The organism is Desulfobaculum sp. SPO524 (assembly GCF_044987625.1).
Classification (GTDB): domain Bacteria; phylum Desulfobacterota; class Desulfovibrionia; order Desulfovibrionales; family Desulfovibrionaceae; genus Desulfobaculum.
Genome location: NZ_JBJDSB010000003.1, coordinates 226685 through 342027 on the forward strand (window position 1 = coordinate 226685; position 115343 = coordinate 342027).

Here is a 115343-nt window from a genome sequence, read left to right on the forward strand (position 1 = left end):
GTCATCAAGGCGCTGGAGTGGGAAGCCCCGTACATCCGGCAGGTGCTGTATCAGGACGTGCAGGGCGCGGTTGAGGCCGCCCTCGCCGAGGGATTGGACGCCGTGGTCGGCCCGACCTTGGAGATCCGCAAGGCGCTTTTGAAACATGATTCGCAGGCGCTGTTCCAGAAGCTGGCCACATGGGAGCATACGGACGAATTGCGCCCTGGAGTCGCCAAGAATAGTTCCAGCCTGCTTGCCGCCGTCAATGAAGGCTTTGCCAATATTTCGGACAACGAACTGCTGGAACTGGAAAAGCGTTGGATTACCAATCCCGAGGACTACGTGTACAGGCCGCAGGCCAAGGTGTTTCGGCTGACGGCGTGGGAGCGCGGCTGGCTGGCGCGGCATCCGTCGGTGACCCTTGGCGTGCCCCGCGATTATCCCCCCTTTGTGCTGGAGGATGAATCCGGCAAGCCTACGGGCATGGCGGTGGAGGTGGTGCGGCGCGTGGCGCAGCGCGCGGGGCTGAGCGTACGCATCGTCATGGTGGACGGCTGGGATGAGCTGATGCGGCAGGTGCGCGGCGGCGTTCTTGATGGCATTGCCTGCGACGTGCCGACCTATGAGCGCGGCCACGGGCTGACCTTCTCCAAGGACTATGTGAAGACGCCGTGGGTCATTGTTGCGCGCGATGACGCGGACTACATGTCCGGGCTGGAGGACCTCATTGGCCGCAAGGTGGCCGCTGTGCGCGAGGGTGCGGCGCATGATATCCTTGCGCGGTACCCAGAGATTGACGTCATGGCCGTGGATTCTCCCGAGGCGATGTGGGCGGCGGTGTCCTTTGGTGAGGCCGATGCCTGCCTTAGCAATTTTGCCACGGCCAGCTATTCCATCAGACAGCAGGGCATCACCAATCTGCGCGTTGCCAGCGTGCTGCAGCATGAGCTGCGCCTTGCCGTAGGCGTGCGCGAGGATTGGCCGGAGCTTGCCGGTATTGTGAATAAGGCGCTGGACTCCATCCCCCACGCCGAGCGTGAAGCCATCTTCCGCCACTGGGTGGGTGTGAAGGTGCAGACCGGCATGGCGATGGGGCAGGTGTGGCGCATTGCGTTGCAGGCTGGCGGCGGCGTTCTCGTCGTATTGGTGCTTATCCTGTATTGGAACCGCCGTCTGGCGCGCGAGGTGCGTGAACGGCAACGCGCCGAAGCGGACCTGATGCGCAGCTTTGGCTTTATGCAGGTGCTGCTTGATTGCTTGCCGATTCCTGTTTTCTTCAAGAACGAGGCGGGGCGTTACGTCACCGTCAATGCGGCGTTCCTCGAGTTTGTGGACAAGGAGCGCGAGGATGTCCTTGGCCGCAAGGAAGGCGAATGCGTGCCCCGCGACTTTGCCGAGCAGGGCATGCATGCCGATGGCGCCATCTTTGCTGGAGAGCACGCGGGCATGACCTATGAGGCGGAGTATCTGCGCGAGGACGGGACGCGCTACGTCTTTATCGTGTCGCGGTCCATGGTGGAGCAGGTTGACGGCGAGGTGGGCGTTGTGGGGGTGATGCAGAACATCACCGAGCGCAAGGACACCGAAGACGCGCTTATGCGCAGCCAGCAGCGCTTTAAGATGGCCATGTCCGCCACAAGCGATGGCCTGTGGGACTGGAAGGTCGGCGAGTCCGAGGTCTATTTCAGCCCCGGATTTTTGCATATGTTTGGGTATGAGGAAGGCGAGCTGCCCGCCACCGTCGACACGTGGACGCGCCTGCTGCATCCCGAGGACCGCGAGCGGGTGCTGGAGTCCTACCGGCGGCAGATTGAGCGGGTGGAGCCTTTCCGCAACGACTACCGCATGCTGCACAAGGACGGGTCCGTGGTGTGGGTAATGGGCCGCGCGCAGATTGTGGACGAAACCGGCAGCGGCACTGCCACGCGTGTGGTTGGAACGCATACGGACATCACCCACCGCAAGACCATTGAGGCGGAACTGCAAATCGCCAAGGAAGCCGCCGAAGGCGCCAACCGGGCCAAGAGCCAGTTCCTCGCCAACATGAGCCATGAGATACGTACGCCCATGAACGGCGTTATCGGTATGTCCGAATTGCTCCTTGGCACAGAACTCAGCCATATGCAGCGCGGGTATGTGGACTCCATCCGCGTCTCGGGTGAGGCGCTCCTTACCGTTATCAACGACATTTTGGACTTTTCCAAGATAGAGGCGGGCAAGCTGGAAATCGACGTTGCGCCCTTCAGCCTGCGCGACTCCCTGTACAACGACCTGCAGACCCTTGGCCCCCGCGCGGCGGAAAAGGGGCTGGAGCTGATGATGCACATCGCGCCCGAGGTGCCGGACAGCCTCATGGGCGACCCCAAGCGCCTGCGGCAAATCCTGATTAATCTTGTGGGCAACTCCCTCAAATTCACCGAAAGCGGCGAAATCGTCATCAGCGTCGATTTCCGCGGCTTTGTGGACGACAAGGTCGACGTGCATTTCAAGGTGTCGGACACCGGCATCGGCATCAACCACGAGGACCAGCGCCGCATATTTGATTTGTTCGTGCAGGCCGATGGCACCATTACGCGGCGCTATGGCGGCACCGGGCTGGGGCTGGCCATCTGCACGCAGCTTGTCAGTCTGATGGGCGGCGATATTTCCGTACAGAGCGAGCCGGGCAAGGGCAGCACCTTTAGCTTCAACGTGCTCATGGAGGAGGCGGACGTTGTTGTGCCCAGCCGTGCGGCCATCCCGGACGTGAGCGTGCTGGAGGGCGTGCGGGTGCTCATCGTGGACGACAGCGAGATGAACCGCCGCATACTGGCCGAAAGCCTCAAGCAGTGGAAGATGGTGCCGGTGCAGGCGTCCAGCGTGTCCGAGGCCGTGGGGCTGATGGAGGGCGCCGTAGTGCGCGGTCAGCCCTATGAGCTGGCCCTTGTGGACCGTGTCATGCCCGAGGCCGACGGGCTGGCGCTGATGGATACCGTGCGGCGGCGGCCCGAGTTCGCGGGGATGAAGATTATTATGCTCACATCGTCCGCCACGCAGGAGGAGGAACGCAAAGCCCGCGCCCTTGGCGCGGTGGCGTGCCTTGTAAAGCCGGTGGGCCCGGCGGAACTGCTGCGCAGTGTGGCACAGGCCCTTGGGAGCTGGGAGAACGTCGGGCTGTCGCGGCAGGTCAAAAAGCCCGAAGAGCTTGTGGCCTCGCGTGAACTGCGCGTGCTTCTGGCCGAGGATACGCCCATCAACCAGAACGTGGCCAAGGCCATGTTGGCGACCTTTGGGCACACAGTGGCCATTGCCAATAACGGTGTGGAGGCGCTCAGCGCGCTGGATGAAGAGGAGTTCGACGTTATCCTTATGGACGTGCAAATGCCGGAGATGGACGGCGTGGAGGCCACCCGCATCATCCGTGAGCGGGAGCGGGAAACCGGGGAGCATATCCCCATCATTGCCATGACGGCCCACGCGATGAAGGGCGACCGCGAACGCTTTGAGGCGGCGGGGATGGATGGTTTTGTCCCCAAGCCCGTGACGCCGAAGGAGATGTTTGACGCCATGGAAATGGTCGCCGCCGGGGACTACGCGGTGTCGCCCCCTGCCGGCGATGCGGCGCAGGACGCGAAGAGCGCAATGCCTCCAGACGCGCCGGAACAGGATGCGCCCATCTTGGACGCGCGCCGGATGAAGGAGAGCTTTGGCGGTGAGCAGGACTTCCTGCGCGAAAACGCCAAGATATTCATCGACGAAGTGCCCCAGCGTCTTGATGAGCTTGAGACGGCGCTTCGGGACGGGGACACCAAGACCCTTGGCGAACGCGCCCACGCCCTGAAGGGGACGGTGGGGTGCTTTACCATGGGCATGCCCTTTGAGGTGTCGCAGAAGCTTGAGCAGGCCGGAAAGGACGGAGATATCGCGGAAATACCGCGCCTGCTTGGCGAGCTTCGGCGCGGGTTGGATGCCATGGTTCGGGAATTACAGGATATCTGATTTTCCGGTGTGTGGCGCCATCGTAAAAGCTGTTTTTCGGTGGAATGATGCGATGAAATCATGCTATTTTGACACGTGGGGGAAGTAGCCATGGCACGAATACTGATCGCGGAAGACGACTATGTGGCGCAGTTGACCGTATCAAAGATGGTCATCAAGCTCGGGCACACGCCGTTTGTCAGCCCCAATGGGCGACATGCGTACGAGGCGCTCAAGGCCGCCAACAATTTTGATCTGCTTATCACGGACATTATGATGCCCGAAATGGACGGCCAACAGCTCATAAAAACCCTTCGTGGCGATAGTGAGTTCATGAAGCTGCCGGTCATCATCATGTCGGCTGTGGTGGGGGTGAAGGACATCAGTTCCCTGTTGGAACTTGGGGCGACGTTCTTCCTTGCCAAGCCTATGCAGGAAGAGGAATTGGCGCATTACATTGACCGTTGTCTGGAGTGAAGGGCGCGGAGCAGGTGCGGCCCTGTGAAGCCCGGCCATATGGCGGGGCCTGATGGGGCGATGAGGAGAGCGCCAATCACGGACGACGCGAAGAACCGGAGGAACGCATGAGAGCGCTTGTGGTCGAGGACGATTTCATTTCGCGGGAAGTCTTGCGCAAGAATCTGGCTCCGTTCTTCGAGATCAACATCGTGGTCAATGGAGAGGAAGCCGTTTCGGCGTTCAAGATTGCCCATGATGAGCACCGGCCCTATTCGCTCATTATTATGGACATCATGATGCCGGTTCTCGATGGCCTGAGCGCTGTGCGGCAGATTCGGGCCTATGAGGAAGAAAACGGCATCACTCAGGCGGCGCGGGTTATTATGGCCACGGCGCTGTCGGACCCGAAGACCGTTATGCAGTCCTTTGACGACTGCGGGGTCGAGGGCTACATCGTCAAACCCTATGACGGCGACAAGCTGCGTAAGGAACTGGAAAAACTGGGCCTGATGATTGATTGATGCGCAACGGACCATCCTCCTGGGGGACGATATGAGTGAAAGCGATGAGATGGTCACAGAATTCTATTCGCAGGTGAACGATGACTTCTATCCCCTCATCATGGAGGGGACGGACCTCTTGGGACAGGGTAAGGTACAGGAAGGCATCGAGGTTCTTGCGCGCCCGCTGCATACCATCAAGGGCGTAACCGGCTTCATGGGCGGGTTTGAGGTTGCGTCCACATTCACCCACAAGGTCGAGAGCTTTTTGAAGAAGCTCCAAAGCGGCGAGCTGGACCACAGCGACGACAACGTCACTGCGGCGCGGCAGGCTGTGACGCACGTCTTTCAACTGCTGGACCAGATTCGTGAACTAGGCGAGCCGGACAAGGACGAGATGGACGCCGTGCTTGCGCGCTTGGACGAAGCCGCAGGCGCTGGCGACGCCGGAGCGGGCGATGAGGCGGGCAGCATTGAGATAGAGCCGGGAGACGGCTTTATGCTGGTGCGTGTGGCTATGCCCCGCCTGCACCTGCAGCCCCACCGCGACGCTCTGCGCACAACGCTGTCGCAGATTGAGCAGGGGACCGCTGTGCGGGTGGACCTCTCCGGCGTGCGCTCGGTCAATTCCGCCACCTTCGAGCTGCTGGAGGAGATGGCCGCGCGCCTTGACCTGCGTCTGACCGGTATGGGGCCATCCTGCAAGGGAACCTTTTACGCATGGGGGTTTGATGGGTCGCTCCGCATGGCGTCCGAGGGACAGAGCCGTGATGCACAATGCGCCGAAGCAGGTGGACAAGGCTGATGAAGAGCAGCATTGAACAATGCATCGAAGCGCTGGAAGAGCGCATCCTTATTCTGGAGCACGGCAAAACCTCGCCAGAGGCCTTGCACGACGCCCTTGCGCGCCTGGGCCTGACGAATGTGCGCTATCCCTCGGCCAACGTTGCCACCCTTATGGATATGCTCACCGACGGTATCGCCCCGGTAACGCCGGAGATGGTGACCGCGTTTTTGCAGATTGCCGACGGCCAGCGCCAGTTGTTGTACTCCATGGCGGGCATTGTGGAGGACCGCGCGGACAAGATCCGCGAACTGCGCGAGTCCGGCGAATACGAGGAACCGCAGGAAGACGGCGAGGATGCTTCTGAAGGCGGCGCCAAGGCCAAGGACGCCGCGCCAGACGCCCAAACCGCGGCAGAAAGCGCCGATGACGCGGGCGGTCCAAGCGCGCCAGCTGGCGCTTCGGACGCGTCCAAGCCCAGCCCCAAAGCCCCCGCGCCCAAGGCGCCGCAAAAGGGCGGCTCCGAAATTTCCTCCATCCGCGTCAATACGGACAAGCTGGATACCCTCATCGACTACATCGGCAAGCTGATGACGCAGTACGCCGTCATTGCCCAAAACCCCTCGTTGGACTCCAAAGCCGTTGCCGGAATGAAGGACCTTGAAGTCGTCATCAGCAACATCAAGGACGAGGTGGAGAAAATCCGCCTTGTGCCGCTGAAACAGATTTTCACACCCATGCACCGCCTTGTGAGCAGTCTGTCCATGAAGATGGGCAAAAAGCTGCGCTTTGAGGTGGTGGGCGACGACCTGCAATTGGACAAGACCATTGTTGAGCACATCAACGAGCCGCTGGTCCATCTGCTGCGCAATGCCGTGGACCACGGTTTGGAGATGCCTGAAGAACGCGCGAAGGCCGGAAAGGAAGAGACCGCGCTTCTGCGCCTGTCGGCCCGGCGGCGGGGGAGCAAAGCGTTTATCATTGTTGAGGACGACGGCCGCGGCATCGACCCGGAAAAAATCCGCAAGAAGGCCGTGGAGCGTGGCTTGCTGTCGGATGAGGAGAAGCTCACCCCCGAGGAAGTGTACCGCTTTATCCTCAAGTCCGGTTTTTCTACGGCGGAGAAGGTCACGGACGTTTCCGGGCGCGGTGTGGGCATGGATGCGGTGGCCCATTCCATCGAAGACCGCCTCGGCGGCGAAATCTCCATCACCAGCGAGTTTGGCAGCGGCTCAACCTTTACCCTTGCCATACCTTTGGAGCGCTCCCTGTCCGAGGGCATTGTGGACGCGCTTATCGTGAACCTTGGTACCGAGGTTTTTGTGGTCCCCAGCCAGCCCGTGCTGGAGGTCTACGCCGTGCGACCGGGCGACATCACCACCATGCCCGGCGGCGACGAGACCGTGGACGTGCGCGGGGAGCTGTATCCGCTCTTTCGGCTGGACAGATATTTTGGCTTGCGCATGACCACGGAGAGCGATGGTGCGGAGCAGGCTGTGGTCATCAAGGTTGGCCGCCGCAGGGCTGCATTCCTCGTGGACGAGGTGTTGCGGCAGCAGCAGGTGGTGGTTGCCAGTTTCACCATCCCGGTTAAGGACATCTACAATGTACCCATCCTCGGCTACGGCATGATTGGCGAGCGCGACGCGCTGGTGCTGGATGTGGAAAGCCTGATGGACCACATGCACGCCTGAGCCTGACGCCCTACGGGGACAAGGGAGGAGACGATGGGATTCTTCAGTAACCTGAGCATCCGGTGGAAGGCGCTGCTGACGGCGCTTTTGGGTCCGTTCCTCATTGCCGCTGTGATGGCCGTCATCCAAATGCGGACCATTGAGGAGGGGACCCACGACGCCCTGCTGGAGAAAAGCCGCGCCATAGTGCTGATGGCCGAGGCGGGGCGCGTGGAGATGGCGCAGAAGATTGAGCATGGTCTTCTGAAGCCCTTTGACGAAATTCCGCGCGAGCATCTGCTGGAGGCTGTTCCGGTTATTACCGCCATCCGCATGGCGGCGGGCAATGCCGTGGAGGCGGGGTATGATTTTCGTGTCCCCAAAATCTCCCCGCGCAATCCCAAGAATACCCCCACGGAATTGGAAGAGCGCGTGCTGGCAAAGCTCAAGGCTGAGAACCTTGATGAATACATCCTCGTGCAGGGCGACGCCATACGGTATTTTCGGCCCATTCGTCTGACCAAGGACTGCCTCTATTGCCACGGCGACCCCAAGGGCGCAAAGGATCCGGTTGGTGGCATTAAGGAAGGCTGGCGCGCGGGTGATATTCACGGCGCGTTTGAGATTGTGACGTCCCTTGATGCGGCCAATCGCGAGATTGCGCAGGCCGGGATGAGTGTGGTGACGTGGACCGGGCTGTTCCTTGCCGTTATCGCCGTTGTGGTGTGGTGGGCGTTGCGGTCCGGTGTCATTCGGCCCATATCGCAGATTCACGGTGTGGCGGGCGCCATGGCCGAGGGCGACTTTAGCCGCGACATCACTGTCTCGGGCGGTGACGAAATCGGCACCATGGCTTCGGCATTCCGGACCATGATGGATAATTTGCGCCGCGTGGTGCGCGACGTGGGCGAGGCCTCGGACAGCGTGACCAACGGCAGTGGCGAACTCAGCTCCGCATCGCAGGACCTTGCCTCCGGCGCAACACGGCAGGCCGCCAGCGTGCAGGAAGTGTCCGCTTCCGTTGAGCAGATGACCGCGAATATTGAGCAAAATGCGGACAATGCCAACCAGATGGAGGGCATTGCCCTTGCCTCGGCGCAAAAGGCCAAGGAAGGCGGCGAGGCCGTGGCCGGAACCGTACAGGCCATGCGCAATATTGTGGAGAAGATTACCATCGTGGAGGAGATAGCGCGGCAGACCAATCTGCTCGCCCTCAACGCCGCCATCGAAGCGGCGCGCGCCGGGGAGCATGGCAAGGGCTTTGCCGTGGTCGCGGCGGAAGTGCGTAAACTGGCCGAGCGCAGCGGCGAGGCCGCGCGGGAGATTAGCGAGATTTCCTCCTCCAGCGCCCATGTGGCGGAAAAGGCCGGGGAAATCCTCAAGGACCTCGTTCCCAGCATTACCAGCACTGCCGACCTTGTGCAGGAGATTTCCGCCGCCACGCGCGAGCAGCACACCGGCGCCCAGCAGATTAATACGGCCCTGCAGGAGCTTGACCAGGTGATTCAGGGCAATGCCGCGGCCTCGGAGCAGGTGGCGTCCACCTCTGCCCAGCTCTCCCGGCAGGCACATGAACTGAAGCGGGCCATGTCGTTTTTCCGAATGGATGAAGCCTCGGCTCTCCCGTCGTTGCCCCGGCATGATCATGGCGAGGGGGGCGGCGAATAGCGCCTCTGTGAACGTGACCCCGCCTCTGGTTGGGGAGGGGGACGGGCGAGAGCGCCCCGCATTGGCAACGGCCCGGCATCCGGCCAGCATCCGGCCCGGCATCCGGCCCAGCATCCGGTCTGAGATGGCGCAGAACGCAAGGAATAACGCGGCCCACACGGAGTATCCGTGTGGGCCGCGTTGCCGTTTTGTGGTGAATGCGCCCGGCGCAGCTCCGCTTACGGCAGTGCGTGCAGGGCGGAGAGGAGTCCTTCAACGTTATGGGAGAGGGTTTTCAGGCCGCGCTCAATGGCGTCTGTATCCTTCGCGATGGCGGCTTGTTCCACATCGTAGGCCGCAGTAAAGGCTTCCCCTTCGTCAAAGTAGCCGATGGTCCCCTTAAACGCGTGGGCCTGTTCCGCTAATGCGGCAAAGTCCCCCGTGTCGAAGGTTTGCCGCAGGATGGCAAGGCGGCTTGGCACCTCCGCCATAAGGATGGCGATGTTTTCCTTGAGGAAGGCTGTATTGCTGCCAAAACTCATGGCAAGGCGTTCGCGGTCCAGCGCGTAGGGGGGCTGTTCCGGCGCGGAGTCGCCGTTTTCCGAGTCGGCGGGTTCCTTCGCGGGGGTATTGCGTTCAATGGCCGAAAAGAGGTCCTGTGGGCGGATGGGCTTGGACACGAGGTCGTCCATGCCTGCATGAAGAATGCTCTGGCGGTCGTCCGGGGAGAGGTGGGCGGTCATGGCGATGATGGGGGTGCGGGGGCGCTCTTCCTGCTTTTCCAGCGCGCGGATGTGCCCCGCCGCGTCCATGCCGTTCATGATGGGCATCTGCACATCCATAATGACGAGGTCGAACTCGTGGGTGGAGAAGAGGTCCACGGCGCGTTTGCCGTCGTGTGCGACGGTGGTTTTGTGCCCAAACTGTTCCAGCATATTCAGCGCCACGTTGCGGTTAATCTCCGTATCCTCCGCCAGCAGAATGCGGCGTGGGTTTTGGGTGCGCAGCAGGTGCCTTGTGCTGTGGTCCTTGTCGTCCTTGGCGGGCAGCAGTTTGGAAAGCGTCGCGTGGATAGCTTTGATGAGCAGCGGCTTGTGCAACGTTGCCGCCACCTGCGGGTGGCGCTCGTTTTCGTCGTGGGCGTTTTCGCGTGATTGTAGAAGCACAACGGGGATGTCCGCTGTGTCCGCGTTGGCCTTAAGGGTGGAAATCAGCTCGCTGCCGGGCATGTCCGGCAGCGATTCGTCCACGATGATGACCTCCACGTTCAGCCCTTTGGCCTTGGCCTGCTCCAGGGCTTTGGTGGCGTCCTTGCCGGTGGCGGCCACCATGGGGAAGAGGCCCATCTGCTCAAGGCTGGCGCGCAGGAAGCGCTGGGACGTCGGGTTGCCGTCCACGATGATGCAGCGCCGGCCACGCATGGCCGCCGTGGCGTCTTGGATGCCGCCGGGAATGGGCACGGGCGATGCGTCGAAGCTGATGGTGAAAAAGAAGCTGCTCCCTGCGCCGGGCGTGGTCTGCATGGACAGCGTGCCGCCCATCAGCCGCACCAAACGCGAGGCGACAGTCAGGCCCATGCCCACGCCGCCTGGGTTGCGGGTTGCGGTCTGCTCGGCTTGTTCAAAGGCCTTGAACACCGCCGCCTGACGTTCCTGCGGGATGCCGCGGCCCGTATCGCTGACGGTGAAGGTAATTTCGTTTGGCGGGGTGTGCTCCGTGTTCTGCGCAATGTCCACACGCACCTCGCCTGCCTCGGTGAATTTGATGGCGTTGGAGACGAGGTTGGCCAGCACCTGCGTCAGCCGCTGCGCGTCGCCCAGCAGGGCGTCGTGGGTGTCTTCCGCAATATTAATGACAAGGGTCAGCCCCTTGGTCTCCGCAAGGAAGGAATAAGGCTGGAGCGCCGCGACAATGGTATCGCGCAGGCTGAAGGGGCGCGCCGAGAGGTGGACGCGGCCTTCCTCTATTTTGGTGAACTCCAAAATGTCGTTGATGATGGACAGCAGTATTTCCCCCGACTGCTTGATGCCCATGACATATTCATACTGGCGGCGTGAAAGTCCGGTCTGCGAGAGCAGGTCCGCCAGCCCCAGCACGCCGTTCATGGGGGTTCGTATCTCGTGGCTGATGTTGGACAGAAATACGGATTTCGCCCGGTTGGCCGCGTCGGCTTCGTCCTTGGAGCGGCGCAGGTTGCGTTCCATGTTATGGGTCTCAGTGGTGTCGCGGACCATCATTTGGACGAGGTTGTACTCGGCAAGGCAGGTGCTGGTGTCCGCCGGGAAGGTGGAGCCGTCCCTGCGGATGAATGTCATATGCTGGGTCCATGTATGGCCGTCCAGCACCGTTTGCATGGCCTCATTGAAGACGTGCGTATCGTCCGTGCCCAGAATCCGTCCGGGCGGCAGGCCGATAAGGTCTTCTTCCTCGTACTGGAGCAGCTCCAAGGCGCGCGGATTGGCCCCTTGCAGCATGCCGGACCCGTCAAAAAGGATGATGCCGATGGATGCGCTCTGGTACAGGGACTTGTAGCGCTTGCGGCTGTTCTCCAGTTGCTGCTGGTTCTTCTTTTGCAGCGATATGTCGCGGATGGTCAGGCTCAGGACGTCCTGATCCTCATAGTTGATGAAAAACGCCGTCACCTCTGCCGGGAACAGGATGCCGCTTTTGGCCCTGACAAGCGTTTCAAACGTTTGGGGCGAAGCCTCGTGCAGGCGCTCCCAGACGCTGGACCACGGCTCGTCGGCAAAGTCCGGGCAGATATCCTTGGGTGCTAGGGCCAGCAGTTCCCACCGGCTGTAGTCAAGCAGGGCAACGTTGGCGGTGTTGGAGTAGACAATGGCTCCGGCCTCGGTAATCCACAGTATGCCGTCCTTGGCGTTTTCCAGCGATATGCGCGCAAGGCGCAGGTCGCGTTCGGCCTTCTTTTGGGTGGTGACGTCCACGTGGATGCCCGTGGCGCGCAGCGGTTCCCCCTTTGGGGAGAGGTCCACAATCATCCCGCGCGACTGAATCCACCGCATGGAGCCGCCAATGGTCTTGATGCGGTAGGTGACGTCTATGGCGGTGTCTCCCGGTTGGCGGCCCTTCACGTGGTGCAGGACGTGTTTGCGGTCGTCCTCTGGCATATGGGCGAGCCAGCTCCCAAGGTCGTGGGGCATGGTGGCTTCGTCAAAGCCCATCTTCTCCCAGAAGTCGTGGCTCATGTATGCCTGCTCGCTGACGAGGTCGATTTCCCACAGGCCTTCGGCGGCGGCAAAGGTGGCGCGTTTGTACCGCTCGCGGCTTTCGTGCAGGTCGCGTTCGGCGTCGTTGCGGGCTTTGGCAATGGCGATGATTTCCGCCACCAGCTCCATCATGCCAATCTCTTCGGTGTGCCACGGCATGTTTTTGCGGGAGGCATCAATACACAGACACCCCAGCGCGGGACCACTCAGCTTAATGGGCACATAAAGCAGCGACTGGACTCCAAAATCCGTGGCGAGCCGCGCTTGATGCTCGGGGCCGGTTTTCAGGCCCGTATTGTCGCGGATAAGGAGCGAGCGCCCGTCCTGAAGGGTCTTCAGGTACAGCGGAAATAGCGAAATATGCTTGCCGTCCACATGCTTTTTGAGGGGGGCGACGTCGGGCGCGCACCATTCGTGGCGTAGGGCAAGGCTTTCGCCGTCGGTCTTGAACTCCACAATGCGCGAGCGGTCGGCCTGCATGAACTGCCCAAGGATGGGCAGTATCTGCATGATGGCGGTTTCGTAGTCGTTTTCCACCAGCCGCATGGACACTTCCTTGATGAGCGAGTCCGTGGCCGCGCGGCGCGAGAGGGCATCGGCGGTTTGCTCATGTCGGGCTGCCTCGCGCGAGAGTTTGCGGTTCCAGTACAGGCTGAGGGCGAGCATGAGCAGAATTACGCCACCAAGGGACAGGCTGAGGGTGTCCGGACGCCATGTGGGAGTGCTGGCGGAAAGCCATTTCTGTTCTACGCTGCGCTGCTCTGCTGCGGAGATGGTGGTAATGGCCTTGCCCAGCACGGCGCGCAGCTCCGGCCAGTCCGGACGCGTGCCAAAACGGAAGTCCTGCGTATAGGGCGTTTTGAGGGCAATGTGCAGGTTGGGCGACCGGCGCAGGTCAAGGGCGTGGGTTACGCCGACAATGCTGCCGACATACGCATGGGCGGCTCCGGAGGCCACAAGATCAATGCCTGCCATGGGCGAGGTAACGTCAAGGAATTTGATTTTGGGATGCGCGGCCTTGAGCATATCCGTCAGGGCAGGGGTCCCGGCCGTGGCGACAAGGTGCCCTTCAAGGTCGCCGATGCTCTGTGGCGTGGGGGTGGACGTATGCAATACGCCGACAATGGGCAGGGAAAGATAGGGCTGTGTGGGGATGAGGTTGCCGGACCCTGTGGCCGCGAGGTCCGGTGCGGTCAACAGGTCCGCGCGGCCTTGATCAACGCTTCGCTCCGGCGCATCGCTGGGCACGGGCTGAAAGCGTATGCTGAGCCGCTGCGCGAGAATGTCGAGGATGTCCTTGGTGATGCCCTTGAATTCGCCGTCAATGTCGACAAATTCAAGGGGCGGGGTGTCGTTTCGTACCGCCACGCGCACCACGGGGTGCACGCCCAGCCATTTTTTTTCGAATTCGGTCAGGCCCAGTTGGTCGCCACGGTGGACGTAGTTGCGGGCGGCGGGCGAGGTCACCCAGCGCTGCTCCAGCTCACTAAGCTCGGCGGAGCTGATGTTCATAAAGCCCTTGCGCACAAGGGCGGAGAGTTCGGGAGTCCGGGACGGAATGGCCGGATGCAGCGTCAGGCGAAAGCTGGTGGATGGAAAGGCCGTAAAATCGCTGGTCAGCCCAAGGTTGGACAAGAGTTCTTCAATGATAATGCTGGGGCCGCAGAACGCGCCAAGGCGTCCTTCGTATGCGGCCAGAATCATGGCTTCCTGCGATGAGTAGGACACAAGGGGGACGCCGGGGAGGAGTTCCTTAAGGCGTCGCTGCGCGGCGGACGCGGTGCGCACGCCGACGCTGTGCTGGGCAAGGTCGTCCACATGGGCGTCCGGTCCGTGGGTTTTGGCTGTGTAGAGGCGGTAGCCAATGCTGTAGACTGACGGGGCGTAGTCGAAGTCCGGCCAGATGTTCGGCTCCGCTGGCAGGGCGCCGTGCAGGTCGGCCCTGCCGCTTTGGATGGCGTCCACGGCGGCGGCAGGGGACGCGGGCAGAAAACGCACCTCGCGCTGCATTTTGGTGCCCCACAGTTTCCAAAGATCGACAAAAAAACCCGACGCTTTGCCGCTGGCTCCAATGTAGGCCAGAGGCGGCGAATCGCTGTCGATGGCGATGACAAGGGGCTGGGATTTGCCCGCATGGCTTGGCAGCGGCAGGAGAATGACGCTGAAAAGCAAAACTGCCAAGGCGTATATCACGCGGGTCGTTTTCATAATTCGCCTGCGTTTGTGGGTGGTGACGCGATGCATAAAGCCCATGTGCCGCACTATATAGTGTTACATGAAGACGTGTGGATGGGGCAAGAGTCTTGCGGAAAAGGGCGGGCTACAGCGCCGCGAAAAGGGAGATGGATCAACGCTTGCTGGCGGGAAAAGAAAGGCGTAGGGTCTGCGCCGACCTCAGGGCGAGAGTGCGGGGCGGTGGCCGATGTTAAAATTAATCATTGCCAACGCAAATCCGTTTTGCTACAAACCCCCGTTCCGCGCAATAGCGCAAGGCCATTGCCATCGGCACGGTCTCCCATCCAAAAGCAGTATTTTTCCCGAACTAGGACAAAGAGATGCCCAAGAAAACCGCGCGCAACGAATCGTTGCGCAATATCGCCATCATTGCTCACGTTGACCACGGCAAAACGACGCTGGTTGACCAGATGTTTAAGCAGAGCGGAGTGTTCCGCGAGGGGCAAGACGTTGATGATCGTGTCATGGACTCCATGGATCTGGAGCGTGAGCGCGGTATTACCATCGCCGCGAAGAACTGTTCCATCCACTGGCGTGACAGGAAGATCAACATCATCGACACCCCCGGTCACGCCGACTTTGGTGGCGAGGTTGAACGCTCTTTGTCCATGTGCGACGGCGTTATCCTGTTGGTGGACGCCTCCGAAGGCCCGCTGCCGCAGACCCGCTTCGTGCTGGAAAAGGCGCTGAACGCCGGCCTGAAGCTGCTGGTTGTGGTCAACAAGATTGACCGTGCAGACGCCCGTCCCGACGAAGTGCTGAACGAGGTCTACGACCTGCTCATCGACCTTGGCGCAGATGACGACCAGCTGGAATTTCCGCTGTACTACGCCATCGGCCGCGACGGCATCGCCAAGAAGAACCTTGAGGACGAGGCTTCCAACCTGCACATCCTGCTGGATGCCGTGGTGGAGGAAGTCCCCGCGCCCAGCTACGACCCCGACGCACCCTTCCAGATGCTGGTGTCCGACCTCAGCTACTCCGACTATCTGGGCCGTCTTGCCATTGGCCGCGTAACCAACGGCACCGCCCACAGCAACGAGCAGCTGGTTTGCCTTGGAGAAAACGACTCCAAGAAGTCCCTGCGTGTGTCCCGCCTGCAGACCTACGGCGGTCTGAAGGTTGTGGATACCGACAGCGCCCAGCCCGGTGACATCATCGTGCTGTCCGGCATTGAGGACGTGACAATCGGCGACACCATCTGCACGGTGGACAACCCGCAGGCGCTGCCCCGCATCACCGTGGACGAACCTACCGTTAGCATGCGCTTTGGCATCAATACCTCGCCGCTGGCCGGTCAGGAAGGCTCGCAGGTGACCTCCAGCAAGATTAAGGAGCGTCTGACCCGCGAAGCCCTCTCCAACGTGGCTATCCGCGTGGAAGAGACCGACGACCGCGACGCCTTCCTCGTGAAGGGCCGTGGCGAGTTCCAGATGGCCATCATCATCGAGACCATGCGCCGCGAAGGCTTTGAGCTGAACGTGGGCCGTCCCGAGGTTATCTACAAGCGCGACGAAAGCGGCAAGCTGCTGGAACCTATCGAGCATCTGTACGTGGACTGCGACGAAGCCTCCATGGGTGTCATCACCGAGAAGCTCGCCATGCGTAAGGGCCGCATGACCAATATGGTCAACAACGGCACCGGACGCGTGCGTATGGAATTCTCTATCCCCTCCCGTGGCCTCATCGGCTACCGCGACGAGTTCCTGACCGATACCAAGGGTACCGGCATCATGAACTCCTACCTTGAGGGCTATGGCGACCACCGCGGCGAGTTCCCCACGCGCTACTCCGGCTCCATCGTCTCCGACCGTGCGGGCAAGGCCGTGGCCTACGCCCTGTTCAACCTTGAGCCCCGCGGCAGCCTGTTCATCAATCCGGGCGACGCCGTCTACGAGGGCATGATCGTTGGCGAGCACAACCGCGAAAACGATATCGACGTGAACCCCACCAAGGGCAAGAAGCTCACCAACATGCGCGCATCCGGCAAGGATGAATCCGTTGTGTTGACCAACGTGCTGCCCATGACGCTGGAGCGCGCCCTGCACTTCATCCGTGAGGACGAACTCGTCGAGATTACGCCGGAAGCCATCCGCCTGCGCAAGGTTGAACTTAACTCGCAGAAGCGTTATCAGATCGCGGGCCGCAAGAAGAAAGCCTAAAAATTTATCAAGTAACCCTTGCCAGAGTGCTTCGGAACGGAGGCGAGCCCGGTTTTCGAGCCGGACCCCTCGTTCCCGTGACGGCGCACTCTGGGCGTTGATTTCATGGGCGGGCCACGTCAAAAGACGGGGGCCCGCCTCTTTTTTGCCTTTGCCTGCCTTGGCGGGCGCGATGGCACAATGCAGCACCCCGGTGGACACATGCCCACCGGGGTGCTGTCGTTGTCTGTCGTGCTGTGTTGTGCCTTGTTGAGGTGGAGAGGCCCAGAGTCCGCGTTGGCCGGGCGGCAGGAGCGTGAGGGGCCGCTTCGGGCGCTGGCGTGCTTGCCGGTTGGCGGCGCGAGGCAGGGCGGAGAAGAATCAAGGCCGACGCGTAAGGGATACGCGTCGGCCTTGATGTATTGATGGGGCGCAGCGGGGCGCCGCAGCCAGTTTAGGGCAGGGCTATCCAGTCCACGTAGGCCGTGGCGCTTGCGCCGGTGTTGTCGGTGTCCGTCATAATGGCGAGGGCTGCGGTGTGGGGCGGGTCTTCGCCAAAGGTGCGGCGGTAGTCCTCCACAATATTCACGCGCTCCACCTGCCATGTTCCCGCCTGCGACGGGCCGCGCCGCAAGGGAATGATCATGGCTTGGTCCGTATAGGGGCTGACGAAAGAGTCCGGGGTCTCCGTCACGCTGGCCCACACATACGTGAGGGTGGAGTGGGGCGGATAGTCGCCGGACACCAGCTTGGCAAGGGCGTACTTGAAGCGCGTCAGGCCTGTGGCGGCGTCCGGGTCGTAGGTGAACACCACGTAGACGCGCAGGGGGTAGTCGTCTCCGGCCTTGGTGGTGCCGTCGGCCTCGGGGATGATGGTGTTGACCTTCCAGCGCCACGCCAGCGTGGGATGCTCGTACACATCAAAGGGCGCGGTGGTGGTGATGCCGGAGGCACCGGCGCGGCTGGTGGCGCGCAGGGCCGTGCCGCCGTCCACAGGCGCAATGTCGTACGCCGTGGGCGTGTCGATGTTGTCAAAGGTCCGGTGGGTCCAGTTGTCAAGGGACGTAAAGTCGTCCCGCCACCAGTCGTCTGCGTGCGCTGAAAGTGGCACGGCGGCAACGAACAGGGTGAGGATGAGAAGAAGAAAGACATGTCGCATATCTGTACGTAGCACCATGAGGCGGTTTCGTCCAAGGGGGTGCTGCGGTCCGGGCATGTTGGTCAGGCAAGGTGTCGGCTGGCGGACACTTGAAGGGCGCGATGAAGGTGGTTTCTACCTATTGGGAATGTTTCATTTTTCATCGTATCCGTGTAGTCTTGTTCGCAAGGGAGATGTTGTAGGTGGCGCGGCGGCGATTGGCCGCGCCGGAAGCCTTCGCATCGGGATGTTTGAAAAAGGGGAAACATATGGGGACCATTCTCGTTCTTGGCGGAACGGGCATGTTTGGTACCGCCCTCGCGGAATGTCTGCGAAAGACGGGAACCGACTATGTGCTGGGCGTGCCCACGCGGCAGACCCTGTGCGAAATGCAGGACCAAGGCCACCGCGCCGTCCTTGCCGACTTTGAGCGGCCGGAGACGTTGGAGTCGGCCCTGTGTGGCATTGAGGGGCTGTTTTTGCGTACACCGCTGGTGCCGGATATTGCCAACTGGACGGTCCGCGCCATTACGGCGGCGCGGCGGGCTGGAGTGCGGTTTATTGTGCGGGCCTCCGGCTGCGGCGTGGAGGCAGAGGGCAGTTGCGGCATGACCCGCCTGCACGGCGCGCTGGACGCCGCCGTGCGCGAGAGCGGCATTCCCTGCTGTCTTGTGCGCAGTGCGCCGTTGATGCAGGACTACGCCACGCATTATGCGCCCATGATTCGTGATACCGGGCGGATTTTCCTGCCCATGGGCATGGCCGCCACCGCGCTGGTGGATGCCCGCGACGTGGCCGAGGGGCTGTGCCGCATCCTCGCCACGCCCGAGGGTTCCCTTGGCCGCAGCTTTATGTTCACCGGCCCGTATGCGCTGGATAATGTGGAGATAGCGGTCATCCTGTCGGAAATCGTGGGACGGCGCATCGCCTATGTTCCGGTGGACGACGCAACGGCGGAGTATGCCATGGTCCGCGCGGGCATGGCGCACTGGACCATTGACCTGCAACACGGCCTCAACGCCGCTATCCGCAGCGGCGCGGCCACGCAGGTGACGCCGGACCTTGCGGCCATACTACAGCGCCAGCCCACGGATTTCAGAACCTTTGCCAATGCGTACCGCCAGGCGTGGGAACCTGCCTACGCCTGACCCACGCGGCCCCGCGTCTGACGTTTTCGCATGCTGTGCCCGCACCGCCACCCTGTGGCGGCGCGGGTGTTTTTGTCTGATGGGGTCGCTTTGCCCTGCCGTTTTATTCTGACCCAAGGCCCTGACGCAAGGCAGAGAAAACGGCGGTTCCGCGTGAGGCTCTGTGCCACGGGCGGCGGGCGCTCCTTTGGTCCCGTGCGCGCGCCCTGCGCCGCAGTTTTGTCCTGCTGCGCGGCGGCAAAGATTGGTGTTGAGTGCCTGCGCGAGTCGTGGCAGTGTACCGCTCCCCGCGGGGGATGGGCAGGCGCGCTGTGCGTTCCCTTGCCCCGTCCCGCAGGGAAAAGACCGAACGACGTGGAGACGCCAATGCATGGAAATGACATATACCGCGACCTTCTCTCGCGCTTTGGGGTGGCGTACCGCCGTACCCGGCGCGATATTCCTTTGGCTGGCAGCCCGGAGCGCTGTGGCTGGCGTAGCGTTGTCGAGGGCGATGACGGCAGACTGTGGGTGCTGGAGCGCCTCAGCCCGGGCCAGCACGTCTGGCGCGAGTCCGTTGGAGAACTCCTCAGCGCCTTGACCCGCAGCGGCTGCGATGGCGCTGTGGCCTACCTGCCGTGCGGCGAGGGCTTTACCTGCGCCCACGGCGGGGAGCATTGGCAGCTTGCGCCCTTTGTCCCCGGCGACGCCCTGCCGCGTCCGGACTATATCCACGACGCGGAGCGCGGGCAGGCCTTGGCGGCCTTTCTGGGGCGTCTTCGCCGCGCCGGGCAGCAGGTGACGCCGCCCCGCGAGGCCTCGCCGTTTTGCCTGCCGGAGTATATTCAGGATATTCTGCACACTGCGCGGCGTCTGCGCCCGGATGTGGCGGAGGCCGTGGAACCGGTGGTGGCGGAGATGGCCGTTATGGGGCCGGAATTCGCCGGCGCGCCCACTGCGCTGTGCCACGGCGACTACCATCCCCTCAATGTCATTTGGGCGGGGCAGGGTGTGCGCGCCGTCATCGACTGGGAGTTTACGGGCATCAAACCCGACCTGTACGATGCGGCCAACTGCATTGGCTGCGTGGGCAGCGAGCACCCGGACTACCTTGTTCGCGGTTTGGTCCCCGCGTTTGTGGCGGGCCTGCGCGAAGAGGGCGTTCTGCGGGCGGACAACGAGCGCTGGCTGCATCCCCTTGTCCTTGGCCTGCGCATGGCGTGGCTGTCCGAGTGGCTGCGGCGGCGCGACGAGGAGATGCTGGAGATGGAGCTGGAATATATGCGCATCCTCACCACCTATGCGCCGCAGATACAGCGCGGCTGGGGCATTGCGGACCCGGCTTAGGCGCGGGAACCAACACGATATATATGCGCGCCGCGCCGCAATACCGCGCGGAAGGAAGTGACTGGATATGCAGGATGTTGACGCTCTTATTGTAGGAGCAGGAGCCTCGGGGCTGATGTGCGCCATTCGCGCCGGACGGCGCGGGCGGCGGGTTGCCGTGCTCGACAAGGGCGGCAAGGCCGCCCGCAAGGTGCGCATTGCCGGTGGTGGCCGCTGTAATTTTACCAACCTCGACTGCCAGGCGCGGCACTACCTTGGCGAGAACCCGCACTTTTGCAAGTCCGCCCTTGCGCGCTTTTCGCCCTACGACATCCTGAGCCTGCTGGCCGAGAATGGCCTTGGGTATGAGGAAAAGGCCGAGGGGCAACTGTTTTGCGAGCAGGGCGGCGCGGCTGTTGCGGGCGTGCTGGAGCGCCTTGCCGGTGAGGCCGGGGCGTCGGTTCGCCTTGGCACGGACGTGCAGGCGGTGGAGCGCGATGGCGACGGCTTTCTGGTGCGCACGGACCAAGGCGACATGCGCGCCCCCGCCGTTGTGGTGGCGACGGGCGGGCGCTCGTGGCCCGGCGTTGGCGCAACGACCTTTGGCTATGAGGTGGCGAAGCAGTTTGGCCTGCGTGTGGTGCCGCCGCGTCCGGCCCTGACGCCGCTGGTGGTGCCTAGCTGGCGCTACAGCGACCTCTCCGGCGTGGCCCTGCCCGCGCGGGTGACGTGCGGGGACGCGAGCTTTGCCGATGACGTCTTGTTCACCCACAAGGGGCTGTCCGGCCCCGCCATACTGCAGATTTCCAGCTACTGGCGCAAAGGCGAGGCCCTGAGCATTGATCTGTTGCCGGGGCAGAATATTGTGGACACCGTTGAGCAGGCGCGCCACGAGCGGGGCAAGACCTTGCTGCGCAACGTCTTGGGCGCGCACTTTCCTGAACGTCTGGCGCGGCGCGTTGCAGGCCCTGACGGCGACACGCAGGTGTCGGACCTGCGCCGCAAGGCCATGGACCGCCTTGCCGAGGCCGTGCACGCGTGGACGGTGCAGCCCTCGCGCGCCGAGGGGTGGGACAAGGCCGAGGTAACGGCGGGCGGCGTGGACACGGCGGCGCTGTCGTCCAAGACCATGGCGGCGCGCAGCGTTCCGGGCCTGTACTTTACGGGCGAGGTTGTGGACGTGACGGGCTGGCTTGGCGGGTACAACCTGCACTGGGCGTGGGCCAGCGGCTTTGCGGCTGGCGAGGCCGTTTAACAGCCTGCACGGACGCGCGGCGCAAATGGCAAAGGGCGGGATGCTGTGAAGCATCCCGCCCTTTGTTGTGCCCTTTGGGCGAAAAGTGCGGCTGGCGGGCGCGGGCCCGGTCGACGCGGCTAGTCTTCCACGCGGCTGGTGCTGATGATGGTGATGGGGTCCACCGGCACGTCCTGATGGTAGCCGTAGTTCTTGGTGCGGACCTTGGCAATGGCGTCAACGGCCTCCATGCCTTCCACAACCTGACCAAACGCGCAGTAGCCCCAACCGTCGGGGGTTTCATTGCGGTGGTTCAAAAAGCCGTTGTCCACAAGGTTCACAAAGAACTGCGCCGTGGCGCTGTGCGGGTCCATGGTGCGGGCCATGGCCACGGTGCCGCGCACGTTGGCGACGCCGTTGTTTGCTTCGTTCTGAATGGGGTCGTGGGTGGGCTTTTCGCGCATCATCATGTCCAGACCGCCGCCCTGCACCATAAAGTTGGGGATAACGCGGTGGAAGATGGTGCCGTTGTAGAATTCCTCATCCACGTAGGTCAGGAAGTTCTTTACGGTTTCGGGGGCCTTGTCCTCGAACAGTTCGATGATGATATCGCCATGGGGCGTCTCAATGCGCACTTTGGGATTGGACATATGTGGATTCTCCTTGGGAATGTGTCGTTGCCGGACTGCGGGGTCCGAGCCAAGGCCTATAGTGGAAAACGGCGTGGAGGTCATCCCCCGCGGTGAGTCCCCATCCTGAGATACTCCTCACGAAGCCTTGACGGCTGGGTGGTTTCGGCGAAATGCAGGTACAGAAGTTTGAGCATGTTTTTCAGGGCCGGGGCGTAGAGCCGCCGTTCGGCCACCAGCGTTTGTGCGGGAAAGGAGAAGAGCCACGACGCAAAGGCTTGCGCCCGGTGGCTCGCGCGGTGGGCGGCGTTGACGGCGTGCAGGCCGCGTGCGCCGATGGCCTCGCGCCGCTGCTTGTCCGCAAGGGCGTCGTTGATGCGTTCCACAAGGCCGCGGACGTCGCCCATGTCATAAAGAAGCAGGTGCTCGCCGTCGGTGAACAGGTCGTCCTGCCCGTGGCCGATGCGTGGGGTGAGCAGGCAACTGCCTGTGGCAAGGGCCTCAAAGACGCGGAAGTTCAGGTCGCCGCCCTCGCAGTAATTGAGTACCAGCTTCGCCTTGGGGTACAGCGCGCGGAAGTCGCCGCGCTGGGCCACAAGTCCCGGAATATGCATGGCAAGGCGGTCCAGAAAGCGTTTGCGGCGGGGCGTTGTGCGCGCGCTGACCGTGCCGATGAAGGCGACGTCCCACTCCTTATGCGCCGCGCGGGGCTGGATGTCGTCAAAGGCGAAGTTGGGTAGCCACAGCACTTGCTGTGGGGTGAAAGCGCCCTCCAGAAAGGCGGGGATGACGTCGCGCAGGGCCACGGAGCACAGGTCAAAGCACTGGGCGTAGGCCGGGTACCAACTGTGGATGTGCGCGTCCACACAGTGAAAGGCCGTCAGGCAGGGCCAGTTCTCCACGCTGTCGAGGGGCGGGCTTTGGCTTATGTCGCCGTAGACGGCGGCGTCTGGAACGCCGCCGCATGCCGCGCAGACTTCGTCAAAGGTGAGCAGGCGTCCCTGCGGCATGGGCACGCGCACCACGGCGTAGCCAAGGCGGGAGAGCGCCGCACTAAAAAAAGGATTGCCCATCCAGGCGATGGTGGAGGTGTGCATTATCTCCGTACAATGCGCCGCCAGACTGCCCTGCGTCAAGTTTCGGCCCCATTTCGGACAAAACCCCGGCGGGTTGGGGCTATCGGCGTGGGTTGAGAACACGGCGTAAAGAGTATACACACACCGGGCGGGCGTCACATGGCGGCCCGAGTACCATAGCTCGAAGGAGTCTGACATGAGTGAACTGAAAGTGACGCCGGTTCAGCCCAAGCCGGAATTCGATGTGATGTATTTTCTTGAGGTCTGCGGAGAAACCCGCCTGAGCCAGGAACTGCTGGAGCAGCTTGAAACCGCATGGAACGACTGGAAGGACCGCATGGCGGCCTTTAAGCTCGTGCCGTCCATGGCCAAGAATGACGACGGCTTTCTCTTCATCTACCTGAACGAGAGCGTCGAGGACGCCGTGGAGAAGGCGTGGCAGGAGTCCCCGGAAAACGGGATGTTCTTCCACAATCTTGCCATCACGCTGGTGATGTGCAGCGCCCAGAGCCTTGTTCCCGAGCTTCTTGAAAGCTGTACGCCGCTTCCGCGTCCCATGTCCGAAGTGCTGGACTTCTTCGAGACCAGCGGGCTGGAGTGGAACGAGCAGATTGGCTCCCTGAACCGCCAGTACGCCGTGTACACGCCCATGCCGTACCGTGGCGGCTGTGAAATCTGCATGCAGAGCGACACCTGCCCCAACTCCACACTGCGGGGGAACGCCTAGCTATGTCCATGGACCCCCAGACCATGCGGGCGCATATCCGGACCGTCCTGCACCAGAAGCTGGACCAGAGTCCCGAGCGCAGAAAAGAGGCCCTGCAGGAATTCTTTGGCGTGACCATGGGGGCCGAAGTGGACCCCCGCGCTACGGAAAAATTGGCGGATTGCGTGCCGCCCATCCTGCCCGACCTCTACGAGAAGTGGATTGGCATGTTTATGGACCGTCTGTTCGAGACGGTGCCGCAGGACCACCTGGACATGCTGTGCGACGGCAAGGAAGAAAATAATGCCGCGTTGACCCTTATCTATTTGATGTTCCTTGAGTCCGAACGCATGGAAAAGCAGATTGATGAGGATTTGCGCTCCTACGGGCTGGAGCATACTGGTGACCACGACCTTGGCGACTTGGCCTCGTCGTACATCCGGGCAAAGATGACCCAGCTTGGCAAGTCCATCAAAGGGCTGGAGGAGTAATCCGCCTCTGCCTCCCCGTCTTGCAATGAGAACGGCCCGCTTCGCAGTATGCGAGGCGGGCCGTATTGTATGTAGGGGGTAGAGTTAGCTGCAGCGCAGCGGTGTTACCACCTTCTGGGCTGGCGGGGTCGTGCTTCATTGATGCGCAGGGCGCGTCCACCAAGGGAGGCCTCCTGCAGGCTGTCGATGGCGGCCAGCGCTTCGTTGGCGCTCATCTCGACGAAACCGAAACCGCGAGAGCGCCCCGTGTCGCGGTCTTCGATAATCTTGACGGAGTGCACTTCGCCGTAACTTTCGAAAAGTTCACGGATTTCGTCCTCAGTGCTGCTCCAGGGCAGGTTCCCTACGTAAATCGACTTGACCATTTCCAAAACTCCTTAAAAAGATCGTGAAACACAACCCGCAGAACCCATGTCGAGGGTGGGTACAAAACTGCGAGACATTTAATAGTACTCCGCGTTATAGGGTATAAAGTCAAGTGGAAATGCATTTTTCACTGGTTGGTGCATGATTTCCGGTTCTTTTGTTTGCGGAAATAGGTCCGTGATTGGCGGATAAACACATATGGCTGGTGTTATGCTTCGTTGTGTGGGTGCTTCATGGCGCTGTGGCGTTGTCTTGCTCGTTTGTGGATTGGTTGGCCTGTTGTGTGTCGTGCTGACACATGCCGCGGACGTATCCGATACAGACGCCTCGCCGCGTGTTGCATGCACGGTGCGTGAGCGCATTCCCCATGATTCACGGGCCTTTACGCAGGGGCTGTTTTTCGCCGGTGGCGCTCTGTATGAAACAACGGGGCGCTACGGGCACTCCGGCTTGCGGCAGGTGGAGGCGCGTAGTGGGCGCGTTATGAAGGTGTGGCCCCTGAGTCCAACAGTGTTTGGCGAGGGCGCAACAGCGGCGGGGGAGCGCATTGTGATGCTGACGTGGAAGGCAGGGCGGGCGCTGGTCTTCGACCCCGCCACGGAGTGCGTGACGGCGACCTTTACCTACGACGGCGAGGGCTGGGGGCTGACGTGGGACGGGCAGCGGCTGTGGCAGAGTGACGGCTCGCAGTACCTGACCGTGCGCGACGTACGCACCTTTGCCCCTGTGCGGCGCGTGGAAGTGACGGATGCAGGGCGCCCCGTGCGCGCCCTGAACGAGCTGGAGTGGGTGGACGGCGAGATATGGGCCAATGTGTGGCACAGCGACAGCATCGCCGTGATTGACCCGGCGACAGGCGTTGTGACGCGGTGGGTGGATTGCGCATCCATTGCCAGACAGGAGCGCGCCCGCGGCGGCGGGGTGCTCAATGGCATTGCATGGGATGCCGCGGGCGAGAGGTTGTATGTGACCGGGAAAAACTGGGGCAATATGTACGTGATAGACGCACAGTAGGTGTTGTGGGGTGGTTATTCATGTGGTGGCGGTTGGTTGGTGACGCGTGTGGATGCAGTGTTGGCCGGAGTTTTGAGAAAATCAAGACGGCGTCGTGTATTTTGCGTGGGAACTGCCTGGGGCTGTCTAGAAAAAGTCTTGATGAAAAGCATGGGCGTGTGTATATACTTGTCTGTAGAAGTGTTTGAACCTTGTATGGCGCTTTCCTGAAAGGGAGGAGGCATGGCACAGGTTGCGGCGCGGGTATCCCCCGAGCATGAACAGTGGCTCAAGGAATATTTCCGGACCAAGAGCGCTGGAGCGGAGTTCGTCGTCCCGTGGGCTGTGGATACCTTTTTCCGGTCCATCAATCAGGTGAAGGGCATGTTTTCCACACCGGAACTCATGACCATCCTTGAAGCGCACAAGGAAGTGAAACTCCTCCCGGACCAGTCCCGCCTTGCCTATTTGCAACTCCGGCTTCAGGACGCCTGCGACATCAGCCTGCTGCACACGAGGCACGGCGCCAGCAAGGCGAATCTGGAAGCCAAGCTCAAACGTCTTAATGACACACAGGCCGCATCGCTCATGATTTGGGCCGCGGCCTATTGGGTCAGCAAGCGCTGGAAGGAAGTGAACATGGAGGACTATGTTCGCGCCGTAAGCTGACAGCGCGCGTTCTTCGTCCCCTTGCGCGCCAGAGCCGCCCGGAGCATTCCGGGCGGCTCTGGCGCGTTTTGCGTCCTGCCACCGAGGGCTACGCGGCAGGGAGGGTAAAGAACCGGGGGATGCCGCCGATAGGACAAATGTGGCGGTGTGGTGTGCGAGGGGTCTTTTGCCGTCCGCGCGCCAAGGACAGCAGCCTCAAGCGGGAGTACCCGAATGATGCAGCGATGTGGACTATTCATGATGACTGTGCTGGTTGTCGGCCTGCTTGCCGGGTGCCAGTCGCAGCTTCCTGTGGCGTCGTCCTATCCCATGGAGACGCAGCACAAGATGCAGGCGGCGCGGCACTGGGACATTTTGGCCGAGGACGTGGCAAAGCAGAGTAAAAAGGCGCTGGACGACCGCGTGGAACTGCGCCTGTTGGCCATTGACGTCATCCCCGATGCGCAGGGTCCGTTTGCAGAGGTTTTTCGCGAGCTGCTGCGCTCGCACCTTGTGCACGAGGGCCTGCAGGTGTCGGACAAGGATGAAGGCCAGCTCGAACTGCGCTTTAAGGTGCAGATGGTGAAGCACGGCAAGCGGTTTCAGCGTACACCGCCGGGGCTTTTGTCGGTGCTTGGCGCTGGCATTGCCGTCAGCCGCGACCTTGGCGCGGACGCCATTTATGCGGCCAGTGCGGCGGGCATTCTGGCGGACGTGGCCATCGGCACCTTGCCGGGCTACAGCTCGCACGAGGTCATCATCACGTCCAGCATGGTTTGGCGCAATCGTTTCGTGACGCACTCGTCCAGCATTTATTACATCAACGACGGGGATAACCGCCACTATGGCAAGCCGATTCCGCCCGTTGGGGGCGACGGCCTTCCCGCCTACACCACCAAAAGTATGTCTGTGACCAATAACTAGCGAGGCAGTGAAAGTGTCCATCCGTTCTCTCGTGAAATCCGTTCTCCTGTTCCTGTTCTGCTGCGCCGCTGTGGGATGCACGGTGCGGGACACAAGCCAGCAGGGGGCCACCGGGCCTTACCGCCAGACCGTTGGCGGCTCCTTTGAGGGCGACGCCCTTGTCGCCGGCAGTTTTGTGGCCGCCGACGGGCTGGCCGCCAACCTGAAAAACCGCGTCCCCGAGGGCACGCGCATCCTTGCCGCCACCTTTGTGGACCGCGAGGATTTTGAATCGTCCTCGCCCTTTGGGCGGCTGGTGTCGTCGCAGGTGGTTTCGCGCCTTGTGCAGGCGGGGTATGATGTGATGGAAATCCGGCTGCGCAAGGAAATCGGCGTGCGCGCCGGCGAGGGCGAATTTGCCCTCACCCGCGAGACTGCGCGCCTGATGCAGCAGAAGTTCGACGCCGAGGCCATCCTTGCCGGGTGCTATACCGTGGACGCGCACAATGTGTTTGTGGCCGCGCAGGTGGTGCGCCTTGATGACGGCGTTATCGTTTCCGCCTACGACTGGGCGCTGCCCAACCGCGGCGTGGTGTCGCGCCTGCTGTCGCCCAAGGCTCCGCAGGAGGACTTTGAACGCTTGGTGCGTGCGCCCCTTGGCGAAGCGCGCCCCATGGCGCCCGTTAAACGGGTGGCGGCCCCGGCGGCTCCCGTGCGGCAGGAGAACATCACCGACGAGGCGCCTGCCAAGGCCGCCCCGGCCACGCCCAAGACGCAGGGCGAAATATTCCGTTTGTTCCCGCCACAGCGCGTGCAGTAGCGCGGACAGAAGGCAAAGAAAAAGCCCGGAGCGGTGTAGACCGCTTCCGGGCTTTTTGTGTGTTGTGTCGGGGTGCGCCTTAGCTGGCCGCGCCGAGACCGCCATCAAATGCGAGGTTGATGGTCTGGCTGACCTGTACAATAACCTGATTGTCCTTCTCCACGTAGCGGACGTTGCGCTCCGGGTAAAGGGCCATGTCTTCGGCCACAAATTCCCAGCGCTGAACTTCGCGGGCTACTTCTTCATTCAGGACGGGAAAGACGGCGACTGTCACCCATTCGTTATCCATTGCAATCCTCCTAGATGCGCCATCTGGCTAGTTGCCTGCCGCGCCGCCAAGGGCGGGCGTCCACAGGTGGTAAAAGCCGGTGCGGGGCGTGGAGAGGACATCCGGCAGGACAAGGGTTGTCCCGCCCGTGAGGGGTCCAGACCACGAACCGGTGGCGGTGTTGTACAGGTTGTCATCAGGGAAGCGGGTGCGGCGGTAGACCACCACGCGCGCATCCTCAGAAAGTTCGGCAAGGTCGCGGGCCTTGGCAAGGGCGTCTTCGGTATATCCCGTGGCGTCCACCAGTCCCAGCCGTACGGCCTCGTTTGCCATGAGCACACGTGCATCGGCTACCGCGTCTAGTGCCTTCTGGTCAAGTCTTCTCCGCGCCTTCACCGCCTGAAGGAAGCGCGAATTCATGTCGTCTATCATGTTTTGCAGCAGCTTCCGCTCCTTTTCGGGGCTGGCGCGGAAGGGGGACCCCATGTCCTTGAGCGCGCCGGATTTGATGACCATGGTCGACACGCCCACCTTTTCCATCAGTCCATGCAGCTTGGGAACGATGAGCACCGTGCCGATGGATCCCGTCACGGTGGTGGGGTGCGCCACAATGTGGTCCGCCGCAATGCTGACATAATAGCCGCCACTGGCCGCCACATTGTGCATCAGCGCCACCACGGGCCGGCCCGTGCGCTGCCGGAAGGCCATCACTTCATGATACAGCGTGTCCGACGCCACAACCGTGCCGCCCGGAGAGTCCACCATCAGCACCACGGCGCGGATGGCCGGGTCCGCCTCGGCCCGGCGCAGGTGCGAGACCACCTCCTGCACCAGACTGGGCCGAGCGCCAAGGGAGGGGCCAAACTCGCGCGGCGGCGCTGTGGAAATAGTCCCCGTGACGGGAATGACCAGCACTTTTTCCGGCGCAGTGCCGGAGATGACGCTTTCTGCCAGCGGCTGGCCAGCCCCGTCGCCGAACAGGGAAATCTTGGGCGCGCAGGCGGTAAGGCTGGCGGCGGCGAGGAGCACGATGCTCAGGAGCACAAGACGGCGGGACATGGCGGCCTCCTTGAGGGTGTGGGCGCGGTAAAAGGGATGCAATGGAGACGCGAGGATAGCACAGGTGCAGAGAGGGGAACAGCGCAGGGCTGGTGGAAAGGGAAGAGGGCGGCGCCTTGCGGCGGAGAGTGCGCAGGCCGCGTAGTGGGCCGTTCGTGGGGGGCGGGAACGTTGGCGCAATGTGGCTTCTCATTTTCGATTCCTCAGAGAACCGCCACATAGCCTCGCATACAAATAGCGCACAGAATCGCGCACAACAGCGTACAAAAAACCGGCCGAAGGCAAAGCGCCTTCGGCCGGGTATATGACGGGGTGGGTGCGGACTAGTGGTCGCAGATATTCTGGCCCACGGTCAGCTTGCCGTCGAGGTAGGTCTTGACGATTTCCTCGGGGTCGCCGGGCTGCGCGCCGACAACGACCTTGATGCCGTTTTCGGTGAACAGGCTCTGGGCGCGTGCGCCCATGCCGCCGGCGATGATGACGTTGGCACCCTTTTCGGCCAGCCAGCGGGGCAGAACGCCCGGCTCGTGCGGCGGAGGCGTGAGCAGTTCACCCTTGGTGATGGTCTTGGTCGTGTTGTCCACGTCCATCACGGCGAACTTGTCGCAGTGGCCGAAGTGCATGCACAGCTGGCCATTGGCCACGGGCACGGCAAAGCGGGTGGTGCCGTTGTCGCTGGCAAGAACCGCTTCCACGGGCTGGGTGGTGTCTGCCTGCTCCTGCAGCTTGCCGGCAAGGCCCAGCAGGGGCTTGATGATGTGGTTGAAGGCTTCGCCAACCGGGCTGTGATCGCCCAGCTTCAGCACGGGGAAGCCCTCGTCGCCGGCGCGGGCGACATCGGCGTTCATGGGGATGCTGCCGAGGAACGGCACGCCGGTCTGCTGGGCGAGTTCTTCGCCGCCGCCAGAACCGAACACGTTTTCCACGTTGCCGCACTTGGAGCAGACAAAGCCGCTCATGTTTTCCACGATGCCGACGATTTCGTTGCCGACCTGATTGCAGAAGGTCACGGAGCGGCGCACGTCGTCAATGGCCACCCCCTGCGGGGTGGTGACGATGACGGCCTTGGCGTCGGAGCCAAGCTCCTGCAGGGCGGAGAGGGGTTCGTCGCCGGTTCCGGGAGGGCAGTCTACGATCAGGAAGTCCAGGTCGCCCCACGTGACGTCGGAGATGAACTGGCGGATGAGGCCAATTTTTACCGGGCCACGCCAGATGACGGCGTCGTCCTTGGAGGGCAGCAGGAAGCCCAGGGACATAACGCCCAGATTCTGGCTCCAGGAGACAGGCTCCATGCAGTCGCGCTCCATGTGGGGCTTTTCGTCCTGCAGGGAGAGCAGGCGCGGGACGCTGGGGCCGTGGACGTCAACGTCCAGCAGGCCAACCTTCATGCCCGCCATGGACAGTGCCACGGCAATGTTGGTGGCGACGGTGGACTTGCCCACGCCGCCTTTGCCGGACATGACGACAATTTTATTCTTGATCCGGCCCAGGGCTTTTTTGATTTTCTGGTCCTGAGGGTTCTCCTGGCAGGAGCCGCAGGATTCGCTGCCGCTGGAGCAGTTACCGCATTCGCTCATAGTGTTCCTCCTAATCTATGCCTTATCGGCAAACAGGCGACGGGACACGTTGTCCCAGATAGTGCGCATGGTAAGGCCAAGGCCGTCGGGGTCGTACTCGACGATGCTTTTACCGTGAATTTGCGCAGTTGTGACCACCTGGTCATACGGGAGCACGCCCGCGATTTCAACGTCGTACTCCTCACACCAGCATTTGATCTCCTCAACGATGGCGGCGTTGATGTCCGCCTTGTTGATGATGACCATCATGGGCACCTTGAAGTGCCGTGAAAGTTTATACACGCGCTTGAGGTCGTGTAGGGCGGAGAGTGTCGGCTCCGCAACGGCCAGCGTCAGGTCCGTGCCGCCAAGGGAGGCGATGACCGGGCAGCCCACACCGGGAGGGCCGTCGGTCAGGATAAGGTCCGCGCTCAGCTTTTCCGCCGTGGCGCGGGCTTCCTTGCGCACGGTGGTAACCAGCTTGCCGGAGTTCTCCTCGCCTATGCCAAGGTTGGCGTGCACCATGTGCCCAAAGCGCGTTGTGGAGTCGTACCAGTAGCCGCACATGCGTTCCTGCATGGTGGCGGCCTGAACCGGACAAACAAAGGCGCACACGCCGCAGCCCTCGCAGTGTTCCTTCTGCACCGTGAAGTCCTCGGTAATGGCGTCGTAGCGGCAGTGCTCCGCGCACAGCCCGCACTGGGTGCAGGCGTCCGGGTCAATGGTCGCTATCTCGCCGCTGTAGAAGTCCACCGTGCGGCCCACGGTGGGGTCGAGGATGAGGTGCAGGTCCGCCGCGTCCACGTCGCAGTCCGCAAGGACCTTGTTGGGCGTCAGTGCGGCCAGCGCGGCGGTGACGGTGGTTTTGCCCGTGCCGCCCTTGCCGCTGATGACTACGAGTTCCTTCATGCCGCGCCCTCCTGTGCCGCCATGCTCTGGATATTCGCCCAGATGGCGGCGTAGGCCTGCGAGAAATCGGGCAGGGCTTCAATGTGCAGGCGTCCCTCGGAGTAGCAGTGCGCCGCCTCGGTGGAGTGGGGCAGACTGCCCAGCAGGGGGATGCCTTCGCGTTCAAGGTATTTGTGGGTGCGGTCGTCGCCCATGCCGTCGCGGTTGATGACCACGCCAAAGGGGATGTTCATCTTGCGCAGCACGCCAACGGCCAGTTCAAGGTCATGCAGGCCAAAGGGCGTGGGTTCGGTGACCAGCACGGCAAGGTCGCTGCTGCCAAGGGACGCAATGACCGGGCAACTGGTTCCGGGCGGGCTGTCGATAATGCGCACGTCCGCCTCGGGCGAGTCCTTTTTGACGGCCTGAATAAGCGGCGGTGCCATGGCTTCGCCGATGCGGAGTTCACCGCCAGTGACAATGAGCCCCTTGGCACCGGAAACCGTGGCCGGGCCTTGCCTGACGATGCCGATTTCGCGCTCGCCTTCGGTGATGGCGTTTGCTGGGCATGCAAGGTTGCACAGGCCGCATCCGTGACAGAGTTCGGGAAAGACCATGACCGACCCGCCCATCATGATGAGCGCTTTAAAGCGGCAGAGGTCTACGCACTTGCGGCACTCCTCGCCGAGGCAGGCGTCCTCGTCCACGACGGGGACGGGCACGCTCTCGGTGCGGGTTTCGGTCCAATCCGGCTTGAGGAAAAGGTGCAGGTTGGGCTCCTCCACGTCGCAATCCAGCGCCGTGACATGGGTGCCCCGCGAGGCAAGCCATGCGGCGAGGTTTGCGGAGACCGTGGTTTTGCCCGTGCCGCCCTTTCCGCTGGCAACGGCTATATTCAGCATCGTGGTATCCATTCTCCCCGGCCTACCAGTGGCCTTCCTTGTCGGCGGCGTCGGCTGCACTCAGCTTGCCGGACTTGAAGGCGTCCAGCGCTTCCTGCACGGTGCCCGCCGCGCCAAGGTAAATGTCAATCTTGCCCTTGTTTAGTGCAGTGAAGGCCTTGGGGCCAACGTGGCCGGTGATGACGGCCTGTGCGCCCGTGCGGGCCACATTCTGCGCGGCCTGAATGCCAGCGCCCTGCGCCAGGGTAAGGTTCTGCGTGTTGTCTGCGTAGTCGATGTCGCCGCTTTCGGTATCCACAAGGACAAATCCGGCGGCGCGGCCGAAGCGGGGGTCGATGGAGCTGTCCAGAGTCTGGCCCTGACTGGTGATGGCGATTTTCATCTATGCGCCTCCCTTTTTCGGAGTCTTTCCCGTGCCTCGTCCGTGACCCATGCCGCGCCCCTGTCCGTAGCCCTGACGGCGTTCGCGGCAACCGGGAGCGATGAGGTCGCTCTCCATGCGGCCTCTGCCGCAGCGTCTGCCGCCGCATCCGGGCATGGCGAGATGTTCGAGACTATCGTCCAGCACGGCGCTGAGCACGTCTTCAATGGTGCCCCGTACCCATGGGCGAACGTCCAGTCCGGCCTGAAGCAGCATCCGGCGCGTACAGCCGGTGACGCCGCCACAGACGAGGGAGTCCACCTTATAGGAGGTGAGGGCGCTTACAAGGCGCGCGGTGTCGTTCTGGGCGATGTCGAAGCCCCCGGCGGGGGTCGCCGTGCCGTCCTCTACGCGGTAGAGGCGGAAGCTCGTTGTGTTTTCGAGCAGAGAGGCCAGCCGGTCTTCGAAGCATGCCAAACAGAGGTTCATGCGTGGTCCTCGGCAACGGGATTGTGGGCGTGGCGAAATGCCATGGCCCGTGTTCGGGAGGAGATGAGCATAGATGGTGCCAAAATATGCGTTTTGTTGAAAAGTGTTGAAATTCAGTTGTTTATGTTGTGCGGGTAGTGCCCCGTAACCGTAAAACAGGCGAAAAAAAAGCCCGCGGCAAGGCGGGCCGGGCTTAAAATTCGCCCATATCCTGACAGCGGCGTATCATGCGCCGGAGTGTGTCTTTGGAGATATCCAGCTCGCGGCACGTCTTCATACGTTTCCCGCCGTTACGGGCCAGGGCGCGGGCCACGGCGCGGCATTTGATGCGCTCCAGCGACATGGGCTGGTCGTCACCGGCTGCGATGGGCGCGGCGTCTTCCTCGGGCTGGAGGTGCTCGGGCAGATGCTCCACCTGCACAAAGCCGGACGGGCAGAGGATGAATGCGAATTCCAGCACGTTTTCCAGCTCGCGCACGTTGCCGGGGAAGGGGTGGCGCATGAGGATGGACAGTACGTCCTCGGAGACGCCTTCCACGTCCTTGCCCTGCAGGGCGTTGAGCTTGCGCACAAAATAGTCCACCAGCAGGGGGATGTCCTCGCGGCGCTCGCGCAGGGCGGGCAGGTGCATCTGGGCGACGTTCAGGCGGTAGTAGAGGTCCTGGCGGAAGGTGCCTTCGTCCACGAGGGCCTGCAGGTCGCGGTTGGTGGCGGCGATGACGCGGACATCGGCCTTGACGGGCGTTTCGGACCCCAGCGGCTCAAAGACTTTCTCCTGCAGGACGCGCAGGAGCTTCACTTGCAGGTTTTGCGGCATGTCGCCGATTTCGTCGAGGAACAGCGTGCCGCCGCGCGCGGTTTGAAAGCGACCGGCCTTGTCGCGTTTGGCGTCGGTGAAGGCTCCGGCCTTGTAGCCGAACAGCTCGGACTCCAGCAGGGTATCCGGCAAGGCGCCGCAGTTGACGGCGACAAAGGGCCCGTCCTTGCGGCTGCTGAGGTTGTGGATGGCGCGGGCGAACAGCTCCTTGCCTGTGCCGGACTCGCCAAGCAGCAGCACCGTGGCCTGACTTTTGGCGATGTGCGGCAGTATGCGGAAGGTGCGCGACAGGGCCTCGGATTTGCCCACGATGTCCTCAAAGGTGTAGGACTCCTGCATTTCCTTGCGGATGAGGTGGATGTCCGTGAGGTCGCGGAAGGTCTCCACGCCGCCCACGACGTTGCCGTCGCAGTCGTACAAGGGCGAGGCGGAGATGGAGATGGGCACCTTCTCCCCGTCCGGGCGGACGATGAAGATGGACTTGTTGGAGATGGAGCCGGTTTTGCGCAGGCAGGTGCGCAGGGCGCAGTCGCCGTCGCAGATGCTGGAGTGGAAGACCTCCCAGCACTTTTGGCCGATGGCTTCCTCCGCGGGCACGCCCGTGATGCGCGAGGCCGCCTGATTAAAGGACGTGATGGTCCAGTCCAAGTCCACGGTGAACACACCGTCGGCAATGGAATTGAGGATGGCTTCTCCGGGGAGATTGTCCGGGAACGGCATTGACTCCTGTCTCCTTACGTAGCCCGCTTGTCCACAGGGGAGAAGCGGACAAGGAGCATGCGCCGCGCGGCGCATGCTCCTTGATGATGTCGTCTTTGGCGCGGCGTTGTGCGCGGAGGACGGCGCAGCGGTGCTGGCCGTGCGGCGCGCTATTCGGCCTGCTTCTTTTCCTTCACCTTCTGGCGCAGCCATGCGTACCAGCCGTCGAGGCCTTCGCAGGTCTTGCAGGAGACGGGGTAGATGCTGATGTCCTTGTTCAGGCCGGTGGCGAAGCGGCGGGCCTTTTCCATGTCAAAGTCCACGTAGGGCAGCAGGTCGATCTTGTTCAGGACCATGACGGCGGATTCGGCAAAGAGCAGTGGGTACTTCTCCGGCTTGTCGTCGCCTTCGGTCACGGACAGCAGGGCGACCTTGAAGTCTTCGCCCACTTCAAATTCGGCAGGGCACACAAGGTTGCCCACGTTCTCCACGAACAGGATGTCCAGTCCCTCAAGGTCGATGGATTCAAGGGCTTCCAGAATCATGGAGCCGTCGAGGTGGCATGCGCCGTCGGTGTTGATCTGCACGGCCTGCGCGCCGGTGGCGGCAACGCGCTTGGCGTCGTTGTCCGTGAGGATGTCGCCCTCGATGACGGCCATTTTGAACTCGTTGCGCAGGTCTTCCAGCGTACGCTCCAGCGTGGAGGTCTTGCCGGACCCGGGGGAGCTGATGAGGTTCAGCACCAGCACCTTGTTCTGCGCAAATCTCTTTCGCAACTGGGCGGAGATGCGGTCGTTTGCCTCAAGGATGTTTCGTACAACTGGGATTTCCATGTCCTGTCTCCTTGGAATCATGTTGCGGGTCCGCCTGTGGCGGAGTGGGCCTTATTCGGCCTCCATGTTGTCAAGGTAGAGTTCTTTGCCCTGCAGCACCTTGTGCCCTATTCCCTCGCCGCAGTCGGGGCAGGGAACGAACAGGGCGTCCGGCTCTTCCGGCGAGAAGCGGAGGCCGCACTCGCCGCATTCAAGGATGAGGGGGATGACCTCCATGTCCAGTTCTGCGCCTTCCAGCGGCGTACCGAGGGTGCACGCCTCAAAGGCGAAGTGCAACGACTCCGGCACAATGGCCGCCAGCTTGCCATGCTTTACCCGGACCCGCCGAAGCGTGGTCAGGCCGTGCTTTTCCATTTCCTCTTTGATGATGCTGATAAGGCTCTGGGCTATGGACATCTCGTGCATTGGCTTGCTCTCTTCGGGAAAGGCGGTTCTGGTCGAAAGTGGCCTTCGTTTGAACTCGGTTTCTTCATACATCTCCGCGCCGTGAATGAAAAGGCGTATTTCTGAGAATGGTGGGCACTTTGGCGGGAAGGCGCGTGAAATGGCGGGTTTCGGGGCGTTTGCGGGCGCATGTTTTGCCCTGCGATGTGGGCGCAGAATTCGCCCTGCGGGAGAGCCGCGCAACAAAAAACGCGGCGCCCGTGGGAGGTGCGCCGCGTTTTGAGGTCGTCATAGTGCGTGAGCGTACTAGCTGCAGCAGCTCCCGGAGGAGCCGCAACCGCCGCAGCCACCACCGCTGGTGCCGCAACCGCCGCCGCCAAGCTCCAGAGAAGACTCAATGGTGAAGCCGGTGTAGGTCAGGTCCACTTTGATGGGCTGTGCGCTGGCGTGCAGCTTGGATTCCACCACGAAGGTGAGGTCGTCGCCGAGGTCAAAGCTTTCGTCGCCTTCACCGGGTGCGTCCAGCGCCAGAGACAGGCGTGGTCCGGAGCAGCCGCCCGGAGCCAAGTACACACGGATGGGAGAAACTTCCTTGTCGCTGAAGAAAGCCACCAGCTCCTTGCGGGCGGCTTCGGTGATTTCAATCATTGATTACTCCTATTCTGTCGATTGGGTATCTGGATGGAGAGTAGTGCTCTGCCTGCTGATGTCAATAGTACGGATAGGAAAAACCTATCATAAGTCCGCCTCGGACTGGCCGGAGGCCGCGTGGTTGTGCGGCAGACGGATGATGAAGCGGGTGCCCTCGCCGGGTACGGAGTCCACTTCTATTTCGCCGCCGTGGTTTTGGGTGACGATGTAATACGCCACGGACATGCTGAGTCCTGTGCCCTGTCCGGGGTCGCGGGTGGTGTAAAACGGCTCGAAGATGCGGCTTTGCGTGCCTTCCGGCAGGCCGGGACCGTTGTCTGTGATTTCGATGACGGCAAATTCGTCGGTTTCGGACAGGCGCAGGGTGATGGTGGGGTGCGGCGTTTCCGGGTCGTCGTGCAGGGCCTGCGCGGCGTTGCGGAGGATGGAGAGCAGTACCTGCTGCATCTCCGCCGGAGCGCAAATGGCGTGCGACGTTTGCGGTGGATATTCGCGCCGGATGGAGATGTTCATGAAATCAAACCCGCGCGAGCTGTCGTAATCCGTGGCCGCCAGCTCGACGGCGTCGTCAATGAGGGTCGCAAGGTCGACCTCGCGCCTGCTGGTGCCGTGGCGGCTGTTGAATTCCAGCATGCTGGCCACGATGGACGCGGCGCGTTCGCCGGCTGTGCGTATGCCGGATAGCATGCGGAAGATGCTGCGCTCCTCAAGGTAGGCGCGCACGGAGTCAAGGGAGCTGGCGGTTTTTTCCGCGGCCACGGCATTGGCGGGAATATCCGGCGACAGGCGGCGTTCGATATTTTGCACGCCTTGCAGAATGCCGCCAAGGGGGTTGTTGATTTCATGGGCGAGGCCTGCGGCCAGTCCGCCGATGGAGAGCATCTTTTCGGTCTGCACCATCATGTTCTCCATGCGGGTGCGCTCGGTAACGTCGTCCAGCCGGATGACCGCGCCGGGCACGTCGTGGGCGGCAAGGGGATAGACCATCATGTCCTCAAAAACGCGGTGCCCATCGTAGTAGCGCTCCAGCCGCAGGAGTTCCTGCGGGTGCGCTGAGGCGAGGGCCTCCTTGACTGTGGCGGTTTCCTTGTCGCCAAGGGGAAGTACCGTGGACAGCGGACTGCCTATGGCGTCCTGCGCGGCGATGCCGGTGCGCTGGGCCGCTGTGCTGTTCCACTGGGTTACGCGCAGGTCCGCGTCCACACCAATAAGCAGAGAGGGCATGGAATCCACAATGCTGACCAGCAGCGCGCGCAGGCGCGACATCTCCTGCTGCGTGCGCATGCGCTCGGTGGTGTCGAAGGTGAACAGGCAGACGAGTTTTTCGCCTTCCAGCTCCAGCAGGTGCGCTGTGGTGTCAATGCTCAGGAGTGTGCCGTCCGCGCGGCGCAGGGTGTCCTGAAACGAATCCGCACCCTTGTCCACGAGTCCGGCAACAAAGCTCTTCCATCCGGAGGTGGTCAGGGAGGGAGAGAGGTCGGTGATGAGGCAGTCCGTCAGCTCGGGCCGCGTTTTGCCGTAGAGGGCGCAGGCTGCGTCGTTAACGTAGCTGATGCGTCCTTGTGTGGTCAGCCATGTGATGGCGACGGCGGCGTTGTCCACGGCAAACTGGGTGCGCAGCAAGGCGTCCTCGGCCTGTTTGCGGTCCGTGATATCGCGCGTGACGGCGTAGAGGCGCTGGCTGTCCTCGTCCACATAGGCGTTGGAGGACATCCACCGGGTGGAGCCGTCCTTGCACAGGTAGCGGCTCTCAAAGCCGTAGATGCGGTTTGTTCCCTTCAGGTCGTCGGCAAGGGCGCGGGTGCGGTCCCTGTCCTCGGGGTGGACATAGTCAAAGGGCGCAAAGGCCTTGAGCTCGTGCTCATCCCAGCCAAGGGTGCTTGTCCACGCGGGATTGACGCGCAGTAGCTTGCCCGACAGGTCCGAGACGCTCAGCAGGTCCTGCGACGTATCAAAGATGCGGTCGCGGTCCATCTCCACTTCGCGGCGGTCGGAGATGTCCTCGTGGGTGATGGCGGCGAATTCGATGGAGTTGTCCTTGTCCCGCAGGGGGTAGGCGCGCGAGAGGATATGCCGGGGACGCTGTTTGCGCCCGTCCTTCTCAGGGGTGAACTCAATGCTGGGCATAAAGACCGTTTCTCCGGCCAGCGCGCGGCGCAGGGCCTCCGCCAGACCAAGCTCCCGCGCGGTGGGGTCCGTGAGGATGGAGTAGTTGCCCGGAGCCTCTTCCGGTTCGTCCACATCCCACAGCGCGGCCCAGGCGCGGTTGGCGCGCAGCAGCACGCCGTTGGAGTCGTAGATTTCTATGGCAAAGGGGGACTGCTCCATGAGCATGGTGAAGCGCTGCTCACTGCGCTGTAACTCCGTGATGGTGCGCAGGCGGGCGTCCAGCATGCCGTTTGCGGCCACGGCTATCTCGTGGAAGTCTTGAAATATGAGGCGATTTGGGTCCACGTGGGTCAGGTGCTCTGCCGCGTCGTTAAAGAAGTTCGTGAACGAGGCCACATCGCGCCGGATGGAGGCCGTGTGACGGCGGGACAGGACCAGCCCCAAGAGGGTGACAAGGGCGAGAAGTCCGCCAATGACGGTGGCATTGAACACCATGCGCGCGGCAAGTTCTTCCTTTTTTTGGATGACAAGGGCGTCGATGTCGTCGGTGAAAACGCCCGCGCCGACAAACCATTGCCATTCCGGAACGCCCTTGGCATAGCTGATTTTTTGGGAGGCGGGCAGGTCGTCCGCCGCGGGCATGACGTACTCCACAAAGCCCCCGCCGCTCTTGGCTGTGGCGATAAGCTCGCGCACGATTTGCACGCCGTTGACGTCCACAAGGTGGATCATGTTTTCGCCGGTGGATGGGCCAAGCAGCACGGTGCCGTCCCATTGCCCGGCAAAAATGTAGCCGTAGTCTCCAAACCGGCGCGAGGCGAGGATGGAGAGCGCTTGGCGCTGGATGTCCGCCTCCATGTCCTCGATGTATTCGCCGGTGCCAATCACCCAGCCAAAGGGGGAAAAGTCGCGGATGTAGGAGAGCTTGCGCCCCGGGGTGTCCGTGTCCGGGCGCGCCCAGACGTACTCATAGAATCCCGTTTGCCGCTGGGTGACGATGGAGATCATCTCCCGGATGACGAAACGTCCGTCCTCGTCGCGCAGGTCGATGGTCTGTTGCCCCTCAAGGTTCGGATGCATGGGGTTCAGGAGAATTCTTCCGTCCGCGTCAAGGATGAAGTAGTACCCCTTGCCCTGATTGTAGCGCGAGGCCCGAAACGCCTCGATGATGCGGGCCTTGACCTCATCCTCCGGCAGGGTTTTGGAGAGCGTTTCATAAAGCTGGCCGGCCATCAGGCGGATGCTTTCCACGTGGTTGCGCAGGGCGGTTTTGAGGCGGGCGCGAGCGTTGACACGGATTTGCCGGATGAAGTCAACGGCGTTTTCCACCTCGGTCCGGGCGATGCGCTTTTGCGTTTGGAGGTAGCGCTCCTGCAGGGCGGCGGAGTCGTCCTTGAACTGGATGTAGTCCGTCACGCACCACACAGTGCCAAGCACAAGGATGCTCAGAGAGGCAAGGAGTAGCACCCCTTGCAGGAAACGGCGGCTCATGGAGGTTTTGAGCGGAGTCGTCGGCACGGATTCTCCTGGGGTTTGCGCTCCGCCCGTGGGTGATGGGCACAGGGAGGAACGTATCTTCCAAGATGATATTTTTTGGGCGCGAGGTCAAAGCATCCGTGCGGAGGGAAGGTGTGGGCGCGGGCGGGGATGGCAACGCAGGGCGCGTGTGGTGGGCTGTAAAACGAACAGGGCGGCATTCCCGAAGGAACGCCGCCCTGTAAAGTGCGGTGCAATGGGTGCTAGCTGCAGCAGCTCCCGCTGGTTCCGCAACCGCTGCTGGAGCAGCCGCCGCTGGAGCAGCTACCGCCACTGATGGGCAGGTTGGAGTCGACAACAAAGCCCGTGTAGGACAGGTCGACTTTAACGGGAGCAGCGCTCGAAAGCAGCTGCTTGTCTATGACGAACTTGAGGCCGCCTTCAAAATCGAAGACCTCGTCGGATTCTTTTGGCTCATCCAGAGCCAATGACAGGCGTGGGCCAGCTCAACCACCAGGGGCGAGATAGACACGCACCGGGGTGATTTCCTTATCACTGAAGTAGGAAATCAGCTCCTGACGAGCCTTGTCTGAGAGTTCAAGCATTATTACCTCCAGAATTTGCTGATGCTGGAGAGGTAAGGTGGCTGGTGCTCTTTGTCAACTATATTGATAGGAATTATAGATTACAATAGGTTTTATCTATAGTAGTCGTCCCCCCGGCGCGGGCGGCGCCCCTGCGGTATTGCAATGCCGCTGGTGATGCCGTATCCTCCGTGAATCACGGTATAAAGGGCATCACGGCCCAACAGACACGCAACCGGATACGTCTGGAGACGCATAGCATGAGCAACAGCAAAGTGATTCTCAACGCCGAAGAGATAAGCCGCACCATGGAACGCCTTGCCATGGAGATTAACGAACGCCACGGCGACTGCAAGGACGTCGCCATCCTTGGCATTCAGCGCCGCGGCGTGGACCTTGCCGCGCGCCTGCGCGCAGCGCTGGAAAAGCGCCTTGGCCGCACCATCTCTTCCGGACTTCTGGATATTAATCTGTACCGGGACGACTGGACGACCCTTGACGTGCAGCCCCAAATCAACAAGACCGAAATCCTGTTCGACATCGACGGTAAGGAAATCATCCTTGTGGACGACGTGTTGTTCACCGGGCGCACCATCCGCTCCGCGCTGGAGGCCATTTTGGACTTTGGCCGGCCCAAGCAGGTGGAACTGATGGTTCTGGTGGACCGGGGCCACCGCGAGCTGCCCATTCAGGCCGACTACGTGGGCAAAGTGGTGGAGACCCGCCGCGGCGAACACGTGGACGTCTATCTGGACGAACGCGATGGCAAGGAAATGGTGTGCCTCGTCGAGTAGGCGCGCATTTTCGCACCAGCGAACATGAAAAGGCCGGGGCATCCGTGTGGATGCTCCGGCCTTTTTTGCGTTTGGGACCGATGGGGGCTTAGGCGACGATTTCCGTTCCGATGCCTTCCTCGGTAAACAGCTCAAGGAGTACGGAGTTGGGCAGGCGGCCATCGATAATCTGCGCCTTGCCAACGCCGCCTTCCACGGCTTCGATGCAGCATTTGACCTTGGGAATCATGCCGCCCTGCACGGTGCCGTCCTCGATAAGGCCAAGGGCGTCCGCGCGGTTGACGGAGGAGATAAGGTTCTTGTCCGCATCAAGGATGCCCGCCACGTCCGTGAGCAGGACAAAGCGGCGCGCGCCCACCGCCGTTGCCACGGCAGAGGCCACGGTGTCGGCGTTGATGTTGTAGGTTTCGCCGGTTTCGTCCACGCCCACCGGCGCAATGACGGGGATGAAGCCGTCGCGCAGCAGCGAGTTGATCAGGGTGGGGTCAATGGCCGACACTTCGCCCACGTGCCCAAGGTCGATAATCTCGGGCGTGAGGTTGTCGCGGTCCACGGCGATTTCCAGCTTGGTGCAGGAGATGGTGCCGCCGTCCTTGCCGGAAAGGCCCACGGCCTTGCCGCCCGCAAGGTTCAGCAGGTTTACGATCTGCTTGTTCACCGTGCCGGCCAGAACCATTTCAACCACATTCATGGTGGCGTCGTCCGTCACGCGCAGGCCTTCGCGGAATTCGCTGGGAATGCTGAGCTGGTCGAGCATCTGGCCAATCTGCGGGCCGCCGCCGTGGACGATGACCGGGTTGACCCCGATGTACTTGAGCAGGACCACGCACTTGGCAAAGGCCTGCTTGAGTTCCTCGTCCTTCATGGCGTGGCCACCGTACTTGATGACGATGGTCTGACCGTAAAACTGCCTGATGTAGGGCAGCGATTCCAGCAGCACATCCGCTGTGTGCATGACGTCCTGATCCACTGTCGGCTCCTTGGTGGGCTGGGCCGGACCCCGCAGGGCCCGGCGATTTGGCTGAATTAGAGTATGTACCGGGAGAGGTCGCGGTCTTCCACCACGTCTTCAAGGTGCTGTCGAACGTACTCCCGGTCGATAACGATGTTCTGGCCGCTCTTGTCCGGGGCGTCGAAGGACAGGTCCTGCACCACGCGCTCAAGGATGGTGTACAGGCGGCGGGCACCGATGTTTTCGGACTCGGTGTTGATGCGCTCGGCGTAGGCGGCCAGCTCTTCGATGGCGTCGTCGGCGAATTCCAGTTTGAGGCCTTCGGTCTCCAAAAGCGCCTTGTACTGCGTGGTGAGGGCGTTCTTCGGCTCCTTGAGGATGCGCAGGAACTCGTCCTTGCCAAGGCTGGAAAGCTCCACCCGCAGGGGGAAGCGGCCCTGAAGCTCGGGGATGAGGTCCGAGGGCTTGGAGAGGTGGAACGCGCCGGCGGCGATGAACAGGATGTGGTCCGTGTGCACCATACCGTATTTGGTATTCACCACGCTGCCTTCAACGATGGGCAGCAGGTCGCGCTGCACGCCCTCGCGCGAGACGTCGGCGTTGCCGCCCTTGGCGGAGGAGGCGCAAATCTTGTCGATTTCGTCGATGAAGATGATGCCGCCCTGTTCCACGCGCTCGCGGGCGATGTCCGTCACGCGGTCGTGGTCGATGAGCTTTTCGCTTTCTTCCTGCAGCAGCACTTCGTACGCGTCGCGCACGTTCATACGCTTGGGCTTCTTCTGCTGGGGCATGAAGCGGCCCATCATGTCGCGGATTTGGTTCTCCATGTCTTCCATGCCGGGCATGGACATGACGCCGATGTTCTGGCCGGAGGAGGACGCCACTTCCACTTCCACCTGTCTGTCATCCAGCTTGCCCTGACGCCACAGCTTGCGCAGCTTGTCGCGCGTGGAGGAGCCGGACTCCTGCGTGGAGACCTGTCCGTCCGCGCCGGCGGCGTAGACCGGGGTGGCGGCGGAGGAACCGGAAGGGGAGTTGGGGAGCAAGAGGTCCAGCAGGCGCTCTTCGGCGTGCTTTTCGGCCTTCACGCGGACGCGCTCGCCTTCTTCCTTGTGGACGAGGTTGATGGAGATTTCCATCAGGTCGCGGACCATGGACTCCACGTCGCGGCCCACGTAGCCCACTTCCGTGAACTTGGAGGCCTCGACCTTGAAGAAGGGCGCGCCAGCCAGATTGGCGAGACGGCGGGCGATTTCCGTCTTACCCACGCCGGTGGGGCCAATCATGATAATGTTCTTGGGCGCGATTTCGTCGCGCAGCTCCGGAGCCACCTGCTGTCTGCGCCAGCGGTTGCGCATGGCGATGGCAACCATGCGTTTGGCGTCCTGCTGGCCGATGATGTAGCGGTCCAGTTCGGAAACAATCTCTCTGGGGGTCAAGGTATGCACTGTGTATGCTCCCTGCGGCAAAGCGGGGCCTGCCGCGCGAATGCTTATTTCTTCTGGGTTTCCACGATGATGTGGTCATTGGTGTACACGCAGATTTCCGCGGCGATGCCAAGGGCCTTTTCGGCGATGGTTTCGGCGGGCAGGTCCGTGTTGCGCTTCATGGCGCGGGCGGCGGACAGCGCGTAGGGGCCGCCGGAACCAATGGCAACCACGCCGTCGTCCGGCTCAATAACGTCGCCGGTGCCGGTGAGGATAAGGACGTTTTCGGCGTCTGCCACAATCATCATGGCTTCCAGCTTGCGCAGGTATTTGTCCATGCGCCATTCCTTGGCGAGCTCGACGCTGGCGCGCACGAGGTTGCCGCCGAATTCCTCAAGCTTGGCCTCAAAGCGTTCAAACAGCGTAAAGGCGTCGGCCGTGGAACCGGCAAAACCGGCGATGACCTTGTCTTTATACAGGCGGCGCACCTTGCGCGCGCCGTGCTTGAGGGCCACATTCTGGCCGAAGGTGACCTGTCCGTCTCCTGCGATGGCTACGCCGTTCTCATCCAGAACGGCAAGGATGGTAGTGCCTCGTATGTCCATTGAATCCTCGTTGTCGCGTTGTGGAGGCCGGGTGTGGTCTCCACGTCATGTTTGACGTTGCTGTGGGCCGCGCGCCGCCGAAAACCGGGGCAGAATGGGGGATGCAGGCTCTGCCGTCCCCTCGCGGCCAGCGGGCTCAAGCGGGCGGCCCGAAGAGTTCGGAGCCACGGGCGAGCCACGTTTTTGCTGCGTTGTCGGAAAAGATAACCATGGAAACGGCGTTGACCAGACCCTGCTCCAGAGTTTTTGCAAGGGTTTGCAGCGCGATGGGGGCGGCGCGCTCGACAGGGAAGCCGTAAACGCCGCAGCTGATGGCGGGAAAGTCCACACTCTGGGCGCCATGTTCGGCGGCAAGGCGGACGCTTTCGCGGTAGGCGGAGGCGAGGGTTTCGGGTTCCCCGTCTGTTCCGCCGCGCCAGATGGGGCCAACGGTATGCACGATGTGGCGCGCGGCAAGGCTAAACCCAGGGGTAATGGCCGCCTGTCCGGGCGGTAGGGTGCCACGCTCGGCAATGATGCGCTTGCAGGCGCGGGGCAGGTCCGGGCCTGCGGCGCGGTGGATGGCGCCGTCCACACCGCCGCCACCGGCAAGGCGCGAGTTGGCGGCGTTGACAATGGCGTCCGAGGTGGACGCCGTAATATCGCCGGTGCGGATGAAGAGAGTGCCGGAACCGATGGGCCACGAGCCGAGCGTTGTGATCATGGTGCCTCCTGCGCAGATTTGCCGTGCGTGATGCGGCCTCTTCAGCCCTAGCGCGAAACATGAAAAAAGGCCATGCCGCGATGTGCGGCATGGCCTGAGGCGCTGTGGCGGGCCGGGCTACCAGAATTCGGCGCGTTCGGCGTAGACTTTCTTGAGCTGTTCAAAAAGCTCCTTGCGAGATTCGTCATCATTGACGAGGGATTCCGCCTTTTCCAGATGGAAGCGCGATTTCTTTTTGTTCAGGCCGTAGATGGCGGAGTAGGCGAGGTGCAGGTGCCCCTCGAAGAGGTTGCCGGATTCACCCAGCACGCGGCCAAGGTGGTAGTGGACCTCGCTATCCTCGGGCAGGTGGGCCAGCACGCGGCGGTACATGTCGATGGCGCGGCTGGTGTCGCCATTGTCGCCTAGCAGGCGGGCAAAGTAGAAAAGCGCCATCAGGTCCTTGGAATTAAGGAGCACGGCCTTTTGCAGCAGGCTGGCGGCGAGCTTTGGGTCGCCTTTGAGGTAGTGAAAGCGTCCGGCCTCGCGCAGGACAAGGGGGTCGTTGGGCGCAAGGTCCACAGCGGAGGCGAACGCCTCGCGTGCGGGGCCGATTTTGTTCTCGCGCGAGTAGACAATGCCTTGGCCCATGGCGCTGAGCGCGCCGTTTTCGCCACGCGGCGTCTCCAGACGGCTGATGGCCAGCTGCGGGTCAAGGTAGCGGGCGGTGATAAGCGTTTTAATGCGCTGGAACTTGCTGTCGTCCAGCGGGCGGTTTTGGATGTCGCTTGGCATGGAGCCGATGCGGCTGCTCAGGAAGGTGATGCGGTCCTCAACGGCGGGGTGGGTGCTGAGGTACTTGGGCAGGTTGCCCGCACCGGCCAGCCACGCCTTTTTCTTAATCTTCTTGAATGCCGACACCATGCCTGTGGGGTTGTAGCCTGCCGCGACAAGGTATTTCAGGCCGGACTGGTCAGCCTCGCGTTCGTCCACGCGGCTGTAGTTGAGCATGGTCTGTACGCCGCCAGCCAGCGAGCCGATGGCGAGGGCGTTGCCTGCGGCCGCGCCGCTGTCGCCGCCAGCGGCCGCGCCCATGAACATTCCGGCCAGCATTCCGGCCAGCATGCCAAGCTGCGTCACCTGCTGCTGTTTGATGCGTCCGGCGATGTGGCGGTGGGACACGTGCGCGAGTTCGTGCGCAATAACGCCCGCAAGCTCGGCCTCATGCTCAAAATTGGTGATGAGGCCGGTGAAGACGTAGACGTATCCGGCGGGCGCGGCAAAGGCGTTGATGTGGTGGTTCAGCACCACGGAGGTCTTAAGCTCGAAGGGCATGTTCGGCACCTGCGCGTTGATGCGTTCCACAATGCCGCGGATATAGCCGGAGATTTCCGGGTCCTCAATGATGGGTAGGCGTGCCCGCATGAGGGTGTTGTACTTTTTGCCGAGTTCCTTTTCCTTTTCGATGGGAAAGTCGCCAAACAGGTCGGCGCGCGCAGGGCGCGGCGCAAGCAGTGGCCCGGCAGCAATAAGCAGAGCGAGGAGCAGGCACAGTGCGTGACGCATCGGGGCAAGAAGGCCGGTGTGCGTTCGGGACATGGATGTTCCTTATACGAAGGCCCGCGCGGGCGGGCGGTTGATGACGGAAACGGACCGCTCGGCCTGACAGGCGGGGTGCCTGCGGCGTAGGCTGGTCCGGCGTCGTCTGGTGACGGCGCATACTTCGCGTTCCCTGATACCGCACCTTGGCCGGTTCGCCAAGGATGTGCAAGATGATGCCCTGCACGCGCCGGACGCCCAGATGCAAAAAAAGCGGGCCGAAGCAACTGCTTCGGCCCGCTGGAGAGACACTGAGCGCGATGAACCTATTTGTTCATCATGTCCAGGAACTGCTTGTTGTTCTTGGAGTTCTTCATGCGTTTGATGAGGAATTCCATGGAATCAATGGAGTTCATGGGCGCGAGGACCTTGCGGAGTATCCACACGCGGTTCAGCACATCGTCGGAGAGCAGAAGCTCTTCCTTACGGGTGCCGGAGCGGTTGATATCCAGTGCCGGGAAGACGCGCTTCTCGGACAGGTGGCGGTCGAGGTAGACCTCACAGTTGCCGGTGCCCTTGAACTCTTCGAAGATGACTTCGTCCATGCGGGAGCCGGTGTCGATGAGGGCGGTGGCGATGATGGTCAGGCTGCCGCCTTCCTCCACGTTGCGCGCCGCGCCGAAGAAGCGCTTGGGGCGCTGCAGGGCGTTGGCGTCCAGACCACCGGACAGCACGCGGCCGGACGAAGGCGTCACGGCGTTGTAGGCGCGGCCAAGGCGGGTGATGGAGTCCAGCAGGATAACAACGTCCTTGTTGCGTTCCACAAGGCGTTTGGCTTTTTCCATAACCATTTCGGCAACCTGCACGTGACGCTGCGGCGGCTCGTCAAAGGTGGAACTGACGACTTCCGCGTTAACGGTGCGCTCCATGTCCGTGACTTCCTCGGGGCGTTCGTCAATGAGCAGAACGATGGTGTAGGTGTCCGGGAAGTTGGCTTTGATGGAGTTGGCTACCGTCTGCAGCAGCACGGTCTTACCCGTGCGGGGCGGAGCAACGAACAGCGCGCGCTGACCCTTGCCGATGGGAGCAAGCAGGTCGATGATGCGGGCAGAGAGGTTTTCTTTGCCGTTTTCAAGGCGGAAATGTTCGTCGGGGTAGATGGGGGTGAGGTTGTCAAAGAGGATGAGGCTTTTGGTGGCCTCGGGTTTCTCGAACCCGATTTCGTTCACCCGCAGGAGGGCGAAGTAGCGTTCGCCTTCTTTTGGGGGGCGAATCTGGCCGGAGATGACGTCGCCCTTTCGCAGGCCGAATCGGCGGATCTGGGAAGGGGAGACATAAATATCGTCGGGGCCGGGCATGTAGCTGTACATGGGGGAGCGCAGGAAGCCGAAACCGTCGGGCAGGATTTCCAGAACGCCCTCACCAAAGATGGAGCCGTTTTGCGAGGCGCATGCCTTAAGCAGAGCAAAGATAAGCTCCTGCTTGCGCATGCCGCTCGGGTTTTCGATTTCGTATTCCTTGGCGAGCTCCATCAGCTCGGACATGCTTTTGGCTTTCAGTTCGGTTTGATGCATGACCTTCTCCGTGGCGCAGTATGGTACGCGGGGGGTGCTAGCTTTGGTCGTGTAAGATACGTCTTTAGTGGGACGAGGCAAAAAAACAGTAACGGATATAGACTGAACGACGTGACTCGGTACAGCCCGTACCGCAGTGGAGAACCCACAGAAAAATTCTAGCATAAGCCCATAGGACGGAGCCGGTAATGTATCGGCTCCGTTCCGCACGACAAGAATCCGGTGCGCGGAAAGTAATAGGCTTTACGAGCTAATTAATGAGAAATTAATGCAAGGGATGCAGCCGAAGTTTGCTTGGCAATGAAGAAAAAATAGTGCTCTTTTCAATAGAACAATTTTTAGCGCACCGGATGCGCAATGGCAAGGGATTTCTAGTCCTCTTCTTCCTTCTTTTCAAGAACGTCGGAGAAAAGCGCTTCGATTTCGGTACGGACGGTGTCCTGTTCCTTGTCCAGAGCGTGGGCCAGTTCAAGCGTCAACAGACCCATGGCTTGCTCCAGCAGGCGGTGTTCGCCAAAGGAGAGTTCCTTGTCCTTACCGATGAGCAGCAGCTCTTTGAGGACGTAGGCGACATCGGCCAGGTCGCCACTTTTGAGGTTTTCGGAATATTCGCGGTAGCGGCGGTTCCAGTTCTGTCCGGAGTATCCGGTGAAGTCGGAACGGTCCTTAAGCGAATCTATGATCGCATCCGCCTTTTCCTTGGATGAGACATGTCGCAGACCGACATTCTCCGCATTGAAGACCGGTACCATAAGCGTCACATTGTTGCTCAGGATACGGACGATGTAGAACTCGGCTTTTGCACCGCCGACTTCTTGTTCCTCAATACGTTCAACAACCCCAACACCTTGGGCGGGGTAGACGACAATTTCATTTTCTGAAAACACGTTACCTTATCTCCATTACTCTCAGTGAAGCACGCAACCCGAGAAACGTATCTTAAAAGACTCTGTTAGTCTAGGTTTTCAGTATTCTCTGCGGTGGGTACTGCGTCAAAGCTGTTGATGTGCTGTATGGCGAGGGGCAGGCCCCGGCGCAGCAGAATGCCAATGCCTTTGATGGCGGCATCCACAACCGCTTGGGCTGTGTCCATTTCCTGCTCGGAAAATTCGCCAAGCACATAATCGCGCGTTCCGCCACGGACAGTGGGCCGTCCGACTCCAAGGCGAAGACGCAGAAATTCTCGCGTGCCCAGCTCGTCGACGATGGAGTTCAGGCCGTTGTGGCCGGCGGTTCCGCCACCCTTTTTGAGTTTCATCTTGCCAAGGGGCAGGTCCATATCGTCGTGGGCGACGATGATGTTTTCTGCCGCAAGGGCATATTTGCCGCTGATGCGTTTGACGGCGATACCGCTCAGGTTCATATAGGTCAGCGGCTTGGCCACGACCCAATGCGCCTTGGACCGGATGATGGGGCAGTCCCATGCAAGGCAGTCATCCCAGTTGCCAACGCGCGGGCACTTTTCCGTGCCGCCCGCCTTTTCCAGAATGCGGTCCGCCAGCATGAAACCAAAGTTGTGGCGGGTGTTTTCGTAGTCGGGCCCGGGGTTGCCGAGGCCAACGATGAGTCCTGCGAAATTTTTCATATGCACTACCAATATGCCTATCGAGGCGTCAGCGGCCACACAGGGCTACACAACGACCTAAAGCGATGGAGCTATAACAACAAGGAGGCCGGCTGGCCAAGACGATAGGAGAAGGGAGGCACCGATGCAGTGCACCGGAAAAACGCAAGGCCCCAGGCGGGGCCTTGCGGAAACGGCGTGAGTTTATTCCTCGTCGCCCTCAGCGCTGTCATCAGCGCCCTTGAGAGCCAGGTGCAGGATGGCAAAGTTGTCATCGCTGAGAACCTTCACACCTTCGGGCAGGGCGATGGACTCAATCTGCATGGTCTCGTTGGGCTGGAGGTTGTTGATGTCAACATCAACAGCTTCCGGAATGGCGCCGGGCAGGCACTCAATCACGCAGGAAGCGCGGTACACTTCAAGCTTGGCGCCCATGGCCATGGCCGGAGCCTGACCAACGATGCGCAGGGGAACACGCACACGGACGGGCTTGTCCATGTCTACGCCGTAGATGTCGACGTGGGTGATCTCCCGCTTGCAGGGATGCCAGATCAGCTCTTTGATCAGCGCCGGACGGGCGCCCTTGCCATCGATGTCGATGGAGAAGATCTGGGAGGTTCCAACGAGGGCGTTGGTCTTGTCCAGATCGATCTGAGGAACCTGGATGAGGATGTTTTCGTCCTTAGCGTAGAAAACGCCGGGCGTCATTTTTTTAGCGCGCAGGGCACGGCAGGAGCCCTTGCCGGTTTCCTCTCGCACGGCGGCTTTGAGCATAACCTGTTCAGACATGAGTATCTCCTTCAAGCTGTTCCCGCTCGGCTCCACGGCGGGCCCGGCGGTGGTCGTCAATAAAAAAAGAGTTAGACAAACAATACGCTCACGGAAGATTCCGTGTGGATGTTGTGGATTGCCTTGCCCAGCAGGCTGGCCAGCGACATAACCTGAATCTTGGAGCTCTGCTTGGCCTTTTCGCCAAGCGGAATGGAATTCGTAACGATGACCTTGGAGTAGGAGGACTTTTCAAGTCGTTCCACAGCCGGGCCGGACAGCACGGGATGCGTGGCGCAGGCCATCACTTCCTTGGCGCCATTTTCCATGAGCACTTCGGCACCGGCACAAATGGTGCCTGCGGTGTCGATCATATCATCAAGGACGATGGCGGTCTTGCCTTTCACGTCACCGATGACGTTCATGGCTTTGGCCTGGTTGGGGGCATCGCGGCGCTTGTCGATGATGGCGAGGCCGGCACCGAGTCGCTTGGCGTAGGCGCGTGCACGCTCAACACCGCCAGCGTCGGGAGAGACGATGACGAGGTTTTCGTCGTACTGGCGCAGGTAATCCAGAAGGGCCGGGGCGGCATACAGGTTATCCACGGGCAGGTTGAAGAAGCCCTGAATCTGTCCTGCGTGCAGGTCAACGGTAACGAGCCTGTCAATGCCGGCCACGGTAAGGAAATCAGACACGAGCTTGGCGGAGATGGGAGCGCGGGGAGCGACCTTGCGGTCCTGACGAGCGTAGCCGTAGTAGGGCACGACGGCAGTCACACGGCCAACGCTGGCGCGCTTGAGTGCATCAAGGATGATACACAGTTCCATCAGGTGAAAGTTCACGGGGGCACAGGTCGGCTGGACCACGAAAACATCGGCGCCACGAACGTTGGAGCCGATTTCTACGCGGATTTCACCGTCGCTGAAAGTGTCGGTAAGACACGGGGTGAGTTCGCAGCCGAGGTGGTTGCAAATCTCGGAGGCAAGCTCGGGGTTGGCCGAGCCGGTCATGATCTTCAATTCGCCAATTGCCATCGTGATTGTTCCTTAAAAATAAAATATGGCTGGGGTGGAAGGACTTGAACCCTCGAATGACGGGACCAAAACCCGTTGCCTTATCCACCTTGGCGACACCCCAGCATCAAAAACTGTGAAAGAAAGCGGGAACCTGTTCCTGTCGGAACGTAAGAACCGCGCGCTCTGCATCCTGTCGGTTGCGAAAGAGGGCGCACAGACTGGAACCGCTGCCGCTCATAACTGCCCCTGCTGCTCCTTGGCGGAGCAGTGCTTCCTTGAGCTGGCGAAGCTTGGGGAAGGCCCCAAAGACCACGTGCTCAAAGCTGTTGTGGAGCAGGAACGCGGAGCAGGGGAAGCACTTACCCGCACTCGCTGCGCATGTCAAGCATTCGGGGCGTTTTTCGTTCTTCTGCGTGGCCGGATGTGCCGCGTCCCAAGCCGCGTACGCCCATGGTGTGGAGACGTGGATGTCGGGGCACAACACTACCAGAGTGAAACCAGCTAAATCAAGCTCGGCAGGCACAAGCTCTTCGCCAATGCCTGTGGCCCAGGCTGGGCCGTCCATCAGAAAGAACGGAACGTCCGCCCCGATGCGCGTGGCAAGCGCCGAAAGGGCTGTGTGCTCCAGTGCCGCCTGGCCCGCGCTGTTATTCAGATAGCGCAGTATGGCGGCGGCGTCGGAACTTCCGCCGCCGAGTCCTGCACCGAAGGGGATGCGTTTGTCAAGGTGTACGCGAAGACCGGGGCGAAAACCCGTGGCCTCGGCAAACGCTTCATACGCCTTGATAATGATATTATCCGGCCCTTCCAGCTCCGGGCGGGAGCAGGTGAGGCGCAGGCCGCTTCCCTCCGCAGGCGTAACGGTCAGCGTGTCCGCCGGTTCGGCCAGTGGCACGAACAGGGTGTGCAGTTCGTGGTAGCCGTTTGGACGCACGCCGGTGATATCAAGGTACAGGTTTACCTTGCACCCTGCCGTGAGGGTGCGCTGTTGTGGCAATGTGGATGTCATGACGCGGGATTCTTTCGTAAAAGCCACCGGGTTTCAAGTGGTTGTGTGCCCGTCAGGGTAAAAAAAGGGCCTCCCGTTTGGAAGGCCCTTATATGGTTAATGATATAGGCGGCTGTTACTCGTCGGGAAGGGTGAGCGTGCGGAACACACTCTGGCCCTGCCGCTGGATGAGCAGGAGCAGCACTCCCTTGTCCTTGGCGTCGCCTTCGAGGATGTCCTTGAAGTCGTCCACGGAATTCACCAACTGCTGGTTGGCCTGCAGGATAACGTCGCCGGGGCGGATTTCGCTTTCCTGCGCCGGGGAGCCTTGCGCCACGCTGGTGACCAGTAGGCCCTGCGCCACGTCCATGCCAAGGGCGCGGGCTTCGCGCGGGTCCACGGGCCGCAGGGAGAGTCCAAGGGCCTCTGCGGGCTGCGTCTGCTCGGGGCGGCCCTGCTGGGCAAGCTTGTCTGTCTTGCGCTCGCCAAGGGTGACGCGAAGGGTTTTGTCGTCGCCATTGCGCCAGACGGTGATCTTGGCCTTTTCGCCGGGGGCGATGCCCGCAATCTGGCGAAGCAGGTCGTTGGCGTCGTCCACGTCCTCGCCATTCACGCCGATGATGACGTCGCCGGCCTTGATGCCGCCTTCGTCGGCGGGCTCGCCGGGCAGGACCGAGGCGATAAGCGCGCCGCGCGGTTCGTCCATTTCCAGCGCCTTGGCGGTGTTGTCGTCAACGTTTTGGATGGTGACGCCCAGCCAGCCGCGGGAGACCTTCTTGTTCTCCTTTAGCTGGGTGATGACCTTGCGGGCCATGTCGGACGGGATGGCAAAGCCGATACCCTGACCCGAGGCGATGATGGCGGTATTGATGCCGATGACCTCGCCGTGGAGGTTCAGCAGAGGGCCGCCGGAGTTGCCGGGGTTGATGGAGGCATCGGTCTGGATGAAGTCGTCAAAGGGGCCGGAGTTCAGGAAGCGGCCCTTGGCGCTGACGATGCCCGCGGTGACGGTATGGTCAAGGCCGAAGGGGTTGCCGATGGCCATGACCCACTGACCGACCTTGGTCTTGTCCGAGTCGCCGAAGGTGAGCACCGGCAGGTCGTGGTCGGCGTCAATTTTCAGCAGAGCGAGGTCCGTTTCCGGGTCGCGCCCGATGATGGTGGCGGGCAGGGGCTCGTCCACGCCTTGCAGGTTCACCGAGATTTCGTCGGCGTTGGCGATGACGTGGTTGTTGGTGACGATGAACCCGTCCTTGGAAATGATGAAGCCGGAACCGAGGGAGCGCTCCTTGCGGGGGCGCTGGTCCGGGCGCATGCGGAAAAACGGCTCGAACTGATTGAAGAAATCTTCAAAGGGGTTGCCCCGCTGGTGAAAGCGGAAAAACTCCTTCATTTGGTTGTTGCCCCGCTCAACGATTTTGACGGTGCTTATGTTGACCACCGCACCACCAGCTTTCTCGGCAAGGGCCGTGAACTCAGGCAATGCAGCCATGGCAGCCTGCGACGTGACAAAGACGAGCAGGGCGGCGAGGGCGATCGTGCGTTTCATGCGGTGAGTGATATCCATTCTTTCCTCCGTTTCACGGTTCTGCTTGAGGCCCCTCCTCGGTCCTGAAGCAGGAGTCATTTCGATACTATAACCTCTTTTCATAGCATGTAAATACGAAAGGGCGGGATTTCCTCTGGTGCCTTGTTTTACGGGCCTTTTGGCCTGTGTGGCGGGCTGTTGAAGAGCGTATTTTTTCTGCGCTTTTTCTGTATCCGCAGGCAAATAGTTTCAGCCGTGTGACAGTTTTTTCACAGGATGACGGGGTTTCCTCCTGTTGATGTCTGGAATTTCAGACGCAGGAGTACTGTCATCTGGACGACGGTTTTCTCTGTCGGCCAGATGACGTTGCGTGCATTGGGTTCCCGGCTTTGCATGCAAAGTGTGCAGGGCAGTATGAAAAATCAGACACAATGGTTGATTGGTTAACCAATCACAACAAATTAGAAAAAATACGCGATAGACGGATATGAATTGCAATTTCGTGTTACCAGGTGTAGTCGGCTACTAACAGGTTGGTATTGCGGTGGATTTGTCGCCGTGGCGGCATAATGTCGGCTGTGTGACGAACCAATCAGTCCACCGCAATCGGTAAGTGGAAGCTGGCACGGACTGTGCTCTGCGCGTTAGCGTTGTACGATCAGTTCGGTGAAAGAGGCCGTCGCGTGCGGGATTTCCTGTGCCTTGCATGCAGGCCTCGTGGCCGGAGCCGCTTCCAGGGCGGGTCCGGCCACTCACCCCCCTTTCTTTCTTTGGCAGCCGGGGCCCTGGAGTTCTGGCTGCCACCATGTTTCAGGCCACGCACAAAGGGGCTTGATGACACGGAGGGACTCCAGTGGCTGACGGAGTCCTCATGATGAGGCAGCCCCTCCCCCGCGGAGGGGCTGTTTTTGGAGTGGTTGAGGAGTGTGGACGCCGGAGCGATTCGGCAGGTCCGCAAACAGTAGCGCAAAGTTGAGAGGTTCTTTCATTGCACAAAAGATACGTACCCATAGCAGTGGTTGTGGCGGTGTGCATCGTCGTTGCCGCTGTGGGCTATCTGCTTCCCCAGGACTCTCCGGACGCCCCAACGCGGGTGGTGATGGAGAACAGCGGCGGGCGGGTGTTCTTTACCCACCAGCTGCATGCCGAGGACTTGGGACTGGCGTGTGAGGACTGTCACCATGACGGTCTGGTCGAGGAGGGCGCAAAGCCGCTGCCCTGCGCCACGTGCCACCCCAAGGAATTCAATGACGAGTTCCGCCTGAAGCATCAGAAATCCTTCCCTTCCAACGACTACTGCGAACGGTGCCACTACACCGAGCCGTCTGCCGATATGCCCGACGAGGACCGTCCGGACACAGACATGCTGCCCCTGACGGGCGATGCCTTCCACTGGCAGTGCATGGGATGTCACGAGTCCATGGGCGCCGGACCTTACGGCGACGAAAGCTGCACCGAGTGCCATGCGAAGTAGGAACGTCATGAAAAAGTACGACCTTTCATTGAATCCCCTCCCCGGTGGCATCCACGAGATGCCCGTTCCGGGCGAGTTGAACATTCCGGTCAAGGGCATGCTGCTCAAGGCCGCGCGCGGCAAAAGCATTGCGCAGGGCACGCTTGTGGCCCAGTGCGCCGAAGCCGGGTGCGGCGACATGCACGCCCCTGTGGCGGGCAAGGTGAGCAAGGTGTCCTACGCCTTTGTGACCCTGAAACCCGCTGACGAACCCGAAACCGTGGAGCCGGTGGACCTTGCCGCCATAACCGATGCCAAGGAGCGCCTGCGCGCCTTGCGCGGTTTGGGCATTGATACCCGGCGCTACGCGGCGGCGGAGCATCTCATCATCAATGCCATGGACCCGGAGCCGGAAGTGGGTGTCGCCACCGCGCTTTTGGATGCCGAGGCTCAGACCGTCCGCGCCGGCGTGGACTACGCGAAGCTGCTTGTTGGCGCAGTGAAGACCACTGTCGTTGCCGCAGATTCGGCGGCGTCCGTGTCCTTTGATGGCGCGCAGACGGTGCGCGCTCCCGGCGTGTACCCCGCCAGCGTTGATCCCCTTGTGGCGAAGGCCGCTACCGGCAAGGAAAATCCCGCCGGTGTCTGCGTTATCGACGTTGCCGCGCTGTGGCAGTTGGGCCGCGTTGTGGAAACGGGCCTGCCTGTTGCCGAAACGGTGCTGACCGCCGGCGGCAAGCATTGGCGCGTACGCATCGGGACGCCGGTGCAGGCCGTGCTGGAAGCGGCAGGGCTGGAGGTTCACGCTGGCGATGTGGTCCGCCTTGGCGGTCCCATGCGCGGAGCGGCGGCGTTCAGTACGGACCAAGGCATTGGCCGCGACTGCCGCGCCGTGGGTATTGTCCCGGCGGGCAGCGCCGCGCCTGTCGAAGACCGTCCGTGCATCAACTGCGGCGAATGTGTGCAGCACTGCCCGGCACGCCTGCAACCGAACATGCTCACCCGCTATGCGGAGTACGACATGTTTGAAAAGGCGGCTGCCAGCGGCCTTGGCGTGTGCTTTGAGTGCGGCCTGTGCGCCATGCACTGCATGGCCCGCCGTCCGATGCTGCACATGCTGCGCTTTGCCAAGGAGCAGCTGCGCCTCTCGCGCGAAGGATAAGGCCCAATATCTTCCCGGCGGAACGTGGCGGCATGCCGCGTGACCGCCAGGGTGAAGGATGCATAGAACGGCCCGCCTGCCGCCCACGCGGCGCGGGGCGTGAACTTTCGGAACAAGGATTGAGCAAATGACTCCTCCGGTTATCAAACCGCTTGCGCAGAGCGCAGGAGCACTGAGCGTCACCCCGGCCCCGCATTGGCGGCTGGGCATGGGCGTGAAGAATCTGTCGCTCACCAGCCTGGCGGCGTTGGCGCCTGCCGCGGTCATGGCCGTCATGACCTACGGCCTTGACGCCGCGCGCATCATGGCCCTTGCCGGCGCTGTGGCCGTGCTGGTGGAAGCGTTGTGCCTTCGTCTCATGGCTCGTGATGTGGATGTGGACAACTTCAGCGCCCTGTACGCAGGGGTGCTGTTCGCCTTTTTGCTGCCTGCCGGCGCGCCGTGGTGGCTGGTTGCCGCTGGTGCGGCCATGACTGTGGCCCTCGGCCGCGCGGTGTTTGGCGGTTACGGCGCGAACCCGCTGTGCGCCCCCCTTGTGGCCTGGGCAATGTGCCGCGTGTCGTGGCCCGCGTTTATGGACATCGACATGACCATGCCCATGAGCGTGCTGAATGAGCCGTTGGCGCAGCTGAAGTACTTCGGCCTTGATGCCGTGCAGTACCAATACAACCTGACGGACTTCCTCTTTGGCAACGCCCTTGGCGCCCTTGGCGCATCGCAGGTGCTGGCGCTGGTTATCGGCGGCGCATTTCTGCTGTGGCGCGGCGTCATCCGCTGGCACATTCCCGCCGCGTTCATCGTGGGCGTGATGGCCATGGCGCAGGTCTTTCATATGGTGCATCCGGATATGGCCGCCGGCCCGCTGTTCCACGTGTTGACGGGCAGTGTGGTCTTTGGCGCGTTCTTCCTCGCCACGGACCATGCGTCCAGCCCGGCAGGGCGCGTGCCCCAGTTGCTGTATGGCTTCATTGGCGGCGCGCTGGTCATGGTCATCCGCGAGTACGGCGTCTATCCGGACGGCGTGCCCTTCGCCATCCTGCTGGCGAACCTGCTCAGCCCGCTGCTGGACCGCGTTCGTCCCAAACCTTTCGGAGGCTAGAGGCATCATGAAAGAGATACTGAGCATGATACTCGTCCTGTCGCTTATTTGCGGCGTGTCCGGCTTTTCGCTGGCCACCCTCAAGGCCGCAACGCGCGACAAGATTGAAGAGCAGGTGCTGACCTATGTGCAGGGCCCGGCCCTGATGCACGTGGTTGGCCCGCACGAGAACGACCCCATCGTGGAACGTGTGACCATTACCGCCCCGGATGTGGGCGAGGTGGTCGTCTTCCCGGTTGTGCGTGAAGGCGAGCTGACCGGTGTTGCCCTTGAATCGGCGGCGCCGGGCTATTCCGGCGACATCGGCGTGATGGTGGGCTTTGACATTGCCGAGGATACGCTCCTTGGCATTGGCATCACCACCCAGACCGAGACCCCCGGCCTTGGCACCCGCGTGACCGAGCCGAGCTTTACCGGCCAGTTCCGCGCGCATGCGACCACGAACCTCGACCTTGGGGACAACATCGACGGTGTCTCCGGCGCGACGTTCTCCTCCAAGGGAACCGTGGATGCGGTGAAAAAGGCCGTGGCCCTGTACACCGCCCATAAGGACGAGATGATTACCGCCCTGCAGCAGAGTGGAGGCCAGTCATGAACCGAAGCATGAAGGAATTCGTGAAGGGACTGTGGGCGGAGCTGCCGCCGTTTCGTGTGCTGCTCGGCCTGTGCCCGACGCTGGCGGTGACCTCGTCTGCGGAAAACGGCCTCGGCATGGGCCTTGCCGTTGTGTTCGTGCTGACGATGTCCAACATCATCATTTCGCTGTTGCGCAACGTCATCCCCACCAAGGTCCGCATCGCGTGTTTTATCGTTATTGCGGCTTCGCTGGTTGTGACGGTGGAGCTGCTCATGCAGGCGTACACGTATCCGCTGTACCAGCAGCTGGGCATCTTTGTGCCGCTCATTGTCGTAAACTGCCTGATTCTGGGCCGCGCTGAGGCTTTCGCCTCCAAAAACAGCGTGTGGTACTCCATCATGGACGCACTGGGCATGGGTATTGGCTTTACGCTGTCCCTGACCTTCCTCGGCACCGTGCGCGAGCTGTTTGGCAGCGGTACGGTGTTTGGCGCACCTGTCATGTGGGAGAGCTTCGAGCCGTTCGCCATTATGGTGAAGGCTCCCGGAGCGTTCATCTGTCTGGGCCTCATCCTCGCCGGGATGAACGCCTTCAACGTCTGGCACGCCAAGAAGAATAAGCTGCCCGCGCCGAAGCCCATCACCGGGTGCGGCGATGGCTGCGGCTCTTGCGGCGCGTGCAAGATGGACTAGGGGAGAGGTGCAATGGACTACTTTCTGCTGATTATCTCGGCCATCTTCATCAATAACATCGTGCTGGTGCAGTACCTTGGCGCGTGCCCGTTTATGGGCACGTCCAAGAGCATCGACGTGGCCCTTGGCATGGGCGGGGCGGTTATGTTCGTTCTGGTCATGGCTACCGCCATCACATGGCCCATCCATGTGTACGCGCTGGTGCCAAACGGGCTGGAGTATCTGCAAACCATCGCGTTCATCCTTATTATCGCCTCGCTTGTGCAATTTGTGGAAATGTTTTTGAAGAAAGTGATTCCGCCACTTTACAAGTCGCTGGGTCTTTTTCTTCCGCTCATCACCACCAACTGCGCGGTGCTTGGTGTCGCCATTATGGTGCAGCGTAAGGAGTTTGATTTCTTAACTTCTGTAGTGTTTGCACTGGCGTCTGGCATCGGATTTACGATTGCTTTGGTGATCCTGTCTTCCATTCGTGAAAGACTGGACATGGCCCCCGTTCCTCATGTATTCCGCGGCGTCCCCATCGCGCTGGTCATGGCCGGCCTGATGTCCCTGGCGTTCTTTGCGTTTCAGGGCATGGCCGCGTAGGCCGCGCTGAATAACCAAAAGGAATACAAAGGAATATCCGCAATGCTGAATACTGTCGTTTTCATACTCATGGGTCTTGGCCTTGCCGTCGGCTCCGTGCTGCACGGGATGCTGTTTATCCTGCTGGTGGCAGGTGGCGTGCACTTCAGCGGTGTGCTCATCCGCCGCAGTGCCACGGGCGGCGCCTTTCCCGGTGGCTGTATGGTGCGCCACGCCAAGCTGGCTTTGCCTGCGCTTGGCGTTTTGGCTGCCGACGCCGCCGTTGCCTATGTCGCCGTGCACAGCATCGGCGCATAGCAGTGGACCCACGGGGAATCCGGCAGAATATCAATAAGGTGACGAAATGGTAAGCACTTCGATATTCTTGCTTTCGGGCCTCGGTTTTGCCGCGGCCTCCGTTTTGGCAGTGGCCTCCAAGGTCCTGCATGTGAAGGAGGACCCGCGCGTCGCGGCGGTGGAAAACTGCTTCCCCGGCGCAAACTGCGGTGGCTGCGGCTACCCTGGTTGCAGCGCGGCCGCCGCCGCTGTTGTGGCCGGCGAAGCGCCGCCGGAGGTCTGTGTGGCCGGCGGCATGGACATTGCCACGTCGGTTGCGTCCGTCATGGGCATGTCCGTGAGCTTCAAGGAGCCTAAGGTCGCATCCCTCATCTGCACCGGCGGTGAACGCGCCAAGCAGATATATGACTACTCCGGCGTTGAGGACTGCCGCGCCATGTCCATGCTTTACGGCGGCGACAAGATGTGCGGCCTTGCCTGCCTTGGCAAAGGCTCCTGCGTGAAGGCCTGCGGCTTTGGCGCCATTGAGCTGTCCGAGGAAGGCCTGCCCGTGGTCAACGAGGCGTTGTGCCGCTCCTGCGGCAAATGCGCCGAGGTGTGCCCCACAGGCGCCATCCGCATCAAGGGCCTTTCCTCCGACCTGCTGCATCTGAACAAGCTGGACGACTGCCTTGCCCCGTGCATGCAGAAATGCCCGGCCCAGCTGGACGTGCGTACCATGATCCAGCAGATCAAGGCCGGCGATATGGGCAGCGCGCTCCTGACGCTCAAGGAGCGTTTGCCGTTGCCGTCCGTTGTGGGCCGCATTTGCCCGCATGGCTGCGAAACCATCTGCCGCCGCCAGATCGTGGACGAAGGCATCGCCATCAATTCCCTTGAACGCTACGTCTCCGACTGGGAGATGGCCTCCGGCGGACGCGTGCCCATGCAGTGCAATCCGTCCAACGGCCGCAAGGTCGCCATCATCGGCGGCGGCGCGGCGGGTATGAGCTGCGCGTTCTACCTGCGCCGCGTTGGGTACGAGGTGCATGTCTTTGACCGCCGCGAGTCCCTTGGCGGCATGGTGCGCCATGCCATCCCCGAATACCGCGTGCCCCACCGCGTCGCGGACTGGGACGTGCAGGGCATCCTTGAGCTGGGCGTCACGCCCCGCACCGGGCTTGAGTTCGGCAAGGACTTCACCCTCGCAACCCTGAACGACGAAGGCTTTGAAGCCATCTTCGTGGCAACGGGCGCATGGAAGACGCCGCAGCTTGGCATCCCCGGCGACACCGCCCCCGGCGTGGTGGACGGCGTCAGCTTCCTCACCAGCCTGAAGCACGAGCCGATGGACCTTGCCGGCAAGCGCCTTGTCATCATCGGCGACACCAACACCGCCATGGACGTGGCGCGCAGCGCAGGCCGCCTGAGCGCCGCCCGCATCGTTGTGCTGTCCCAGCACATCAAGCGCAAGATGGCCGCCAATAAGCTGGAAGTGGAACGCGCCGAGGAAATCGGTGCGGAAATCCTCTACAAGACGAAGCCCACCGCGGTGAAGTCCGCTGACGGCGGCGTCATCAGCGTGGAATATATCGCCACCGAGTACAAGGACCCCAAGAAGGCCACCGGTACCCCCGCACCCGTCGAGGGCACCGAAGCCGTCGTGGACTGCGACCTTGTCATCAACTGCGTGGACCGCGTGCCCGACATGACGCCTTTTGTGGGCGAGGACGGCGAGTCCGAATTCGCCGTGACCAAAAAGGGCACCATCGATGCCGACAAGGTGACGCTCCAGACGTCGGTCTCCAACGTGTTCGTTGGCGGCGAGGTCTACTCCGGACGCGCCACTGTGGTTGAAGCCGTTGCCGACGGCCGCACCGCCGCACGCTCCATCCATATGCTCCTGACGGAAGGCGAGGCGAAAAACCCCGAAGACCAACAGCTTCGCGTGATTCCCGAGACCATCCTCAAGGGCATGAAGGTCAAGTACACCATCCCCCGCGTGGCCGTGCAGGAGATTCCTGTGGCCGAGCGCCGCTCTACCTTTAAGGAAGAGGTCAGCCAGCCGCTTGATCCCTCTCTGGCACGCAAGGAAGCTTCGCGCTGCCTGCGCTGCGGCCTGACCTGTTACGACGGTGAGGCTGGCGCGGAATACGCCGCCGACCCGGACGTGAAGCCTCTGGACGCGGAGGACTAGCATCATGGATATGAAGGCAGTGACCAGACGGGCGTTCATGCGCCTTGGCGCTGTTGTCGGACTGGGAGCCCTTGCGGCTCCCACCCGCGCACTGGCCGACATCGGCTTTGGTTCCGCTACCCGTGAGGGGAGCAGGCACAAGGTCGTCAGCACCCAGTTTCTGATGGGCACCTTTGTGACCATCACGGTTGTGGACGACTCCAAACACCGCGCGGAGCAGGGCATTGGTGAGGCGTACGCCGCCATCAAGCGTCTGTGCACGGTGCTGGACCGCCACACCGCCGGAACCGAGGCCTCGCACCTCAACGCCGCAGGCCGTATTGCCGGAGCCCATCCGGACATGGTGGCCGTGGTGCGCGGTGCGCGTGATATGGCCACGCTTACCGGTGGGGCCTTTGACCCCACGGTGCTCCCCGTTGTGGAGTACCTGCGCGAGCAGGGCAAGGCCGTCAGCGTTGGCGACATTCCGCGCTCGGAACTTGCCGAGGTGCTGCGCCTTGTGGACGCCAGCGCGCTGGAATGCACCGGGCGGGATATCCGCTTTACCCGTGAGGGTATGCAGGCCACGCTGGACGGCATCGGCAAGGGCTACATCGTGGACCGCGCCGCCGAAGCGCTGGCTGGTGCCGGTGTTGGATCTTATATGGTCAACGCTGGCGGCGACATCCGCGTTGGCGGTGATAAAACGTGGACCGTCGCCATTGAGGATCCGGCAGGGCAGGGACACTATCCCGCCGTGCTCAACCTGCGCGACTGCGCCGTGGCGACCTCCGGCGGCTATGAACAGCCCTTTGACGCAAAGGGGACCCTGCACCATGTGGTGAATCCGGCAACGGGTATATCGCCTGTGCAGTCCGTGAGTGTCAGCGTTGTGGGCCGTACGGTGATGGAGGCCGACGCCTTGGCGACTGCCGCGTTTGTTATGGATGCGAAGCACGGCGTGTGGAGCATTGAGAGTCTTCCCGGACGCGAGTGCATGGTGCTTGCCGCCAGCGGCGCCAAGCTGCAAAGCTCCGGTTGGGCACGCCTTGAGCGCCGGAGCGCCTAGGGCCTTCTGGATGCGCCTTTATATAATGATATTGTAATAGCGTGGGCGTGGCGGCGAAGGCTTGCCGCGCCCGCGTCCTTTTTGCCATAGGGCGGGGCGAGGTGTATTCTTCCGTGAGGGCGGCGCTATGTACCGCCATCCCCGTGCCGAAATTCCGCACAGAGGCGAAAAGGACTTGCGTTCCTCGCGCAAGTCGGTTAGTTCAAACGCCCTCAGCGGTTGAATTTCCTTTCACCCGCTAGCCATATGGCCCCGTAGCTCAGCTGGATAGAGCGACCGCCTCCTAAGCGGTAGGCCGCAGGTTCGACTCCTGCCGGGGCCACCATCAAAAAAATATTCGCCGGTTTCAGGCTTTACTGAGACCGGCTTTCTTTTTGCCCAATTCGCAGCGCCCTACAAGAAGAAGTGGGGCGACGCTCTCCGCGATACCCGGGGGCTTTACACCGGTCCTCTATCTGGCCCGAGGTCGCGATTCAGCGCCCTCAGCGCCGGGGAGCCGTTCTTTATGCTGCCGAGAAGGGTGTTTTTAACATTTTTGTGCATTGGGTCTTTTGTCACAAGAAAGGCGGCACACTTTCCAACCCGAAAATACCGCGCCCGCTGTTTTCTCGATTTTGCGCAAAATTGGGGAGGGAGGTCTGTGTCAGCGTGCTGTGGCGTCTCGTTCGAGCGTATGGGTGCGGATGGCGGCGACGAGGGCTTTCGGGGCGCTTTTGCCGTGAAAATTGGCGGAAATGGCGCGTCTGGCGAATTGTACTTGGCGTTGCGGCCTGCGGAATTCGTCTGTGCGCTCCCAGTGGCGAAATTGCGCCTTTTTGAGGTGAAAAGTGAGCCATGGCGGGCAAATACTGGGGGCGTACAGTCGGTGACCGCCCGGAGCAGAGGAGGGCGCTTTTTATGCGGCACGGGCCAGTGTTTTGTGCTACGGCCGGGGCAGTTTTGGCCGCATTTTGGAAACCATTTGCCAAGATTGGAACAGGACCTCGCAAAGTGGGTATTTTGAAAAAAAAGACCTCAATTCTCCAAAATTGACAAAAATTCCCTTGCCTCAGTCCGTGTTTTATTGCATGTAAGGCAGGTCATTTTGAGGCGGACCGCATACGGACAACCCGTCGGTCCCGGGCGTAGTGCCACACGGTTCTCCACCTTGGTTGGATAACCTCGGATTCCATACATACGGAGGAAGCATGAAACGCGTACTGGTCACTCTTTGTGCCATGGCTCTCGTTCTCGTCATGGGCTCTGTCTCCTTTGCTGGTGACAAGCTTGTTATCGGAACGGACACCAATTTCCCTCCCTTTGAGTTTAAGGACCCCGAAACGGGCAAGCATACCGGATTCGACGTGGAACTCTGGGACGCCATCGCCAAGGAAATCGGCGTGGAGTACGACCTTCAGCCCATGGATTTCAATGGCATCATCCCCGGCCTGCAGACGGGCCAGCTTGATGTGGGTATCGCCGGCATGACCATCAAGCCCGAGCGCGCCAAGGTCATCGACTTTTCCGATGGCTACTACAATTCCGGCCTCGTCATCCTCGTCCGCAAGGACAACGACGACGTCCAGAAGATTGAAGACCTCAAGGGCAAAGTGGTCGCCACCAAGCTGGGTACCACCAGCGCCGACCTCGCCAAGGAGCGCTCCGGCGCCGAGGACGTCAAGCTCTTCCCCAACAACGACGCCATGTTCATGGAGCTGATGAGCGGCGGCGCAGACGCCGTCATCTTCGACTCCCCCGTCGTTGGCGACTTCATCCGCAAGGCTGGTCACGGTCAGGTTAAGGTCGTTGGTCCCCTGTACCACGGTCAGGCCTACGGCATGGGCTTCCCCAAGGGCAGCACCCTCGTGAAGAAGGTCAACGCCGCCCTGGCTTCCCTCAAGGAAAGCGGCGCCTACCGCGATCTGTACGTGAAGTGGTTCGGCTCCGAGCCTCGCTAGTCCCCCACTTCCCTTTTGAAACATTGATATCGGGGGCGGTTCACACTGCCCCCGGTATTTTTTGAAAAACGCAAAAAGTGGTGCTATATGGCTTTTAATTTTGATCCCTCCGTCATGGTCACAACCCTTCCGCAGCTTATGCGCGGCGTGCACCTGACAATTATCCTGACGCTCGGAGGCCTGTTCTTCGGCTTTGTTATTGGTGTCTTCTTCGGCCTCATGAAGATTTCCAAGAGTTCCCCTCTGCGCAAGCTCGCAGGGTTCTATATAGAAATCATCCGCGGCACGCCTATGCTTGTGCAGGCCATGTTCCTGTACTTTGGCCTGCCTATGGCCGTCGGCATGCGCATTCCCCCTGTTGTTGCGGGCGTCATTGTCATTGCCATCAACTCCGGCGCGTACATCGCGGAAATCGTCCGCGGCGCTGTGCAGTCCATCGACTCCGGCCAGTTCGAAGCGGGCCGCTCCATCGGCCTGACCCGTGGGCAGACCATGCGCTATATCATCTGGCCGCAGGCCTTTAAGCGTATGATTCCGCCGCTGGGCAACCAGTTCATCATCAGCCTGAAGGATACCTCGCTGCTTATGGTCATCGGCGTGTCCGAACTGATGCGGACCGGACAGGAAATCACGGCTGTGAACTTCCGCGCCTTTGAGGTGTACCTGACCGTTGGCCTTGTGTATTTGGCAATGACCCTGACGATCGCCCGTGTCCTGCGTATTGTTGAAAAACGCCTCGCCTACCGATAGGCGATTGGGGGAAAGAATATATGATCAAGATTAAAAATTTGCGGAAGTCCTTCGGGGACTTTGAAGTCATCAAAGGCATCGACCTGCACGTTGAATCCGGCGAAGTGGTCGTCATCATCGGCCCGTCCGGTTCCGGCAAGTCCACGGTGCTGCGCTGTATCAATAAATTGGAAGAGCCGACCTCCGGCACCATCGAGGTGGACGGCTTTGACATCATGGACCCGGCAACGGACATCAACTATGTCCGCTCCGAGGCCTCCATGGTCTTCCAGCAGTTCAACCTGTTCCCGCACATGACCGTGCTGGAAAACGTCACCCTCGGCCCCATCAAGGTCCGCCAGACTTCCAAGGCTGACGCCGTGACCCTCGGCATGAAGCTGCTGGACAAGGTTGGCCTCAAGAAAAAGGCCCACGCCTACCCGGATCAGCTTTCCGGCGGCCAGAAGCAGCGCGTTGCCATCGCCCGTTCGCTGGCCCTGCAGCCCAAGGTTCTCCTCTTCGACGAACCCACCTCCGCCCTCGACCCCGAACTGGTCGGCGAAGTGCTGGAAGTTATGAAGAAGCTGGCGCAGGAAGGCATGACCATGGTCGTTGTCACCCACGAAATGGGCTTTGCCAAAGAAGTGGCCGACCGCGTCATCTTCTTTGACCAAGGCCAGATTCAGGAAGAAAACGAACCCCACGAATTCTTCGCCAACCCGCAGAACGAACGCTTGCGAGACTTCCTCGGTAAGGTCGTCGGCCACGACTAGACCACGCCAGAGCCAGAAAGAAACACACACGGCCAGTCCCGAAAGGGGCTGGCCGTTTTTTGTTGGCGGGGCGGGGGATGGCGATTGTGAATGGTGGGGGCTTTTGGTATGGAACCTTTCCCCAAGAGCGAAGTCCGCGGCCTATTGCGCGGAAGTTACAGTATAAGGAGTATTCCCGTGTCCCCCAAGCTCAGCATCGTCATCCCGACATATAATATGGAAAAGTGGCTCCCGGTCGCCGTCGAATCGTGTTTGGCGCAGACTGAGCCGGCTATCGAAGTGATTATCGTTAATGATGGCTCCTCGGATGCGTCCCCGCAGATTGCGGACGCCTACGCAGCCAGCGATGATCGGGTGCGGGTGGTGCATCAGGAGAATAAGGGGCTTGGAGGCGCGCGCCAAGCTGGTCAGGATGCAGCACAAGGGGAGTTTATCACGTGGCTTGATGCCGATGATTTTCTTCATGAAAAGGCGGCAGAAGACATGCTCGGTGTGGCTTATAGAGATGACGTAAAAATGGTTTGCGGAAACGCGGTGGTTTTCTCTGATAAGACATTCAATACGCGTCGGTATTTTTATAAAGAGCCTGTCGCCAAAACAACCTTTGCCAACCCTGCCTACTGGAAAAGTAAGGTCGTGTGGCGTTGGATACTTCAGGTCGATTTCCTAAAATCAATTAACCTGAAGCATCCTCATTACAAGCTGAGTCAAGACGTGTGCAGCATGTACGAAGCTCTGACACAGGTTGGTGAGTTTTCCCAATGCGGCAGTTTCTTTTATTATTTTCGGCAGGACCATAAGTCCCCTGGAAATGAGCTTTCGCGGGAAGTTGAGCATCAGCTTGCTCATTTTTGTGAAGTGAAGCGTATTTTGGTGGAGGCGGAGACCATCAAGCCGCTTATCAAGTACCTGATGGAAAACTATTTTCGTGACATTAAAAAAATTGCTCCTCGACTTGTGGGGGCTGATGCGCATTGGCGTGAGCGGTGCATCGACATCAGCTTGGAGATTTTTGATGGGCTGCAGCCGGAGTGGTTCCGGGATGAGTATCTTGCTCCTGAATTAAAGAGTACGCCCGCAATGTTGCCGTTGGTTGATGCACTTATTGCTCGCGATATTCAGGCCATTCATGCCGAGTTTGATGTATGGCGTGACAAGGGACGTAAAGTTTCAGCCCCGGATAAGGATAATGCGTTTCACACCATGCGTCGTCGCATTAAGGCCATGTTTAAACCCATGTCCCGAGATGCCCGAAGCCACTTGCGTGGGTATGAGGCTCGTGCGTCCAAACGCCTTGGCGCGCTGTGGTCGCCCAAGATGTAAGCACGCCGGTATATGAAAACATACACGGCCAGTCCCGAAAGGGGCTGGCCGTTTTTTATTGGTGCTGGAGACGTGAGGGGGGGGGCGCGTGTTGCGTCAGGTCGTGAGCGGGCGTGTGGGGAGTGGTGGGTTTATGGGGTGGTGGTTTTTTCGCCGAACCACGTCGTGTGGATGCGCCGCAGGGTGCCGTTTTTTCGGAGCGTTTCGAGGGCGGCGTCGATGGTGGGTTTGAGGCCGAGGTCTTTGCGCATGGCGATGGCGTAGTGTTGGGGATTGAGGAGGGGGCCGACCACTTTGACGCGGCCTTTGCCTTCCTGCACGGCGTAGTGCTCCATGATGGGCGCGTCAAAGAGCACGGCATCCACTTGCTGGAAGAGGAGAGCTTGGAAGGCGTCTTCGATTTCCCGGAAGAGGCTGACCATGGTTGCGGGGAGGTTGCGGTAGGCATAGGTGACGCTTGTGGTTCCCAGCTTACAGGCGATGGTGCGGCCCTTGAGGTCGTCTGGGCCGGTGATGGCTGTTTCGCTGGTGCGCACGAGCAGGCGCAGGCCGCTTTCGTAGTACGGCGTGGAAAATTCGAGGCCCTGCGGGATTTTTGAGGGTCTGGTTATGCTGGAGATGCCAACGTGTGCTGTGCCTCGTTGAAGGGAGGGCATGATGCCCGAAAAGTCTTGTGGCAGGAATTGAAAGGAGAAGTCGGCCTCGTTGGCAATGGCCTTCCAGAGGTCGATGTCGTACCCGGCGATGCTGTCGCGCTGGACAAATGAGAAGGGGACCATGTCGTAGGCTGTGGCGACGACGAGGGATTGGGCGTGGATGACGTGGGGGGATGCGAAAGCCGCCGCGAAAAGCAATATGAGCGCGGTGTGACGGATTCGACGCAGGACCCGGACCAATGGGCGCGGTGGCGGAGCGTGTTGCGAGGGTGTGTTCATACGTGCAGTATGGGAAAAATGGCCTCTGACATCAAGAGAAGATGACCAGGCCGGGAAGACCGCGGCTTCGGCGTGACTTCCGCTATTCTTCCAAGATCACTTTTGTTTTTTCTGAGGCGGCAACGCGCCAGCCTCGCGCAGTAGGGCTTCGATGTGTGTGGCGAGCAGGGCGTATCCCTTGGCATTGGGGTGGAAGGGGTCGGCCTTGAGGTCCGCGTCCGAGAGGATGGTGGAAAGCGTCTTTTCCTCAAGGGGCAAGCCGTATTCGCGGGCGATGTCTTCATAGAACGAAGGCGGGCTCAGAAGGATGCCGGGGCGCGGCACGGCAATCAGGACGACCTGTGCTCCGGCGTCGCGGCACAGCGTAACCATGGCCCGGAGGTTGGCGGCGGTTTGCTCCATGGGAAAGCGGCGGATGAGGTCGTTGCCTCCGTGGCAGAGCAGGACAAGGTCTGGCGAGAACCGCTCCAGAGTCTGCGGTAGCCGCGCAAGGCCCCTCGCCGTAACTTCGCCGGGGACGGCGGCAACTTCCACTCGCTGCGCGATGCGCGCCGCAAGGCGAGCAGGATAACCCTTCTCCCTGTCGAGGGACCCAAAGCCTCCGGCACCGACCCCGGCGGTGAGACTGTCGCCAAAGGCAAGGATTGTGGCATTCGCCCCGAGGGGCGTAAGCGTCGGCGGCGCGTCTGAACAGGCGGTAGCGAAAAACATGGCGCCAAAGAGAAGGGCAGCCCACGCGCGCCAAACGCGGCAGGCAGGGCGGCGAAAGATGCGCCGGGGCGGATGCGGCATGCAGGCCTCCTGAAATGGTCGGGGCGGTGTGCGCCCCCGAGTTGACGCGGACGGGTGCAGAATGACTCTATCAGATGATACGGTCCGTTGGCGATGGGGGCGCTGTTCTCCGGGCATTCTTGAGTAGGCGAAGACATTCACCCTCTTTGTGAGAGAGTTTGCGACGACGAAACGAAGCGTTCGTCATGATGCCTGCCGTATTGACGGGGGGCGAGGGGCTTCATTTCCTCGCGGAATGTCACCTGTTTTTCCCGTAGCATTGGTGTGTTGGTGCCGTTTAAGGGCCACTTTGCGTATGAGGTAACCCGGCCTTGGAATCTTTGTGAGCCTTGTGCTAGAGTGAAGGAAACCCGCCGCTGGCGGCGGAATGTGCTCGAAACATGGGATGTGCCGGTGGCGTTATGCCCCAGCATATTGAGGGACGAAGTGAAGTGACCAATGGGATGAGCCTTGCGGGCGCAGGGCCACCTTGAAGCAGATATGCCACGGAGACGACTATGGGTGTGCCAACGAATTATGTGAATCTGGTGTCCAATAGCGGGCCGAAAATCGCGTCGCGTATGTTGGTGAGCAAGGTGCAGGCCAACGTTCCGCTGACACACGCCGACGCCAGCGCGGCGTCCGTGCTGTGGTCGCGCAAGATATCCAATCAGTATCCGGACTTCATTGATTCGCCAAAAATGAGTATCATCGCCTCGGAGCATCTGATTGGTCTGGTCCGGGATTTATCGACGTAACAAGGCGTCGTGTCTATTGAAACCAAACGGGATGTGCCATACGCATCCCGTTTTTCTTTTGAGCACAATTGGAGATTCGCCACATGCTGACACAGACGGAGATTGAAAAGTACGCTGAGGTTTTGCTCTGGGCGCTCGATGTCTCGCGCGCGGAGCCGCTGCGCGCAGGGAATACCGTGGCCGTACGGTGGGATATGCCTGCGCTTTCGCTGGCGGAGGCCGTGTATGCCAACCTGCATGAGCGCGGCGTGCACGTGGCCCAGCGTATGAAGCCGACATCCACCATGGAAAAGACGTTTTACTCCTCGGCCAGCCGGGCGCAGTTGGAGCACCAGTTGCCGGGCGAGATGGAACTCACCCGCGCGCTGGATGGGTCGGTGTATCTGCTGGCGCCGCAGTCCCTGACGCATCTGGCCGATGTTGACCCGGAAAATTTGAGTACCGCCGCCCGTGCACGCAAGCCCCTGCGTGACGTGCTGGAGGAGCGCGAACAGGCGGGACTGTTTGGCTGGACCCTGTGCATGTGGCCCACCGAAGCCCTCGCCAAGAGCGCAGGTATGAGCGTAGATGACTACGCCCGCGAGATTGCCCGCGCCTGCTACCTGAATAAGGCGGACCCGGTTGCCGAGTGGCGCGGCGTGCACGCCCGCGTGAAGGAACTGCGCGCATGGCTGGACGGGCTGGGGGCCGAAAGCTTCCGCGTGGAGTCGGAGCATGTGGACCTGACGGTGCGCCTTGGCGAACTTCGCCGCTGGCTTGGCGTAACGGGGCACAACATCCCCAGCTTTGAGATTTATGTGTCGCCGGATTGGCGGGGCACGCAGGGCGTGTATTACGCGGATCAGCCCTCGTTTCGCAGTGGCAACTATGTGCGCGGCGTGCGGCTGGAATTCAAGGACGGCAGAGTGGTGGACGCCGAGGCGGAACAGGGCGGCGAATTCCTGCGCAAGCAGGTGGCCATGGACCCCGGAGCAAGCCGCATTGGCGAATTTTCACTGACGGATTCGCGTTTTTCGCCCATTGACCGCTTTATGGCCACCACGCTGTTTGACGAAAACTATGGCGGCACGCACGGCAACTGCCACCTTGCTCTTGGCGCGTCTTATCCCGGAACGTATGCCGGGCAGCAGTCGGAGTTGTCCACACTGCTCAAGGATGAGCTGGGCTTTAATTCCTCGGCCCTGCACTGGGACCTTGTGAATACGGAGGCCAAGACCGTCACCGCGCACCTGCGCGGCGGTGAAACCCGCGTGATTTACGAGAATGGGCAGTTCCGGATGTAGCTGGTTCCGTCCGTACGGCCTGTACCATCACGCCCCCGCATGGCAATGCCATGCGGGGGCGTTTTTCACTGGTGCGCCGCCGGTGTTCACACAGGATAGGCGGAGGACATCTGGCGGTGTGGCGGCGCGCAGCTGGCTACTTGGCGCGAAGGCGCGCCGTGAGCAAATAGCCAAGTTCGTCGTCGTGAAAGGCCTCAATGGCGCAGTCCACGTCGTCGAGCATGGCGCGAATATCGGCAAGCGGGGGCATGCTGTCCTCAGCCACGGCGGACCCAGCCTTGCGGTGGTGGTCGTTGATGGTGGCGGAGTTGATGAAATGGCTGATGACGAACAGCCGCCCCGGCCTCAGGGCGGAGGTCATGCGGCGCAACGCGCCGGGCTTGTCATCAATGTGCGGAAACACTTGATGGCACAGCACGATGTCAAAGGAGTCGCTCCCAAGGGGCATATCCTCAACGGCGGCGGTGCAGACCATGGCGTTTGGGGTGTCGGCAAGGCGTTTTTGCGCTGCGCGTACCATGCCGGGGCTGACGTCCATGGCCACAAGGCGGCCCTGCGGGCCAACCATCTGGGCAAGGTGGTGCGTCAGGCGGCCGGTGCCGCAGCCCGGTTCAAGGATGTGCGCGCCCGTGATGTCGCCAAGGTGCGCCAGCAGGCGGTCCAGCTTGGGCTGTTCTTTGTCGCCGTATTCGCCGGAGGCCCACGGCGCGGTAACTTGATTGTCGAAAAAGGCAGCCTTTGCGTCATACATTGGTTTTTCTCCTTGTAAGCTCGCTGGTGGTGGCGTCCACCTGCCGGGAAAAGGTGAGGGAGCGGCGTTCGCGCCGGGAGAGGCCGCGCCGTTTGGGAGACAGCGCCGTGCAGACAATAAAGATGAGTGTGGACAGCATGACGATGACTGCTCCGGACGGCACGTCGAACATGGCGGAAAGCACCAGTCCGCCCCAGCACGACACCACGCCAAACACCGCCGCAAGGCAGAAGATATGGCGCAGGGTGTAGGACAGTTGGTAGGCCGCCGCCGCTGGGTTGATGATGAGGCTGAAGATGAGCAGGCCCCCAATGCTTTTGAGCGACGCCGTCACCGTGGCTCCCGTGGCGAACAGCAGGGCGTAGTAGATGGCGGTAGCGGGGACTCCGGCGGCAAGGGCGATGCTGCGGTGGCACAGCGTTGCCAGAATTTCCTTGGAGAAAGCAACAAGCCCGGCCAGCAGAAGCGCGGCTACCACAGCCATGACGACAAGGTCGCGCTCGCCCACTGTGAGGATGCTGCCCCAAAAGAGATTTAGCGCGGCGGAGCGCGGGCCGGGAAGCAGGCCAATGAAGAGAAACGCCAGTCCCAGCATGGCCGAAAACACGATGCCCACAACCGTCTCGGGCGCAAAGTCCGCCCGGTCCGACAGGGGGCCGATGATGGCCGCCGCGCCAAGGCTGAACACAAAGGCGCAGACCTGCATATCCACGTCAGTCACGAGGCCAAGCAGGGCACCGGCAAAGGCCGCGTGCGCCATGCAGGTGCCGATGGCGGTGATGCGCATGGTGACCACCACCACACCAACGACGGAACAGGACACTCCGGCCAGCAGGCCAGCCAGCAGGGCCTTTTGCATGAAAGGATAGAACAGTATGGATGCGTCCACTGTGGCGTCCTCCCTACGGGTGCGGCGCGGCGGTATTAGTGACAAACATGGGGCGCTCCGTTGACGTCGGCGACCTTGACGGGGGTGCCATAGAGCTCGCTCAGGCGCGCTTCATCCAGTGCGCCGCGCGGCGTACCCTGCCAGACCATGCGTCCGTCCTTCATGAAGGCGATGCGGTTGGTGACGTCGGGCAGGCTATTGAGGTCGTGGGTGACGATGAGGCTGGTGAGGCCGAAGCGGGTGTGGATGGTGCGGACCAGCTCCAGAATTTCGCGCTGGGCTTGCCAATCGAGCGCGGCGGTGGGTTCGTCGAGAAGCAGCAGGTCCGGGCGCTGGACGAGGGCGCGGGCAATGGCCGCCCGCTGCTGCTCGCCGCCGGAGAGGTGCCCAAGGGGGCGCTGCGCCAGCGCGCCGATGCCCACCATGTCGAGGAGTTCCTCGGCGTATTCCACGACGGAATGCGGCACGCGCCGAAACAGGCCGATGCGGCCAAAGCTGCCGCTGACCACGGACTCGCGCACGCTGATGGGGAGCAGTGGGTCGATGTCCTGCCGCTGGGCCACGTAGCCGATGCGCTTGCGCAGAAGGCGCGCCGAGCGCGGCGTGACCTCGGTGCCAAACACTTCAACCCGTCCGCCTGCGATGCTCCCCATGCCGTTGGTGACGGTGAGCATGGTGGTCTTGCCCGCGCCGTTGGGGCCGATGATGCCTAAGAAGTCGCCGCGCTGGACTGTGAGGCTAACGCCGTGCATGGCGACGTGGCGGCCATAGGCCGCGCTGACATTGTCCATGCGGATGATGGGGTCCGTCATTGTGCGGCCTCCGCATCGGTCATGGCGGGGGCGGCTTCAAGGAGTCTGCGGACGTTGTCGCGCATGGTGGCCTCCCATGTTGGAGTGTCCGCAAAGCCGCCCGGAAAGTTGGACAGGATGACGCGACGCGCGCCAAGGGCCTCGGCAAGACCGTGCCCGCCGTCGCCGCTTTGCAGATTGTCCACCACAAGGCCTACGCCCGCGCCGCGCCCTGCGGCGATGACCTTCGCCATCTGCTGGGGCGTCATACTGGCTGGACGCGGAAAGGCCGTCACAACCTTGCACCCCGCCCAGTGGGCCAGCGGCTCTTGCATGGCGGCGCAGACCACCCGCATTTCCGCCACGCCCGAGGCCGCAAGGCGTGTTTTGAGGGCCTGCGCGGTGGTGGTCACGGCGCGGCGGCGTGCGGCGGCGCGGGCGCTGATGTCTCGTTTGTGCTGGGGGAACAGCTCCGCCAATTCCGCCGCGATGTGCCGCGTGAGGAGGAGGTTGTTCTCCGGGAGCAGGGCATTGCCGGCGTCCGGCAGGGCGACGGGCTGGCGCTGCGTCTGCGCCGCGTCCAGCAGGGTGGTGATGTGGGGCTGCGCTGTCTGCCAGGCGTGCAGATAAATGGCATCCGCGTCGCGCAGCAGGCGCACGTCGCCGGGGCGGATGTCGTAGTGTCCGGGACAGGCGCCGCCGGGGATGAGAGTGCGGACCTCGGCCTGCGGGAGCAGATCATGGACGATGTCCGCAATAAGGGTTGTCCCCGCAACGATGCGCTGGGGCGCGTCCGTATCCGCGTGCGCCCGCGGGAGCAGCAGAAAAACGAGGGCAAAGCTCGCAAAAAACGCGATGAGGCGTCTGGCCATGGCGTGTCCCGTCCTGAAAAAGGGTTATCCCCCGGGCAAAGCCGCTTGATGGCTTTGCCCAGGGGGCGTGTATGGCAAGCCGTCCCCCATTGGGAGAGGACGCGCTCCGCCGCCACGGGTTGTCCGGCGGCGGAGGCGGGGAGAAGAGCGGACGGCGTCGCCGCAGTACGCGCTAGAAGGTGATGCGCGCGCCAATCATGCCGTTGATTCCCGGCATGCGGTAATCCGGGCGGTACTCGTAGTCCTCGTCCGTGATATTTTCCATGGCGAGGAAGACTTCGCCGCGCGCATCCCACGCGGGGATGTCGAAACTGCGGGTGAGCTTGGCGTTAAGCAAGGTGTGTTCGTCCACTTCCTCGGTGTTGGACGCGCCTTCCTTGCGCAGTTGCTTCATGGCGTACATGTCGGAGACGTATTCCGCGTCCACGGCAATGCGCCAATTTTTGGCAAAGTCCCAGTTGACGCCCGCGCTGGCCGAGGTGTTCGGTACGTAGGGCATGTCCCCGGGGTGGGATTCCTGCGTGGTCAGGCTGGCAAACATGGACAGGGTGTCCGTGGGGGTGACCGTTACCGTGGCTTCAATGCCCTGAATGCGGTAGCTCTCCACGTTGTCCCAGTTGCCCTTGGTGATGTTGTACCGGTCGCGTCCGTCGTCGTTGAAGAAGGTCAGGTCTGCGCGGACCATGTCGGCAAAGGTGTGGCGGATGCCGATTTCACCGTGCCAGACTTCCTCGGGCGAGAGGTCTTTCCATGCGTCATCCTTTGAGCGGAGTACAACTTCCTGACCGGGGTAGACCACGCCCTTGGACGCCGAAGCGTGGATTTCCGTATCGCCGTAGCCCGCGACAATGCCCGCATGCGGCGCGGCGGCGTCGTCAAAGCGGTTGTGGGAGTAGAGGCGAACGCCAGCCGACGGGATGACATGCCAGCCGTACTGGTCGCCAATGAGCCAGTTGGCGCCAATGTAGGGCATGGTCAGCGAGAACTGGGGAACCGTTGCGGAGTCGTCGGGCGTTGCGCCGTCAAAGGTGTAGCGGATGTTGCCGTCCCACCAGTGCTGGTCGATGCCTGCCGTGAGTTCCAGCCCGTCCGTGGGGACGAGGGTCTGCTTGGCCTTGAGGCCCCAGAACCAGAAGTCGTTCAGCGTGTCGTCCGCGCTTCCGGCTTGGTCGTACCAGTAGCCTTCACCCGCGTTGGCAAAGAGTTTCACCTCGCCGTAGGTCTTGTCGTAGGTGTTGGCGAGGGTGACGGTGGTCAGGCGTAGGCCGGTATCGTAGGTGCCTGCGTTGGTGTCCGAGTCCTCTTCGCCGGGGTCGTTGGCCGTGCTGGAGGCGGCAAGGGCGAAAAGGCGCATGTCCCAGTTGTCATTCAGGTAGGCTTCAAGGGAGCCGTACAGGCTGCCCGTGGCGCCGTCCGAGTGCGTGCGGTGGCCGTCGGAGCGGCGGAACCCTTCGCCGAGGGCGTAGGCATAGTCGCCCTTGTCGGCCTGATGCTCGACGGACTGGGAAAAGGTGCCGTAGCTGCCGCCAGCGGCCTGTACGGCTGTCTGCGTTTCTTGCCCGCGCCCGGTTTTGGGGATGATGTTGATGGCGGAGAAGACGTCGCCAAAACGGTGAGGCTGGGGCCCTTTCACCACCTCGATGCGCGCTGCCGGGTCAAGGGGCAGCAGGTCCAGCAGGGGGTGGTTCCACAGCCCCATGTAGACGGGCACGCCGTCGATGAAGGTTTTGATTTCACTGCCGGGGCGGCTGGAGCCCATGCCGCGGATGAACACCGCGCCGCCCTCGCCGCCGCCAAAGGCGCCAACGGGATTATAGCGCGTGATGGTGACGCCGGGGCTGCGGCGCAGGGCCGAGGACAGGTCCATGGCGTTCAGCTCGCGGATTTGCTCCTCGCCCACAACGGTGGTGGTGCCGCCGTAGTTGTCCACCTCGTTGCCGTGGATGATTGGATTGGCGACGACGTGCACCTCGTCCAGCGTGACGGTATTATCCGGTGCGGCGCCGTCTGTGGCCTCTTGCGCCTGTGCGGCGGCGCACAGCGCCAGCAGCAGACACAGGGCCAGCAAAGTGGTGAAGAACCGTTTCATATATCCCCCCTCCTTACGGTACGGATTCATTGAGGAAACGTGCCGCATGCGTAGCACGACTCAAAAAGAGTGACAACTTCGTGCGAAAACGCTGAAAGACGTGTGCAGTGGAAGTGCATAAAATGAAAAACCGCGCAGGGTAAGGTTTCTTCGGGGCTTGCGTAGACAATGGGTTGTACTGTCAACGGCCTAGCCCGCGTACAGAGTGCACAGCCGCGAGGGCGCGCGCCTGCTTGCTTTGCCGTTAGGTGGTGAAAAAAATGCGTAAAGTATGCAAAAAGTTTGATTTGGAATGAAAAGCTGGTTTCTGGGGATATGGGCGGCTGGTGGGGCGGGGCGTCTGCGGACTGCCGTTGCCGGGGGCGGCAGTTTCCTGTACTGCCTTGGCCCGAGGAGACTGACGACATGATTGAAAAATCCAACGTACTGAGGACCCTTCTGGAGCGCCTGAGCAAGCTGGAGATTGGTCACGCCGTTGACATCCGCACCTACAAGCGCGACCGCTCCGCCATTTTTGTCCGGCTGGAGGATGATCTGTACCGCGTGCTGGAGGACGGCTTTGAACAGCATGACGTGGAGGTGCCCTACAAGGGCCTGCGTAAGGAAATTAAGCGCATTCTGCGCGTGGAATTCCCCCGCAGCAACAAGGTGCGCATGTACGCGCTGGGCCGCTTCAAGGAGGCCCACCACACCGATCTTGGCCGCAAACGCATCTAGCGGGCGGCGTTAATCGGGAGCTCCGGCGTTGTCCCACCACGTGTATGTCCTTACGCTGTTTTTGAGGCGTGGAGGGCGTGACCTCTGCTTTGCCGGGCTGATACCGCGTTTTGATCCGCGTGTATCGTTTTTGTCGTGCTCACCAGGGCCGCTCCGTCCGGGGCGGTCTTCTTTTTCCCCCTGTATTTCAACATACCGTCTTGATTGATTCCCGTTTTCGTCCTAGTGATGGTGGAATAGGGTTTTCTCTATTGCTTCCTTGAAGGGGGGTCTTATGGCGGAAGTGTCGATTCAGACAACGCAGGGCCGTCCCATCCTTACGATGACGGGAGAATGGACCTTTGATGTCCTTGCAGAGCACCGGGAGGCGGTCTGCCATGCCCTTGATGGCGCGCAGCAGCTGACGGTGGACCTGTCCGGCGTAACGCGTGTGGATGCGGCGTTCTTCCAGTTTTTGCATGCCCTTGGGCGCGAGGCCGAGGGTCGCGGGGCCGTGGTGGAGCTTGCCCCCGAGGTGCCGCAGGAGGTTCGCGGCGTTGCTCTGGTGTGCGGCTTTGCCGGGCCGGATGGGCTGGACTTTGGCGGCGCACGCGGCGGGCTGACCCTGCCGCGCATCGAAAGCGCCGAAGCGGGAGGCACCCATGGCGGTTGATGAAGCAACCCGGCAGATGCTGCGCGACGAGGTGCATGAAAACCTCGCCGAGTTGGAGGCGGCCATCCTTGAAATGGAGGAGGGCTGCCCGGATGAGGACTGCGTAGACCGTATTTTTCGCGCCCTGCACACGGTGAAGGGCGTGGGCGCCATGTTTGGGCACGAGGGCATTGCGGGCTTTGCCCATAGTGTGGAGAGCATCTACTCCCACGTGCGCGAGGGCGTGGTGCCTGTGACCCCGCGTCTTATGAACCTCACCCTTGCCGCGCGGGACCACCTGCTGGCCCTGTTTGACGAGCCGGACGACGCCTTGCCCGAGGACGGCGAGGACATTGTCCGTGAGATGGAGGAGTGCGCCGGGGTGACCGCCGCCGTGGTGGATGGGGCGGCGTCTGCCGCGTTGCCGGATATTCCTGTGGAGGTTTTGGATGGATCCGCTGGCGCGGGCGCGATGGCGTCCTACCGCATCCGCTTTGCGCCCCTTGCCCCGGTGTTTGCCTCGCTGGACCTTGCCGGGCTGTTTGGGGAGCTGGAGGAGCTTGGCGAGTATGAGGCCGTCGCCCATATGGGTGATGTGCCGCCGCTGTCTGAACTGGACCCCGAGGTCTGCCACGTGCGGTGGGATATCTTTCTCACCACGGACCGGGGCGAGGATGCCATCCATGATGTATTCATCTTTGTGGAGGGCGACGGCGTGGTGGATGTGGAGGTGCTGGAGCGCGAGTCCGACGAGGGGGACGACGACACGCCGCCGCGCCTTGGGGATATTCTTGTGCGGCGCGGTGAGCTTGCCCCGCATGACTTGGAGGTGGCCCTTGGGGAGCACCAGCGCCTTGGCGAACTGCTGACGCAGTCGGGGCGGGTGGCGCCGGAGGATGTGCGCTCCGCCCTTGCGGAGCAGAGCGCCGTGCGCAAAGTGAAATCCCGCCGCCGCAAGGTGCAGGCGGAGTCCAGCATCCGGGTTCCGGCGGACAAGCTGGACGATTTGGTCTCCCTTGTTGGCGAGCTGGCCATCGTGCAGGCGCAGATAGCGCAGGCCGCTGCCGACGGCAGCCGCCATCATTTGGCCCGCTTGTCCGAGGAGTTGGAGCGCCTGTCTTCGCGCCTGCGCGAACGGACGATGTCCGTGCGGATGCTGCCCATTGGGCAGATGTTCTCGCGCTTTCGCCGCCTTGTGCATGACGTGGCCGCAGAACAGGGCAAAAAGGTGGAGCTGGAAACCTTCGGCGCGGAGACGGAGGTGGATAAGACGGTGTTCGAGCGCATCGCGGACCCGCTGGTACACCTTATCCGCAACTGCGTGGGGCATGGCATCGAATCCCCGGAGGAGCGCGAGGCCGTGGGAAAGTCGCCGGTGGGCACCATCCGCCTTGGCGCGGCGCATACGGGCGGCGAGGTGAGCATTACCGTGGAGGACGATGGCCGGGGCATGGCTCCCGAGAAGATTTTGGAGCGCGCCCGCAGGCTGGGCGTTGTTGGTCCCGATGCCGAAGTGAAGGCGTCCGAAGTGCTGCAACTGATTTTCGAGGCCGGATTCTCCACCACGGAGGAGGTGACCAGCCTGTCCGGTCGCGGTGTGGGGATGGATGTGGTGCGCCGGGGCATAGACTCCCTGCGCGGGCGGGTGGATGTGGAAAGCACCCCCGGTCAGGGGACGAGCTTTGCCCTGCGCATTCCGCTGACCCTCGCCATTATCGAGGGCCTTCAGGTGCGGGTGAGCGGCGAGTTTTACGTTATCCCCCTTGCCGCCGTGCAGGAGTGCTTGGAGTTCCACCCCGAAGAAGCGAGCGTGTTGGACATCCGCGGCGAGATTATTCCGTGGATACGCCTGCGCGACCTGTTTGGCCTCAATGGCGACAAGCCGGACGTGGAGCAGATTGTGGTGGCGGGCAGTGAAAACCGCCGCATCGGGCTGGTGGTGGACCGCGTGGTGGGCGAGCACCAGACCGTTATCCGCAGCCTTGGCAAGGTGTACCGCAACGTCCGCGCCTTTTCCGGCGCAACCGTGCGCGCGGACGGCAGCATGGCCCTTATCCTTGATGTGCAGGGTATCGTGCAGACCATGCGCGAGATTGACGCCGGACTTGTACTTTAATCGCCACAATGTGTTAGAATGGGATGTCCCGGTGGTGCCTGTAAGGACCGCGTATGAGGCCGGATGGAGGTGCAGGTGGGCAGTGATTCGAGCGGAGGAAGCACGTACGTGAATGTTCCGAAGACCATGTCGGAAAAAGATTTTCTGCGCTTTGCGGAGTTCATCCACGAAACGTGCGGCATCAAGCTGCAACGGTCCAAAAAGACCATGCTGGAGGCGCGCCTGCAAAAGCGTTTGCGCGCCCTTGGGCACGACAGCTATTCCACCTATGCGTCCTTTATCTTTAGCCAGCGCGGCATGGAGATGGAGCTGCCGCATCTTATTGACGCCGTTACCACCAACACTACGGATTTCTTCCGTGAGTCCCGCCATTTTGACTATCTGCTACAATCCGCATTGCCGTATTGGTACGCGGAGCACGGCAACGCGCGCCGTTTTGCCGTGTGGAGTGCGGGGTGCTCCATCGGCGCGGAGCCGTACACCATCGCCATGGTGATGGCGGAGTTTACGGTCCACCGCCCCAGCTTCCGGCACTCCATTTTGGCGACGGATATCTCCGGGCAGGCGCTGGCCGCCGCCGTCCGCGGCATCTACACTGAGGACCAAGCCCGCGGCGTGCCCACGGGGATGCGCTCCAAATACCTCATGCGCAGCAAGGACCGCACGCGCCGGCTGGTGCGCATTGTTCCGGAGCTGCGGCGGGCTGTGACCTTCCAGCGCCTCAATTTTATGGAGGACTTCCGGCTGGATGAGCAAAAGGACGTGGTGTTCTGCCGCAACGTCATCATCTATTTTGACCGCCCAACGCAGGAGATGATCCTTAGCCGCCTGTGCCGCCAGCTGCGTGTGGGCGGGCACCTATTCATCGGGCACTCCGAGAGTATAACGGGCATGGACCTGCCTGTGCGGCAGGTGGAGCCGACCATCTATATCAAGACCGACTAGCGCCGGACCCCGGCGGAGAGGAGAGGGGATATGGGTAAGATTCGCGTCATGGTCGTCGATGATTCCGCCGTGGTCCGCAATACAATGACGGATATATTGATGTCCGACCCCGGCATAGACGTCATCGCTACGGCGGCGGACCCCTTTGCCGCGGCCAAAAAGATGCAGGAGGTCGCGCCGGACGTCATTACGCTGGATATTGAAATGCCGCGCATGGACGGGCTGACCTTTCTGCGCAAAATCATGAGCCAGCATCCCATCCCGGTGGTGATTTGTTCCTCGCTGGCAACGCAGGGGTCGGACACCGTGCTGAAGTGCTTGGAGTACGGCGCGGTGGAAATCATCCAGAAGCCGCGCGTCGGCACGCGGCAGTTCCTTGAGGAATCGCGCATCCGCATCACGGATGCCATACGTGCCGCCGCCCGGGCAAAGCTCAAAAAGGTCTCGGCGGAGCCGGTGGCGGTTCAGCCCAAGCTCTCCGCGGATGCGGTCATCCCCGCCGCGACACGCCGAAAGGGCAACGCCATGCCCGCCACCACGGACAAAATCATCGCCGTTGGCGCGTCCACGGGTGGCACCGAAGCGCTGAAGGTCTTTTTGGAGGCGCTGCCGCCGGATACGCCGGGTGTGGTCATTGTCCAGCACATGCCGGAGAAGTTCACCGCCGCCTTTGCCCAGCGCCTGAACGGCCTGTGCCGCATCACCGTGCGCGAGGCGCAAAATAACGATACCGTCCTGCGCGGGCAGGCGCTGATAGCTCCGGGCAACCGCCACATGCTGCTCAAGCGCAGCGGCGCGCGGTATTATGTGGAACTGCGCGATGGGCCGTTGGTGTCGCGCCACCGCCCGTCCGTGGACGTGCTGTTCCGCTCGGCGGCGCGTTATGGCGGGGCCAATGTCGTTGGCGTCATCATGACGGGCATGGGCGACGACGGCGCCAAGGGCATGAAGGAAATGAAGGAATCCGGCGCGTTCAACATTGCGCAGGACGAGGCGAGCTGCGTGGTCTTTGGCATGCCGCAGGAGGCCATCAAGGTCGGGGCTGTGGACTCTGTCATCAGCCTCACCAAGCTGGCGCAGGAGGCCTACCGACGCGCCAAGTAGCGGCCGGGGCGGTGATGGGCGCGCATGCGAAAGCGGGGGCCATGGCCCCCGCGTTTATTTTTTGGCGCCGTTGTTGTGGCGGTAGACGAGGACGTCCACCTCTTCGCGCACGACGAGGCCCTCATTGACCATGCCGTCCAGCGTGGGCAGGAAGGCTTCAATGCGTTCGGCTTTGTCCACGATGATGGTGACGATGGGCAGGTCCTCGGACAGACGCAGAATTTTGGAGGTATGCACGCGGCTGTTGGCGCCAAAGCCCATAATGGCGCGCAGGGTGGTGGCCCCGGCCAGCCCTTGCTTGCGGGCTTCCTCAACGATGACTTCATGGAGCGGGCGTCCGCCATGCTTGTCGCTTTCGCCTGTGTAGATGCTGAGCCGTACTGCGGTGTCTGGCAGATGCATATGCTGTCCTTGCGTGGAGGGTGTGGGTGGTTAGGGGACAAGGCGCGCCAGCGCCAGCCCCGTGAACATGAGCGCAAGGCCCACGGCGTTTTGCCCCGCAATATTCAGCGCGGCGCTCATCCACTGGCCGTCGCGCAGGAGGGTGGCGCTCTCGAACATAAAGGTGGAGAAGGTGGTAAACGCGCCCATAAAGCCCGTCAGTACCGCCACCCGCGCTGTGGGGCCAAGGACGCCGCGCTGGTCCAGTATGCCCCAAATCAGGCCGAAAAGCAGGCTGCCTATCATGTTCACCACAAAGGTGCCCGCGGGAAAGTTGCCCCCCGCCACACGGTGGACCAGCCCGCCAAGGCCGTAGCGCGACAGCGCGCCGCATCCGCCCGCAACGGCCAGCCATATGTATTTTTCCAAGTGAATCTCCTTGGTTGGCGTCCTTGTTGTTTGCGCCCGGAAAGGCTACTCATGCAGAAAAACGGACGAGATGCGTCCGACACGGGGAGTGTATGCCACTGGAAATTGAAATCAAGTATCTTGATGTGGACCTTGATGCCCTGCGCGAGCGCCTTGCCGCCGCCGGGGCGCATCGGCACGACAGACGCTTTGAGGAAAACATGGTCCTTGACGACAACGCGCGGAGCCTGCGGGGACGGGACGTCCTCCTTCGCCTGCGCCGCGACGGGGACAGTCTGGTCACCCTCAAAACCCCCGCGCCGGGCGAGGACGGCCTCAAGGTCCGCCACGAGCATGAAACCTCCGTCGGCGACGTGGACACCGCGTTGACCGTGTTTCAGGCCCTTGGGTACGATGTGGCCTTCCGCTACGAAAAACTGCGTGAAACATGGGACTGCGAGGGGTGCCATGTGTGTCTGGACCTGCTCCCGTTTGGCTCCTTTGTGGAGCTGGAGGGCGACCCGGACGCCATCCGCCGCGCCGAGGCGGTCCTTGGCCTTGATGCGTACACGTCCTCGGATGAAAATTACCATCAGCTGAACATGCGCTACCGCGCCGCGGCGGGCTTGCCGCAGAGTGATGGGTTTGTCTTTTCAGCGCAAGAGCGCGCCCGGCTTCGGCAAATGGCCGACGCCTAGGCGGATGGACAGAAACAAATCTGGTCTTATTGTATGGAATGAGCGGGGCCGCCTCTTTACGGGGCAGAGCAATTTGCGTAAGTTTTAGATAATGGGCAGAGCCTATTTCCCCGCATGACGCGCCCTCTCGGGGATTAACGCGTCAGATGGGCTTCCCGGAGATGTCAAGGGAGATAACGGTGGCCGATTCGTTTTCGCAGCCTGGAATGAGTCCAGACCAGATGGTCGAAGACGATGTGCGCGAGCCGCGCAAGTTCAAAGTGCTGCTTCACAATGACGACTACACCACCATGGATTTTGTGGTGTATGTGCTGGTCAGGGTGTTCCGAAAGACAGAGGCTCAGGCGACCGAAATCATGCTGAATATCCACAACCACGGCATGGGCGTGTGCGGCGTGTATACCGCGGAAGTGGCAGAGACAAAGGTTGTCCGCGTGCGGCATATGGCGCAGGAAGCGGGCTTTCCGTTAAAATGCACCATGGAAGAGGTCTAGATGCTCAGCAAACGACTTGAGAACGTCCTCAGTGCGGCCGTGAAGGAAGTTAAACGTCGTAGCCATGAGTACTTGACCCTCGAGCACCTGCTTTATGCGGTTCTGCTTGAGGAAACGGGGAGAGATATTCTTGTCAATTGCGGTGTGAATGTCATTCGTTTGAAGCACCAGCTAGAGCGGTTCTTCATCGACCACATGGAAATCCTGCCCGAGGACCATGAGGGCGAGGTGGTACAGACCCTTGGGGTGCAGCGCGTGTTGCAGCGGGCCATTCTTCACATCCAGAATGCTGGAAAGGAGAAGGTGGACGTTGGCGACGTGCTGGCCGCCCTGTTTGAGGAGGACGACTCCTACGCGGTGTACTTCCTGCGCTCGCACGGTGTGACGCGGCTGGATATTCTGGAGTACATTTCCCACGGTCTTGGCAGTGCCAACCCGTGGGGCGGGGCGCCGCCGGACGACCAGCCGTCGCCGGGCAAGCCCTACAGCGCTCCGCCCGATGACATGCGCAAGGAAAATGGCAGCATGCTGGAACAGTTTACGGTGGACCTCGTGGAAAAGGCGCGCGCCGGGGACATTGACCCCCTTATCGGCCGCGACGGCGAGATTGAACGCACCGTGCAGATTCTGGCGCGCCGCCGCAAGAACAACCCGCTGTTTGTGGGTGACCCCGGCGTCGGCAAAACCGCCCTTGCTGAGGGCCTTGCCCTGCGCATTGTGGATGGCGAGGTGCCCGAGGCGTTTGCGGACGTGCGCATCTTTGCCCTCGACATGGGGGCCATGCTTGCCGGAACCAAGTACCGTGGTGACTTTGAAGCCCGCATGAAGGGCGTGTTGGCGGAACTCGACCAGATTCCCGGCGCGATTCTCTTTGCGGACGAAATCCACACCATCGTGGGCGCGGGTGCCACCAGCGGCGGCACCATGGATGCCTCCAATATCCTCAAGCCCGTGCTGGCCTCGGGCAAGCTGCGCTGTATCGGCTCCACCACCTACGAGGAATTCAAAAACCATTTCGAAAAGGACCGCGCCCTGTCGCGCCGGTTCCAGAAAATTGACGTGGGCGAACCCACCGTGGACGAAACCGTGGACATCCTCAAGGGCCTGAAGCCCCACTACGAGGAGCACCACAACGTCCACTACACGCAGGGCGCGCTGCGCGCGGCGGCGGAGCTTTCCAGCCGCCACATCAACGACCGCTTCCTGCCGGACAAGGCCATTGACGTCATTGACGAGGCCGGGGCGCGGTACCGCCTGCGCAAACGCCTGCGCAAGGGCAACCCCATCCGGCCCAATGACATTGAAGAGGTCATCGCCCGCATGGCGCGCATCCCGGCGGAGCGCATCTCCACCAGCGACCGCGCGCGGTTGCAGCACCTTGAGGAGGAACTCAAGGGCCGCGTGTTTGGGCAGGACCCCGCCATTGAACTGCTGGCCAGCGCCATCAAGCGCTCCCGTGCGGGCATGTCCCAGCCCGGCAAGCCCACGGGCAGCTTCCTGTTCGTTGGTCCCACCGGCGTTGGCAAGACCGAACTGGCGCGCCAACTGTCCCAGTGCCTGAATGTGAACTTCCTGCGCTTTGATATGTCGGAGTACATGGAAAAGCACGCCGTGGCGCGGCTGATTGGTGCGCCTCCCGGCTATGTGGGCTTTGATCAGGGTGGTCTGCTTACGGACGCCATCCGCAAGCACCCCTACACGGTGCTGCTCATGGACGAAATCGAAAAGGCCCACCCCGATGTGTTCAACATCCTGCTGCAGGTGATGGACTACGCCACGCTCACCGACAACACCGGACGCAAGGCGGACTTCTCCCACGTTGTTCTGCTGATGACCTCCAACGTTGGCGCGTGGGAGGCGGCCGGGGCCACCATCGGCTTTGGCGATGCGCAGGGTGCGGACCGGTCCGACAAGTGCATGCAGGCCGTGGAAAAGGTGTTCTCGCCCGAGTTCCGCAACAGGCTGGACGGCGTGGTGCCGTTCCACTCCCTGACCACGGACATCATGGAACGCATTGTGGACAAGTTCGTTGGCGAGTTGAATGACAGGCTGGCCGAACGCCGCGTGAAGGTGACCCTGACGGACGCCGCACGGGCATGGCTGGCCAAGAATGGCTACGACGACACCTACGGCGCGCGCCCCATGGGCCGCCTTATCAAGAACGAGATTGAAGACAAGCTGGCGGATGCCGTGCTCTTTGGCGAATTGGCAAGCGGCGGCGAGGCCGTTGTTGATGCCCCGGCCAAGGGCAAGAAGGGCAAAAAGAAGGCCGAGAAGCAGGGCAACTTGGTTTTCAGTTTCCGTTAGCTTTTGCCGCTGTTTGGATGAATGTGGCGCGGGCGGGGACGTCCGCGCCTTTTTCTGTCCGAGAGAAGGATATGCCAATGGATTATCTGCGCACGGCGCATGTATGGTTTCCGGATCCCGAGCATGCGGGACCGGATGGACTGCTCGCCTTTGGGGGCGACTTGTCGCCGCAGCGGCTTGCCGCCGCGTATTCGCGGGGCATCTTCCCGTGGTATGGGCCGGGGGAGCCTATTTTGTGGTGGTGCCCGGACCCGCGGTTGGTTTTGGAGCCGCCTGCGCTGCACATCCCGCGCTCCCTGCGGCGCGTCATCAACGCCGGACGGTTTACCGTCACCCTTAACGCCGCCTTTGGCGATGTGATTCGCGCCTGCGGGGCCGTGTGCCGCAAGGGCGAGGACGGAACATGGATTGTGCCCGAGATGGTGGACGCCTACGAGCGTCTGCACGCCTTGGGGCTGGCGCACTCCGTGGAAGCATGGTGCGAAGGCGAACTTGTTGGCGGGCTGTACGGCGTTGCCATTGGCCGCGCGTTTTTTGGCGAGTCCATGTTCTATGTGCTGCCGGATGCGTCCAAGGTCGCCTTCGTGCACTTGGTGCGTCTGCTGGAGCGGTGGAACTACGCCATTGTCGACTGTCAGCAGACCACCAACCATTTGCTGCGCTTTGGCGCGGGCGAGATTTCACGCCGGGCGTTTTTGGAGCGCCTGCGCGCCCTGCGCGAGGAAGACCCCGCACCGGGAGCGTGGACCATGCCGGAAGGATTCAATCCACTGGCACCGCAGGGGTAGCGCCGCTGCGGCCCGCAAAGAAAAAAGGCACCTGCCACAACGTGTGGTGGGTGCCTTTTCTCATGTGCGTGCGTGAAAAAATTTAGGAGGAGTGCCGCCCGATGCGCCGTTCGCGCATGAGGTCCGGGGGCACGTCGAACAGGGCGGGGTGCGTGGTGCCGAGGCTGGTTTCCTCTTCCCGCCGCAGGGCCGCGCCACACAGGGAGCCTGCCATGGCAAGGGCCTTGATGGTCAGCCCGCGTGCAAAGGCCAGCTTGGCCCCGCGCAGGGTGGTGCCGGAAAAGTCCGCGCCTGTGAGGTCTGCGTCCGTGAAGTCCGTCTTGTCACAGTCCGCGTTGGCAAACAGCGCGCCAGCGAGTTTGGCGCGGGTAAAGCGGGAGCCGTCAAGGTCCGCCTGTGCAAAGTTGACAAGAGACAGGTCCGCGCCGGTCAGGTCCGCATCATCAAGGGCTGCGCCGGCAAGGCGTGCGCCGCGCAGGTCCTCCCCGGCAAGGCGGGCATGGGCCATGTAGGCTTCCTCAAGGTTGGCGCGCACGAAGACCGCGCCGGTCAGGATAGCGCCATCAAGGTTGACGCCCACCAGCCGCGCGTCCGTAAAGTTGGCGTCGCGCAGGTCCGTACGGGCCATGTGCGCGTCCTCAAAGTCCGCCAGCTGGGCGTTTGCGCCGGACAGGTCCGCGCCCTTCAAGTCCGCGGCGATGAAGTTCGCCCCGGTCAGGTCCGCGCCGGACAGGTTGGCCCCGCAAAGGCACACGCCGGAAAAGTCCGCACCGGCAAGGTCAAGACCAGCCAGACGGGCACCGGGGAAATCCATCCTGACGTGAGGATTGGAATTTCGCCATGCATTCCAATGGGAAACACCCTTGTAGAGCAGTGTAAGTGCGTTCTGTGCGTTCATGCTATTGTGTCTTCGTTTAGTGGTGCAGAAACGAGAATGCACAGTACCTATTGTTTCGCTTTTGTGCCAGTAGAAAATGCTGTTTTATATGCTCTTCTATTTCGCAGTGTTGCATGATTTCTGATGCAAACGGTCCGGAAAAAGCGTGTGGGCGCTCACCCTTGGGGCAGGGTGCGCGGGGGCTTGCTTGGCGCTCATCTTCCCCGCGTCTGCGGCGCTGAAAAACGGGCGAGGTGGCGGCAAAATGGCGCAAAAATGCGGCCCGCATCCGTGGATGCGGGCCGCTGGATATGGACGGTATCTGGCGCGGTTAGTCCTGCTCTTTGACCACGGGGCTGTGCTGGGCAAGGTCGTACAGGCCGTGGAAGGCGAAGGGCAGGTCGTAGTTGGGGATGCGGTCAAAGCGGATAAAGCCGATGGTTTCGCCCTCCGGAAAGGCAGAGAGCGGACACAGCCCAAGGGGGATGGGGAAGTCCATCGGCTGGGCGGAGATTTCCGTCAACCTGTCGGCATAGCGCTTTTCAAGGTAGGCCAGAATCTGGTCGCGTTCGTCGGCGGTGAAGGCTTCCAGCAGGAGCTGGCGGCTGCCCTCGGCGTCGGTGTGTTGTGCGTCGAGGGGGTCCCCAAGCAGGTGCTCCCACGGGTAGCCCTGCGCTTCGGCCATGTCGTAGCCTGTGCGGAACAGGTGCACCTGCACATCGCGGCGGCCTTTGAAGCTTTTGATGGTCATGCTCAGGACGTAGGCGCGGTCCACGGGCAGGGGGGTATGGGACGTATGGCTGTGTATCTGCATGGCGTGCTCCTTTGCGTAGCGAAAGTGACGAATCGTCCGAAAGGGCGGTGGGTTGAACCACCACCCCGGGCATGGGTTCTACGCCATATCCCGGTGTTTGTGAAGGCTGTCACAAATCCCGGCGTTTTGGTGGGAAAGGCCGGGGGCGCTTTACCATCGGGCTTCTCCCGCGTATACAGGCGCGTATGCCATCACGCGAAAATGTCTCCTACGATAATCCGTTCAAGGTCGTGAGTCCTTATGAGCCAAAGGGCGACCAGCCACAGGCCATTGCGGACATCTCGCAGAACATTCTGCAAAACGTGCAGGATCAGGTGCTGCTGGGCGTCACCGGTTCGGGCAAAACCTACACCATGGCTAAAGTCGTGGAGGAGGTGCAGCGTCCGGCCCTTGTCCTTGCGCCCAATAAAACCCTTGCGGCCCAACTGTACAACGAGTTCCGCCAGTTGTTTCCCAATAACGCGGTGGAATACTTCGTCAGCTATTACGACTACTACCAGCCGGAAGCCTATCTGCCGCACTCCGATACGTATATTGAAAAGGACTCGTCCATCAATGACGAGATAGACAAGCTCCGCCACGCGGCCACCCACGCCTTGCTCACCCGGCGCGACGTGCTCATCGTGGCGTCCGTTAGCTGCATCTATGGCCTTGGTTCGCCGGAGTATTACTCGCGCATGGTCATCCCCCTTGAGGTGGGGCAGGCTACCACGCGCGATAAGGTCGTGGAGCGGCTGGTGGAGGTGCACTACGAGCGCAACGACTACGACTTCCACCGCGGTACCTTCCGCATCCGGGGCGACGTGCTGGAGATTCTGCCCGCCTATTCCAACCAGCAGGCCCTGCGCGTGGAGTTCTTTGGCGACGAAATCGACTCCATCACGGAGACGGACCCGGTCACGGGCAAGGTGGTCTCCACCATCCACAAGACCATTATTTTCCCCGCCAGCCACTATGTGTCCGACAGGCCGAACCTGCAACGCGCCATGGGCGACATCCGTGACGAGCTTGGCGAGCGCCTGCGCGAGTTTGAGGACGGCAACAAGCTCGTGGAGCGCCAGCGTCTTGAGCAGCGCACGCAGTTGGACCTTGAGATGATTGAGGAGCTAGGCTACTGCAATGGCATCGAGAACTATTCCCGCCATTTGGACGGGCGTGGACCCGGCGACCCGCCAGCAACCCTGCTGGACTATTTTCCCGACGATTTTGTGATGTTTCTTGACGAATCCCACGTCACTGTGCCGCAGATTGGCGCCATGTACAACGGCGACCGCTCGCGCAAGAGCACGCTGGTGGACTTTGGCTTCCGTCTGCCCTCGGCGTTGGATAACCGTCCCCTTGCCTTTGATGAATTTTTGGAGCGCAAGGGACAGGCCGTGTACGTTTCCGCCACGCCCGGTCCGTGGGAGATGGAGCGCGCGCAGGGGCTTGTGGTGGAGCAGATTATTCGTCCCACCGGCCTTGTGGACCCGCAAATTGAGGTGCGCCCCGTGGACGGACAGGTGGACGACCTGTTAGCCGAATGCCGCCTGCGCCGCGACAGGGACGAGCGCGTGCTGGTGACCACCCTTACCAAGCGCATGGCCGAGGACCTGACGGAATACATCCGCAACATGGGCGTGGAGACGCGCTATCTGCACTCGGACATCGACACGCTGGAGCGTGTGGCTATTTTGCAGGCGCTGCGCAAGGGCGAATTTGACGTGCTGGTGGGTATTAACCTGCTGCGCGAGGGGCTGGACATCCCCGAGGTATCCCTTGTTGCCATTCTCGACGGCGACAAGGAGGGCTTCCTGCGCTCCACGCGTTCGCTCATCCAGACCGTTGGCCGCGCGGCGCGTAATGTGGACGGCCGGGTCATTGTCTACGCGGACACCGTCACCCGCTCCATGAAGGAGACCATGGACGAGACGGAACGCCGCCGCGCCAAGCAGATTGCCTACAATGAGGAGCACGGCATCGTGCCCCAGACCATCCGGAAAAAAATGGATAATGTACTGGATTCATTGTACGGTGACAAAACATCGGACAAGAAGAAACGCGCTGGCGCAGGGGCACTGGATGACCTTGCGGCAGACGCCAAAGGCATCGCCAAGCAGATTAAGGCGCTGGAGCGCGACATGCGCGCCGCAGCCAAGGATCTTGAATTTGAGCGCGCCGCGGAACTGCGGGACAGAATCTCCGTCCTGCGCGGCGTTCTCCAGACCCTCGACTAACCTATGCGCAAACGCAAATTCCAGTCGCTGAAGCGGCGCAAGCTCACGCAGGCTTTGGGCGGGCAGGTGCGGCTTTCCAAGCTTCGCCGCCGCTATGGGAGCCTGTTCCCGCTCATCATGGGGCTGGTGACGCTGCTTATTGTGTTCTTTGGCGGCATCTACGCCTATATGGAAATCGAGGGCTGGAGCTACCTCGACAGTTTCTATATGGTGCTCATCGCGCTCTCCACCGTGGGGTTTGAGGAAGTTCACCCCCTGTCCGAGAGCGGCATGATTCTCACCAGCGTGCTCATCCTTCTGGGTGTGGGCAACTTCGCCTTCCTTGTCGGTTCGTTCACCCAGATTCTTGTGGAAGGCCGGCTCCAAACCGTTTGGGGGAGACTGAGAGTGCAAAAGACCATCGACAAGCTGTCCAACCATATCATCGTCTGCGGGTACGGCCGCATCGGCAGCATTGCCGTCAATGAGATACAGCGCGAGGGCATCCCCGTCGTGGCCGTTGAGAAAGACCCCGAGCTGATGGCCAAGATGGAAGAGGACGATATTCTCTTCATCGCCGGCGACGCGACGGACGACGAAGTGCTGACCAAGGCGGGCATAGACCGCGCCAAGGCCCTTATCACCGCTGTCTCGCAGGAGGCCGCCAACGTGTATGTTTCCCTCACTGCGCGGCAGATGAGCCCGGACCTGTATATCGTGGCCCGTGCGGACCATGAAAAGCACATCCCCCGTCTGGAGCGCGCGGGCGCGGACAGGGTGATGCTGCCGCATATGCTGGGCGGGCTTCGTATGGCGCAGTCCGTGCTCCAGCCCACGGTGACCAGCTTCCTTGAGTTGACGCTGTCCAGAAGCGAGATGCAGCTCAATATGGAGGAGCTGCAAATCACCGAACGCAGCGACTTTAAGGGCAAGACCCTTGTTGAGTCCAAGCTCCGCCAGCGCTTCAATATTATTGTCATCAGCATCAAGAAGGCCTGCGGCGATTTGATATTCAATCCGGAAGCCGACACCGTGCTGGAAGAGGGCGATATCCTCGTCATCGTTGGCGGCAAGGAGAACCTGCGCGACCTGTGGGAAATTATCTAGGCGGCGGAGGCAACGCCGTGCGGCGGCCCCGGCGGAACGCGCCATTCTTGGGCGTTGGCCGTGTGGCGGCTGCGCCGTGTACTCCGCGCCAGTGGCTGTGCAGGGCAGTGACGACAGAAGGGCCGTTTCGCCAAGGCGGGGCGGCTTTGTTTTGTGAGGCGAAAGGAAAAACGCAGTGGAGCAGGTGGTGGAGCACAGCGACCAGCCGGTGGTAACGGCCATTGTATCGGCCTACAAATGCGAGCGGTTCATCCGGGGCTGTCTGGATGACCTGCTGGCGCAGAGCCTTGGCGAGCGTCTGGAAATCATTGTCGTGGAGACCGGCTCGCCCGAGAACGAGCGCGACATCGTGCGCGAGTACCAGCAAGAGCACGAGACGATTCGCCTTATCACCACGGACGAGCGCGAGACCATCTATAGCGCGTGGAACCGTGGCGCGCGGGCCGCGCGTGGACGCTACCTGACCAACGCCAATGCCGACGACCGCCACCGCCACGACGCCCTTGAGGTTATGGCCGCGACGCTGGACGCAAATCCGCAGGTGGCGCTGGTCTACGCCAATGCTTATGTGACGGCCACGCCGTGTCAGGACTTTGCGACCTGCACGCCCATTGGGCGCAGCGACTGGCCCGCCTTCGACAGGCGGACGCTGTTTACCTACAACTTTGTCGGTCCACAGCCCATGTGGCGCGCTGCTCTGCACGAGCGCTACGGCTATTTCGACCGTGACTTCGAAGCCATCGGCGATTATGAATTCTGGCTCCGCATCGCGCGGACCGAGGATTTCCTCTTGATTCCCGATGTGCTGGGGCTCTATTTTATGGCCCCGGAGACGGCCGAGCGGCGCGACCCGCAACGGTCCCGCCAGGAACGTCTGCTCGCCAGACGACGTTACAGAATCGGCGAATAACCCGCCGACGCATTACCCGAGAGATGAAACAGGAGACCGCGACGTGAGCGCTTCTGCCGAAATACGACGACAGGTCGAGGACCTGCGCCGACAGCTGGAATACCACAACAGGCGCTACTACGTCCTTGACGATCCCCAGATAACCGACGCCGAATACGACGCCCTGTTCCGCAACCTGCAGGACCTTGAGCGTCAATACCCCGAACTGGACGACCCCAACTCGCCAACGCGGCGCGTTGGCGGCGAGCCTGCACCGGGCTTTGTGCAGCAGGACCACCGCCTGCGCATGTACAGCCTGGATAACGTGTTCAACGTGGACGAGTGGTCCGAATACGCCGCGAGAGTGCGGCGCGGGCTGGATATCGACCACGACCTGCCCTTTTGGGTGGACCCCAAGCTGGACGGGCTGGCGTGCGAAATCATCTATGAAAACGGGGTGCTGACCACGGCGCTGACGCGCGGCGACGGCATCACCGGCGAGGTGGTCACCGCCAATATGCGCACCGTGCGTAACCTGCCCCTGCAGCTCGACATGGACGACATGCCGGAACGCTTTGAGGTGCGCGGCGAAGTCGTGATGCTCAAGGAGGACTTTGTCCGCCTGAACCGCCAGCAGGACGAGGAGGGCGGCAAGACCTTCGCCAACCCGCGCAACGCCGCCGCCGGTTCCTTGCGCCTGTTGGATTCGCGCATCACCGCGCGCCGCCGCCTGAGCTTTATGGCCTACGGCATTGGCGAGGTGTCCTTCCCCTCCGGCGAAGCCAAGTGGTCCACGCATCAGGGGATGATGGAATTTTTGGCCGGGGCGGGCTTTACCATTCCGCCGCTGGCTAAGCTGTGCCAGTCGCCGGACGAGGTGGCCGCCTACTACGAGCGCCTGATGGCCGAGCGCGACGACTTGCCCGTGGAAATCGACGGCGTGGTCGCCAAAATCAACGACATCGAGGCGCAGGACGCCCTTGGCTTTACCGCGCGTGCGCCGCGCTTTGCCATGGCGTTGAAGTTTCCGGCCATGCAGGCGCAGACTGTGCTGGAGAGCATAGAGGTGCAGGTGGGCCGCACCGGCGTGCTGACCCCGGTGGCGCATCTGCGCCCTGTGGTGGTGGGCGGTGTGACGGTGTCGCGCGCCACCCTGCATAATGAGGATGAAATCCGCGCCAAGGGCGTGCTGGAGGGCGATACCGTCATCGTCCAGCGCGCGGGCGACGTTATCCCCGAGGTTGTCGGCCCTGTTGTGGAAAAGCGCACTGGCGAGGAAAAGCCCTTTGTTTTCCCCACCGCCTGTCCGTCCTGCGGCTCCCCGGTGGACCGCCTGCCCGGAGAGGTGGCGATTCGCTGTTTGAATGTGTCGTGCCCCACGGTGCTGCGGCGGCGCATTGTCCATTTTGTGTCCAAGGCCGGGCTGGATATGTCCCGCGTTGGGCAGCGCCTTGTGGAGCAGTTGGTGGAAAAGGAGCTGGTCAAGACGCCGGCGGATTTGTTCCGCCTGCGGCGCATGCACATCATGCACCTTGAGCGCATGGGGCCGAAGTCGGCGCAGAATGTCATCACCTCCATTGAGGCGGCCAAAGAAGCGCCGCTGGAGCGGCTTATTGCGGCCATGGGCATCCGCCATGTGGGCGAACAGACTGCCCGCACGCTGGCGCGCGCCTACCGCGACCTTGACGCCATTGCCGAAGCCTCGGTGGAGGCGCTGACCGAGCTTCCGGACATTGGGCCGGAAGTGGCGGGAAGCGTCCACGCCTTTTTTCAGAACGACGACAACCGCCACCTTGTGGAGGAATTCCGCGAGGTGGGGCTGTGGCCCGTCGGCGGGGTGGATGAAACGGCCGAAGCCGGAGAGCAGCCCTTAGCTGGGAAAACGTTCATCTTCACCGGCTCCCTGCCCGGCATGTCGCGGCCCGACGCCGCCAAGCTGGCCGAGGCCGCTGGCGCGAAGGTGGTCAAGAGCATCTCCAAAAATGTGGATTACGTGGTGGCTGGCGAAAAGGCGGGCAGCAAGCTGACCAAGGCCGAAAAGCTGGGCCTTGCCGTCATTGATCTTGATGCCTTTATGGCGCTGCTGCAAGGCGGCGCTGGCGGGGCTGCTGACGGCGGAGACGACTCTTCTGTTGGCGCAGAATCAGCCACATCGCCCGAGAGCATGGATGCACCCGCACCGGAGGACAGCGACGCCTCGGAGGGTGACGCAGACGCTTCAGACGGTGCACCAGACAATGCCGATGCCACCGAGCCAGACGCCGACCCAGACTCCGACAAGGAACGCAAGGCGGACGCCCCGGCAGGTCCCAAGCAGTACACACTTTTCTAATATCGCAACACGAATGGAACCGGAGGACGACATGAGTACCCCTATTATCGTCATGGGCGCCAAGGGCCGCATGGGCGCAACCATCTGCCGCATGGTGCAGAACGATGCTGGCGCGGAGCTTGCCGCCGTTGTGGAGCGCCCCGGCAGCACGGAAGGTCTGGACTACCTTGGCTGCCCCGTGGGCACCGACCTTGCCACGGTTTTGCCGGAGCATCCCGGCGCGGTGGTCATCGACTTTACGGCCCCGCAGGCCAGCCTTGCCAACGCCCGCGTCTGCGCGGCCAACGGCAACCCCATTGTCATCGGCACCACGGGCCTTACCCCGGAGGAGCAGGACGAACTGCGCACCATCGCCGCCACCAACGCGACCTTCTGGGCGCCGAACATGAGCGTTGGCGTCAGCGTGCTGCAGCAGATTCTGCCGGAACTGACGAAAAAGCTGGGGCTGGATTACGACATTGAGATGGTGGAGTTGCACCACAATCAGAAAAAGGACGCCCCCAGCGGTACGGCCCTCAAGCTGGCCGAGTGCGTGGCCGAAGCCCGCGACTGGGATCTGCAGCAGGTTGGCACCTACTGCCGCGAGGGCATCATCGGCGCGCGCCCTAAGGAAGAAATCGGCGTGCAGACCATCCGCGGCGGCGACGTGGTTGGCGTGCACACCATGTACTTCATGGGCCCGGGTGAGCGCATTGAGGTGACGCATCAGGCGCACTCTCGCGATACCTTCGCTCAAGGCTCCGTCCGCGCGGCCAAATGGCTGTCCGGCAAGGCCGGGGGCAAGCTGTACGCCATGGCGGACGTTGTCGCGTTGTAGACGCGTAGAGATTCAGAGTGGCTTTTCAAGGCGGCAGGGCATTGACCCTGCCGCCTTTTTGTATGCACGTTTTTCCGCGTGTGGTGGGCGTTTTGTAGACCGGTGAGAAAAGGCTTGTACTATTCTTCACAATTGGTCCGCTTTGGGGTACGTTTTCCCAGTGTGTTGGGAGTGTTTCCTTTTCCTGAACCTTTGAACCCAACTCAGGGTGAGCAAAGAAGGAGGACATGGCACCAATTGATATGAACGCCCTCGCGACCATTACATTCGATATAACGTGGGAGAGCGCCGAGGCCCGGCACCGGGAGCGTTACCTTGGCCGCAAGGTCAACCTGTGGCGGGACATTTTTCCCCCCGGCCTCAAAGAGGCGCTGATGGGGAAGGACATCGGCGAAAGCGTCCGTATCCATTATGCACCCGGCGAGGCCGTGGCGGACAGGACGGACAGCGTGGTCTTTGACCTGCGTCCGGATGATTTTTGCCCGCGCATGTTTGGTGGGCGCACGGTGCAGGCGCGCTTTGGGCGTTTTTATCCGAGCGGATTGCTCCGCAACGTTCCCGGAGTGTTTCCGCAAACCGTCTCGCCGTTTCGCATTACCGCCCTGACAGAGGACCGCCTTGTGGCGGACCGCAATGCTCCATTTGCCGGGCGCGAGTTTACGCTGTCCGCAACCGTGCTCAACGCCGCGGAAAAGGCAAGCGATACGGGCGGGCGGCTGACGGATTGGATTGAGGAAATCTGCTGTTCCGGTCCGGGGATGCAGGTGCGGTGCGAGGGTGGCCCAACGGATTTTGCCGCCAGCGAAAGCGGCGACTTTGACCGCGTGGACGCCGCACCGGATGAGGAATTCTATGAAACCACGCGCCTTGTGGGGCATGTGGATGCGCAGGCCTCGCTGTTTTTGCAGGAGGAGTATTCCCATCACCTGCGTCCGGGCATGCGCGTGCTGGACCTGATGAGCAGTGTGCAGTCGCACGTGCCGCCGCTTGGGTTGGACATGGTTGGCCTTGGCCTCAACAGTGAGGAAATGCGCGCGAATCCGGCATTGGGCGACCATGTGGTGCACGATGTGAACCGCACCCCGTCTTTGCCTTTTGCAAACGGTGAGTTTGACGCGGTGCTGCTGAGTTTGTCCTTTGAGTACGTTACCAAGCCGGAGAAACTGGTGCGCGAGATAGCCCGTGTGCTGCGTCCGGGGGGCGTGGCGCTTATTGGGTGCTCCAACAGGTGGTTCCCCACCAAGGTCGTCGCCATCTGGCGCGAATTGCACGAGTTTGAGCGCGTGGGCTACATTCTGCATTATCTGCAGAAGACGGGCGTGTTCGCCGATATGCAAACCGTCAGTGTCCGGAATTGGTGGCGGCCCGAGGATGACCCGCACATCCGCGAAACATGGACCAGCGACCCCGTGTATGTGGTGAGCGCCGTTCGCGTGTAATGCGTGTGATGTGCGTGGCGTGTTCCGGCAGGCCTGAGCGCCGGCTGTGCTCCGTAGACTGCAGAAGGCGATGTCTCCTGATGGAGGCGTCGCCCTTTTTGTGGTCTGCGGTCAGAGGTGAGAGGGGGGGCGCGCTAGACGAAAAGGTTGGCGAGGGTTTCCTTGCGAAAGGCAAAGATGGCCCGAAGGCGCGGGCGCACAATAAGGCTGTTCACCGCGTCTCCCAGCCAGCCGAGCGGCAGGGCGTAGTTGACGATGTCGCGCATATGCACGCCGCCGTTTTTCTTTTCGAAAATATGCTGATGGTGCCAGAAACGGTACGGGCCAAGGCGCTGCTCGTCCACAAAGTAATGCGGCTCGCGCACGTGGGTGACTTCTGTGACCCAGCGCATGGAGACGCCCGGAAACGGCCGGATGGAGTAGGTGAGGATCTGGCCGGGATACATGGCGTCCGGCTCGCGGCAGGTCATGTCAAAACACAGCCACGACGGCGTGATGCGGCACAGGTTTGCCGGGTTGGAGAAATAGAGCCACGCTTCGCCAAGGGAGACGGGCAGCATTTGGTTGCGCACAAGGGTGTGGAGCATCGGTAAAGCATACCACAAACCGGCGCGCGGGAGGAATAATGCCGCGTTTTTTCCGTGCGGCGCGCGGCGTGCTGGTCGGCGTATGTGGGGGATGGGCGGGCAGAGCTTGGACGATGCGGGCCACGCGCGGGCTACCCTTTCACGCAGACCAGAGGCCGCACACGCGCCACCGCTTTGGCGATGCCTGCGTCCGTCACCGCGCGCACCACGGCGTCAATGTCCTTATAGGCTCCCGGCGCTTCCTCGGCCGCGCCGCGCGTGGAGCCGCTGCGGATGACGATGCCGTGGTCCCGCAAGTCCGAGAGCACCTGACCACCGCGAAAGGTTTTCTGCGCTTTTTTGCGGCTCATGCTGCGGCCCGCGCCATGGCAGATGGAACCGAAGGCCACGCGCATGCCGTAGTCCGTTCCTGTGAGAATGTAGGACGCCGTGCCCATGCTGCCGCCGATGAAGGCGGGCTGGCCTACTGCGGCGTATGCGGACGGCAGGTCCGGGTGCCCCGGCGGCAAAGCGCGGGTTGCGCCCTTGCGGTGCACCAGCAGGGCGGCGCTGTCACCGCCCACGGTGTGGCGCTCCTCCTTGCAGGTGTTGTGCGCCACGTCGTAGATGAGGGACAGCCGCGCCTCGGGGAAGACGCGGGCAAAGGCCTCGCGCGTGAGGTGGCTGAGTACTTGCCGGTTGGCAAGGGCGCAATTGATGCCGCAGCGCATGGCCGCCAGATACGCCCGCCCAAGGGGCGAGGCCGCCGGGGCGCAGGCAAGCTGGCGGTCCGTGATGGGCAGACCATGGGCGGGCATTTCGTCCAGCATCCGCGCAAGGTAGTCGGTGCCGATTTGGTGCCCAAGCCCGCGCGAGCCGCAATGGATGCTGACCAGCACATCGCCCTCGGCAATGCCAAAGGCGTCGGCGGCGCGGGCGTCGTACGTGGTCTCCACGTATTGCACTTCCAGATAGTGGTTGCCGGAGCCAAGGGTGCCGATGGCGTCGCGCAGGCGCGTCATGGCTTTTTCCGACACGGCGTCCGGGTCGGCCCCGGCCATGCGTCCGCGCTCCTCAGTATGGTCAAGGTCCGCCTGCGAGCCGTAGCCGCGCTGGACGGCCCACTTGGCGCCGTCTCGCAGCAGGGCGGTGGCCTCCTGCCTCGACAGGCGGATGGAGCCGCCGGTACCAAGACCGCTTGGGATGGCCGTATACAGCGTGTCCGCCAGCTCGTCCTGCGCGCTGAGAATATCGCTTTTGTGCAGGCCGGTGCGCAGGCAGCGCACGCCGCAGGCAATGTCGAACCCAACGCCGCCCGCGCTGACAATGCCGCCGCGCTCGGGATCAAAAGCGCCTATGCCGCCGATGGGGAATCCATAGCCCACATGGGCGTCGGGCATGGCGATGGCCGCGCCCCGGATGCCGGGCAGGGACGCCACGGCGCACAGTTGCCGGCGCACGTCGTCCTCCATGGCGCGCAGCAGATCGCTGGAGGCGAAAAAATCCGCGTCGGTCTGCATCGTTCCGCGGCGGGGCAGTCGCCAGTGGTTGGTGCCGAGGTTGGTGAAATTGGTCTGGTCCATGGTGGCTCCTGACGTCTTTGGGGCGTCTTTTGTGCGCGGCTTGCACGCCGTTTGAGGCGATCATAGCGGGAGAGCGGGCGCGGGGCCAGAGGCAAGGTGTTTTGTGACTTTTCCTTGCGGGGCGCATACGCTATATCCTAAGGGATGATTCGCACAGAATGCTTACGCGAACGCGCCGAGAGTGAAACGGAGGAAACAGAATGGATCTATCGACAATACTGCCTGTAGCTGAATTCAGCGAGTGGTCCACACTCGCCCTTGCTTGGCTGGTGAAAAATGGCCTGCGCCTGCCCGTGGCCATTATTATTTTTTTGCTGGGCCGGTGGGTGGCCAAGCTCATTGGCGAGGGCGTGTCCCGTATTGCGGGGCGCGGGCATGCGGACCAACTGCTGGCGAATTTTCTGAGCGGCGTGACGTACTACACACTGCTGACCGCCGTGGGCATCGCCGCGCTGGCGCATTTGGGCGTGAATGTCACGTCGCTTATCGCGGTCTTTGGCGCTGCCGGTCTTGCCGTCGGCCTTGCCCTGAAGGACTCGCTGTCGAACTTTGCCTCCGGCGTGATGCTGGTGGTGTTCCGGCCCTTTAAGGTGGGCGACTATGTTCTTGGCGCTGGCGTTGCCGGCACCGTGGAGCGCCTGACCATTTTCAACACCATCATGGTGACGCCGGACAACCAGCGCATCATTATCCCCAACTCCATGCTGATGGGCGACGTCATCACCAACGTGACAGCCAACCCCATCCGCCGCATAGACTTTACCTTTGGCATTGCCTACGACGATGACATCGACAAGGCCAAAGACGTGGTGTGGAAGACCCTCGCCAAGGAATCGCGCATTTTGGACGATCCGGAAACCGTTGTTGCCGTCCACACCCTTGGCGACTCCAGCGTGAACCTTGTGGTGCGCCCGTGGGTGAAGACCGAGGAATACTGGAGCACGTACTGGGCGCTGATGGAAGCCATCAAAAAGGCGTTCGACGCCGAAGGCATCACCATTCCCTTTCCCCAGCGCGATGTGCACCTGTATCCGCAGGGCGAGGCCCAGCCCGCCAAGCAGTAGCGCTGCTGCGGCGCGTTACGGCGCCCGGCCTATAGCCAGAACAAAAAGGGCGGCTTCCGTAAGGAGGCCGCCCTTGTATATGCAGTATGCTTTGTCGTCCGAAATCCGCCGGAGGCTACATCTTGTACAGCTCAGCGCCGGGGATGATCTTTACGTTGTTGCGCTGCAAGGTCTCGATGGCCTTGTCTGTGCGGTCGAAACGGAAGATCATGGTGGCGTCCTCGCCGGACTGCTGGACGAAGGCGTACATGTATTCCACGTTAACGCCCTCAGCGGAGAGCATGTCGAGGATGGCATGCAGGCCGCCGGGCTGATCCGTCACTTCGGCCGCCACAACGGTGGTGCGGCCCACGGTAAAGCCGTTGTCCTTGAGCACGGCCTTGGCCCTGTCAAAGTCGTCAACGATGAGGCGCAGGATGCCGAAGTCCGAGGTGTCGGCCAGAGACAGCGCCCGGATGTTCACCGAGTTTTCGCTTAGCACGCGCGTGACTTCGGCCAAGCGGCCTGCTCTGTTCTCCAGAAAGATGGAAATCTGTTCGGCTTTCATTGTATGGTGTCTCCCGTTTCAGCTTTCGTTTGCCGTCGCCGCTTCATGTAGAAACAACGATTTCTGTCTTGTACGCGATAACTGGTTCTTATGGCAAGCCATGTGGGGCGCGGCTGAGCATCTTTTGGCCCGCCGCGCCGGGCTGTGCTAGCGCTGGTCAATGATGCGCTTGGCCTTGCCCTCGGAGCGCTGGATGGTCTTTGGCTCCACCAGTTTAACCTTGGCGGTAACGCCGAGGAATTCCTTGATGCTTTTCTGAATTTTGCGTTCCAGAGCCTGCAGACCCCGGATTTCGTCGCTGAGGAACTTCTCGTCCACTTCCACCTGAATTTCCAGCGTATCCAGCGAACCGTGACGGCCAACGATGATCTGGTAGTGCGGGGCGGTGCCTTCGGTCTCCAGAATGATGCTTTCGATCTGCGAGGGGAACACGTTCACGCCGCGGATGATGAGCATATCGTCGCTGCGGCCCATGATGCGGTGCATGCGCACGAGGGTGCGGCCACACTTGCAGGGCACGTAGTCCAGCTTGGTGAGGTCGCGCGTGCGGTAGCGCAAGAGGGGCAGGGCTTCCTTGGTCAGCGTGGTGATGACCAGTTCGCCAACGGAGCCGGGGGGCAGGGTCTCGCCGGTTTTGGGGTCGATGATTTCGGGCAGGAAGTGGTCCTCGGCCAGGTGCAGGCCGTTCTGGGCGGCGCGGCACTCGCACGCCACGCCCGGACCCATGATCTCGGACAGGCCGTAAATGTCTATGGCAGTGATGCCAAGGCGCGCCTCAAGGTCGCGCCGCATTTCCTCCGTCCACGGTTCCGCGCCGAAGATGCCAACGCGCAGGGGCAGTTCGCGTATGTCCATGCCCGCATCATTCGATGCCTCAATAAGATACTGCATGTAGGACGGCGTGCTACAGATAACCGTGGGGCCAAAGTCGCGCAGCAGTTGCACCTGACGCCGCGTGCCGCCGCCGGAGACGGGAACGATGGTCGCGCCCAGCTCCTCCGCGCCGTAGTGCACGCCAAGGCCGCCCGTGAACAGGCCGTAGCCGTAGGCGTTGTGGACAATATCCGCAGAGCTTGCGCCAGCCGCCATGAACGAGCGAGCCATCAGCGTGGCCCAGTTTTTTACGTCGCGCTTGGTGTAGCCCACAACCGTGGCCTTGCCGGTGGTGCCGCTGGAGGAATGGATGCGCACCACGTTCTCGCGCGGGACGGCAAAAAGGCCAAAGGGGTAGTTGTTGCGAAGATCCTGCTTTTCGGTAAACGGAAGGTACTGGATGTCGGCTAGGCTGCGAATGTCGGCGGGTTTGACGCCTTTTTCATCAAGGCGCTTGCGGTAAAACGGAACGTTGGCGTACACACGTTCCACAAGGTTCTGCAGCCGCTTGAGTTGGAGTGTCTCCAGCTCTTCTCTTGGCATGGTTTCAGTTTCGACATCATAGATCATTGCCTGGTCTCCTCTCGAGTACATGTACCGTTTATGGTGTATGAAAAAGCAGGGGCGGGTACTGCACTGGTGCACAGCGCCGCGGCGCGCAACTGCGGGACTTCGCATTTCCCACAGTGCGTTGAAGTATCGGCAACCTTGCCCAATCCGCATGGAGCGCGTCAACCCTTTTTGCGCCCGCAGAAGCATGTTGTGGCAGGAAAACGGGACGAAACCTCCCCGCATGTAAATGCCCGCAGACCTTCAACAGACAGGATGGACGTACAGCATGACGATGCACCCGGTATATACACAGCCCGATGACTACGCCGTCCCCGGAGCGCAGGTGCTGGTTTTTGCAACGCGTGAGGCCATGGCGCGCGAGGCCGCGCGGCGCATTGCCGAGGCCTGCCGCGCCGCAGTGGCGCAGCGCGGTGTTGCCGCCCTGATGTTGGCCGGTGGGTCCACCCCGCGCCGCACCTATGAACTCCTTGCGCAGGAGGCGGACATGCCGTGGGCGGATATTCTTGTTCTGTATGGTGATGAACGTATGGTGCCGCCGGACGACCCCGCCAGCAACGCCCATATGGCGCACCAGACGCTGTTGTCCCGCGTGCCCATCCCCGCCGACAACGTGTTGCGCATAGCTGGCGAGAGTGGCGACGCCGCAGAAGCCGCCGCGCAGTACGATGCAGCCTTGCGCGGCGTGGCGCAGGAGCGCGGCCTTGACGCAACGCAGGGTGTTCCGGTGCTGGATGTGGTCCTGCTTGGCATGGGCGACGACGGCCACACCGCATCACTCTTTCCCTACAGCACAGCTCTTGATGAGCGGGCGCGGCTGGTGGTTCCGGCGCTTGCTCCGCCGGGCGCGGCTGTGTCGCAGCGGGTGACCGTGACCCTGCCGCTGTGCGCTGCGGCGCGGATGGTGGTCTTCCTCGCCACAGGGCCGCACAAGGCCGCCATCGTGAAGGAGATGGTCACCCAGCCTGCCGAGGCCGCGCGGCGCTACCCCGCGGCGCAGGTGGTTTCCGGCGGCGACCTGCTGTGGCTGCTGGCCGAGGTGGACGGCGGGGCCGGGGAGGGCGCGCTCCCATAGGCGCGCGGGCATGAACAGGGCAGAAAAAGCCCGACTGTGGCCGCGCGGCGAAGAAAATTCGCGCGGGCGGTGCGTGCCGTGTTCGGCAAGGGGGGGGCGACGAAGGGGGTGGGTTGATGCCTATCTGCCTGAAATGGTGGGGGATTTTTCTCCCGTTTGCTGTGTTGAGGCTGCTGGCCCAGCGCAGGGGCGGCTTTTGCGCATTTGGCTATCATTGCGGGCAAGTGGGAAATGCTTTATGTGATGTCGCGCGGCGTACGCGCACACGCGCGTGACCGCGACTGGACATGCGCCACAGGGAGGGTATCCTGTCCGGGTGGTGCGTGGCGTCTTGCCGCGTCCAGAACATGTGTGCATCCCGCCGTCCGCCCGCCGGACGGCCAGAGATATTTCCGCGTTGACCGGGGCCGGAGGCCTACTTTGGCCCCTTGGCGACGACACCAAAAGGAGCTTTTCCCAATTATGCAGAATTCCGAGAACACGACCCTTGGAACCGTTGAGACCATGAAGCGCGTGGCTGTGTGGCTTGACGAAAAGAAGGGACGCGACGTCGTGGCCCTTGATGTTGCCGGACTGTGCAGCATCACCGAAGGACTGGTGGTGGTGACCGCCGGCAGCGTGAAGCACGCCCAGGCCCTTGCCGACCATGTCCTTGACCGCAGCGGCGAGGAAGGCGTGGAGTACCTCGGTATGGAAGGCTACAAGACCGGCGGCTGGATTCTTGTGGACCTCAACGACGTGCTGGTTCACATTTTTCAGGATGACACCCGCGGCTTCTACAATCTGGAAGGCCTGTGGGCCGAAGCCGAAAAGGTCGAGCTGGACCTGCCGGAAGCTGACGCCTAGCGTCCCCTGCGGCTGATGAGCCGCTGCGCCACCGCGCCCGCCGCGGGCGCGTGCGACACCCCGCTCCCACCACGGGAATATGGTGGCCGACCCCAAGGAGGAACCATGTCTGAACCGAAACCTACTCTGCTTCTCATCCTCGACGGCTGGGGCATTGCCCCCGCGACGGACGGCAACGCCGTGTGTTTGGCCGGAACGCCGTACATCGACAGCCTCAAGGACGCCTATCCGGCAACGGTCCTCGACTGTTCCGGGCGCGCGGTGGGATTGCCGGACGGGTTCATGGGCAACTCCGAGGTCGGCCATATGAATATCGGTGCGGGCCGCGTTGTCTATCAGGACATGACGCGCATCGACATTGCCGTGGAGGACGGTTCCCTTGCCACACGTCCTGCCATTGTGGACTTGCTGGATGCCATCAAGGCGTCCGGCGGGCGTCTGCATTTGATGGGGCTGTTGTCCGATGGCGGCGTGCATAGCCACATCAACCACCTGTTTGCCCTCTTGGCCGTGGCCAAGGAGGCCGGGGTGGATGCTGTGGTGCACTGTTTTATGGACGGCCGCGACACTGCGCCGGATAGCGGCGCGGGCTACCTTGCCGCGTTGCAGGCGGAGATGGACCGCATCGGCCATGGCCGCATTGCCACGGTGACGGGCCGCTATTACGCCATGGACCGTGACAAGCGCTGGGAGCGCAACGCCCTTGCCTACGACGCGCTGACTCGTGCCAAAGGCAAAATGGTCGCCGACCCCGTCATTGCCGTACGCGAAGCCTACGAGGCCGGAGAGTACGACGAGTTCATAAAGCCCCTCATCGTCATGGATGGCAACGGTTCGCCCGTTGCCCGCCTTGAGGATGGTGACGGCGTGTTCTTCTTTAACTTCCGCGCCGACCGCGCGCGCCAGATTGTGCGCACGCTGTTTGACGACGACTTTGCGGAGTTTGCGCGGGAGCGTCGGCCCAAGCTGGCGGCGCTGACCACCATGACCATGTACGAGTCCGCTTTTCCGCTGCCTGTGGCCTTTGCCCCCGAGGGCATAGCCGACGGCCTTGGCGAGGTGGTATCGCGCATGGGGCTGAAGCAACTGCGCATTGCGGAGACGGAGAAGTACGCCCACGTGACGTATTTCTTCAACGGCGGGCGCGAGGAGCCCTTTGACGGGGAGGACCGCAAGCTGGTGCCGTCCCCGCGCGAGGTGGCAACCTACGACGAAAAGCCCGAAATGAGCGCCCGCGAGGTGACCGACGCCTTTGTGGAGTTGTGGAAGGACAAGGGCTATGACTTTGCGGTGCTGAACTTTGCCAATTTGGACATGGTGGGGCACACCGGAATTATTCCGGCGGCGTGCAAGGCCGTTTCCGTGGTGGACGAATGCGTGGCGCGCGTTGTTCCCGCCGTTCTTGAGCGCGGCGGACGGATTCTTTTGACGGCGGACCACGGCAATGCCGAGCAGATGCTCGACGCAGCCGGCGGCCCGCATACAGCACACAGCACGAATCAGGTTCCCCTCGTCCTCATTGAAGAGAGCGCATCCGGCACGCGCCTGCGTCCGGGCAAGCTGGGCGATCTTGCGCCCACCATCCTGTCCCTGTGGGGCGCGGATGTGCCGGAGGCCATGACGGGTGAGAATCTGGTGGAGGAAGCATAACAATGGATGAGCGGAACAAAAAACCGCTTGAGCCTGTACGCCCGCGCGGCGTGGAGCTGATATATTTCTACCCCTGCCCCTTTTGCGATCACGATGTCCCTCTTGTTGCGCCTGTGCAGGCCGGACGGGTGCGGTGCGAGGCCTGCGGCCAGCGCTTCCCCATCCTTCCTGTGGATGAGCGCACGCAGCGGTTCGTGAAGATTATGACCCATATGGGCCGTGCGGGAATCAACCCGGACTTCCTTTAGCGGCGGGGCGGACCATGCCAAATGTCCTGTGTTTGACCCCGTGCGGGGCAACACATCCCAGTGTTCGGCTGCGGCTCTTTCCCTTTATTGAGGAAGCAAAGGCCCGCGGCGGTGATATTCAGTGGCTCCAGTGCCCGGATGCCGCGCTCAAGCGCTTGGCGTTTTGCGCGCGTTTGCCTCGGGTGCGGACTATTGTCCTGCACCGGATGCTGCCTTCGTCCATGGAGCTGCGCGTATTGCGTTCGCGCTGTCAGCGCCTTGTGGTGGACCTTGATGAAGCCTTGTGGACAGCGCACCCCTCGCAGGGTGACATTGCGCCCAAGCAGGCCGACCGGCGCCTGAGGCGGCTCTTGAAAACCTGCGCCGCGGCTCAGCTGGTTATCGCGGGGACGCCCTTTCTTGCCGAAACGGTGGAAGGTGTGTCGTCCTCATGCCTGATGCTGCCCACCCCGGTGGATACGTCCGTCTACGTGCCCCCGGCGCAGCGCAAGCGCCGAGGCCGCCCGGTTGTGGGCTGGATGGGCACCACACGCAATCAGTACACCCTGCCGGATCTGTTTACGGATTTGACGCCCGCCGCGCCGCTGGTGCGCGTGCTGGTGGTTTCCGGCGAGGAGTACGTGCCGCCGGAGGAGTTCGACGGCGACTTTGCGCCGTGGAGCGAGGAGCGCGAGGTGGAACTCTTGCAGAGCATGGATATTGGCTTGATGCCCATGCCGAACAGCGAATACACGCGCGGCAAGTGTCCTGTGCGGCTTATGCAGTACATGGCCTGCGGCGTGGTGCCCGTGGCGTCGGACGTGGGCTTTAACCGCGATGTTATCACCCATGGACGCGACGGCTTCCTGGCCCAGACGCCCGACGACTTTGCGGAGTTTGTGGGCCTGCTGGCGCGGGAAAACGACCTGCGTAGCGAGATGGCCCAGCGCGCCCGCGAAAAGGTGCAGCGCCGTTTTGACACCGCCATCGCTTCCCGTGAGTTATGGCACGCCATGGATAATTTATAGCGCCGCATACACGGCGGCGCATGAAAGAAAACCGGCCGCATCCACTTTGGTGGATGCGGCCGGTTTGTGTTTTTGGGGGCGCGCGTTAGCTGATGGCCGGGTAGCCGCGCCGCGTCAGCAGGCGGTTATAGACCTCAATGCTGCGCTCGACTTTCTTTTCCAGCGTATACTCGGCGGCGTGGCGCAGACTGGCCTCGCCCCAGCGTTTGCGGGCGGTGTGGTCCTCGCAGATGCGGCGCAGGGCGCCGGCCAGCGGGTCCACCTTGGCCGGGGGCACCAGCAGGCCGTTGTCCGTCACAATTTCCGGCACGCCGCCCACGGCGGAGGCCACGATGGGCAGACCAAAGCCGAACGCCTCAATGAGCACATTGGGCAGGCTTTCGGACAGGGACGGCAGGATGAAGGCGTCGAAGATTTGCAGGTAGTCCGCTACGTTTTCCACGCGTCCGGGCATGTGCAGGCGGCCAGTGAGGCCAAGGGCCGTGCTTTTGTCCTTCCACAGCTTTTCCAGCACGCCAACGGCCACGAGGTGGGCGTCCACGCCGGACTGGGCGAAGGCCTTGAGCAGGTAGTCCATTCCCTTGACGGGCTTGTTGCCCGCCACGGTGCCCAGCACAAGGGCGTCCTCGGGGATGCCGAGGCTTTGGCGCATCTCCTGCGGGGAGATGGTGGCCGTGGTGCGCTTGTTGGGGACACCGTTGTAGATGACCTCGATTTTGCGCTTGGGACAGCCCACGGTGCGCAGCACGCGGCCACAGGCCTTGGAGTTGACCACATAGCAGTCCATACCCGGCGACCAGTAGGGCAGGGGATTGTTCGGGCGGTAGATGACGCCGCGGTAGCCCACACAGATGACGCCGCGCTTTTTCCACTTGAGGCTCCACCATGTGAGGTGCTTTTGGGCCTTGTTGTGGAAGGCGTGGGCGATGCAGGGCTCGCCTTCCGGCGGCAGGGCGGCTTCCACAAAGTCGCGCCACAGGGCGCGCTTTTCCGGCAGGTTGCGCCAGCCGATGCGGTTGTCCAGCCCGGTGATTTGGGCATTGTGGGGGACGAAGAACGTCAGTTCGTGCCCACGGGCGATAAGGCCCTGCGCCAAGTACATAGCCTGACGCGTGCCGCCGGACAGCGACGAACTCGAAGTCATGAAGATGAAGCGCACGGTTTAGTTGTCTCCGCTGTATCGATTCACCCGCTTGATCAATTCCGGGAGCACCGTTTCCGGTGCAAGGTCGTGCAGACAGGCCGTGGTGCCGAGGGGGCAGGTGTTCTCGTTGCACGGCTGGCAGGACAGGCCTTTGGTGATGTGTTCATGCTCCGGCGCGGGGAAGGTCCATGCGCCACCTGTGGAGCCAAGCACCACAAACGTCGGCGTATCCACTCCCACGGCGATGTGCCGGGGGGCGGAGCAGTTGCCGATATGCAGTGTGGCGCTGGCAATGAGGGCGGCCATCTCGCGGATGGTGAACATGGCTTCCGGCAGGATGACGGCGTCCGTGCCTGCGGCGCGGGCCACGGCCTCGGCATCGGGCTTTTCGCCCGGACCGTAGAAGAGCAGAAAGCGCAGGCGCTTGTCCTGCTGCGCGGCAAGCTTGCACAAGCGGCCGTACTGCTCGGCGGACCAGCGGCGGGTGGCGCGGCGGTGCGAGGGGTCCACGGTAATGAGCACGTGATCCGAGGTGACGCCGTAGTCATCGCGCAGGGTGGCCTTGGCCCATGCCATTTCGCCACGGGTCAGGTGTACGCGCGGGCGCTCGCCGTTCCATTCAATGCCGAGGGGGCGCAGCACGCTGGCCTTGGCCATGGCGGCATAGCCCTTCAGCATGGGGCAGTGGTGCGTGTAAAACAGGCGGTTGTACCACGGCGGCGTGTAGCTGAGGCGCACCTGCTTTTTGCCGCGAGGGGCAAAGAAGCGCGACAGGGCCACCACGTTGCGGATGCGCGGAAGCTGCTGAAAATCTACGATGATGTCGAACCGCTCCCGCGCGACCTCAAGGTAGAACCCTACCTGTGTGGTCAGCTTGCTGTGGTCCTTTTTGTCGATGAGCCATAGGCGGTCGATGTCCGGATTGCCGCGCAGGACGGCTTCGTTGACCTTCATGGTCAGCATGTGGATTTCCGCGTGGGGGAATTTTTGCCGCAGCAGGCTTATGGCCGGGGTGGAGAGCACCACGTCCCCAATCTGCCGCAGTTGGCAGACCAGAATTTTCTCCACAGCGTCCACGTCAAGGTCAATGGTGGGGACGGCGGTCATCGCAGCATCCCCCGCACCATCTCAACAAACTGCCGCGAGCGGCGTTCCAGAGAATGGTTGGCCTTGAACCACGACCACACTGTGCCGCGCAGATCAAACAGTCCCTCGTTATCCAGCGAGATAAGGGACTGGAGCGCGTCGGCAAAGGCGTCGGGGCCTTTGTCCTTGGCAATAAGCGTGGAGGACAGCGCCGGGATATCCGAGGGCCACGCCTCGCTGATGCCGCCCACGTTGCGGGCGACAGGGGCAAGGCCCTGCGACATGGCTTCCAGCAGGGTGTTGGGCAGGCCTTCGGAGAAGGAGGGCAGCACAAAGATGTCCGCCTTGCGCAGCACCTGCCGCACGTCCGCCACAAAGCCGTACCACGTCACTTCGTCCGTGAGGCCGAGGGAATCGCTGAGGGCGCGTAGCTCCTTTTCCGCGCTGCCGGTTCCGGCAATGTGCAGGTGGAACGAACAGCCCCGGTCCTTGAGGAGCTTCAGGGCGTGCAGAAGCTCTGCGTGGCCCTTGTCCGGGTTCAGCTGGCTGGTAACGGCAAGCTGGCGCGGCGTACGCACCACGGCCGGGGATTCCGGGGCCGGAATTTTGCCTGTGGGGATGACGGCGACGTCCTTGTCCGAGATAAAGGACATGCCGTCCACCAGTCCGTCCTTGATGTATTCACATGGCACAAGGATGCGCGGCGTGATGAAGCGGTGGGTGTTGCGGACCTTTGGCGTGTCGCGCATATCGCGCGGCAGGCCGACCCTGTGGATGACAGGGATGCCGCACAGGCGCGCTGCAACGCCCGCCGTGCGCAGGTCCTTGCCCACGTTTACCACCACCACATCCACGGCGTGCTGCGTGAAGTAGCGGACGAAGCGGTAGACCGTCAGCGGATTGTAGTCGAAGCCAAAGCTGATGGCGTGCGCATCCAGCCCGGCCTTTTGGGCCTTGTCCAGAAACGCGCCACGGCGGCAGAAAATGGCGGCTTTGTGCCCCATTTCCTCAAGCTGGGCGGCGAGGTCGAGAGTCCAAGCCTTAACGCCGCCGAAGCGGCGGGTGGCGTTGACGAAGACTATGTTCATTCGAGTATAAAACCCGTTTGCGTTGTGGCGTTTATGGCCGGATGGTGCGGCCTGTGTTCGTCTGGCGGGGCGCGGCGCGATGCTGGCGTCCCGCAGACCCGGCCTGTGGTATCAGAAACCACGCACGCGGACAACGCCGCGCGGGGCGCAATTCGTGCTCCGCCGTCTGCGCGCAGCGCTGGGGTGGTGCTACGCCGCCTGCGTCCGGCGCGGGCGGTACTGTTGCAGGGCAATGCCCGCCATGATGAATACCAGCCCAACAATGGTGGACGAGCGGATTTCCTCGCCCACCAGCAGGTGGATGAGTACCAGCGACAGAAAGGGTGAAATGAAAATAAGATTGCCCACCTTGGCCGCGGAGGAGGTTAGCTTAAGCGCCCTCAGCCACAGCACGAAGGTGATGCCCATTTCAAATACGCCCACATAGGCCGCGCCCAAAATGCCGCGCACGTCGCCCACCACGGGCGAGCTCAGTGCCAGCGTCGCCGCCGTCACATACACGGTGCCAAAGAGGAAATTTGCCGTCAGTCCGGCCACGGGGTCGCGGCCGTCGCGGGTGTTGTAAATCCAATACAGCGCCCAGACGATGGTGCTGCCAAGGGCCAGCGCCACGCCAAGCGGGTCGGAAAAGGTCATGTCCGTCAGCTTGCCGCGGGTGCTGATGACCACCACGCCCGAATAGCTCACAAGGATGGCGGCAAGGTCCTTGATGCTCAGGCGTTGGCCCAGCAGGGGAATGGACAAGAGCGCCAGCGTCACCGCCCACGTATAGTTGAGGGGCTGGGCCTCCTGCGCTGGGAGCAGGTCGTAGGCCTTGAAGAGGATGACGTAATACAGAAACGGATTCAGCAGGCCAAACGCCGCCGAAATCGCCCACTCCCGCCGGGAAAAAGCCATTAGCCTGCCGATGCCGCCTTGCGCGGCAAGCACGCCAAAAAGCGTCAGCGTGGAAAAGATGCAGGAGTAGAACAGCAGTTGCAGGTGGTCCATGTGCGCCAGCGACAGCTTGAATGCCGAGGCCACCGTGCTCCACAAGAGCACCGTCATGAGGCCGTAGGCGTAGGCTTTGCCTTGATTGGTCATGATGCGGCCCTCCGGCGCTGGGGCGTCATCGCTTCGCGCGCGGCGTGGTGCGAAGGCTGGCGGGCAGAAAGGGTGGCGGTTGGCATGGTGGCGTCTCTATGGGCGTTTGGGCGGGCGTTTGGACGGTGCGTGGCTGACCTGCGTGTGGCTGTAGCGAGGCGGGGCCGAAATGGTTCAGCCCTGCGCAAAATTCCGCGCGGCGGCCCTGTGTGGACCGCCACGCGGGAGGGTGTGCGGAAGGGCGTCCCCTATTCGGGCTTGGAGCCATTTACGGCAACGTGAGAGGTAATGAAGTCCACCACCTCGTCCGGCGTGTCGCATATGGTCATGAGTTCAAGGTCCTGTTCCTTGGCAAAGCCGCCCTCAACAAGGCGCGCCTTGAACCAATCCAGCAGGCCGTTCCAGTAATCGGACTTGTACAGCACGATGGGGAAGCGCTTGATGCGCTGGGTCTGAATGAGAACAAGGGCCTCGGACAGCTCGTCCAGCGTGCCAAATCCGCCGGGCATGGCGATGTAGGCCGACGCGTATTTGATGAACATGAGCTTGCGCACGAAGAAGTAGCGGAAGTCCACGCGGGTGGTGCAGTAGGGGTTGGCTCCCTGCTCCATGGGCAGTTGGATGTGCAGGCCAACGGACTCGCCGTCGGCTTCCTTTGCGCCCTTGTTGGCGGCTTCCATCAGGCCGGGGCCGCCGCCGGAAATGATGCTGTAGCCATGTTTGGCGAGCTTTCCGGAGAGTTCTACGGTATCTTGATAGAGCGGGTCGTCGTGCTTAATGCGCGCCGAGCCGAAGATGGAGATGCCGTTTTTGATATCGCTCATTGTGTCGAAGCCGTCTACGACCTCGGCCATGATGCGGAACAGTCGCCATGATTCGCGCATGGAAAGTTCGTCAATGAGGTATTGTCTTTGGTCAGTCACGTTAACTCCTTCAAATGACCGTTCTTTACATGACATGAGTGTGTCGGGTAACTCATGATGATGGCTCAAAGATGTGGATATATCGTTTCCCTTCGTTTTGAAACTAGAAATCATCCATGAATCTCCGCTGGGCGGAGACAACGCCGGGAGTACGCATGAAGGTTCAGTTCCTCGGGGCCGCGCAGACTGTTACGGGGTCGTGCCATATGATGGAGACCGCCGGCCACCGCTTTGCCGTGGATTGCGGCATGCATCAGGGCAACAAGGAAATCGACAAGCGCAACCTGAATACCGCCCCCTATGCCCCGCGCGATGTGGAGTTTTTTCTCATCACGCATGCGCATATTGACCACTCCGGCCTGCTGCCACGCATGGTTCGCGACGGCTTCTCCGGCACCATCTATTGCACGCCGCCCACCCGTGACCTTTTGGAGATTATGCTCCGCGACAGCGCGCACATTCAGCAGATGGAAGCCGAATGGAAAAGCCGCAAGCGCACCCGGCGCGGCGTTCAGACCGTAGACCCTCTGTATACCATGGCTCACGCGGAAAAGACACTGTCTCTGATTAAGACCGTGGAATACAACGAAACGTTTTTGCCGTTTCCCGAATTGTCCGTGCGCTACAGGGACGCGGGGCATATCCTTGGCTCTGCGTTTATTGAGCTGTGCGTCACAGAGGATGACGGCGAGTTTAAGGCTGTCTTTTCCGGCGACCTTGGCCGCCCGGACCAGCTTTTGGTCAAGGACCCGACCATCATTCAGGACGCGCATTATCTGTTTTTGGAGTCCACCTACGGCGACCGCAACCACAAGGACTCCAGCCAAAGCCGCGAGGAATTGGCCGAGGCCATCGCGTGGAGCTATAAGCACGGCGAAAAGGTCATCATCCCCGCCTTTGCCGTAGAGCGCACGCAGGAGGTGCTCTATACCCTCTACCTGCTGGAGAAGGACGGCAGGCTTCCGGCGGATATGCCCGTGTATGTGGACAGCCCCATGGCCATCCGCGCGACGGAGGTCTTCCAGAAATATCCAAAGTATTACGACGAGGCCACGCGCGCCATCCTCGATGCCGGGGAGGACCCGCTTTCGCTTCCCAATTTGAAGCTGACGCCGGAGACCACGCAGTCTATGGCCATTAACCAAAGCGAAGGTCCGGCGGTGGTTATTTCCGCCAGCGGCATGTGCAACGCCGGGCGCATCAAGCACCATCTGCGCCACAATCTGTGGCGTCCGGGCGCGAGTGTTGTGTTCGTCGGCTTTCAGGGCAAGGGAACGCCGGGGCGTAAAATCGTTGACGGCGCGGAAAAGATTCGTATCCTCGGCGAGGAAATCGCCGTGCAGGCGAAGGTTTTTACCATTGGCGGCTTTTCCGCCCACGCGGG

Annotated in this window: 104 protein-coding genes and 2 tRNA genes (2 of these 106 running past the window's edge); 55 read left to right on the forward strand and 51 right to left on the reverse strand. The window is 61.8% G+C overall.

The genetic code is table 11. The annotated features are described in order from the left end of the window. From ACI3L3_RS12295 to ACI3L3_RS12320, 6 genes are all read left to right on the forward strand, one after another. A protein-coding gene (locus ACI3L3_RS12295; protein ID WP_404845423.1) for a transporter substrate-binding domain-containing protein crosses the window boundary here: on the forward strand, window positions 1-3960 show its 3' portion. Its footprint begins 1920 nt before the window's first position; only the last 3960 of its 5880 coding nucleotides appear in the window; its start codon lies beyond the left edge, outside the window; its stop codon occupies window positions 3958-3960. Between the two features lie 90 nt (window positions 3961-4050). Continuing rightward, window positions 4051-4416: a response regulator gene (locus ACI3L3_RS12300; RefSeq protein WP_404845424.1), complete on the forward strand. Its 366-nt coding sequence runs from the start codon at window positions 4051-4053 to the stop codon at window positions 4414-4416. A 107-nt stretch (window positions 4417-4523) separates the two neighbouring features. Beyond that, a complete protein-coding gene (locus tag ACI3L3_RS12305; RefSeq protein WP_404845425.1) occupies window positions 4524-4919 on the forward strand; it encodes a response regulator in 396 nt (131 codons plus the stop codon). A 31-nt stretch (window positions 4920-4950) separates the two neighbouring features. Then, window positions 4951-5703, forward strand: a complete 753-nt coding sequence (locus tag ACI3L3_RS12310) for a histidine kinase (RefSeq protein ID WP_404845426.1) — start codon at window positions 4951-4953, stop codon at window positions 5701-5703. After that, window positions 5703-7376 carry a chemotaxis protein CheA gene (locus ACI3L3_RS12315; RefSeq protein WP_404845427.1) on the forward strand — a complete coding sequence of 558 codons (1674 nt, stop codon included), beginning with the start codon at window positions 5703-5705 and terminating at the stop codon, window positions 7374-7376. The genes ACI3L3_RS12310 and ACI3L3_RS12315 overlap by 1 nt, the downstream gene beginning before the upstream one ends. A 33-nt stretch (window positions 7377-7409) precedes the next feature. Beyond that, window positions 7410-9023: a methyl-accepting chemotaxis protein gene (locus ACI3L3_RS12320; RefSeq protein ID WP_404845428.1), complete on the forward strand. Its 1614-nt coding sequence runs from the start codon at window positions 7410-7412 to the stop codon at window positions 9021-9023. 218 nt (window positions 9024-9241) lie between these two features. Here ACI3L3_RS12320 and ACI3L3_RS12325 read toward each other — a convergent pair whose 3' ends face one another. Then, window positions 9242-14437 (reverse strand): response regulator, encoded by a 5196-nt coding sequence (locus ACI3L3_RS12325; RefSeq protein WP_404845429.1) that lies wholly within the window; start codon window positions 14435-14437, stop codon window positions 9242-9244. Window positions 14438-14784: 347 nt separating this feature from the next. Between ACI3L3_RS12325 and typA the strand changes: the two genes are divergently transcribed. Then, window positions 14785-16626 (forward strand): translational GTPase TypA, encoded by a 1842-nt coding sequence (gene typA, locus ACI3L3_RS12330; protein WP_404845430.1) that lies wholly within the window; start codon window positions 14785-14787, stop codon window positions 16624-16626. A gap of 433 nt (window positions 16627-17059) precedes the next feature. On the opposite strand, the gene ACI3L3_RS12335 is transcribed toward typA, so the two are convergent. Then, window positions 17060-17764, reverse strand: a complete 705-nt coding sequence (locus tag ACI3L3_RS12335; protein WP_404845431.1) for a DUF3047 domain-containing protein — start codon at window positions 17762-17764, stop codon at window positions 17060-17062. A gap of 248 nt (window positions 17765-18012) precedes the next feature. Between ACI3L3_RS12335 and ACI3L3_RS12340 the strand changes: the two genes are divergently transcribed. The 3 genes from ACI3L3_RS12340 (at window position 18013) to ACI3L3_RS12350 (ending at window position 21451) form a co-directional block, all read left to right on the forward strand. Further along, a complete protein-coding gene (locus tag ACI3L3_RS12340) occupies window positions 18013-18891 on the forward strand; it encodes an NmrA family NAD(P)-binding protein (protein WP_404845432.1) in 879 nt (292 codons plus the stop codon). 366 nt (window positions 18892-19257) lie between these two features. Then, window positions 19258-20217 (forward strand): phosphotransferase enzyme family protein, encoded by a 960-nt coding sequence (locus ACI3L3_RS12345; protein ID WP_404845433.1) that lies wholly within the window; start codon window positions 19258-19260, stop codon window positions 20215-20217. Between the two features lie 67 nt (window positions 20218-20284). Next, entirely contained in the window at window positions 20285-21451 is a 1167-nt protein-coding gene (locus tag ACI3L3_RS12350; protein WP_404845434.1) for an NAD(P)/FAD-dependent oxidoreductase, read from the forward strand. A gap of 119 nt (window positions 21452-21570) precedes the next feature. On the opposite strand, the gene ACI3L3_RS12355 is transcribed toward ACI3L3_RS12350, so the two are convergent. Together ACI3L3_RS12355 and ACI3L3_RS12360 are read right to left on the reverse strand one after the other, a co-directional pair. Then, window positions 21571-22080, reverse strand: a complete 510-nt coding sequence (locus ACI3L3_RS12355) for a peptidylprolyl isomerase (RefSeq protein ID WP_404845435.1) — start codon at window positions 22078-22080, stop codon at window positions 21571-21573. Window positions 22081-22160: 80 nt separating this feature from the next. Further along, window positions 22161-23156 carry a glycosyltransferase gene (locus ACI3L3_RS12360; protein ID WP_404845436.1) on the reverse strand — a complete coding sequence of 332 codons (996 nt, stop codon included), beginning with the start codon at window positions 23154-23156 and terminating at the stop codon, window positions 22161-22163. 175 nt (window positions 23157-23331) lie between these two features. On the opposite strand from ACI3L3_RS12360, the gene ACI3L3_RS12365 reads away from it, so the two are divergent. After that, window positions 23332-23862, forward strand: a complete 531-nt coding sequence (locus ACI3L3_RS12365; RefSeq protein WP_404845437.1) for a hypothetical protein — start codon at window positions 23332-23334, stop codon at window positions 23860-23862. 2 nt (window positions 23863-23864) lie between these two features. Continuing rightward, window positions 23865-24332 (forward strand): hypothetical protein, encoded by a 468-nt coding sequence (locus ACI3L3_RS12370; RefSeq protein ID WP_404845438.1) that lies wholly within the window; start codon window positions 23865-23867, stop codon window positions 24330-24332. Between the two features lie 104 nt (window positions 24333-24436). Here the strand turns inward: ACI3L3_RS12370 and ACI3L3_RS12375 are convergent, their stop codons facing one another. Then, a complete protein-coding gene (locus ACI3L3_RS12375; protein WP_404845439.1) occupies window positions 24437-24697 on the reverse strand; it encodes an RNA recognition motif domain-containing protein in 261 nt (86 codons plus the stop codon). A gap of 289 nt (window positions 24698-24986) precedes the next feature. On the opposite strand from ACI3L3_RS12375, the gene ACI3L3_RS12380 reads away from it, so the two are divergent. From ACI3L3_RS12380 to ACI3L3_RS12395, 4 genes are all read left to right on the forward strand, one after another. Next, entirely contained in the window at window positions 24987-25712 is a 726-nt protein-coding gene (locus ACI3L3_RS12380) for a glutaminyl-peptide cyclotransferase (protein WP_404845440.1), read from the forward strand. Between the two features lie 222 nt (window positions 25713-25934). Beyond that, window positions 25935-26360, forward strand: a complete 426-nt coding sequence (locus tag ACI3L3_RS12385) for a hypothetical protein (protein WP_404845441.1) — start codon at window positions 25935-25937, stop codon at window positions 26358-26360. Between the two features lie 213 nt (window positions 26361-26573). Then, entirely contained in the window at window positions 26574-27263 is a 690-nt protein-coding gene (locus ACI3L3_RS12390) for a hypothetical protein (RefSeq protein ID WP_404845442.1), read from the forward strand. Between the two features lie 13 nt (window positions 27264-27276). After that, a complete protein-coding gene (locus tag ACI3L3_RS12395; protein WP_404845443.1) occupies window positions 27277-28062 on the forward strand; it encodes a FlgO family outer membrane protein in 786 nt (261 codons plus the stop codon). Window positions 28063-28141: 79 nt separating this feature from the next. On the opposite strand, the gene ACI3L3_RS12400 is transcribed toward ACI3L3_RS12395, so the two are convergent. The 13 genes from ACI3L3_RS12400 to ACI3L3_RS12460 all read right to left on the reverse strand — a co-directional run bounded on the left by ACI3L3_RS12400 (window position 28142) and on the right by ACI3L3_RS12460 (window position 41159). After that, window positions 28142-28351: a hypothetical protein gene (locus ACI3L3_RS12400; protein WP_404845444.1), complete on the reverse strand. Its 210-nt coding sequence runs from the start codon at window positions 28349-28351 to the stop codon at window positions 28142-28144. A 27-nt stretch (window positions 28352-28378) separates the two neighbouring features. Further along, window positions 28379-29389, reverse strand: coding sequence for a signal peptide peptidase SppA (gene sppA / locus ACI3L3_RS12405; protein ID WP_404845445.1), 1011 nt, complete (start codon window positions 29387-29389; stop codon window positions 28379-28381). 323 nt (window positions 29390-29712) lie between these two features. After that, window positions 29713-30966 (reverse strand): iron-sulfur cluster carrier protein MrpORP, encoded by a 1254-nt coding sequence (locus ACI3L3_RS12410; RefSeq protein ID WP_404845446.1) that lies wholly within the window; start codon window positions 30964-30966, stop codon window positions 29713-29715. A gap of 15 nt (window positions 30967-30981) precedes the next feature. Further along, complete coding sequence (locus ACI3L3_RS12415) at window positions 30982-31854, reverse strand: ATP-binding protein (RefSeq protein WP_404845447.1); 873 nt, start codon at window positions 31852-31854, stop codon at window positions 30982-30984. Continuing rightward, window positions 31851-32735, reverse strand: a complete 885-nt coding sequence (locus ACI3L3_RS12420; RefSeq protein ID WP_404845448.1) for an ATP-binding protein — start codon at window positions 32733-32735, stop codon at window positions 31851-31853. The genes ACI3L3_RS12415 and ACI3L3_RS12420 overlap by 4 nt, the downstream gene beginning before the upstream one ends. Before the next feature lie 22 nt (window positions 32736-32757). Further along, window positions 32758-33117 carry a NifB/NifX family molybdenum-iron cluster-binding protein gene (locus ACI3L3_RS12425; RefSeq protein ID WP_404845449.1) on the reverse strand — a complete coding sequence of 120 codons (360 nt, stop codon included), beginning with the start codon at window positions 33115-33117 and terminating at the stop codon, window positions 32758-32760. Further along, the gene (locus ACI3L3_RS12430; RefSeq protein ID WP_404845450.1) at window positions 33118-33585 is read right to left on the reverse strand and encodes a NifB/NifX family molybdenum-iron cluster-binding protein; all 468 of its coding nucleotides are present in this window, start codon (window positions 33583-33585) and stop codon (window positions 33118-33120) included. A 193-nt stretch (window positions 33586-33778) separates the two neighbouring features. Next, window positions 33779-35122, reverse strand: coding sequence for a sigma-54 interaction domain-containing protein (locus tag ACI3L3_RS12435; protein ID WP_404845451.1), 1344 nt, complete (start codon window positions 35120-35122; stop codon window positions 33779-33781). 149 nt (window positions 35123-35271) lie between these two features. Next, window positions 35272-35934 carry a hydrogenase nickel incorporation protein HypB gene (gene hypB, locus ACI3L3_RS12440; RefSeq protein ID WP_404845452.1) on the reverse strand — a complete coding sequence of 221 codons (663 nt, stop codon included), beginning with the start codon at window positions 35932-35934 and terminating at the stop codon, window positions 35272-35274. A gap of 51 nt (window positions 35935-35985) precedes the next feature. Further along, entirely contained in the window at window positions 35986-36339 is a 354-nt protein-coding gene (locus ACI3L3_RS12445) for a hydrogenase maturation nickel metallochaperone HypA (RefSeq protein WP_404845453.1), read from the reverse strand. 285 nt (window positions 36340-36624) lie between these two features. Beyond that, entirely contained in the window at window positions 36625-36966 is a 342-nt protein-coding gene (locus ACI3L3_RS12450) for an IscA/HesB family protein (RefSeq protein WP_404845454.1), read from the reverse strand. Window positions 36967-37053: 87 nt separating this feature from the next. Next, entirely contained in the window at window positions 37054-40596 is a 3543-nt protein-coding gene (locus ACI3L3_RS12455) for a cache domain-containing protein (RefSeq protein ID WP_404845455.1), read from the reverse strand. Between the two features lie 221 nt (window positions 40597-40817). Continuing rightward, window positions 40818-41159 (reverse strand): IscA/HesB family protein, encoded by a 342-nt coding sequence (locus ACI3L3_RS12460; RefSeq protein ID WP_404845456.1) that lies wholly within the window; start codon window positions 41157-41159, stop codon window positions 40818-40820. Between the two features lie 239 nt (window positions 41160-41398). On the opposite strand from ACI3L3_RS12460, the gene pyrR reads away from it, so the two are divergent. Beyond that, entirely contained in the window at window positions 41399-41932 is a 534-nt protein-coding gene (gene pyrR / locus ACI3L3_RS12465) for a bifunctional pyr operon transcriptional regulator/uracil phosphoribosyltransferase PyrR (RefSeq protein ID WP_404845457.1), read from the forward strand. An 88-nt stretch (window positions 41933-42020) separates the two neighbouring features. Here pyrR and argB read toward each other — a convergent pair whose 3' ends face one another. The 13 genes from argB to ACI3L3_RS12530 all read right to left on the reverse strand — a co-directional run bounded on the left by argB (window position 42021) and on the right by ACI3L3_RS12530 (window position 54614). After that, entirely contained in the window at window positions 42021-42887 is an 867-nt protein-coding gene (gene argB, locus ACI3L3_RS12470) for an acetylglutamate kinase (RefSeq protein WP_404845588.1), read from the reverse strand. A gap of 71 nt (window positions 42888-42958) precedes the next feature. Beyond that, a complete protein-coding gene (gene hslU / locus ACI3L3_RS12475; RefSeq protein ID WP_404845458.1) occupies window positions 42959-44332 on the reverse strand; it encodes an ATP-dependent protease ATPase subunit HslU in 1374 nt (457 codons plus the stop codon). Window positions 44333-44376: 44 nt separating this feature from the next. Then, window positions 44377-44916, reverse strand: a complete 540-nt coding sequence (gene hslV, locus ACI3L3_RS12480; RefSeq protein WP_404845459.1) for an ATP-dependent protease subunit HslV — start codon at window positions 44914-44916, stop codon at window positions 44377-44379. A 136-nt stretch (window positions 44917-45052) separates the two neighbouring features. Further along, on the reverse strand, window positions 45053-45619 hold the full coding sequence (locus ACI3L3_RS12485) for an O-acetyl-ADP-ribose deacetylase (RefSeq protein ID WP_404845460.1): 567 nt from the start codon (window positions 45617-45619) through the stop codon (window positions 45053-45055). 117 nt (window positions 45620-45736) lie between these two features. Beyond that, window positions 45737-47197, reverse strand: a complete 1461-nt coding sequence (locus tag ACI3L3_RS12490) for a M48 family metalloprotease (protein WP_404845461.1) — start codon at window positions 47195-47197, stop codon at window positions 45737-45739. A gap of 266 nt (window positions 47198-47463) precedes the next feature. After that, window positions 47464-48711, reverse strand: coding sequence for a transcription termination factor Rho (rho, locus tag ACI3L3_RS12495; protein WP_404845462.1), 1248 nt, complete (start codon window positions 48709-48711; stop codon window positions 47464-47466). A gap of 371 nt (window positions 48712-49082) precedes the next feature. After that, window positions 49083-49598, reverse strand: a complete 516-nt coding sequence (locus ACI3L3_RS12500; protein ID WP_404845463.1) for a CarD family transcriptional regulator — start codon at window positions 49596-49598, stop codon at window positions 49083-49085. A 65-nt stretch (window positions 49599-49663) separates the two neighbouring features. Next, entirely contained in the window at window positions 49664-50296 is a 633-nt protein-coding gene (gene pth, locus ACI3L3_RS12505) for an aminoacyl-tRNA hydrolase (protein WP_404845464.1), read from the reverse strand. 183 nt (window positions 50297-50479) lie between these two features. Continuing rightward, window positions 50480-51064 (reverse strand): 50S ribosomal protein L25, encoded by a 585-nt coding sequence (locus ACI3L3_RS12510; RefSeq protein WP_404845465.1) that lies wholly within the window; start codon window positions 51062-51064, stop codon window positions 50480-50482. Between the two features lie 71 nt (window positions 51065-51135). Next, window positions 51136-52077 (reverse strand): ribose-phosphate diphosphokinase, encoded by a 942-nt coding sequence (locus tag ACI3L3_RS12515; RefSeq protein ID WP_404845466.1) that lies wholly within the window; start codon window positions 52075-52077, stop codon window positions 51136-51138. A gap of 26 nt (window positions 52078-52103) precedes the next feature. Beyond that, window positions 52104-52180, reverse strand: a tRNA-Gln gene (locus ACI3L3_RS12520). Window positions 52181-52183: 3 nt separating this feature from the next. Continuing rightward, entirely contained in the window at window positions 52184-53068 is an 885-nt protein-coding gene (gene ispE, locus ACI3L3_RS12525; protein WP_404845467.1) for a 4-(cytidine 5'-diphospho)-2-C-methyl-D-erythritol kinase, read from the reverse strand. A 115-nt stretch (window positions 53069-53183) separates the two neighbouring features. Further along, the gene (locus tag ACI3L3_RS12530; protein ID WP_404845468.1) at window positions 53184-54614 is read right to left on the reverse strand and encodes a DegQ family serine endoprotease; all 1431 of its coding nucleotides are present in this window, start codon (window positions 54612-54614) and stop codon (window positions 53184-53186) included. A 949-nt stretch (window positions 54615-55563) separates the two neighbouring features. Between ACI3L3_RS12530 and ACI3L3_RS12535 the strand changes: the two genes are divergently transcribed. The 14 genes from ACI3L3_RS12535 to ACI3L3_RS12600 all read left to right on the forward strand — a co-directional run bounded on the left by ACI3L3_RS12535 (window position 55564) and on the right by ACI3L3_RS12600 (window position 68408). Further along, entirely contained in the window at window positions 55564-56049 is a 486-nt protein-coding gene (locus tag ACI3L3_RS12535) for a cytochrome c3 family protein (RefSeq protein ID WP_404845469.1), read from the forward strand. A 7-nt stretch (window positions 56050-56056) separates the two neighbouring features. Next, window positions 56057-57190 (forward strand): 4Fe-4S dicluster domain-containing protein, encoded by a 1134-nt coding sequence (locus tag ACI3L3_RS12540; RefSeq protein ID WP_404845470.1) that lies wholly within the window; start codon window positions 56057-56059, stop codon window positions 57188-57190. Between the two features lie 127 nt (window positions 57191-57317). Further along, window positions 57318-58289, forward strand: coding sequence for an RnfABCDGE type electron transport complex subunit D (locus tag ACI3L3_RS12545; protein ID WP_404845471.1), 972 nt, complete (start codon window positions 57318-57320; stop codon window positions 58287-58289). A gap of 7 nt (window positions 58290-58296) precedes the next feature. Continuing rightward, window positions 58297-58884: an RnfABCDGE type electron transport complex subunit G gene (gene rnfG, locus ACI3L3_RS12550; RefSeq protein WP_404845472.1), complete on the forward strand. Its 588-nt coding sequence runs from the start codon at window positions 58297-58299 to the stop codon at window positions 58882-58884. Further along, window positions 58881-59558 (forward strand): electron transport complex subunit RsxE, encoded by a 678-nt coding sequence (gene rsxE, locus ACI3L3_RS12555; protein WP_404845473.1) that lies wholly within the window; start codon window positions 58881-58883, stop codon window positions 59556-59558. The genes rnfG and rsxE overlap by 4 nt, the downstream gene beginning before the upstream one ends. 12 nt (window positions 59559-59570) lie before the next feature. Continuing rightward, window positions 59571-60146, forward strand: a complete 576-nt coding sequence (locus ACI3L3_RS12560) for an electron transport complex protein RnfA (protein ID WP_404845474.1) — start codon at window positions 59571-59573, stop codon at window positions 60144-60146. Window positions 60147-60188: 42 nt separating this feature from the next. Then, a complete protein-coding gene (locus ACI3L3_RS12565; protein ID WP_404845475.1) occupies window positions 60189-60443 on the forward strand; it encodes a hypothetical protein in 255 nt (84 codons plus the stop codon). A 46-nt stretch (window positions 60444-60489) separates the two neighbouring features. Beyond that, a complete protein-coding gene (locus tag ACI3L3_RS12570) occupies window positions 60490-62598 on the forward strand; it encodes an FAD-dependent oxidoreductase (protein ID WP_404845476.1) in 2109 nt (702 codons plus the stop codon). A 4-nt stretch (window positions 62599-62602) separates the two neighbouring features. Next, on the forward strand, window positions 62603-63646 hold the full coding sequence (locus ACI3L3_RS12575) for an FAD:protein FMN transferase (protein WP_404845477.1): 1044 nt from the start codon (window positions 62603-62605) through the stop codon (window positions 63644-63646). Window positions 63647-63894: 248 nt separating this feature from the next. Then, a tRNA-Arg gene (locus tag ACI3L3_RS12580) sits at window positions 63895-63971 on the forward strand. Window positions 63972-64833: 862 nt separating this feature from the next. Continuing rightward, window positions 64834-65583, forward strand: coding sequence for a glutamine ABC transporter substrate-binding protein GlnH (gene glnH / locus ACI3L3_RS12585; protein ID WP_404845478.1), 750 nt, complete (start codon window positions 64834-64836; stop codon window positions 65581-65583). 87 nt (window positions 65584-65670) lie between these two features. Beyond that, window positions 65671-66333 (forward strand): amino acid ABC transporter permease, encoded by a 663-nt coding sequence (locus ACI3L3_RS12590; protein ID WP_404845479.1) that lies wholly within the window; start codon window positions 65671-65673, stop codon window positions 66331-66333. A 20-nt stretch (window positions 66334-66353) separates the two neighbouring features. Continuing rightward, entirely contained in the window at window positions 66354-67085 is a 732-nt protein-coding gene (locus ACI3L3_RS12595; RefSeq protein ID WP_404845480.1) for an amino acid ABC transporter ATP-binding protein, read from the forward strand. Between the two features lie 177 nt (window positions 67086-67262). Then, window positions 67263-68408, forward strand: a complete 1146-nt coding sequence (locus ACI3L3_RS12600) for a glycosyltransferase family 2 protein (RefSeq protein ID WP_404845481.1) — start codon at window positions 67263-67265, stop codon at window positions 68406-68408. 131 nt (window positions 68409-68539) lie between these two features. Here the strand turns inward: ACI3L3_RS12600 and ACI3L3_RS12605 are convergent, their stop codons facing one another. Next, a complete protein-coding gene (locus tag ACI3L3_RS12605) occupies window positions 68540-69262 on the reverse strand; it encodes a transporter substrate-binding domain-containing protein (protein WP_404845482.1) in 723 nt (240 codons plus the stop codon). A 177-nt stretch (window positions 69263-69439) separates the two neighbouring features. Beyond that, on the reverse strand, window positions 69440-70135 hold the full coding sequence (locus tag ACI3L3_RS12610; RefSeq protein WP_404845483.1) for an arylesterase: 696 nt from the start codon (window positions 70133-70135) through the stop codon (window positions 69440-69442). Between the two features lie 497 nt (window positions 70136-70632). On the opposite strand from ACI3L3_RS12610, the gene ACI3L3_RS12615 reads away from it, so the two are divergent. Together ACI3L3_RS12615 and ACI3L3_RS12620 are read left to right on the forward strand one after the other, a co-directional pair. Then, entirely contained in the window at window positions 70633-70872 is a 240-nt protein-coding gene (locus ACI3L3_RS12615) for a hypothetical protein (protein WP_404845484.1), read from the forward strand. A gap of 83 nt (window positions 70873-70955) precedes the next feature. Then, window positions 70956-72155, forward strand: a complete 1200-nt coding sequence (locus tag ACI3L3_RS12620) for an aminopeptidase (protein WP_404845485.1) — start codon at window positions 70956-70958, stop codon at window positions 72153-72155. 136 nt (window positions 72156-72291) lie between these two features. Here ACI3L3_RS12620 and ACI3L3_RS12625 read toward each other — a convergent pair whose 3' ends face one another. The 5 genes from ACI3L3_RS12625 to ACI3L3_RS12645 all read right to left on the reverse strand — a co-directional run bounded on the left by ACI3L3_RS12625 (window position 72292) and on the right by ACI3L3_RS12645 (window position 77547). Beyond that, window positions 72292-72906 (reverse strand): class I SAM-dependent methyltransferase, encoded by a 615-nt coding sequence (locus tag ACI3L3_RS12625; protein WP_404845486.1) that lies wholly within the window; start codon window positions 72904-72906, stop codon window positions 72292-72294. Continuing rightward, the gene (locus tag ACI3L3_RS12630; RefSeq protein WP_404845487.1) at window positions 72899-73795 is read right to left on the reverse strand and encodes a metal ABC transporter permease; all 897 of its coding nucleotides are present in this window, start codon (window positions 73793-73795) and stop codon (window positions 72899-72901) included. The genes ACI3L3_RS12625 and ACI3L3_RS12630 overlap by 8 nt, the downstream gene beginning before the upstream one ends. Before the next feature lie 35 nt (window positions 73796-73830). Beyond that, on the reverse strand, window positions 73831-74607 hold the full coding sequence (locus ACI3L3_RS12635) for a metal ABC transporter ATP-binding protein (RefSeq protein WP_404845488.1): 777 nt from the start codon (window positions 74605-74607) through the stop codon (window positions 73831-73833). Next, window positions 74604-75458 carry a metal ABC transporter substrate-binding protein gene (locus tag ACI3L3_RS12640; protein WP_404845489.1) on the reverse strand — a complete coding sequence of 285 codons (855 nt, stop codon included), beginning with the start codon at window positions 75456-75458 and terminating at the stop codon, window positions 74604-74606. Before ACI3L3_RS12640 ends, ACI3L3_RS12635 begins: the two co-directional genes overlap by 4 nt. A 172-nt stretch (window positions 75459-75630) precedes the next feature. Beyond that, a complete protein-coding gene (locus ACI3L3_RS12645) occupies window positions 75631-77547 on the reverse strand; it encodes a TonB-dependent receptor (protein WP_404845490.1) in 1917 nt (638 codons plus the stop codon). Between the two features lie 405 nt (window positions 77548-77952). On the opposite strand from ACI3L3_RS12645, the gene ACI3L3_RS12650 reads away from it, so the two are divergent. The 5 genes from ACI3L3_RS12650 (at window position 77953) to ACI3L3_RS12670 (ending at window position 83060) form a co-directional block, all read left to right on the forward strand. Further along, entirely contained in the window at window positions 77953-78264 is a 312-nt protein-coding gene (locus tag ACI3L3_RS12650; protein ID WP_404845491.1) for a hypothetical protein, read from the forward strand. Window positions 78265-78538: 274 nt separating this feature from the next. Then, window positions 78539-78916 carry a lipid asymmetry maintenance protein MlaB gene (locus ACI3L3_RS12655; RefSeq protein WP_404845492.1) on the forward strand — a complete coding sequence of 126 codons (378 nt, stop codon included), beginning with the start codon at window positions 78539-78541 and terminating at the stop codon, window positions 78914-78916. Further along, complete coding sequence (locus ACI3L3_RS12660) at window positions 78906-81011, forward strand: chemotaxis protein CheW (protein WP_404845493.1); 2106 nt, start codon at window positions 78906-78908, stop codon at window positions 81009-81011. Before ACI3L3_RS12655 ends, ACI3L3_RS12660 begins: the two co-directional genes overlap by 11 nt. A 126-nt stretch (window positions 81012-81137) precedes the next feature. Beyond that, window positions 81138-81956, forward strand: coding sequence for a CheR family methyltransferase (locus ACI3L3_RS12665; protein ID WP_404845589.1), 819 nt, complete (start codon window positions 81138-81140; stop codon window positions 81954-81956). A gap of 30 nt (window positions 81957-81986) precedes the next feature. Further along, window positions 81987-83060 (forward strand): chemotaxis response regulator protein-glutamate methylesterase, encoded by a 1074-nt coding sequence (locus tag ACI3L3_RS12670; protein ID WP_404845494.1) that lies wholly within the window; start codon window positions 81987-81989, stop codon window positions 83058-83060. Window positions 83061-83114: 54 nt separating this feature from the next. On the opposite strand, the gene ACI3L3_RS12675 is transcribed toward ACI3L3_RS12670, so the two are convergent. Both ACI3L3_RS12675 and ACI3L3_RS12680 read right to left on the reverse strand, forming a co-directional pair. Further along, window positions 83115-83462 (reverse strand): DUF190 domain-containing protein, encoded by a 348-nt coding sequence (locus tag ACI3L3_RS12675; RefSeq protein WP_404845495.1) that lies wholly within the window; start codon window positions 83460-83462, stop codon window positions 83115-83117. Between the two features lie 30 nt (window positions 83463-83492). Continuing rightward, window positions 83493-83870, reverse strand: coding sequence for a fluoride efflux transporter FluC (locus ACI3L3_RS12680; protein ID WP_404845496.1), 378 nt, complete (start codon window positions 83868-83870; stop codon window positions 83493-83495). Window positions 83871-83962: 92 nt separating this feature from the next. Here ACI3L3_RS12680 and ACI3L3_RS12685 point away from each other — a divergent pair, with 92 nt between their 5' ends. The 4 genes from ACI3L3_RS12685 to aat all read left to right on the forward strand — a co-directional run bounded on the left by ACI3L3_RS12685 (window position 83963) and on the right by aat (window position 88136). Further along, on the forward strand, window positions 83963-84547 hold the full coding sequence (locus ACI3L3_RS12685) for a class IV adenylate cyclase (protein WP_404845497.1): 585 nt from the start codon (window positions 83963-83965) through the stop codon (window positions 84545-84547). Between the two features lie 206 nt (window positions 84548-84753). Further along, window positions 84754-85041: an ATP-dependent Clp protease adaptor ClpS gene (locus tag ACI3L3_RS12690; protein WP_404845498.1), complete on the forward strand. Its 288-nt coding sequence runs from the start codon at window positions 84754-84756 to the stop codon at window positions 85039-85041. Continuing rightward, complete coding sequence (clpA, locus tag ACI3L3_RS12695) at window positions 85042-87348, forward strand: ATP-dependent Clp protease ATP-binding subunit ClpA (RefSeq protein ID WP_404845499.1); 2307 nt, start codon at window positions 85042-85044, stop codon at window positions 87346-87348. It begins immediately after the preceding gene. Window positions 87349-87425: 77 nt separating this feature from the next. After that, complete coding sequence (aat, locus tag ACI3L3_RS12700) at window positions 87426-88136, forward strand: leucyl/phenylalanyl-tRNA--protein transferase (protein ID WP_404845500.1); 711 nt, start codon at window positions 87426-87428, stop codon at window positions 88134-88136. Window positions 88137-88218: 82 nt separating this feature from the next. On the opposite strand, the gene ACI3L3_RS12705 is transcribed toward aat, so the two are convergent. Then, a complete protein-coding gene (locus ACI3L3_RS12705; RefSeq protein ID WP_404845501.1) occupies window positions 88219-89034 on the reverse strand; it encodes a pentapeptide repeat-containing protein in 816 nt (271 codons plus the stop codon). 310 nt (window positions 89035-89344) lie between these two features. Then, the gene (locus ACI3L3_RS12710) at window positions 89345-89827 is read right to left on the reverse strand and encodes a hypothetical protein (RefSeq protein WP_404845502.1); all 483 of its coding nucleotides are present in this window, start codon (window positions 89825-89827) and stop codon (window positions 89345-89347) included. A gap of 185 nt (window positions 89828-90012) precedes the next feature. Between ACI3L3_RS12710 and uvrB the strand changes: the two genes are divergently transcribed. The 6 genes from uvrB to ACI3L3_RS12740 all read left to right on the forward strand — a co-directional run bounded on the left by uvrB (window position 90013) and on the right by ACI3L3_RS12740 (window position 98606). Continuing rightward, window positions 90013-92043: an excinuclease ABC subunit UvrB gene (uvrB, locus tag ACI3L3_RS12715; protein WP_404845503.1), complete on the forward strand. Its 2031-nt coding sequence runs from the start codon at window positions 90013-90015 to the stop codon at window positions 92041-92043. A gap of 3 nt (window positions 92044-92046) precedes the next feature. Continuing rightward, complete coding sequence (locus ACI3L3_RS12720) at window positions 92047-93129, forward strand: potassium channel family protein (RefSeq protein WP_404845504.1); 1083 nt, start codon at window positions 92047-92049, stop codon at window positions 93127-93129. A 175-nt stretch (window positions 93130-93304) separates the two neighbouring features. After that, window positions 93305-94039, forward strand: a complete 735-nt coding sequence (locus tag ACI3L3_RS12725) for a glycosyltransferase (RefSeq protein ID WP_404845505.1) — start codon at window positions 93305-93307, stop codon at window positions 94037-94039. 43 nt (window positions 94040-94082) lie between these two features. Next, complete coding sequence (gene ligA, locus ACI3L3_RS12730) at window positions 94083-96350, forward strand: NAD-dependent DNA ligase LigA (protein ID WP_404845506.1); 2268 nt, start codon at window positions 94083-94085, stop codon at window positions 96348-96350. 31 nt (window positions 96351-96381) lie between these two features. After that, on the forward strand, window positions 96382-97167 hold the full coding sequence (gene dapB / locus ACI3L3_RS12735; RefSeq protein WP_404845507.1) for a 4-hydroxy-tetrahydrodipicolinate reductase: 786 nt from the start codon (window positions 96382-96384) through the stop codon (window positions 97165-97167). 227 nt (window positions 97168-97394) lie between these two features. Further along, window positions 97395-98606 (forward strand): methyltransferase domain-containing protein, encoded by a 1212-nt coding sequence (locus tag ACI3L3_RS12740; protein WP_404845508.1) that lies wholly within the window; start codon window positions 97395-97397, stop codon window positions 98604-98606. Window positions 98607-98740: 134 nt separating this feature from the next. On the opposite strand, the gene ACI3L3_RS12745 is transcribed toward ACI3L3_RS12740, so the two are convergent. After that, the gene (locus ACI3L3_RS12745; protein WP_404845509.1) at window positions 98741-99193 is read right to left on the reverse strand and encodes a hypothetical protein; all 453 of its coding nucleotides are present in this window, start codon (window positions 99191-99193) and stop codon (window positions 98741-98743) included. 131 nt (window positions 99194-99324) lie between these two features. After that, a complete protein-coding gene (locus tag ACI3L3_RS12750) occupies window positions 99325-100755 on the reverse strand; it encodes an RtcB family protein (protein WP_404845510.1) in 1431 nt (476 codons plus the stop codon). A 200-nt stretch (window positions 100756-100955) separates the two neighbouring features. Between ACI3L3_RS12750 and ACI3L3_RS12755 the strand changes: the two genes are divergently transcribed. After that, window positions 100956-101819 carry a mechanosensitive ion channel family protein gene (locus ACI3L3_RS12755; RefSeq protein ID WP_404845511.1) on the forward strand — a complete coding sequence of 288 codons (864 nt, stop codon included), beginning with the start codon at window positions 100956-100958 and terminating at the stop codon, window positions 101817-101819. A gap of 115 nt (window positions 101820-101934) precedes the next feature. Here the strand turns inward: ACI3L3_RS12755 and ACI3L3_RS12760 are convergent, their stop codons facing one another. Both ACI3L3_RS12760 and ACI3L3_RS12765 read right to left on the reverse strand, forming a co-directional pair. After that, entirely contained in the window at window positions 101935-102366 is a 432-nt protein-coding gene (locus ACI3L3_RS12760) for an ACT domain-containing protein (RefSeq protein WP_404845512.1), read from the reverse strand. A 147-nt stretch (window positions 102367-102513) separates the two neighbouring features. Then, window positions 102514-103809, reverse strand: a complete 1296-nt coding sequence (locus tag ACI3L3_RS12765) for a phenylacetate--CoA ligase family protein (protein WP_404845513.1) — start codon at window positions 103807-103809, stop codon at window positions 102514-102516. Between the two features lie 268 nt (window positions 103810-104077). On the opposite strand from ACI3L3_RS12765, the gene pgl reads away from it, so the two are divergent. The 5 genes from pgl (at window position 104078) to ACI3L3_RS12790 (ending at window position 108635) form a co-directional block, all read left to right on the forward strand. Next, entirely contained in the window at window positions 104078-104884 is an 807-nt protein-coding gene (gene pgl, locus ACI3L3_RS12770; protein WP_404845514.1) for a 6-phosphogluconolactonase, read from the forward strand. Between the two features lie 462 nt (window positions 104885-105346). Beyond that, window positions 105347-105730 carry a ribosome silencing factor gene (gene rsfS, locus ACI3L3_RS12775; RefSeq protein ID WP_404845515.1) on the forward strand — a complete coding sequence of 128 codons (384 nt, stop codon included), beginning with the start codon at window positions 105347-105349 and terminating at the stop codon, window positions 105728-105730. Between the two features lie 105 nt (window positions 105731-105835). Then, complete coding sequence (gene gpmI / locus ACI3L3_RS12780) at window positions 105836-107380, forward strand: 2,3-bisphosphoglycerate-independent phosphoglycerate mutase (protein WP_404845516.1); 1545 nt, start codon at window positions 105836-105838, stop codon at window positions 107378-107380. Between the two features lie 2 nt (window positions 107381-107382). Further along, window positions 107383-107628, forward strand: a complete 246-nt coding sequence (locus tag ACI3L3_RS12785) for a hypothetical protein (RefSeq protein WP_404845517.1) — start codon at window positions 107383-107385, stop codon at window positions 107626-107628. 14 nt (window positions 107629-107642) lie between these two features. Next, window positions 107643-108635, forward strand: a complete 993-nt coding sequence (locus ACI3L3_RS12790; RefSeq protein ID WP_404845518.1) for a glycosyltransferase family 4 protein — start codon at window positions 107643-107645, stop codon at window positions 108633-108635. A gap of 85 nt (window positions 108636-108720) precedes the next feature. Here the strand turns inward: ACI3L3_RS12790 and ACI3L3_RS12795 are convergent, their stop codons facing one another. From ACI3L3_RS12795 to ACI3L3_RS12815, 5 genes are all read right to left on the reverse strand, one after another. Next, complete coding sequence (locus ACI3L3_RS12795) at window positions 108721-109794, reverse strand: glycosyltransferase family 4 protein (RefSeq protein ID WP_404845519.1); 1074 nt, start codon at window positions 109792-109794, stop codon at window positions 108721-108723. 3 nt (window positions 109795-109797) lie between these two features. Then, window positions 109798-110886 (reverse strand): glycosyltransferase family 9 protein, encoded by a 1089-nt coding sequence (locus ACI3L3_RS12800; protein WP_404845520.1) that lies wholly within the window; start codon window positions 110884-110886, stop codon window positions 109798-109800. After that, on the reverse strand, window positions 110883-111953 hold the full coding sequence (locus ACI3L3_RS12805) for a glycosyltransferase (protein WP_404845521.1): 1071 nt from the start codon (window positions 111951-111953) through the stop codon (window positions 110883-110885). Before ACI3L3_RS12805 ends, ACI3L3_RS12800 begins: the two co-directional genes overlap by 4 nt. 189 nt (window positions 111954-112142) lie before the next feature. Continuing rightward, on the reverse strand, window positions 112143-113036 hold the full coding sequence (locus tag ACI3L3_RS12810) for a DMT family transporter (protein ID WP_404845522.1): 894 nt from the start codon (window positions 113034-113036) through the stop codon (window positions 112143-112145). A 248-nt stretch (window positions 113037-113284) separates the two neighbouring features. Then, entirely contained in the window at window positions 113285-113959 is a 675-nt protein-coding gene (locus ACI3L3_RS12815) for a TIGR00730 family Rossman fold protein (RefSeq protein ID WP_404845523.1), read from the reverse strand. A 155-nt stretch (window positions 113960-114114) separates the two neighbouring features. On the opposite strand from ACI3L3_RS12815, the gene ACI3L3_RS12820 reads away from it, so the two are divergent. Continuing rightward, on the forward strand, window positions 114115-115343 hold the 5' portion of the coding sequence (locus tag ACI3L3_RS12820) for an MBL fold metallo-hydrolase RNA specificity domain-containing protein (protein WP_404845524.1). 379 nt of this gene lie beyond the right edge of the window; only the first 1229 of its 1608 coding nucleotides appear in the window; its start codon is at window positions 114115-114117; its stop codon lies beyond the right edge, outside the window.

Coding starts and splice junctions, on each gene's coding strand:
- ACI3L3_RS12300 (WP_404845424.1), top strand. CDS start 4,051: ATGGCACGAATACTGATCGCGGAAGACGACTATGTGGCGCAGTTGACC.
- ACI3L3_RS12305 (WP_404845425.1), top strand. CDS start 4,524: ATGAGAGCGCTTGTGGTCGAGGACGATTTCATTTCGCGGGAAGTCTTG.
- ACI3L3_RS12310 (WP_404845426.1), top strand. CDS start 4,951: ATGAGTGAAAGCGATGAGATGGTCACAGAATTCTATTCGCAGGTGAAC.
- ACI3L3_RS12315 (WP_404845427.1), top strand. CDS start 5,703: ATGAAGAGCAGCATTGAACAATGCATCGAAGCGCTGGAAGAGCGCATC.
- ACI3L3_RS12320 (WP_404845428.1), top strand. CDS start 7,410: ATGGGATTCTTCAGTAACCTGAGCATCCGGTGGAAGGCGCTGCTGACG.
- ACI3L3_RS12325 (WP_404845429.1), bottom strand. CDS start 14,437: ATGAAAACGACCCGCGTGATATACGCCTTGGCAGTTTTGCTTTTCAGC.
- typA (WP_404845430.1), top strand. CDS start 14,785: ATGCCCAAGAAAACCGCGCGCAACGAATCGTTGCGCAATATCGCCATC.
- ACI3L3_RS12335 (WP_404845431.1), bottom strand. CDS start 17,764: ATGCGACATGTCTTTCTTCTTCTCATCCTCACCCTGTTCGTTGCCGCC.
- ACI3L3_RS12340 (WP_404845432.1), top strand. CDS start 18,013: ATGGGGACCATTCTCGTTCTTGGCGGAACGGGCATGTTTGGTACCGCC.
- ACI3L3_RS12345 (WP_404845433.1), top strand. CDS start 19,258: ATGCATGGAAATGACATATACCGCGACCTTCTCTCGCGCTTTGGGGTG.
- ACI3L3_RS12350 (WP_404845434.1), top strand. CDS start 20,285: ATGCAGGATGTTGACGCTCTTATTGTAGGAGCAGGAGCCTCGGGGCTG.
- ACI3L3_RS12355 (WP_404845435.1), bottom strand. CDS start 22,080: ATGTCCAATCCCAAAGTGCGCATTGAGACGCCCCATGGCGATATCATC.
- ACI3L3_RS12360 (WP_404845436.1), bottom strand. CDS start 23,156: ATGCACACCTCCACCATCGCCTGGATGGGCAATCCTTTTTTTAGTGCG.
- ACI3L3_RS12365 (WP_404845437.1), top strand. CDS start 23,332: ATGAGTGAACTGAAAGTGACGCCGGTTCAGCCCAAGCCGGAATTCGAT.
- ACI3L3_RS12370 (WP_404845438.1), top strand. CDS start 23,865: ATGTCCATGGACCCCCAGACCATGCGGGCGCATATCCGGACCGTCCTG.
- ACI3L3_RS12375 (WP_404845439.1), bottom strand. CDS start 24,697: ATGGTCAAGTCGATTTACGTAGGGAACCTGCCCTGGAGCAGCACTGAG.
- ACI3L3_RS12385 (WP_404845441.1), top strand. CDS start 25,935: ATGGCACAGGTTGCGGCGCGGGTATCCCCCGAGCATGAACAGTGGCTC.
- ACI3L3_RS12390 (WP_404845442.1), top strand. CDS start 26,574: ATGATGCAGCGATGTGGACTATTCATGATGACTGTGCTGGTTGTCGGC.
- ACI3L3_RS12400 (WP_404845444.1), bottom strand. CDS start 28,351: ATGGATAACGAATGGGTGACAGTCGCCGTCTTTCCCGTCCTGAATGAA.
- sppA (WP_404845445.1), bottom strand. CDS start 29,389: ATGTCCCGCCGTCTTGTGCTCCTGAGCATCGTGCTCCTCGCCGCCGCC.
- ACI3L3_RS12410 (WP_404845446.1), bottom strand. CDS start 30,966: ATGAGCGAATGCGGTAACTGCTCCAGCGGCAGCGAATCCTGCGGCTCC.
- ACI3L3_RS12415 (WP_404845447.1), bottom strand. CDS start 31,854: ATGAAGGAACTCGTAGTCATCAGCGGCAAGGGCGGCACGGGCAAAACC.
- ACI3L3_RS12420 (WP_404845448.1), bottom strand. CDS start 32,735: ATGCTGAATATAGCCGTTGCCAGCGGAAAGGGCGGCACGGGCAAAACC.
- ACI3L3_RS12425 (WP_404845449.1), bottom strand. CDS start 33,117: ATGAAAATCGCCATCACCAGTCAGGGCCAGACTCTGGACAGCTCCATC.
- ACI3L3_RS12430 (WP_404845450.1), bottom strand. CDS start 33,585: ATGAACCTCTGTTTGGCATGCTTCGAAGACCGGCTGGCCTCTCTGCTC.
- ACI3L3_RS12435 (WP_404845451.1), bottom strand. CDS start 35,122: ATGCCGTTCCCGGACAATCTCCCCGGAGAAGCCATCCTCAATTCCATT.
- hypB (WP_404845452.1), bottom strand. CDS start 35,934: ATGGAAATCCCAGTTGTACGAAACATCCTTGAGGCAAACGACCGCATC.
- ACI3L3_RS12445 (WP_404845453.1), bottom strand. CDS start 36,339: ATGCACGAGATGTCCATAGCCCAGAGCCTTATCAGCATCATCAAAGAG.
- ACI3L3_RS12450 (WP_404845454.1), bottom strand. CDS start 36,966: ATGATTGAAATCACCGAAGCCGCCCGCAAGGAGCTGGTGGCTTTCTTC.
- pyrR (WP_404845457.1), top strand. CDS start 41,399: ATGAGCAACAGCAAAGTGATTCTCAACGCCGAAGAGATAAGCCGCACC.
- argB (WP_404845588.1), bottom strand. CDS start 42,887: ATGCACACAGCGGATGTGCTGCTGGAATCGCTGCCCTACATCAGGCAG.
- hslV (WP_404845459.1), bottom strand. CDS start 44,916: ATGGACATACGAGGCACTACCATCCTTGCCGTTCTGGATGAGAACGGC.
- ACI3L3_RS12485 (WP_404845460.1), bottom strand. CDS start 45,619: ATGATCACAACGCTCGGCTCGTGGCCCATCGGTTCCGGCACTCTCTTC.
- ACI3L3_RS12490 (WP_404845461.1), bottom strand. CDS start 47,197: ATGTCCCGAACGCACACCGGCCTTCTTGCCCCGATGCGTCACGCACTG.
- rho (WP_404845462.1), bottom strand. CDS start 48,711: ATGCATCAAACCGAACTGAAAGCCAAAAGCATGTCCGAGCTGATGGAG.
- pth (WP_404845464.1), bottom strand. CDS start 50,296: ATGAAAAATTTCGCAGGACTCATCGTTGGCCTCGGCAACCCCGGGCCC.
- ACI3L3_RS12510 (WP_404845465.1), bottom strand. CDS start 51,064: ATGTCTGAACAGGTTATGCTCAAAGCCGCCGTGCGAGAGGAAACCGGC.
- ACI3L3_RS12515 (WP_404845466.1), bottom strand. CDS start 52,077: ATGGCAATTGGCGAATTGAAGATCATGACCGGCTCGGCCAACCCCGAG.
- ispE (WP_404845467.1), bottom strand. CDS start 53,068: ATGACATCCACATTGCCACAACAGCGCACCCTCACGGCAGGGTGCAAG.
- ACI3L3_RS12530 (WP_404845468.1), bottom strand. CDS start 54,614: ATGGATATCACTCACCGCATGAAACGCACGATCGCCCTCGCCGCCCTG.
- ACI3L3_RS12540 (WP_404845470.1), top strand. CDS start 56,057: ATGAAAAAGTACGACCTTTCATTGAATCCCCTCCCCGGTGGCATCCAC.
- ACI3L3_RS12545 (WP_404845471.1), top strand. CDS start 57,318: ATGACTCCTCCGGTTATCAAACCGCTTGCGCAGAGCGCAGGAGCACTG.
- rnfG (WP_404845472.1), top strand. CDS start 58,297: ATGAAAGAGATACTGAGCATGATACTCGTCCTGTCGCTTATTTGCGGC.
- rsxE (WP_404845473.1), top strand. CDS start 58,881: ATGAACCGAAGCATGAAGGAATTCGTGAAGGGACTGTGGGCGGAGCTG.
- ACI3L3_RS12560 (WP_404845474.1), top strand. CDS start 59,571: ATGGACTACTTTCTGCTGATTATCTCGGCCATCTTCATCAATAACATC.
- ACI3L3_RS12565 (WP_404845475.1), top strand. CDS start 60,189: ATGCTGAATACTGTCGTTTTCATACTCATGGGTCTTGGCCTTGCCGTC.
- ACI3L3_RS12570 (WP_404845476.1), top strand. CDS start 60,490: ATGGTAAGCACTTCGATATTCTTGCTTTCGGGCCTCGGTTTTGCCGCG.
- ACI3L3_RS12575 (WP_404845477.1), top strand. CDS start 62,603: ATGGATATGAAGGCAGTGACCAGACGGGCGTTCATGCGCCTTGGCGCT.
- glnH (WP_404845478.1), top strand. CDS start 64,834: ATGAAACGCGTACTGGTCACTCTTTGTGCCATGGCTCTCGTTCTCGTC.
- ACI3L3_RS12590 (WP_404845479.1), top strand. CDS start 65,671: ATGGCTTTTAATTTTGATCCCTCCGTCATGGTCACAACCCTTCCGCAG.
- ACI3L3_RS12595 (WP_404845480.1), top strand. CDS start 66,354: ATGATCAAGATTAAAAATTTGCGGAAGTCCTTCGGGGACTTTGAAGTC.
- ACI3L3_RS12610 (WP_404845483.1), bottom strand. CDS start 70,135: ATGCCGCATCCGCCCCGGCGCATCTTTCGCCGCCCTGCCTGCCGCGTT.
- ACI3L3_RS12615 (WP_404845484.1), top strand. CDS start 70,633: ATGGGTGTGCCAACGAATTATGTGAATCTGGTGTCCAATAGCGGGCCG.
- ACI3L3_RS12620 (WP_404845485.1), top strand. CDS start 70,956: ATGCTGACACAGACGGAGATTGAAAAGTACGCTGAGGTTTTGCTCTGG.
- ACI3L3_RS12625 (WP_404845486.1), bottom strand. CDS start 72,906: ATGTATGACGCAAAGGCTGCCTTTTTCGACAATCAAGTTACCGCGCCG.
- ACI3L3_RS12635 (WP_404845488.1), bottom strand. CDS start 74,607: ATGACGGACCCCATCATCCGCATGGACAATGTCAGCGCGGCCTATGGC.
- ACI3L3_RS12640 (WP_404845489.1), bottom strand. CDS start 75,458: ATGGCCAGACGCCTCATCGCGTTTTTTGCGAGCTTTGCCCTCGTTTTT.
- ACI3L3_RS12645 (WP_404845490.1), bottom strand. CDS start 77,547: ATGAAACGGTTCTTCACCACTTTGCTGGCCCTGTGTCTGCTGCTGGCG.
- ACI3L3_RS12650 (WP_404845491.1), top strand. CDS start 77,953: ATGATTGAAAAATCCAACGTACTGAGGACCCTTCTGGAGCGCCTGAGC.
- ACI3L3_RS12655 (WP_404845492.1), top strand. CDS start 78,539: ATGGCGGAAGTGTCGATTCAGACAACGCAGGGCCGTCCCATCCTTACG.
- ACI3L3_RS12660 (WP_404845493.1), top strand. CDS start 78,906: ATGGCGGTTGATGAAGCAACCCGGCAGATGCTGCGCGACGAGGTGCAT.
- ACI3L3_RS12665 (WP_404845589.1), top strand. CDS start 81,138: ATGTCGGAAAAAGATTTTCTGCGCTTTGCGGAGTTCATCCACGAAACG.
- ACI3L3_RS12670 (WP_404845494.1), top strand. CDS start 81,987: ATGGGTAAGATTCGCGTCATGGTCGTCGATGATTCCGCCGTGGTCCGC.
- ACI3L3_RS12675 (WP_404845495.1), bottom strand. CDS start 83,462: ATGCATCTGCCAGACACCGCAGTACGGCTCAGCATCTACACAGGCGAA.
- ACI3L3_RS12685 (WP_404845497.1), top strand. CDS start 83,963: ATGCCACTGGAAATTGAAATCAAGTATCTTGATGTGGACCTTGATGCC.
- ACI3L3_RS12690 (WP_404845498.1), top strand. CDS start 84,754: ATGAGTCCAGACCAGATGGTCGAAGACGATGTGCGCGAGCCGCGCAAG.
- clpA (WP_404845499.1), top strand. CDS start 85,042: ATGCTCAGCAAACGACTTGAGAACGTCCTCAGTGCGGCCGTGAAGGAA.
- aat (WP_404845500.1), top strand. CDS start 87,426: ATGGATTATCTGCGCACGGCGCATGTATGGTTTCCGGATCCCGAGCAT.
- ACI3L3_RS12705 (WP_404845501.1), bottom strand. CDS start 89,034: ATGAACGCACAGAACGCACTTACACTGCTCTACAAGGGTGTTTCCCAT.
- ACI3L3_RS12710 (WP_404845502.1), bottom strand. CDS start 89,827: ATGCAGATACACAGCCATACGTCCCATACCCCCCTGCCCGTGGACCGC.
- uvrB (WP_404845503.1), top strand. CDS start 90,013: ATGCCATCACGCGAAAATGTCTCCTACGATAATCCGTTCAAGGTCGTG.
- ACI3L3_RS12720 (WP_404845504.1), top strand. CDS start 92,047: ATGCGCAAACGCAAATTCCAGTCGCTGAAGCGGCGCAAGCTCACGCAG.
- dapB (WP_404845507.1), top strand. CDS start 96,382: ATGAGTACCCCTATTATCGTCATGGGCGCCAAGGGCCGCATGGGCGCA.
- ACI3L3_RS12740 (WP_404845508.1), top strand. CDS start 97,395: ATGGCACCAATTGATATGAACGCCCTCGCGACCATTACATTCGATATA.
- ACI3L3_RS12745 (WP_404845509.1), bottom strand. CDS start 99,193: ATGCTCCACACCCTTGTGCGCAACCAAATGCTGCCCGTCTCCCTTGGC.
- ACI3L3_RS12750 (WP_404845510.1), bottom strand. CDS start 100,755: ATGGACCAGACCAATTTCACCAACCTCGGCACCAACCACTGGCGACTG.
- ACI3L3_RS12755 (WP_404845511.1), top strand. CDS start 100,956: ATGGATCTATCGACAATACTGCCTGTAGCTGAATTCAGCGAGTGGTCC.
- ACI3L3_RS12760 (WP_404845512.1), bottom strand. CDS start 102,366: ATGAAAGCCGAACAGATTTCCATCTTTCTGGAGAACAGAGCAGGCCGC.
- ACI3L3_RS12765 (WP_404845513.1), bottom strand. CDS start 103,809: ATGATCTATGATGTCGAAACTGAAACCATGCCAAGAGAAGAGCTGGAG.
- pgl (WP_404845514.1), top strand. CDS start 104,078: ATGACGATGCACCCGGTATATACACAGCCCGATGACTACGCCGTCCCC.
- rsfS (WP_404845515.1), top strand. CDS start 105,347: ATGCAGAATTCCGAGAACACGACCCTTGGAACCGTTGAGACCATGAAG.
- gpmI (WP_404845516.1), top strand. CDS start 105,836: ATGTCTGAACCGAAACCTACTCTGCTTCTCATCCTCGACGGCTGGGGC.
- ACI3L3_RS12785 (WP_404845517.1), top strand. CDS start 107,383: ATGGATGAGCGGAACAAAAAACCGCTTGAGCCTGTACGCCCGCGCGGC.
- ACI3L3_RS12790 (WP_404845518.1), top strand. CDS start 107,643: ATGCCAAATGTCCTGTGTTTGACCCCGTGCGGGGCAACACATCCCAGT.
- ACI3L3_RS12800 (WP_404845520.1), bottom strand. CDS start 110,886: ATGACCGCCGTCCCCACCATTGACCTTGACGTGGACGCTGTGGAGAAA.
- ACI3L3_RS12805 (WP_404845521.1), bottom strand. CDS start 111,953: ATGAACATAGTCTTCGTCAACGCCACCCGCCGCTTCGGCGGCGTTAAG.
- ACI3L3_RS12810 (WP_404845522.1), bottom strand. CDS start 113,036: ATGACCAATCAAGGCAAAGCCTACGCCTACGGCCTCATGACGGTGCTC.